A 111737-nucleotide genomic window follows, 5' to 3' on the forward strand; every position below is an offset into this window, starting at 1 on the left:
GGAGGACTGGGCAGAGATCCGTCGGTTGCACCGGGCGGAGGGGATGGCGATCAAGGCCATTGTTGGCGTGCCATAGGGGATGGCGAGCAGTCCGCACATGGTCCGCAGGATGCCGGCGGACAGCGGGGGCGTGGTGAGAGATGCCGAGAGGCATCTACGCTGCTAGAAGGCCATCTGGGCAGCTCGCCGGGCCGCCCACCTTGATCTCATAATCCCTCGGTCGCAGCTCGCCCGGTCGCCCATCTTGATCTCGTAATGCGCCGGTCATACAACCTGTAGATCGAGCCCGCTCTCGGGCCGTAGGAACGTCGCCGTGAACGTCATCGAACGTTCCGCTGTGGCCGCTTCCAAAGCAATCGTCTCCGTGTCGGCGAGGTGCACCTCGACCGGCGCGCTGCTCTGCCAATCCAGATGAGCCCGTACCACATGCTGGCCTGGCGCTACGTCGACGCTCTGGACGGCTCCACGCTTCAGGCGTGCCACGACGTGCCCATCAATCTCGATCTTGATGCGGCGTAGAAGGCCACTAGCGTCCAGGGCGCGACGAACGGTGATCCTCGGCATGAGGATTCCACCCCTTCCCTGCGGCGCGGTGATACATCGAGATACCTCAGCACCGTGCATGCGAAACCAAAGAAGGCGAGGCTCCACCAGCACATCCGAGATTGATCTCGATCCCGAGTGCAGCGAGTGGTTGCTCCTTCCTCTCCTGGCCCTGCACGCTCGATCCCAGAGGCAGTCCGACGACGGTGACCCGCTCGATCGGCTAGGTCGCGGCGACGATCTCTTCTCCCTCGCCACGTGGCTCCTCCGAGACGGCTGCGATCCAATCCAGCGTTTCAGGCGTGATGATGCCGGACGCGGCATCGTCATTTCGGATGGCGAGGCGCCGCCTCAGTTCGGCCTGATCGACGCGGAAGTGCAGCAGACGCCAGCCAGCACCGAGCGATTCGACAAGCTGCTTGTAGTCGTCGCGCTCGCGGCGTTGCCCGAGGCCGTGATCGAGAACGACCGAGCGGCCGCTCCGGATCAGTTCGATGAGCTGCCGCCGCACATCTTCGACGACAGGACCCAGCAGGGAGACGTGGCGTTCGGCTGGGTAGTCCTTCCCAAGTCGACCGTGTCGTGCCTGCAGAACGTCATCGACCGACAGCCGAACCACCCCGGTGAGTTCCAGCGCCCGGGCGTAGGTCGATTTCCCTGAGCCTGGTAGCCCCACGAGGAGAAACACCACCGGTCTTGACTGGTCCACGTGGGCACCCTATCGATGCGTTGACAGGCCACAAGCCGAGGTCACCAGAGGTTGCTCAGGTGGTTGGGTCGGTGTGATGGTCGAGCTTGTCGCGTAGCGTGCCGGCGAATTCCTCGGCCATGGCGAGTTGGTCATGAAGTGCGGTCACCCGCGTGGTGGCGGCGTTGTGGAACATGCCGAGCCGGTCCAGCAGCTCGGCCCGTTCGGCCCCGGTGGCGGTGTCGAGTGCGTCGAGGACGGCGAGGAGGTCCCGCATCTCGTCGAGGGTGAACCCGAGGGGCTTCATCCGTTTGACCACGGCGAGGCGGTCGAGGTCGGGCTCGGTGTAGAGGCGGAAGCCGCCCTCGCTGCGGGCGGAGGGGACGATCAGGCCGGCTTCCTCGTAGTGGCGGATGGTGCGGATACTCAGCCCGACCCGCTCGGCGGCCTCTCCGATCTGCATCAAGCGCTCTGGGGTCGGACCGGAATCGTGTCCCGACCCAGCACCGCGGCTGGCGGCGGCGGTCATCAGTGGCCGACGCCGAGCTGGCCGGCGAGGGTGTCGTGGATGCGGGCGCTGGGCTTGTTCAGCTCGATGATCTCGACGTGCTTTCCCCGGGTGGCGTACTTGGTGGTGATGGCGTCCAGGGCGGCGACTGACGAGGCGTCCCACACGTGCGCGTGGGTCATGTCGATCACCACGTTCTCGGGGTCGTTCGCGTAGTCGAACTGACCGACGAGATCGTTGCTGGAGGCGAAGAACAGCTCACCATGCACGGAGTAGATCCGGGTGGTGCCGTCCGGGTCAAGCACGCTGGTGACCTCGACCAGGCGGGCGACCCGGCGAGCGAAGATCACCATGGCGGTGAGCACGCCGACGACGACGCCGATGGCCAGGTTGCGGGTGGCCAGGGTGGTGGCGACGGTGGCGACCATGACGATCGTTTCCCCGTACGGCATCCGCTTGAGCGTCTTCGGCGCCACGGAGTGCCAGTCGAATGTCGACACGGCCACGATGATCATCACGGCGACCAGGGCGGCCATCGGGATGACTGCGACCACGTCACCGAGCGCGACGACCAGGATGAGCAGGAACACGCCGGACAGGAAGGTCGACAGTCGGGTGCGAGCACCCGACGCCTTTACGTTGATCATCGTCTGACCGATCATCGCGCAGCCGCCCATGCCACCGAAGAAGCCGGTGACGATGTTGGCGACGCCTTGCCCCCAGGACTCGCGGGTCTTGTTGGAGTGGGTGTCGGTGATGTCGTCGACGAGCTTGGCGGTCATCAGCGACTCCATCAGCCCGACCAACGCCACGCCGAGGGCGTAGGGGGCGAGCACGGCGAGAGTGTCGAGAGTCCAGGGGATCTGCGGCAGACCGAGGGTGGGCAGGCTGTCCGGCAGCGCGCCCTCGTCGCCGACGGTTGGCACAGCCACGCTGGCGACCACCGTGACGACGGTCAGCACGACGATCGCGACCAGCGGCGCGGGGATTGCCCGGGTGAGCCGGGGCATCCCGACCATGATCGCCAGGGCGGCGGCCACCAACGGGTAGACCAGCCACGGCACGCCGATCAGATGAGGGATCTGCGCTGCGAAGATCAGGATGGCGAGGGCGTTGACGAAGCCGACCATGACGCTACGGGGAATGAACCGCATCAGCTTCGCCACGCCGAGCACCGCGAGCAGGACCTGGATCGCGCCGCCGAGGATCACTGCCGCGACGAGGTAGTCCAGGCCGTGTGCCTTCACCAGGGGTGCGACGACCAGGGCGACCGCTCCGGTCGCGGCGGAGATCATCGCCGGTCGACCGCCGCAGAATGCGATCACCACGGCCATGGTGAACGAGGCGAACAGGCCGACGCGGGGATCGACGCCGGCCAGGATGGAGAAGGAAATCGCCTCGGGAATCAACGCGAGCGCGACCACCAGGCCGGCGAGAACCTCGGTGCGGAACACCTTCGGCGACAGCCAGGACGGGCGGGACAGATGCGGTCGGAGCGCCGCGGACAGCACAGAGGACATACGGCCTTTTCCAGTCAGGCGCACCCGGGGAAGGCGCACAGCAGCAGCCGTCCCTCGTGGGGGCGGACGGTTCAAGAACGGTCGGGCGTGGCTCCAGAGCTCAGGGCGCTCTGCCCACGGGGTGAGAGGGCTGCCGCCACACCTCGATGACCCTCACAGAACCTACCCTTCCGTGAGGGGAGAGTTGGGGAAGCGTGGTGACCATCACCAAGGGTGCGACCAGAGACGTCCCAGCTCACGCGAAAGCCGGACGAGCGGCGAGAGCGGAGCGGACAGATCCCGCGAAATTCTTCTGGCACAGTGTCGAATCCGAGGCGAGTCGTTCGTAGAGCAGACGAGAGGTGGCCGGAGGAGGCCGCCGGGACAAGGGGGTCATGAGGATGACGCAGTACCTGATCTCGTTCAATGACGGCGCGATGGACCACATCCCCGCTGAGGAGATGCCCGACGTGGGCAAGGCCTCGCACACGGTGGTCCAGGAGGCCGTGAACGCCGGCGTGTGGGTGTACGGCGGCGGACTCGAAAGGCAGCGGGCGAGCGTCGTGGCCACCGACGGGACGGTCACCGATGGCCCCTACCCGGAGACCAGGGAGGTCATCGGAGGGTTCTCGGTCGTCGACGTGGCCACGCGCGAGGAGGCGCTGGGGTGGGCTGCGAAGATGGCCGCCGCCTGCCGCTGCGCCCAGGACGTCCGGGAGCTCATGCCCGACCCCGAGACGGACGCCATGATCCGTGAGGCCGCGATTCGGGGGTGACTCCCGACGAGGTCTGGTCGAAGGGACCTGCCACGTGTGAGCCGCCCTTGTCATGATCCGTGGGTACGGCCGACATCGACTGGTCCACAGAGGAGGACGACCTGGAGGCGGCGGTCGAGGAGCTTCGATCGGACCTCGCCGCCTCCGTGTCGGACCTGGTGGACATCAGCCACCTTGTCGAAGGAATCCCGGGGGTGGAGTTTCGCGGTGGCCTCTGCTGGACCGAGCATGGCCCGGCCCGGGACCCGTTCCGTTCAGACGAGCAGTGAGGGCTGGGACGCGCGGTGACGGCGCGGGCACGTGGTGACAAAGGTGGGCGGCATGGCCGTGCCGGACCGGGGTAGGAGGAACGGCAACAACCCCCCGGAAGCGAGGTGTCTTACCAATGCCTACGGCACGCGAGATCATGACGAACGACGTGACCTGTGTCCGCGAGCAGGACGACCTGAAGTCGGCCGCGAAGCAGATGGCGGAGCTGGGGGTCGGTTCACTGCCGATCTGCGGCGACGACAACCGGCTCAAGGGCATGCTGACCGACCGCGACATCGTGGTGAAGGTGCTGGCCGAGGGCCGCGACCCGGCCAACGTGACGGCCGGTGAGCTGGCCCAGGGCGAGGCGGTGACCATCGGCGCGGACGACGACGCGGCCGAGATCCTGCGGACCATGGGCCAGCACAAGGTACGCCGGCTGCCGGTGATCGACGGGCATGAGCTGGTCGGCATCGTGGCTGTCGCCGACGTGGCCCGTTCCCTGCCGGAACGCCCGGTGGGCGACCTCATCGAGGCCATCTCCGAGCGCAGCTGACCGTCGCACCCTTCCTCGATCGCCGCCCCGGGTGGGCGGCGATCGCCGTGTCGGGGCTCTGCCCGAACGGCGGTCAGGAGGACGAGCCCGATCGGCGGTCAGGAGGACAGCGCAACGGAGGTGGTCAGGAGGGCGGGGTGAGCGGGACGGTCTCCCCGCGGGCGATGGTGCGTACCTGCTTCACCCAGCCGCGGCGGCGGGCCTCGTCGACGAAGTGCGCCAGCGGCGAGCGGAACACCGGGTAGTCGTCGTAGTGGATCGGCACGGTCAGCTTCGGGCGGACCAGTTCCACCAGGTCGGCGCCCTGCCGGGCGTCCATGGTGAGCAGGATCCCGGCGACCTTCGTGCCGCCGAGGTGGATGAGCATCGCGTCGATGTCCGGGTAGCGCTCGGGGATCGCGGTGAGCAGCGGCCGGTTGAGCGTGTCACCGGTGACGTAGAGCCGGAACTCGCGCAGCCCGGAGCGCTCCACGTCGATCATCGTGCCCATGACGTCGGGCATCAGCCGGTCCAGAGCACCCGGTCCGTGCTGTCCGGGCATCGAGGTCAGCCGCAGCGTCGTACCGTCGCGGTGCAGTTCCCGGGACGACCAGGTCGGCAGGCCCTGGGCGGCCTGGAAGCCCCAGCGACGCAGCCTGCGTTCCGCCGCCGGGGTCGTGACGATGGGCAGGTCGCGGTCCAGTTCCCGGCGGGCCACCCGGTCGAAGTGGTCTCCGTGCAGGTGGGAGAGGACCACCGCGTCCAGCTCCGGGAGCTGGGCGATGCGCAGCGCCGGGTCCGTGCGTCGGCGCGACCACAAACCCTTGCCCAGGTACGCCCGTTGGCCCCGGTGCAGAAAGTTCGGGTCGGTCAACAGGGTGAACCCGCCGATCCGCAGCACCGTCGTCGCGGTACCGATGAACGTCACCTGTGGTTGCTCCGCCATCCTGCCCACCTCCTCCGGCTGCGGTACCCCGGCGAGCCCCGAGCATGCGGGTTGGTTCGGTGCTCAGCCTTCGGAACCGCTGGCGCCGTTCCTGTCCGGCCGGGCCTGCGGCACGTGTTCCATCAGCTTGGTGAGCGCGCCGTTGGCGAAGGTGGCGCCGAGCGCCGACCCGGCCCCGATGGTCCAGCCGACCGGGCCGAGCGGGGTGCAGCCGAAGAACTGGCTCACCCCCGGCGTCTGCACCACGACGACAAGAACGCCCAGCGACGCCGCCGTGGACGCCAGCACGGCCGGGCTGGTGCCGCCGGCCAGGATGGTCTGGCCGAGCTGGGTGCCGACCAGGGAGACCAGGGCGACCGTTCCGGCTCGCTGACGGCGCCCGGTGTAGCGGGCCAACGTCCAGCCGGCGGTCGCGCCCAGGGTGGTGGCTGCCGCCCGCAGGCCGATCTCCCGGGTCAGGCTCTCGCCGAGCGCCGTGTCCGGGCCCTCCCGCAGCAGCGCGTCGGTGCGGTCCGACGCTGGTGGTCGGACGGCGATGGCCAGAGCCGGCGCCAGGTCGGTGAGCAGGTTGACCAGCAGCAGTTGTCGTCCGGTGAGCGCGGAGCGGCCGGTCGCCGCGGCGGTGAGCACACTGAACGCGATCTCGCCGAGGTTGCCGCCGACCAGGATGCTGAGGGCGTGCCGCACCGACGACCACATCGCACGTCCCTCGATCAGGGTCGCGATGATGGTCTCCAACCGGTCGTCGGTGACCACCAGGTCGGCTGCGGCGCGAGCGGCCGGGGTGCCCCGTTGGCCAAGGGCGATGCCGACGTCGGCCAGCCGGATCGCCGGGGCGTCGTTGGCGCCGTCGCCGGTCATCGCCACGGTTCGCCCGCACTTCTGCAACGCCTGGATGATCCGCACCTTGTGTGCCGGGGTGCAGCGGGCCACCACGTCGGTGTTGGCCAACCGCTCGGCGAGCGCGTCGTCGTCCAGTTGGTCGAGTTCGCCGGCGGTGACGACCCGCTGTTCGTCGTGCTCGCTGATGGTGGCGGCGATCGCCTCGGCGGTGGCGGGGTGATCGCCGGTGATCATGATGGTGTGCACGCCGGCCTGCCGGATCCGGCGTACCGCCGGGGCGGCACTCTCCCGAACCCCGTCCGCGAGGGCCAGGAAACCCACGAAGGTCAGCCCGCGAACACTGGCGTCGGTCACCTTCGGGTCGTTCACTGTGCACTCGGCGACGGCCAGGATCCGGTTGCCCGCCCCGGCCCGGTCGGCGAGCATCCGCTCCAACTCCGCGCGGCCGGCATCGTCCAGCGGCTCCTGAGTGCCGTCCGTACGCCGGGCCGAACAGCGCGGCAGCACTGTCTCCGGCGCGCCCTTGACGCTCAACAACAGGCTGCCGTCGGTCTCCCCGACGCTCGCGTGGTAGCCGCGGGACGGCTCGAACGGCAGCCCACCGGCGGCCCGCCAACCGGGGGCACCGGTCTGCTCCACCACCCCAGCCTCGCCGGCACCCCGCCAGACGGCCCGGTCGGTCTGCAACGCCAACTCCTCCGGCTTCGTCGCGGCGGGAGTGGCCCGCAGCGCCGCAGCCAGCGTCAACTGGAGTCGGTCGTCCAGTCGGTCCACCGGCGCGTACCGGTCACCGGTGCTGTCGCCGACCCCGGCGAGCAGCAACTGGCCCTCGGTGAGGGTGCCGGTCTTGTCGAAGCAGAGCACGTCCACCCGGCCCAGCGCCTCGATGGTGCGCGGGTTGCGAACCAGGGCGCCGTGCTCGGCCAGCCGCCGGGCGGCGGCCAGCTGCGCCGCGCTGACCAGGAACGGCAACCCCTCCGGCACGGACGCCACGGCGAGGTTCGCGGCGGTCGCCGCCGTCTCGGCCAGGGGTACGCCCCGAAGCAGGCCCGCGCCGGCCACCGCCACCGCCGAACCGGCGGCCAACGGGATGGCCGCCCTGGTCAACGAGCCGAGCCGGGCTTCCACCCCACTGGCGGGTGGGGCCTGCTTGACCAGGGCGAGGCTGCGCCCGGATTCGGTGTCCGGCCCGGTCGCCACCACCACGGCAGTGCCATGCCCGGCGGCGACGGTGGTGCCCTCGTACAACATGGAGTGCCGGTCGGCGATCGCGGCGGCCACCACCGGCCGGTTGGACTTGGCGACCGGCAACGACTCACCGGTCAGTGACGATTCATCCGCCTCCAGACCCACGGCCTCCAGGACGCGACAGTCGGCGGGCACCGAGTCACCCGGCTCAAGGGCGATGACGTCTCCGAGCACCAGGTCCTCGGCGGCGAGAACCTGCTCGGCGCCGTCGCGGCGGACCCGCGCGGTCACTGCCGAACGGGACAGGAGTTCGGCCAGTGACCGCTCGGTGTTGCGTTCGTGCACCGCGCCGATCAGGGCGGACCCACCGACGACGCTGCCCACCAGTGCGGCGTCAACCAGCGACCCGAACGACGCGGAGAGCACCGCCCCGGCCACCAGCACCGGGGTGAGCGGGTTGGACAACTCGTCCACGAAGGCGCGCAGCAGACCTCCGCTGCCCGGTCCGGTATCGCCGTTTCCGCCGGCGCCGTGGTGGCGGCGCTGCGCCTCCGCGCCGGCCAGACCGTCCGGCGTGGTGTGCAGGTGATTGAGCACGGTGCCGACGGGCATCAGGTGCCAGGGAGTCGTGACCGGCGCCGGCGTGTCCGACTGGTCGTGCAACCGGCGGGCCTGCCAGATCCCGTTCGCGAAGGCCAGCCCGGCCGCGCCGTTCACCGCGACGAGTGACCGGCCGGGCAGCTCGGTCGGCGGTGCCGTGAAGGCGCCCAGCGCCCCGAGGCCGGTGCCGGCCATGGCCAGCCGGATGTTCTGCTGGGCCGTACGCCGGGCCACCCCGGTCGCCTCGATCACCAGGGCCACCACCCGCAGGTCGGCGCCGACCAGCAGGTGCGCGCCCCACGGCGGCAGGTCCTCCGGCGGGGCGAACCCGAGACCGCAGTCGGACGCGCCGAGCGCCCTGCGGTCCGCGGAAACCAGCATCACCATTGCGCCGTCGCGCTGCAACGCGCGGACCGACTCGGCCAGCTGGTCCCCGCCGGGCAGCATCGCATCGGCGAAGCCGTACCGCTGCTCGTCGCCGCCCGCCACTACCAGCCGCAGGCCGGCGTGCCGGGCGGCGGCCGGCAGCCCGTCGACGCCGGGTGCGGGTTCCGGCTCGACCCGCAACAGGGCGGCGAGTCGGTCACCGTGGGCGAGACCGAGCAGTTGGCCGCCGGCCGCACGCAGCCGATCGCCGTCCGGGACGTTGCCGGGGTCGTGAGCGGGCATCTGGTCCAGCGGCCCGAGACGCCAGCCGTCCGCCGTCCGGGAGGCGGCCGGATCGTCGGGGTCGAACAGTGCGAAGGCCCGCTCCGCCACCTGGTCGACGTCCGCACCGGGCACGGGTGCCAGGTCGGCCAGTACGCCCCGGTCCGAGCCGAGCACCGCGGCGTCCAGCACGAGCGTGTCGATCCGGTCCAGCTCCCGCAGCACACTGCGGTCCATCGCGATCACCCCGCGCCGGGCCAGCATCCGGCCGAGCTGGGCGCCGTATCCCTCGCGTCCGCTGCCGGGCGCCTTCGGCAGAGCGGACAGGCCCAGCGCGGCGGCCCGCTTGCGCCCGGCGAAGGGCACCGCCGCCGCGCCGGCCGCCGTACCGGCGGCGAGGGCCCGATTGATGTACCGCTCGACCGGGCCGTGCGGCTTGGGTCGGGGACGGTCGGCTATCGGCCACCGCGCGACGGCACGCTCGGGGTCGCCGGTCAACCGCGGTTCGGCGCTCTCCCAGGCGGAGAACTGGGCCCGATCCTCGCCCCACTCCACGAGCCGTTGGGCGCTGTCGACGACGATGCCGGTCCAGCGGCCGGTCAGGCCCTGCACGACGGCCTCGGCCAGGGGAAAGAGGATCTCCCCGCGCGGGTCGGAGCGCAACGCCTTGCCGAGGAACGCGTGCAGCTTCGGTTGCAGGTCGACAGCCGACAGCACGCCGGCCACCTCACCGGGCAGTGGCGCGAACGGCAGGATCCGGGTGGCCGCCCAGAGGGTCAGACCCAGCGCGTCCGAGGCGAGCGCGCCGAGGGTGCGGGGGTTGTGCGGGCCCTCCTCCGGCGGGTGCGGGGGTGGGATCTCCGGGTCGGGCTCGTGGTCGCAGGTCCGCTCGACCCGACTGATCGCGGCGATGAGGTCATCCAGATCCGGTTCGGGGGCCTGCACGGCCACCACCACCCGCCCGGATGGCGCGTTCACCCTGGCCCACGCCACTCCGGGCATCCGCTCCAGCGCGCCCTCCACCTGCCGGGCGAGCTGGTCGCCGCCCTCCTGGCACACGCCGTGCACCTCGATGTGGTGCCGACCGGGACGGGACCAGACCCGACGCCGGGCGAGCCCGACCGACCGGGCCAGCCGGGTCGCGGCCGACCCGACGGTCCGGGACGCCTCGCCGACCAGGTGCGGCACGCCGAAGGACGGCAGAATGCGGCCGGCAGCGCGGCCTGCCGCCGTCATCGAGGCGTACGGCTGGACGGGCGCCGGCCCGGCTCCCTGTTGCTGCTGGTCCTGACCTTGGCCATCTCGTCCTCCCACCGCCTCACGTCCGGCGGCCTGGCTTCCCGACCTGCCGTCCGTTATGCCCTTCGAGTGGTGGAACTTTCCGCCCTTGCCGAAGCATGGACGGGTTGGGCGGTGGAATCCGACGACCATCACCGGACACGGGGAGGCCGGAATGAGCATGCTGACGCGACACCTCAACGGTTCGCAGGAGAACGTGCAGATGTACAGCCGGCGGATGGACCTACCGATGCTGGGCGAGGTGGCCCTGCCGCCACCCGACAAGGTCATCTACTACGCCGGGATCGGCGTGCTCGCCGCGCTGCAGGTCATCGAGTGGCCGATCGCTCTCGTGGTCACCGCCGGTCACCTGCTGGCAGACCAGCATTTTTCCGGACTGGCGCGCGGGGTCGGGAGGGCACTGCAGGACGCCTGACGAGAGCCGGGTCACCGGCGATTGACATGAATCCGGGTTGAGGTCCCATGCTCGGTCCATGCCGAGCACAGTCGCCCCCGCCATACCCGCCGCAGCGGGACTGTTCGCACCCCGGCTGCGAGCGATGACGGTGGGCAGCGTCGCGTTGATCTCGTTGCTCGCCTTCGAGGCGCTGGCGGTCGGTACCGCGATGCCGACCGTCGCCCGCAGCCTGGACGGGCTCGCGCTGTACGGGATCGCGTTCGGTGGTCCGTTCGCCACGGGTGTGCTGGCCATGGTGGTTTCGGGCATCTGGTGCGACGCCCGAGGGCCTCGGGGGCCGATGTGGCACGGCGTCGCGTGGTTCGTCGTCGGGCTGCTGATCGCCGGGACCGCGCCCGTGATGAGTGCGCTGGTCGTCGGGCGGGCGGTGCAGGGTTTCGGCTCAGGGTTGCTCTCGGTGGCGCTCTACGTGATCGTCGGGCAGGCGTACCCGCAGGATCTGCACCGGCGGATCTTCGCGGCGTTCGCAGCGGCGTGGGTCGTACCGTCGCTGGTCGGGCCGGCGATCGCCGGTCTGATCGTGCAGTACCTGGGCTGGCGTTGGGTCTTCCTGGCGGTCCCGGCGGTGGCCGTGCCGGCGGTGTTGCTGATCCATCCGGGCCTGCGGTCGCTGGGCCGGAGTGTGGCGAGCAGCCCGGCGGCCGGTGCGGCGGCACGGATCGGTTGGGCGTGCGGGGCGGCGGTGAGCGCCGCACTGCTGCACATCGGGGGACAGCAGCGGGGCGTCACCGCCCTGGTGCTGATCGCGGTCGCCGTGGTCGGCCTACTCGTCTGCGCTCCCCGCCTGCTGCCGGCCGGGTTCCTCCGGGCGGCCCGAGGGCTGCCCACCGTCGTCGGGCTGCGCGGGCTGGCGTCGGCGGCGTTCGTCGGCGCCGAGGTCGTCATCCCGTTGATGCTCTCCCGGGAGCGGGGCCTCTCGCCGACCGCGGCCGGGCTGGTCCTGACGGTCGGCGCACTGGCGTGGTCGGTGGGCTCCTGGTTGCAGGGCCGGATCCCGGTGCCGGCCTCCCGGGCCAGCCTGCCGCGTGCCGGGCTGACCTGCATCACGGTCGGCACCGCCACGGTGGCGCTGGCCGTCCTACCCGAGTTGCCGATCATGGTCGCCGTGCTCGGCTGGGCGGTCGCCGGCCTCGGCATGGGGCTGCTCTACCCGTCGTTGTCGGTGCTCACCCTGGAGCTGTCCGCCCCCGGTGAGCAGGGCCGCAACAGCTCGTCGCTGCAACTGGGCGACAACCTCTTCGCGGCGACAGTGCTGGCGCTCACCGGGGCGGTGCTGGCGGCGGGAAGCACACCTGGCCCGGCCAGTTACACGCTGACCCTGGTGGTGGCCGCCGGCTTGGCGCTGCTCGGGGCGCTGCTGGCCGGCCGTGTCGTGACGGGCGGGAGCGTACGGACGGTCGGGTGATCGGGATTCCGCAGCATCCGAGCCGGTTGGCCGGGGAGGATGGCGGCGATGAACTTCCTGACCGTCCTGCCGCTCGCCGTGGTGATGGTCGCCGGGACCCAACTGGTCGTTGCAGTCTTCCTCGCCTCGTCGGACCGGCCCCGGGCGGCGTCGCTGGGCTTCCTCTCCGGTGCCGGGCTGGTGGTCGCGGCCGGAGTGACAGTGGGCTGGCTGTTGACCCGTTGGGTGGGCGGACTGGTCGCCGACGCCAGTGCCGTGGCCGGCAGGGTCGATCGCGGTCCCGTCATCGATCTGGTGGTCCTCGCCCTGCTGGTCAGCCTGGCCGTGCTGGTGTGGGTACGGCGGAACCGGGCCGGGCCACCGAGATGGCTGGGGAGCATCGAGCGTGCCGATCCGCGTCGGGCCCTGCGGCTGGGCGCGTTGCTCTTCGTGGTGACGCCCACCGACGACCTCACCATGGCCGCCGTCGGGGCGAGCGTGGCCCGGCACGACCTGCCGTGGTGGCATCTGGTGCCGTTCGTACTGCTCACCGTGCTTCTGCTCGCCCTGCCCCTGCTGGCGTTGCTGCTGCTCGGGGACAAGGCGGCGCGGGCGCTGACCCGGATGCGGGAATGGGCCGAGCGGCACGCCTGGATCGTCAACGAGATCGTGATCGCGTTCTTCGCGTTGCTGACCGTGCTGGACCTGATCCGTTCGGGATGAGTCACAACCCGTCGTCGATCGCCGTCCAGCACCGGCCGACCACCTCGCTGACACGTACGGGGGAACCGGGCGGAGATGAGAGCAACAACGGTTCACGTTCGTCTTACGGTGACGCCATGTTCGCTGTCGTCACCACGGTGATCCTCTACGTCTTCGGCTTCGTCTTCCTCTACGGCGTGATCCGGCTGGGTGTCCGCCACGCGTTGGAGGACCTGGAGTTGCAACGGGCCAAGGCCCGCCGCGAGGAGGAGTTGGCGGCCGCCCGCGACCGCTCCTTCATGCGCGACAACGCCTTCCTCTCCGGCAGTTGAGCACCGGTTCGGTCCGGCCCAGGCCGGCGGTGTCCCGGGACGGCCCGGGAGCCGCCGGGCGGTTCGGCATGCCGGATGCGAGGATCGCACCCGTGATGGGAACGCTGAAGACCGAACCGGCCCGCGCCCGCCTCGACCTGCTCGCCCCGCCGGTGGCGGAGGCCATCGCGCAGTGGCCCGCCGACGCGCCCGTGGACGTCAACGATGTGCTGGTCGCGCCGATCGACGCCGAACTCGCCGACACCGCAGCGTTCTGCGCGGCGTACGAGGTGGGGTTGGACGTGTCGGCCAACTGCGTCGTGGTGGCTGGCAAGCGTGAGGGTGTGGTGCGCTACGCGGCCTGCATCGTCCTGGCGACCACCCGGGCCGACGTCAACGGGGTGGCCCGCCGCACGTTGGACGTGCGCAAGGCGAGCTTCGCGCCGATGGAGGACGCGGTCGAGCTGACCGGCATGGAGTACGGCGGCATCACTCCGATCGGGCTGCCGGCGCAGTGGCCCATCCTGGTTGACGCGCGGGTGATCGCCACGCCGCACGTGATCATCGGGTCCGGCGTACGGCACAGCAAGATCGCACTGCCGGGGCCGGCGTTGGGTGCGCTGCCCGGTGCGCAGGTGGTGGAAGGGCTGGCCAGGCCGGCCTGAGCAGGCACCGCCATCGATGTTGTTGCACGTGAAACATCGTGATCATCAATGCCGGGCGCCCGGTGGCTCAGTGTGCCGCAGCCTCGCGCTGCTCGACCTCGCTGAGCGCGGCGAGCAGTGTCTGCACCTCCTGCGCGCCGGAGACCGCGTACTTTCCGGCCAGGACGAAGGTTGGCACGCTGGTGATGCCGAGGTCCCGAGCTGCGGCCAGCTCGGCGGCGATGTCGGTGACGCGCTCGTCGGAGTCGAGGAAGCGGCGGACGTCGGCCGCGTCCAGGCCGATCCCACCGGCCGCCGCGGCCAGTGCCTCCCGGGAGCCGACGTCGACACCCTCGTTGAAGTGCGCCTGGTAGAGCGCCTCCACCATCTCGGCCGCGCGACCGTGGTCGGTGGCGTAGGCGACCAGCCGGTGCGCGTCGAAGGTGTTGGCGATCACCGCACGGTCGTAGTCCAGCCGGAGCCCGTCAGCCGCCGCGACCTGGGTCACGTGCGCGACCATCTGCTGGGCGCGCTCCGGGCCGCCGAACTTGCCGGCCAGCGCCTGCACCAGCGGGAGCGGCTCGGGCACCGGTGACGGGTCGAGCTGGAACGGTCGGTAGCGGACCGTCACCTCACCCTCGTAACGGGCGAGGGCCTCATCCAGGCGGCGCTTGCCGATGTAGCACCACGGGCAGATGACGTCCGCGTAGATCTCGATCTCCATGATCGGTGGCAACCTTGCGGTCAGCCGAGTTGTTCCCGCACCTGACGCTTGAGCCGGCCCAGGATCGCCGTGCCGCCGCGGATCCGCAGCGGGCTGATCGCCTGCGCCAGGCCCATCCGCTGGTAGAGGTCGTCCGGCACGTCCAGCACCTGCTCGGCGCTCGCGCCCGCCAGCCCTTCGGCGAGGATCCCCGCGAACGCCCGGGTGGTCGGCGCCTCCGGCGGGCAGTCGAAGACCGTCTCCACGGTGCCCTCCGGGGTCACCCTGGCGCGCAGGAAGAACGATGTCTGACACTCCGGCACCTGCTCCATGCCCTCGCGTGCGGCGGTGCCCTCCGGCAGCACCGGAATGACGTCGGCGTACTCCAGGAGCATCTCCAGAACCAGGTCGCGCGGCGCGGCAGCGAACTCGTCGACGATCTCGGCCAGTCGGGCCGGCATGTCAGCCATGCGTCGAGGCTACCGCCGGTCAGTTGCGAACAGGCCGGCGGCGCATTGCTGCGCCTGGCCGGCCTGTTCGTCACACCGTTGGCGACTGCTCGCTGATCTCGCTGAGAGCGCTGGTGGGGTCGAGCTGCATGGCCAGGTCGCCGAGCGAGACGATCCCGACCAGCTTGCGATCACTGTCACAGACCAGCACACGCCGAATGCCCCGGTCACGCATGAGCGCAGCCGCCTCACCCGCCGTGCAGTGCTGCTCGATCATGACCACCTCGCGGGTGACGATCGAGCCGATGGTGGTGGCCGCAGGGGAGCTGTTCTCCGCAACTGCCCGCACCACGATGTCCCGGTCGGTGAGCATGCCGGCGAGGCTGGCGCCGTCGGTGACCACAACGTCGCCGATGTCCGCCTCCTTCATCACCCTGGCCGCTTCGTCCAGTGTGGTTTCGGCCGGCAGGTACACGACCTGTCTGGTCATCACGTCACTGACCCGGTAACCGGTCATGAGAGCCCTCCGAAGACGTATCCACCCGATCCAACTGCACTACCCCGTGACGCGACAGCTACACCAGGCTCGCACGTTCCTGGCGTACCTCGTGGACGAGCTGGTCCACCAGACCGTCCAGCGGCACCTCGGTGCGTCCGTCGCCGGCCCGCTCGCGCAGCTCGACGTACCCGTCGGCGAGTCGGCGACCGACCACGACGGCCCGGGGGATGCCGATCAGCTCGGCGTCGGTGAACTTCACCCCGGCCGAGACGTGCGTGCGGTCGTCGACCAGCACCCGCAGGCCGGCGGCGGCGAGGCGCTCGCCGAGCGCCAGCGCCGCGTCGAGCTGAGGGCCCTTGCCCGCAACCACCAGGTGTACGTCGCACGGCGCGATCGCCGCCGGCCAGACCAGCCCTCGGTCGTCGTGGTGCTGCTCGGCGATCGCCGCGACCGCCCGGGAGACCCCGATGCCGTAGCAGCCCATGGTCGGTCGGACCGGTTTGCCGGCTGGACCGAGCACGTCGACCGCGAAGGCGTCGGTGAACCGGCGGCCGAGCTGGAAGATATGCCCGATCTCGATGCCCCGCCGGATGGTCAGCTCGCCCGCCTCGCACTCCGGGCAGGGGTCGCCGGCGCGCACGTCGGCCGCCTCGATCGTGCCGTCGGGCGTGAAGTCCCGACCGCAGACCACGTCGGTCGCGTGACGGCCCGGCTCGTTCGCCCCGGTCAACCAGGCCGAACCGGGCACCACCCGCGGATCGACCAGGAGACGGATGCCCAGCTTGTCGAGCAGTTGCGGCCCGATGTATCCGCGTACCAGCTCGGGATGGTCGGCCCACTCCTCGAAGACGGCCACCTGGGCCGGGTGCAGGGCGGCACCGACCCGCTTGAGGTCGACCTCCCGGTCACCCGGCAACCCGATCACCAGAGGTTCGGAGCGCTCGGCGCCCGGCTGGCGGACGGAGAGCACGACGTTCTTCAGTGTGTCGGCGGCGGTCCAGTCGTCCCGACCGCCCAACGTACGGGTGTTGGCCAGCTCCACGAGGCTGGCGATCGTCGGGGTCTCCGGCGTGTCGTGCACCTCGACGGCCGGCTGCGCGCCCGGGTCGCCGGTGGCCGGTGCCCGGGTCACCACCGCCTCGGTGTTGGCCGCGTAGTCGCAGGCGGTGCAACCGACGTAGGTGTCCTCGCCGACCGGTGTCGCCGCCAGGAACTCCTCCGACGCGGAGCCGCCCATCGCCCCGGACATCGCGTGCACCACCGTGTAGTCCAGGCCCAACCGGTCGAAGATCCGCCGGTACGCCGCGCGATGCCGTGCGTACGCGTCCCGCAGCCCCGCATCGTCCAGGTCGAAGGAGTACGCGTCCTTCATCAGGAACTCCCGGCCGCGCAGCAGACCGGCCCGGGGCCGCGCCTCGTCGCGGAACTTCGTCTGCACCTGGAAAAGCGTCACCGGGAAGTCCCGGTACGAGGTGAACAGGTCCTTGACCAGCAGCGCCGCCATCTCCTCGTGGGTGGGCGCCAACAGGTGCTCGGCACCGCGCCGGTCGGCGAGGGTGAAGATGTCGTCGCCGTACTCCGTCCAGCGGCCGCTCGTCCGGTAGGGATCGGCCGGCAGCAACGCCGGGAAGTGCACCTCCTGGTCGCCGATCGCGAACAACTCGCCCCGCACCACGTCGGTGATCCGATCCAGCACCAGCTTGCCCAACGGCAGCCAGGTGTAGCCGCCCGGTGCGGCGCGACGGATGTAACCGGCTCGCAGGAGAAGCCGGTGGCTCGGCACCTCCGCGTCGGCCGGATCCTCGCGCAGGGTCCGCAGCAACAGGGTCGACATGCGTAGCAGCATGCGCGCAGCGTAGAACCGTGCCGAGCGCCCAAGCGACCCAATTCGTCCGGTGCGTCGCGGGCCGTTGCCCGGAATCCCGGAAATGGCCTGTCCGTCCCGGCAACCGTCTGGAGAGGCATCACGTCTCTCACGCACCGCCACCCAAAGGAGCGGCCCGTGGACCCTCTGCTGAGTCTCGGGTCAGACCGCAGGGATTGGCCGACGGAGGTGTCGCGTTGCTGTCCATGACCTCCGCCACGTCGCCCGTTCGGGGCACTTACCGCCGCGCTTCCGGTGACAGACTGGTCGCCGCAGGCAACGAACGGCGTAAGGGGAACGCGGGTGGGCTGGCGCAGTTTTGTCGCGGTCGGGGACAGTTTCACCGAGGGCATGGATGACGCGTACCCGGACGGCACCTACCGGGGTTGGGCGGACCTGGTGGCGACCCGGCTCGCCGCCGACGCGGGGCCCGACTTCCGGTACGCGAATCTCGCCATCCGCGGCCGGCTCTTCCCCAGCGTGGTCGCCGAGCAGGTCCCCTCAGCGGTGGCGATGAAGCCGGATCTGATCAGCTTCGCGGCCGGCGGCAACGACGTGCTGCGCCGCAGCTTCGACCCGCACACGCTGGTGGCCCGCTTCGACGAGGTGGTCCGGCAACTGCGTTCCGGCGGCGCGGACGTGCTGCTCTTCCGGTTCGCCGACGTGATGGCCCGACTGCCCGGCCAGCGCCTCGTCGCCCCCCGGGTGCAGTTGCTCAACCAGGCGGTCGGCGAGACCGCCGAGCGACACGGCGCGATCATGGTCGACCTGTACGCCGACGACACCTTCCTCAACCCGATGCTCTGGAGCACCGACCGGTTGCACCTCTCCCCAGCCGGCCACCGGCGGGTCGCCGGGCAGGTGTTGAACGCGCTCGGGGTCGGTTGCGACGAGGAGTGGCTGATGGTCCCGCCGCACCCGGCCCCGTCGCCGTGGCTGGCCGCCCGCGCCGCCGACCTGCGGTGGGCCGGCCAGCACCTCGCACCGTGGGTGCGGCGGCGGCTGACCGGTCGGTCGTCCGGTGACACGGTGACGGCGAAGCGCCCGCTGCTCGGGCCGATCGTCGACTGAGCGTGCTCACCCTTCACACCGCGCCGCTGCTGTGGCGCGACCGGGTCGGCGAGGCGCTGCCGGAGCACGCGGTCCTGGTGGGCGGCGACCGGATCGAGGCCGTCGGACCGTTGGCCGAGCTGAGTGGGGCGTACCCGGGTGTTCGGGTCCGCCGATGGCCCGGCACCCTGGGGCCGGGTCTCCTGCACGACGGCCCGCTGCCGGCGGCACCCACCCCACGCGAGCGGGTGCACGCGCTGCTGCGCAACGGAGTGACGGCGGTGTTGGCCGAGCACCTGACCGACCCGCTGCTGCGGGCTGCCGTCGACAGGAGTGACCTGCTGGTGCTGCCCGCCGCGGTGTCGGCGGTGCTGCTTCCGGGCGGACGCGCCGACCTTGCGGTCCACGGTGTCGACGGTGTCTGCCTGGTGACCGTGGTCGCCGGGCGAATCGTCCACCGCCGCGCCTGAACGGCACTGTCAACGTTCCCCGCACCACATCTGTGCCCCCCGATCCTCGATGGCGGGCCGTCCGGTCGTGTCGCGGCGTAGTTTGGGGATCATGTCTGTGCCGAGCGATCCTGATCCCCGCCTCCAGTCGTACGCGGACCCGCAACGGCTGGTCACCACCGAGTGGCTGGCCGAGCACCTGGGCGACGAGGGCCTCGTCGTTGTCGAGTCCGACGAGGACGTGCTGCTCTACGAATCCGGCCACATCCCCGGTGCCGTGAAGGTCGACTGGCACCTGGAGCTGAACGACCAGGTGACCCGGGACTACCTGGACGCGAAGAGCTTCGCCGAGCTGTGCGCCGCGAAGGGCATCGGCCGGGGCGACACCGTCGTCTTCTACGGCGACAACTTCAACTGGTGGGCCGCGTACGCCCTCTGGGTCTTCTCGCTCTTCGGCCACGCCGACGTGCGACTGCTCGACGGCGGCCGGCAGAAGTGGATCGCCGAGGGCCGCGAGGTGACCCGCGACAAGCCGGCTCGCCCCCGCGCCGACTACCCGGTGCCGCAGCGGGACGACGCGCCGCTTCGCGCCTACCGTGAGCAGGTCATGGCGCACATCGCCGCCGGTCGGCCGCTGGTCGACGTCCGGTCGCCGAGTGAATACACCGGCGAGACGCTGCACATGCCGGACTACCCGCAGGAGGGCGCACTGCGTGGCGGGCACATCCCGGGTGCGGTCAGCAAGCCGTGGAAGTCCGCCGCCAACGAGGACGGCACCTTCAAGTCCGCCGACGAGCTGAAGGCGATCTACGCCGACCAGCTCGGGCTGAGCCCGGACGACGACGTGATCGCGTACTGCCGGATCGGTGAGCGGTCCAGCCACACCTGGTTCGTCCTGCGGCACCTGCTGGGCTATCCGCAGGTGCGCAACTACGACGGCTCGTGGACCGAGTGGGGCAACCTGGTCCGGGCACCCGTCGTCAAGGGCGATCAGCCCGGCGGCCTCGCCGCCTGACCAAGCTGGCCAGCCCTGTCCCCGCGCGACCACCCGGCGGCGCGGGGACGAGGGCTCAGCCGGCCAGTGCCACCGTGCCGGTCAGGTCGCGGACCACGCCGGTGACCTCGCCGGTCTCCGGGTGCCAGCGCACCAGGCCGCCCGGTTGCAGGCGGAGCAGGACGGCACCCCGGTTGTCCCAGCCCAGCACCTCGCAGCAACCCTTCCACCGGTCGCGGCCGAGGTCGAGCATGTGGGCCACCGCACCGGTCCGGGCATCCAGCACGGCCACCCCCTCGGCACCGTCCATCTCGCTGTTGGTGATCCACGCCGAGCGGGCCAGGCGTTCGCCGTGCAGCCAGCCCCGGCCGTAGAACTCGTTGACCTGGTACGGCACCGGTAGCGGGCCGCCGGTGACCTTCTGTTCGGAACGAACCGTGCCCTCGCGGGCGGTACGGCTGCGCAGGGTCAGGTTGTCCCGCATGCCGCTCACCTCGACGAGCGCCGCCTCGCGACCGGCCGCCGGGTCGGGCGCGACCAGGTCCCAGAGCGAGACGTCGAGCTGGCTGGCCGCGCCGGAGGCCCGGTCCACCGCGTACGTCCGGCCGTCGCCGCCGACCAGCACCCGGTCGCCCGCCCAGACCACCATTTCCAGGTAGCCCTCGAGGGGGATGCGGCGCACGGTCGCCGTGGTGAGGTCGACCATGATCAGCTCATTGGTCTGCGCGAACGCGGCCGACCGGCCGTCCGGCGAGAGCACTCCCGCCTTCACCGCGGGTGCCTGGTTGCCGCCCGAGTCCCGGGTGGGGGCCGGGGTCACCACGTCGAGACTGCGCACCACACCGTCGTCCCCGAGCACCCGGACGGGACCGTCCGCACGGTATTCCTCGCTGTCCAACGGCTGGAACAGCGCCAGCGCCCGCTGGACCGGTCGGGCGGAGAGGGGCACTGTAGCCGGGTCACCGAGTCGGGCCAGCGGATCAGGCGGGAAGGTCAGCTCGGCGGGGGCGCGCACCACCGGCCCGGCGTGGTTGGCCGCGACGGTCGGCGCCACCGAGTGGTCCGGCGGTGGGTTGGCGGGCGGTCGCAGGGCAGCGACAGTGCCGCCACCGACCAGCACCACGGCCACTGCCACCGCGCCGACGGCCCGGCGGGTACGCCGAGTGCGCCGGGCCCGTTCCCAGCCGGTGACCGCGGGGTGACTGGGCCGGACGTCCTCGACGCAGACGGTCAGCAGTTGACGCAGGTCCTGCTCGTTCACGGGTTCACCTCCAGGCCGTTGGCCAGGTCGGCGGGGCGCTGGCTCGGTCGGGCATCCCGGGCCAGGTCCGGAGCGACCTCGCGGAGTCGGCGCAGCGCCGCGTGACACTGGCTCTTCACCGTGCCGACGGTCACCCCGAGCGCCTCGGCGGTGGCGACCTCGGTCAGATCCTCGTAGTAGCGCAGCACCAGCACGGCCCGCTGCCGTGGTGGCAGCAGGCCCAACGCGTCGTGCAGTGTCAGCCGCAACGCGCCGTCCCGGTCGTGGGCCACCTGCTCGGGAGGTGTGGCGCTGAGCCATTCCCGCCGTCGGCGACGCCACCACGACACCGCATCGCGGTAGAGGATGGCCCGCACGTACGCGGAGGGGTCGCCGTCACGGACCGAGGACCAGCGCAGCGCGAGCTTCAGCAGGGCGTCCTGGAGCAGGTCTTCGGCCTGGTGCCGGTTGCCGCAGATCAGGTAGGCCGCGCGCAGCAGCCGGTGTTGGTGGCACTCCACGAAGGCGAGGTAGCCGTCGCGTCCGTCGCTTCTCGTGGCTGCCATCCGCCCCCCTTCCGGCCGTCGCGATGCGCGTCACCTGGCAGACGCACGGGAAGGGGGAAAAGGTTGGGTCAGCTCTCCGGCGTTCCGGTCAGGTAGCGCTGGAGGGTCGGCGCGACCCAGGAGACCAGGTCCTGCGGTGTGGTGTCCACCATGGGCGGCAGGCGGACGACGTACCGGGTGTAGGCGAGGCCGAGGATCTGACTGGCCACCAGGCCGGCGCGTCGGGCGGTAATGGTCGGGTCGGTGCCGAACGTGGCCACGGCCGCGGTGAGCTGGTCGGCGAAGATGCCGCGCATCCGTTCGGCGGCACCGGGGTTGGTGCTGGCGGCCCGCAGCAGCGCCACGAGCGTCTCGTCGCCTTCCCAGCGGGTGAGGAAGTGCCGGACCAGCGTCTCACCGAGCTGCTCGGGTGGCACCGCGGACAGGTCGGGCAGTCGGAGGTCGAACTCGGCCGCCGCAGCGAAGAGCCCCTCCTTGCTGCCGTAGTAGCGCATGACCATCGACGGGTCGATCTGGGCGTCGGCGGCGATGGCCCTGATCGTGGCCCGCTCGTAGCCGTCCGCCGCGAACCGTTCCCGGGCCGCGCGCAGGATCGCCGCCCGGGTGGCGTCCGAGCGACGGGGAGAGGCCGGTTGGGCAGACGCTGTCATGTCAACGACCGTAGGCCAACACCTGTTGACATGCAATCGACTGGCCTCTAGCGTCGCCAACAAGTGTTTGCCAACAGATGTTGGCAACGGTCTTCTGGAGGTGGCCATGCTGCCCACGAGCACCGACGTCCTGGTGGTGGGCGCAGGCCCCACCGGCCTCGCCACCGCGCTGACGCTGGCCCGGCGCGGGATCGAGGTGACAGTGCTGGACCAACTCGCCGAACCGCCGATCACCTCCCGCGCGGCCGTCGTGCACGCGTACACCCTCGAGGTGCTGGACCGGATCGGCGCTGCGGCGCCGCTGGACGCCCAGGGGGTGCGGACGCCGCGCTTCACAGTGCGCGACCGGGACCGCGTGCTGCTGTCGGTGCCGTTCCACGAGCTGCCGTCCCGGTTCCCCTACGCGCTGCTGGTTTCCCAGTCGGTCACCGAGGCGGTGCTCGCCGGGCAGTTGGCCGAACTCGGCGTCCAGGTGCGACGGCCCTGCCGGCTGACCGGGTTGACCACCACCGGTGACGGGGTGCTCGCGCAGGTCGACGGAAAGACGCTGCGCGCCCGGTTCGTCGTCGGCGCGGACGGCTTGCACAGCACCGTCCGCCAGTTGGTCGGCATCGGCTTCACCGGCCCCAGCGACGAGGAGTCCTTCGTGCTCGCCGACGTACGGGTGCGAAGCGTTCTGCCCCGAGACGAGGCGGCGCTCTTCCTCGCCCGCTCCGGGCCGCTGATCTGGGCCCCGCTCCCGAACGGGGTGGTCCGACTGGTCGCCGCCGTGGCGACGGCCCCGGCCGAGCCGGACGAGGCGTACCTCCAGGCGCTGCTCGACGAGCGTGGTCCGTCGCGACGCCCCGACCGGGTGACCGAGGTGCTCTGGGGCTCCCGGTTCCGGGTGCATCACCGGATCGCCGACACGTTCCGAGCCGGGCCGGTGCTGTTGGCCGGAGACGCCGGGCACGTGCACAGCCCGGCCGGCGGGCAGGGCATGAACCTCGGTATCTGCGACGCGGTCGCACTCGGCACCGCGCTGGCGGACGTGTTCGACGGTGGTCCGGACGCGCTGCTCGACGACTACACCGCCCGGCAGCGGCCGATGGCCGAGGACGTGCTGAGCTTCGCCGCCGGGCTGACCCGGCTGGCCACCGTCTCCCCGGCCCGCCGGCCGGCCCGTGACGTGCTGCTGCGGCTGCTCGGTGCCGTGCCACCGTGGCGCCGACGGATCGCGCTGCGCCTGTCCGGGCTGTCCCACCGGGAACACACGCCAGGCTAGGAGATCAGGTCTCGTGCGACCGGCACCGGCTGGGCACCCGCGGGCGGGTCGACCGGCCGCAGTGTCCGCCACGCGGCCAGTGTGACCAGCGCGAAGATGCCGGCCGCCGCACCCGCCACCGGAACCGTCCCGTACGCGGCGGCGGCCAGCCCGGCGAGCGCCGCACCGATCGGGGCGGTGAGCAGGCCGACCATCCGCTGGGCCGATCCGACCCGGCCGAGCAGCCCGGCCGGCACGTTCCGCTGCCCGTACGACGCCCACAGGCTGTTCCACACCACAGTGCCGGCGGCGAAGACGGCCAACGCGAAGCCGCCCGGCACCGGATGCCGGGCCAGCGCGAACCCGGTCAACGCCACGGTCTCCGCGGCGAGCACCACGCACAGCGCCGGCACCGTGCCGAGTCGGGCGGCGAGCCGACCGGACCCGAGCGCCCCCACCAGGCCCCCGACGATCGCGGCGGCGGCGAACAGCCCGTAGCCGGCTGGCGGCACCCGCAGCACGTCCAGCGCATAGAGCACCAGCACCGCCATGATCCCGCTGATCGCCAGGTTGCTCGCGGCGGTGAGCAGAGTGACCCGCCACAGGGTCCGGTGGGCACGCAGCCAGCGCAATCCTTCGACGATCTCGCCCCACACCGACCCGCGTCGAGTGCCGGGCCGCGCCTGCACGCTCGCGACGGGAGTGGGGGTGAGGGCCAGCACGAGCAGCGCCGCCGCGGCGAAGGTGACGGCGTCGAGGGCGAACGGGAGGGCCGGGGCGACGGCGAAGAGGACACCGGCGGCCGGCGCCCCGAGGAAACCGCCGGCAACCGCCGACCCCGCCTGGAGTCGACCGTTCGCCCGAGGCAGCGCGTCCGGTGGCACCAGCGCGGGGAGCAGCGCGAACGAGGCCGAGTCGAAGAGCGTCCCCAGTGTGGCGAGCAGGAATGCCGCGACCAGCAGCACCAGGACACCAACGCGGTCGAGTGCGACGGTCACGGCCAGTGCCGCCACCACGACGGCACGGATGCCGTCGACCAGGGCCATCGTCCGACGACGGTCCCAGCGGTCCGCGTACACACCGCCGAGCAGACCGAAGATCAACGGCGGCAACTGACCGGCCACGGTGACTGCCGCGATGACCCGCGGGTCGCGGGTCACTGTCGCCGCCAGCAGGGCCAGTGCCGGCGTACGCAGTGCGTCTCCGAACCGCGACGAGACGGCGGCGGACCAGAGCAGCCGGAAGTCCCGGCCCAGAGCTGAGGAGGTCATCCGGTGACCGTGCGGGTTCGACCGGGTCGAGGGTCAAGCCGCCGGGCGAAAGGGGGACGCGCGTGTCGGTGATCATCGGTACGGTGGGCGCCGGCATTTCGGGACCGGGGGAGAAGACACGCGTGGACCACACCTTCCAGGTCGACCTTCGTGGCGTGGTCGACCTGCTCAGCCATCACCTCTACGGCAGCCCGCGGGTCTACGTTCGAGAGCTGCTGCAGAACGCTGTGGACGCGATCACCGCGCGGCGCTCGACCGAGCCGGACGCGCCAGCCCTGGTCCGCATCGAAACTCCCGAGATCACCGGCGACGGCACGCTGCGGGTACACGACACCGGTATCGGCCTGACCGAGGCGCAGGTGCATGAGCTGCTGGCCACCATCGGTCGCAGCTCCAAGAGGGACGATCTCGGCTTCTCCCGGCACGAGTTCCTCGGCCAGTTCGGCATCGGCCTGCTCTCCTGCTTCCTGGTCGCCGACGAGATCCAGGTGCTCACCCGCAACGGCGAACACCCCACGGTCCGCTGGACCGGTTACGCCGACGGCCGGTACGCGGTGAGCCTGGCACCACCGGAGGCCGCCCGCGCCGAACCAGGCACCACCGTCACGCTGGTGCCCCGCCGCGACGCCGACCAGTGGTTCACCACACCGACCGTCACCGACCTGGCCCGCCTCTTCGGTTCGCTGCTGCCGGTCACCGTCCGGGTCGGCGACGTGGTCACCACCACCGGTGAGCCGCCGTGGCCGACCGCGCCGGGCGCGCCGGTCGACCGGGCGGCGCTGATCGCGTACGCCCGGGAGACGCTCGGCGTCGACCCGTTCGACGTGCTGCCGTTGACCGTGCCGGAAGCCGGGTTGACCGGTGTCGCCGTCATCCTGCCCACCCCGGTGAACCCGGCGGCCCGTGCGGGGCACCGGGTCTACCTCAAGCGGATGCTGCTCACCGAGCACGCCGACGGGTTGCTGCCGGACTGGGCGTTCTTCGCGCACTGCGTCGTGGACGCCACCGAGCTGCGCCCGACCGCCAGCCGGGAAGCCCTCTACGAGGACACCCTGCTGACCGCGACCCGGGAGGCGCTCGGTGACCAGATACGCGGCTGGCTGGTCCGGCTGGCGCGACACGACCCGCACCGGCTGGCCGAGTTCCTCCAGGTGCACCACCTGGGTGTGAAGGCGCTGGCGCTGCACGACGACGAGATGCTCCAGCTGGTCGACCGGTGGTGGCCGATGGACACCAACGTCGGCACGCTCACCCTCGCCGAGTTCCGGGAGCGCTACGGCGTGCTCCGCTACGCGGCGAGTCTGGACGAGTTCCGCCAGCTCGCCGCGGTGGCTGCCGCACAGGATCTGGCGGTGGTCAACGGCGGCTACACGTACGACACCGAGCTGATCGAGCGGCTGCCGGCGGTGGACCGCTCGGTGCTGATCGAGCGTCTGGAACCGAGCGATCTCACGACCCGCTTCGACAGCCTCGACCCGCACGTGGAGCTGGCGCTGCGGCCGTTCCTCAGCGCCGCGCAGCGGGCCGTCGAACGTTCCGGCTGCGAGGTGGTGATCCGGGCGTACGACCCGGTGTCGCTGCCCGCGCTCTACCTGGTCAGCAGGTCGGCGGCGTTCAACGACCAGCTCGCGGCCAGCCGGGACCGGGCCGACGAACTGTGGGGCGGGGTCCTCGACGCGCTCGCCTCCACCGCACCACCGGACCGCCCGCAGTTGGTGCTCAACCACCGCAACCCGCTGGTCCGCCGCGTCACCGCGCTGGCCGACCCGGAGCTGGTGGGGCTCGCCATCGAGGCGCTCTACGGGCAGGCGCTGCTGCTCGGGCACCATCCGATCCGCGCGGCCGACGTGGCCCTGCTGAACGATTCCTTCCTCGGCCTGCTCGGCCGGGCCGTGCCGGGACAGGAGTGAACGTGAGCGACGAGGATCTGTGGCGGGTGCTGCGCGGCATCGCCGACATGCCGTACGGGGCGGGGCAGATCGCCGCGCTGGAGCAGCTGCTGCGTCGGGTCGACGCAACCGACGACCGACACCTTGCCTTCGTCACCCGGATGCAGGCCACCACCGGCTACATCTACGGCGGCGAGCCGGCGAAGTCCTTCGTGACCTTCTCCTGGTGCCTGTCCGAGTTCGACCAGGATCCGCAGCCCTACCACCAGCGGCACCTGCACAACCTGCTCTGGCACTTCAAGTACATGGTCAACGGCCTGCTGAACTTCCCAGAGGTGCCACTCGACCGCACGTACGCCGTGCTGGACGACATGGAACGCCGCTACCGGGCCGGTGGGCACAGCCTGCAGACCGTCCACAAGCATCGGTTCCGGGTCGCCAACCACGTGGGCGACACCGAGGCGGCCGCGCACTGGTACCGGCTCTGGCAGACCACCCCGCGCGACGCCCTCTCCGACTGCGCCGGCTGTGACCCGACGAGCCAGGTGAACTACCTCGCCGACACCGGGCGGGACGCGGAGGCGGTGGCGTTGTCCGAGCCGGTGCTCGCCGGCCGGCTCACGTGCAACGAGCAGCCGCAGGCGATCCTCACCGCGCTGCTCCTGCCGTACCTGCGGACCGGGCGGGCCGAGTCGGCGCGGGACGCGCACCGGGAGGCGTACCGCCGGTTGCGCGGCAACCTCGCCGACCTGTGGGACATCGGCGACCACGTCGAGTTCTGCACGTTGACCGGGAACGAGGCGCGGGCGGTGGAGTTGGTCGAACGGCACCTGGACTGGCTGGACCGGGCACCGTCGCCGGCCGCCGCGATGCACTTCGCTGCGACGGCCGCCGCAGCGCTGCGCCAGGCCGGTCAGAGCGGTGAGGCGACCCTGTACCGCCGGGCTGCCGAGGGCCGACCGGCCGGCGAGGTGTCGGCGTTGGTGCTCGCCGACGAGCTGACACGGACCGCGACCGGGCTGGCGGAGCGCTTCGACGCCCGCAACGGCACCACCCACCAGTCGGAGTGGATCGCCCGCCGGCTCGCTGTGCGGCCGCGCGGCGAGCACCTGCCGCTGTCCGCGAGCGTCCGCCGTCGCCCGCCACGCCCGACCGAGGGCGAGCCGACCACTCCCACGAGCAGGGCCTCTGCGGCGACCGGCAACGTGGTGCGATCCGGCATGGCCGTGCCGACCGCCGTGCCGGTGCCCGCCGACGCCGGGCCGGACGAGCTGCTGAACCTCGCCGAGCAGAGCTGGGGTCGGCACGACCCGGCCACGTTCCGAGCGGTGCTGGCCGCCTACGACGAGCGGTTCGGTTCGGCCGACCTGCCCCCGCGTACGCTCGCCCACCGGTTGGCGTTGCGGGCGGCCGGGCGCGGCGACGAGGACGACATCCCGGGCGCGATCGAGATGAGCCGAGCGGCACTGGAGGCGTACCGGACGGCGGGCGAGGAGTTGTCCGCCCAGGTGATCGCCGGGCGGCTCGGCGTGCTGCTGACCCGGTCCGACGACGACGCCGACGAGGGGTTGGCATTGGTCCAGAACGCAGCCGAGGTGCTGGACCGGGACGGCGACGCCCGGCAGCGGGCCGCCGCCCACGACCGGGTGGCGTTGGCGCTGCTGCACCGGGAACGCTGGGCCGACGCGCTCGCGGCGCTGGACCGGGTGCCGCCCGACGCGGGTGGCGATCCATACCTGGCTGCCCGGGTCGCACTGCACCGGGCGCACCTGCTGGAGCAGACGGACCGTGTCGAGGAGGCACGCGCCGCCGCCGACGAGTCCCGTCGGATCGGCCGGGAACTGGGCGTCGGTGAGCTGGTCACCGCGGCCTGCCTGGCGTACGCCCGAACGGTGGACGACCCGGCCGAGGCGGTGGCCGCCTGCGACGAGGCACTGCCGTTTGCACCCGCGGACGCGGAGTTGCCGGTTCGCGTCGCCCGAGCCCGCGCGTTGCTCGCCGCAGGCCGGGCCGCCGACGCGGTGGACGACCTCGTCGAGGCCGTGACGCTCTGCGTGGAGCGGGGTGCCGAGGGAGACGCGTTCCTGCGGTGGGAGCTGGCGAACGCGTACCGGATGGTGGGTCGGCTCGGCGAGGCGGCCGAGGTCGCCGAGGAGGCCGTCCTCGGTCTCGACCGGCTTGGCGCCCAGGCCGAGGCGGACCGTTGCCGGCACCTGCTGGCCGGCGTGTACGCCGGTCTCGGCGAGATCGATCCGGCGCTCACCCTGCTGGGGCAGTTGGCCGACAACCTGAATGGTCCGGACAACCTCCCGTATCGGGCGCAGGTGCTGGAGGAGGCCGGCGACATCCTCTACGACGCGGACCGGGACGCGGCCGGCGCAGAGCGCTTCGCCTCAGCCGCCACGGCGTACCGGCTCGGCGGCATGCCACTGGACGAGCTGCGGGCGCGTCGGCGCGAGGCGTACGCCTGGTTCTGGGCCGACGACCGGCCGGCGGCGATCCGGGCCGTCGAGCAGGTGGACGAGTTGGCGGCGACGCTGGCCGGACAGGCCGAGCCACCGGTGACGTACGAGCTGGCGATGGCGGCCGAGGCCGGGGCGCGGGTGCTGACGGCCGACGGCCGGCTGGACGAGGCGCTGGCGCGACTCACCGGGGTGCCCGACCAGCTGCGGTCGATCGAGGCATTCGGTGAGGCCGCCCAGGTGGAGGGTCTCACCGGCGAGCTGCTGCTTCGACTGGACCGGCCGGCCGAGGCGGAGCCGCTGCTGCGGCGTGTCCTCGGTGGGCTGCCGGCCGACTCGCGGCCGGTCCGCCAGACAGCCTGGCTGCTGGCCCGTGCCCTGGATCTGCTGGACCGGCCAGCCGAGGCCGCCGCGCTGCGGACGGAGCACGACCTCGATCCGGACGACGACTGAGCGCGCCGAGGTGTGCCCAATCGCTGGGTAACCAGCGGCCCCCCGTGGTCAGGTCGCGGTCTACGCTTGCCCGGTGACGGTGGAGCAGCAGGCACGGGGTGCGGCGGGCGCGGGCCGGCGCAGGTCCCGCAAGGACGAGATCCTGGAGATCGCGGTCGGTCTGTTCGCCGCCCGTGGCTACCACGGTGTGTCGATGGACGACATCGGTGCGGCGGCGGGGGTCACGGGTCCGGCGCTCTACCACCACTTCGCCGGCAAGGAGGCCATGCTGGCCGCCGCGCTGATCCCGGTCAGCGACGGGTTGCTGGCCGGTGGGCGGGAACGTGCCGCCGGCCGCCCGGACGACCCGCGCGGTGTGCTGGAGTCGCTGATCGACTTCCACGTCGAGTTCGCGCTGGCCAACCCGGCGGTGATCGCGTTGCACCTGCACGAGTTGGATCGCCTGCCGGAGGAGCCGCGACGGCAGATCCGTCGCCTGCAACGGCTCTACGTCGAGGAGTGGGTGACAGTGCTCACCGCGCTGCACCCGGGCATGCCCGACGGTGAGGCTCGGGTGCTCGCGCACGCCGCGTTCGGTCTGATGAACTCGACCCCGTTCCTCGGTGGCGAGGTGGACCGCCGACGCCGTGCCGAGCTGCTGCGCGGCGCGACCCTGGCCGCACTGCTCGCCTGAGGCCGACTCGCTCGCCTGAACCCGACTCGTCAGAAGCCCGTCGGTCATGATTCCCTGACTACCGTCCCACCATCCGGACGCCGGGAGGAAACATGATCGAGTCACTGCTGGTCGCCAATCGGGGCGAGATCGCCCGCCGGATCATCCGGACCGCCAAGCGGCTCGGCATCCGCGCGATCGCTGTGTACTCGGAGGCCGACGCCGACCTCCCGTTCGTGGCCGAGGCGGACGAGGCCGTTCTCATCGGCCCGCCGAACCCGGCGCAGAGCTACCGCAACGCCGAGGCGATCCTCGCCGCCGCGAAGGCGACAGGTGCGCAGGCCATCCACCCCGGTTACGGCTTCCTGTCGGAGAACGCCGAGTTCGCACGTACCGTCGAGTCGAGCGGCCTGATCTGGGTCGGGCCCGACGCGGACGCGATCACCGCGATGGGCGACAAGATCAATGCCCGGAACCTGATGGCGGCCGCCGGCGTTCCCGTCGCGCCCGGCACCACCGACCCGGCCGCCGACCTGGACGCGGCGGTGACCGCCGCCGCCGGGATCGGCTACCCGGTGATGGTCAAGGCCGCGGCCGGTGGCGGCGGCATGGGCATGGGCGTCGCCGTCGACGAGGCCGCGCTGCGCACCGAGTACGACAAGGTGCGCGCGTTCGCCGAGCGGATGTTCGGCGACGGCTCGGTGCTGATCGAGCGGTACTTCCCCCGGGTGCGGCACGTCGAGGTGCAGATTCTCGGCTTGGCCGACGGCCGGGTGGTGGCGCTCGGCGAGCGGGAGTGCTCGGTGCAGCGACGCAACCAGAAGCTGGTCGAGGAGTCGCCGTCCCCGGCGGTGTCGCCGGAGCTGCGATCTCGCCTCCTGGCGGCGGCGGTGCGCGCGGGTGAGGCGGTCAGCTACCGCAACGCGGGCACCGTGGAGTGTTTGCTCGATCCGGAGACGAACGAGTTCTTCTTCCTGGAGATGAACACGCGCCTTCAGGTGGAGCACCCGGTGACCGAGTACGTCTACGGCGTCGACCTGGTCGAGGAGCAGTTGCGGGTGGCGTCCGGGCTGGCGCCGACCTTCGACCCGGACGCGTTGGCGCCGAGCGGTCACGCCATCGAGCTGCGGATCAACGCCGAGGACCCGAAGCGCTTCCTGCCCGGCCCCGGCGTGATCAGGACCTGGGTGGAGCCCACCGGCGAGGGTGTGCGGGTCGACTCCGGTTACACCGAGGGCAACACGGTCACGCCGTTCTACGACAGCCTGCTGGCCAAGCTCATCATCAGCGGCGCCACCCGTGACGAGGTGCTGGAGCGGGCGAAGGCCGCGGTCGCCGCCTTCCAGATCGAGGGCCCGAAGAACAACGTCCCCTTCTTCGCCGAGCTCCTGACCAACGAAGAGTTCCTCTCCGGCGCCTACGACACGGGCATCGTCTCCCGAATGCGCTGACCGGCCAGGCCGTCGCCCCTGCGGGGAGGCAGGACTGGTTCGTTCGCCCTTTGCTCTGCTTACCTATAGGCGACAGCGGTTGTCCGGATGACGGACAGTAGCCGTCGCACATAGGGCAGCAGAGCAAAGGGGCCGACATGCTGTCCCGATCCGACGTCACAGCGAGGTGACCGATGAGTCAACTGCCAGATTCCGTCTCCATCCGTGAGGTCGGGCCGCGGGACGGGTTGCAGAACGAGGACCCGATCTCGACCGACGCCAAGGTGCGGCTGCTCGACGCCCTCTCCGGCACCGGCGTACGCCGGATCGAGGCGGTGTCGTTCGTGCACCCCAGGGCGATCCCGCAGATGGCCGACGCCGACGAGGTGTGGCAGCGGGCGGTCAAGGCCGACGGGGTGCGGTACTCGGCACTGGTGCCGAACACCCGGGGCGCCCAGCGGGCCCTCGCCGCCGGCTTCACCGAGATCGAAGTGGTGGTCTCCGCCAGCGACACGCACAACCGGCGCAACGTCAACCGGTCGACCGACGAGTCGCTGGACGACATCGCCGAGCTGATCGACCTGCTGCACGGCGCGTCCGCGCAGGTCGAGGTGATCGTGGCGACCAGCTTCGGCTGCCCGTACGAGGGTGACATCGACCCGGCGCGGGTGGCCGGCATCGTCGACCGGGTGGTCCGCGACGGCGCGGACCGGGTCGCGTTCGGCGACACCACCGGCATGGGCACCCCACGCCGGGTCCGCGAGCTGCTGACCGCGGTACGCGACCGCAACGCGCACGTGCCGGTGCTGCTGCACTTCCACAACACCCGGGGTACGGCGCTGGCCAACCTGTTGACCGCGCTGGAGCTGGGGGTGACCGAGTTCGACGCCAGCGTCGGTGGCCTGGGCGGCTGCCCGTACGCGCCGGGAGCGAGCGGCAACCTGGCCACCGAGGAGGCCGTGCACATGCTGCACGACATGGGCATCGACACGGGCATCGACCTGGCGGCCCTGATCGAGGCGGCGGAGCTGGCCGAGGAGTTGCTCGGCAAGAAGCTCCCGTCCGGCGTGCTGCGGGCGGGCCCGCGTACCCGCCTGACGCCGATGCCGAGCTGAGCGGTTCGGACGCGACGAAGGGGCCGGCGCGCGTGCGCCGGCCCCTTCCACGTGCCAGGTCGATCAGCTCACGGAGGTGAGCGCGCTCGGCCAGCTGTCGCGGAAGATGTCCGCGCTGCGGTCGGTGGCGCTGAACGTGCCGGCGAAGAGGTTGCTCACCCGGCTCGCCTCGGCGGAGCTGGGGTAGGCGTTGGTGCAGCTGGTGCCGGCGCTGCCGCCGGACATCAGCAGCGCGCAGTTCCCGTTGTAGTTGTCCGGCAGGCCAAGGATGTGCCCGATCTCGTGGGTCATGATCCGCAGCACGCTGTACTGGGCGGCCTGCTGGGTGTCGATGTAGACCCGGCCGTTGCCGAGGCTGGTCCGCTGGGCGTACGAGCCGCCGCCGGTGATCCGGTAGATCCGGAGGTTGGAGCCGCAGTTCGCCGAGAGTGTCAGGTTCACTGTGGCGTTGTTCCAGATCGATGCGGCCTGGTTGGCGACGCTGGCGTAGCTGCCCGCCTGGCTGGTGTTGTAGCAGATGGTCATGGCGGCGGACGCGGGCGACGGGTTGGCGACCGTGACGCCGAGGGTGGCGAGTGCCGTCGCGAGGAACGCGACCGCGAGCCGATTGAGTCGTGAGGTCATCGCTGACTCCGATCTGGGAGGGGTGTCAGGAGCCTAGCGATAAGCATTCATCTTTTTCAATGTCTTGCGCCAAGCTTCGCCGTCTGATTCGCCCGTGGGTCGCCGACGGTCGTGCCGATGCGCTAGCCTAACGATCGTTCAGGTCGTTATGGCGAGGGAGTCGGCGTGACGCTCGACGGTGAGGCACTGGAGCAGCTGCGCAAGCGGGCCCGGTCCGGCGGCGCGGACAAGTACCACGCGGCCAACGCGGCCAAGGGCAAGCTGTTCGCGCGAGAGCGGGTCGCGCTCCTGGTCGACGAGGGCTCCTTCGTCGAGGACGGCCTCTATGCCAACACGATGGCCGAGGGGCTGCCCGCCGACGGGGTGGTCACCGGCACCGCCACGATCGACGGCCGACAGGTCTGCCTGATGGCCAACGACTCCACCGTCAAGGCCGGCAGCTGGGGCGCCCGCACCGTCGAGAAGATCATTCGGATCATCGAGCGGGCGTACGGCGCCGGTGTGCCGATGGTCTACCTGGTCGACTCGGCCGGCGCCCGGATCACCGACCAGGTCGACCTGTTCCCCGGCCGCCGTGGCGCCGGCAAGATCTTCTGGAACCAGGTGCGCGCCTCCGGCTCGATCCCGCAGGTGTGCGCGCTGTTCGGCCCGAGCGCCGCCGGAGGGGCGTACATTCCGGCGTTCTGCGACGTGGTCGCCCTGGTCGACGGCAACGCGAGCATGTATCTGGGCTCGGACCGGATGGTCGAGATGGTCACCGGCGAGAAGACCACCCTGGAGGCGATGGGCGGGGCCAAGGTGCACACCGCCGAATCCGGGGTCGGGCACTTCCTCTGCAAGACCGAGGCCGACGCCCTCGACGTGGTGAAGACCTACCTGTCGTACCTCCCGGCGAACTGGACGCAGGCGCCGCCGACCGCCCCGGCCGTCGCCGCGCCGGCCAAGGCCGACCTTGCCGCGCTCGTGCCGCCCAGCGAGCGGCAGGCGTTCGACATGCGGCGCTACGTCAAGGGTCTGCTCGACGAGGGTTCCTTCTTCGAGATCCAGGCCCTCTGGGCCAAGGAGCTGACCATCGGCTTCGGCCGACTCGACGGCCAGGTCGTCGGTGTCATCGGCAACAACTCGATGTTCAAGGGCGGCGTGCTCTTCGTCGACTCGGCCGACAAGGCGACCCGGTTCGTGCAGCTCTGCGACGCGTTCAACGTGCCGCTGCTGTTCCTCAGCGACGTACCCGGCTTCATGGTCGGCAGCGTGGTGGAGAAGCAGGGCATCATCCGGCACGGCGCGAAGATGATCACCGCGATTTCCGAGGCGACGGTGCCGAAGATCTGCGTGGTGGTCCGCAAGGCGTACGGCGCCGGCCTCTACGCCATGGCCGGTCCCGGGTTCGAGCCGGACGCCACGATCGCGCTGCCGACCGCGAAGATCGCGGTGATGGGGGCCGAGGCCGCCGTGAACGCGGTCTACGCCAACAAGATCGCCGCCATCGCGGACGAGAACGAGCGGGCCGCCTTCGTCGCCGCGAAGCGGGCCGAGTACGAGCAGGACATCGACGTCGTCCGCCTCGCCAGTGAGCTGGTGGTGGACGCCATCGTCGAGCCGCAGGACCTGCGCACCGAGCTGGTCCGTCGGTTCGCGGCGGCGCGTACGAAGGACCGGCACTTCTCCCGCCGTCGGCACGGCGTCACCCCGGTCTGATCCTCGATCCGGGCCCCCACAGCGACCCGCCCCGGCGTCACGAGCGCCGGGCGGGACCGTCCTTACAGGAGGATGAGATGGACTTCCGGCTCACCGACGAACAAACGGCGCTGCGGGACAGCGTGCGGGACTTCGCGCGCGAGGTGGTCGCCCCGGTCATCGCCGAGCACTACGAGCAGCACACCTTCCCGTACGAGGTGATCCGGCAGATGGGCAAGATGGGCCTGTTCGGCCTGCCCTTCGGCGAGGAGCACGGCGGCATGGGTGGCGACTACTTCGCCCTCTGCCTGGCCCTGGAGGAGATCGCCCGGGTCGACTCCAGCGTGGCCATCACGCTGGAGGCGGCGGTGTCGTTGGGCGCGATGCCGATCTACCGCTTCGGCACCGAGGAGCAGAAGGCGACCTGGCTGCCCAAGCTGCTCAGCGGCGAGGCGCTGGCCGGTTTCGGTCTCACCGAGCCGGGCACCGGCTCCGACGCCGCCGGCACCCAGACGCGGGCGGTGCTGGACGGCGACGAGTGGGTGATCAACGGCTCGAAGGCGTTCATCACCAACTCGGGCACCGACATCACGGCCATGGTGACAGTCACCGCGGTGACCGGCACGAACCCGGACGGTTCCAAGGAACTGTCGACCATCATCGTGCCGACCGGCACGCCCGGGTTCACAGTGGCGCCGGGCTACTCCAAGGTGGGATGGACCGCCTCGGACACCCACGAACTGACCTTCGACGACTGTCGCGTGCCGGCTGCCAACCTGCTCGGTGCGCGTGGCCGGGGTTTCGCCCAGTTCCTGCGCATCCTCGACGAGGGCCGGATCGCCATCGCCGCGCTGGCCGTCGGCCTCGCCCAGGGCTGCGTCGATGAGTCGATCAAGTACGCGAAGGAGCGGCACGCCTTCGGCCGGCCGATCGGCGCCAACCAGGCGATCCAGTTCAAGATCGCCGACATGGAGCTCAAGGCGCACACCGCCCGGCTGGCCTACTACGACGCCGCCGCCCGGATGCTGGCCGGTGAGCCGTTCAAGCGGCAGGCCGCCATCGCCAAGCTGCACGCCAGCACGATCGCCGTGGACAACGCCCGGGAGGCCACCCAGATCCATGGCGGGTACGGCTTCATGAACGAGTACCCGGTGGCCCGGTTCTGGCGGGACTCCAAGATCCTGGAGATCGGTGAGGGCACCAGTGAGGTGCAGCGCATGATCATCGCTCGCGATCTGGGCCTCTGAGAGATCCAGTCGGACACCCGCACCGGGTGGACCGCCAGTACGGCTGTCGGGTTTCGGCGGGTGGGCGTCAATAGCCCGACGTTCGACTGCCGAGCGTCGGAGTCGATCCGTACTCTTCGTGCCCATGACTCCGGATCATGATCGGTCGCGGAGCCCGGCTGGTCGTACCGCCCTGTCGGAGCTGCTCCGCGAGCATCGACGCGCCGCGGGCCTGACCCAGGCCGAGCTGGCGTCCCGGGCCGGGGTGGGTGTGCGGACGGTGCGTGACCTGGAGCGCGGTCGGGCGGTCCGGCCGCAGCGCACCACAGTGGACCTGCTCGCCACGGCGCTGGCGTTGACCGACACCGGCCGGGCGGCGTTCCTGGCCGCGGCCCGCGGCTCCGCCGGTGAGCTGGTCCGCCCGGACACCACCTCGCCGGCGCTCGCGGTCAGCGGCAGAGCCACGTCCGCCGACCGGCCGGTCAACCTCCCACCACCGGTGACGCTGATCGGCCGGGACCGCGACATCACCGAGCTGACCGGAATGCTGACGGCGGAGCGCGGGCCCCGGCTGGTGAGCCTGGTCGGGTTGGCCGGGGTCGGCAAGACCGCCCTGGCGACGTCGATGGCACACGTGGTGGCCTCGGCCCACCCGGCCGGCGTGACCGGGGTGCTGATCGGTGAGGGCTCGGACGGGCCGGACGTGCTCGCCGCCTCGATGTCGGCGCTCGGCGCGGCACGGCTACCGGACCTGGTGGCCCGGCTCGCCGGGCAGCCGGCGCTGCTGGTGATGGACGCGGTGGAACGCGCCCCGGGGCCGGTGGCCGCGACGCTGCACCGGCTGCTCGCGGCCCTGCCCTCGCTGCGGGTGCTGGTCACCGGACGGCACCCGGTTGGCCTTCCCGGCGAGCGGGTCTGGCCGGTCTCCCCGCTCGACGTGCCGCCACCGGACGCCGAACGCTCCGGGCTGGCCACGCTCGAATCGTGGCCGGCGGTCGCGTTGTTCACCGCCCGGCTCGCTCAGGTCCGCCGGGAGACACCCACACCCGACGAGCTGCCAGCCCTTTCCGCGCTGGTTCGTCGCCTGGGCGGGCTGCCGCTGGCCATCGAGCTGATGGCCGCCCGGGGCCGGCTCCTCGACCTCACCGAGCTCCTCGACCGGTACGGCGACCGGGTGCTCGACCTCGCCACTCCCGCCGATCCCCCCGTCCACTCCGGTTGGGACGCGTTGGACGCGTTCACCGCGGGGTCGAGCGGCCCGGAGACCACCTCGGCGGTGGCCACGGTCACCCTGCGCGACGCGGTGGCGACGAGCTACCGACTGCTGGCGCCGGACGAGCGGGCGGCGCTGCGGCAGCTCGCCGTGTTCGGCAACCGCTGGTCGGTGGAGTTGGCCGAGGAGATGCTCGCCGACGAGGCCGACCGGGACGGCACGGTGGCGATCGATCCTGTTCCGCTGTTGGACCGGCTCGTCGAGCTGGGGCTGCTGGGCGTACGCGGCACCGGGTCGTTCCGGTTCCGGCTGCTCGACGCTGTCCGTGACTATGCCGTGGAGCAGGCGGCCGGCGAGGGTGAGCTGACCTGCATCCGGCGGCGGCACGCGGAGGTGATCGCGCGGTTGGTGGCACGGACCGCGATCGACCTGATCGGCCCACGAATGTCCGACGCGGTGCACCGGCTGGACGAGATGAGCAGTGACATCAGCTCGTCGCTGTCCCACGCGGCCACCGACGACCCGTTGACCGCGCTGCGACTGGCGGCCTGTCTGACCCGCTGGTGGCGGTTCCGTGGGCGCGACGTCGTCGGACGACAGTGGCTGCGCCGGCTGCTGGCCGACCCGCGTACCGCCGACGCCGATCCGGTCCTGCGTGGCTGGGCCGCGCTCGGGGTTGCCCGGCTCGCGGCCGAGCACGGCGCGAGCGCCGAGGAACTGCCGACGGCGCGCGCGGCGTTGGACACCTTCCTGGAGGCCGGCGACGTCACCGGGGAGTTGGAGGCGCGCACCGTGCTCGGCAACCTGTTGATCTCCGTCGGCCGGCACGATGAGTCTCGCGAGCAGGCCGAGGTGGTGCTGCGGCTGGCCGCCCGCAATGGGCGGACCCGCGACCTGGCGGTGGCCCAGAACAGCCTGGCCTGGCACGAGATCCGGGTCGGTGACCTGGCTGCGGCCCGACGCCGGCTCGCCGCGGTGGACCGGCTCGCCGCCGAGAGTGGGGAGCAGCGGCTGCGGGTGCTGGCCTGGGCCAATCGCGCCGAGGTCGCCCGCCTGGAGGGCTGGTACGCGGACGCCGTCGACCATGGTCGGCGGGCGATGGCGGGGTTCTCCGAGCTGGGCGATCCCGGGCACCGCCGCCGGGTGCTGGGAACGGTCGGGTTGGCGCTCGCCCAGGACGGGCGTGCTGCCGAGGCGACCGAGGTGCTCGCCGAGCTGCGTACCGGGGTGACCGAGGCTGCGGCGGCCGGGTCGGGGCGGGTCCTGCCGCGACCGCGCTCCGGTGACGCGGCACTGCCCTGGAGTGGACCGGACGCCGGGCTCTGCGCGCTGATCGAGGGGAATCTCGCGCTGCACCGGGGTGACCGGGAGTTGGCTGCCGAGTGGTTCGCCGCCGCCGCCGACGAGGCGGGCCAGGATCGCAGGGACGTGGTGGAAGCGCTGGTGGGGCTGGCCGCGAGCACTGCCGATCCGGGAGTGCTCGACCGGCTCGCCCGGGCCTGCCAGGAGAGCGGCATCCAGCTGCTGCCGCAGGAGACCGGACTGCTCTACGCGTTGACCACCGCTCGGGAAGGGCCGGCGGCCCAGTAAACCGGACCGTGTCGGCCGCCTCGGGCGCGCCCGAGGACGACCGGGGGCGAGAGAGTGGCGCGGGCGAAGAGCCCCCTTGGTGCTACCCCTCGCTGATCGCCCGCGCCGTCACCCCCCGGTGATCCCCGGTGCACGAAGCCTGCCACCGCTGCGACGGCAGAAAGCCGGCTTCGCCCGGATCATCCAGCTTGGCTCAGCCAGTTCTGCCGGTCTTTCTGCCGGTGCTGTCACCCCGCCACCCTCGGGTGTGCTCAGGACCGGGCGGCGTCGGTCTGCTGCTCGAAGCTGGTGTCGTCGCTGCCGGCGGTGGCGCACGGATGCGCGGCGTCGCGGACCCGGCGCAGCCCGTCGAGAAGGGCCGCCAGTGCCTCGGGGTCGAGTTGGCCGGTGAACCACTGCTCGATCATCTGCAGGTGCCCGGGCAGCGTCTCGTTCAGTCGCTGCATGCCGGCGGCGGTGACCACGGCGTACGAGCTGCGCCGGTCGCTCGGACAGGCGCGCCGGGTGAGCAACCCGTCACGTTCCATCCGGTCCACCACACGGGTCACTCCGCTGGTCGACAGGGAGGTCTGTGCGGCGAGGTCGGTCATGCGTAGTTGGTTGCTCGGTGAGCGGGCCAGGCGGGTGATGACCTCGAACTCGACCGCGGAGAGGCCGTGCTCTTCGAGTTGGGCGTTGAACCGGGCTGAGAGCCCGGCGTGTGCCTCGAAGAGCAGGCCGACGGCGGTGATCCGGGGATCGTCGAAGACGTTGGTCACTGGTTCATCGTAGCAGTACTTGACACGGGGAATATTGCAGTGGTTATAGTTGCTCAGGCAGTCGTTGGGCTACTAAACAATCTCCTGGAGGACAGCAGCATGACCAGCAGCATCGATGCGGTTACCCGCGACTGGGACGGCCTCACCATCCCGGCGGCCGGCACCTACGCGCTGGACGTGGCGCACAAGCGGGTTGGCTTCGTCGCCCGGCACATGATGGTGAGCAAGGTTCGCGGTGAGTTCAACGAGGCGACCGCCACCATCACCATCGCCGAGGACCCGCTGCAGTCGTCGGTCGTCGCCACCATTCAGGCGGCCAGCATCGACACCACGCAGGCCGACCGGGACGCACACCTGCGCAGCCCCGAGTTCCTGGACTCGGAGAAGTTCCCGACGCTCGAGTTCCGCAGCACCGGGGTCAAGTCCCGTCGCGGCAACGAGTTCGTGCTCACCGGTGAGCTGAGCATCAAGGACGTCACCCGCCCGGTCGAGCTGGAGGTGGAGTTCGAGGGTGTCGGCCGCAGCCCCTTCGGCCAGGACATCTTCGGTTTCTCGGCGAGCACCGAGATCGACCGCGAGGAGTTCGGCCTGACCTGGAACGTCGCCCTGGAGACCGGGGGCGTGCTGGTCAGCCGCAAGATCAAGATTGAGATCGAGGGCGAGGCCGTCCGTCAGGCCTGATCCCTCCCGGATCAACCACGCAGGGCCCGCGCCGCACGTCGGCGCGGGCCCTGCGTCGTCTCTGACATCCGATGCCGAGGTCGTGGTAATTGTCACGAGTTGTTCTCACCGCCATCGGGTCCTGGCGGCTGGCGGCGGGGTACAGATGGCGCCACGAGCAGCGTCCGCTCGGGTCGATGTCGGATCACCGCCATTGGCCTCTGGCCCCGGTCAGGTGGGCGCTCTTACCGTGATGGTTCACAATGCGCTTCCGGGACGGCAGGATCCCGACCGCGCCGGTTGTCGGGAGGACACCACATGGGCAGGGACGTCTCGCAGGGCGCCTTCACCCGGGATGATCGCGTCCGGTACCGGCAGAAGGTGCGGCGGTGCCTGGACGTCTTCGCCCTGATGCTGGACGACTTCGGGTTCGACGCCGACCGACCGATGACCGGCCTGGAGATCGAACTCAACCTGGTCGACTCGGCGGCCGAGCCGGCGATGCGCAACGAGGAGATCCTCGCCGACATCGCCGACCCGCTCTTCCAGACCGAGCTGGGGCAGTTCAACCTCGAACTCAACGCCGAGCCCCGGCTGATCGAGGGTGCCGGTTTCGCCGAATACGAGCACGACCTGCGCGGCAGCCTCTCCCGGGCCGACGAGCGAGCGGCCAGGTCCGACGCCAAGATCGTCCTGGTCGGCATTTTGCCCACCCTCACCGAGGGGCACCTGGTCGAGGACAATCTCTCCACCAACGAGCGCTACCGGGTGCTCAACGACCAGATCGTCGGCGCTCGGGGCGAGGACATCGAGCTGGACATCCGTGGCGTCGAACAGCTCCGTACGCACACCGACTCGATCGCCCCCGAGGCCGCCTGCACCAGCCTCCAGTTCCACCTCCAGGTGGCACCGGACAGCTTCGCCGACTACTGGAACGCGTCCCAGGCCATCGCCGGTGTGCAGGTGGCGGTCGGCGCGAACAGCCCCTTCCTGTACGGCCGCCAACTCTGGGCCGAAACCCGGATCGCCCTTTTCCAGCAGGCCACCGACACTCGTCCGGATGAACTGAAGGCCCAGGGCGTACGGCCCCGGGTGTGGTTCGGCGAGCGGTGGATCACCTCGATCTTTGACCTGTTCGAGGAGAACGTCCGGTATTTCCCGCCGCTGCTGCCGATCTGCGAGGACGAGGACCCGGTGGAGGTGCTGCACGCCGGCGGTGTGCCGCAGCTCGGGGAGCTGAGGTTGCACAACGGCACGGTCTACCGGTGGAACCGCCCGGTCTACGACATCATGAACGGCCGTCCGCACCTGCGGGTGGAGAACCGGGTGCTCCCGGCCGGTCCGACGGTGGTGGACATGCTCGCCAACGCGGCCTTCTACTTCGGGCTGGCCCGCGGTCTGGCCGAGTCGGACCGCCCGATCTGGAGTCAGCTCACCTTCAGCTCCGCCGAGGAGAACTTCCACGCCGCCGCCCGGCGTGGCCTCGACGCCGTGCTGCACTGGCCCGGGCTCGGTGAGGTGCCGGTCACCAAGCTGGTGCTGGAGCAGTTGCTGCCCACCGCCGCCGTCGGCCTGGACGGGTTCGGTGTCGCCCCGGCCCAGCGGGACCGGCTGCTCGGCATCATCGAGCAGCGCTGCCGGACCGGTCGCAACGGCGCCGTCTGGCAGACCGAGGCGGTCTGGGCGGCGGAGCGGCGGCACGGCATGGACCGGAAGGACGCGCTGCACCACATGGTCCAGCGCTACGCGGAACTCCAACGCACCAACAACCCGGTCCACACCTGGCCAGTCCCCTAACCCCCCATCCACCCGCGCCCCCACCCCCACCCGCGTCGATCATGAAGTTGTTGCCACGACACGCCGCGTGGGATGGCAACAACTTCATGGTCAACAGAGCAGGGCAGTCCTCAGTCCGTCGTGGGGCGGGTGGCGCGGCGGGTTGAGCGGGTACGCCGGGCGCTTGACGTCGGATCCTCGGTGGTGGATGGGGCGACAACCGGGACGTCCGGGTTCACGCGTGGTGCGGGCACCCTGGGTGTCGGACCCTCGTTCGGCGGGGAGGCCGCCTCAGTTGCCTGCGGTGCGGTGTCGGCCCTGCTGCGCCGACCTGCGGTGCGGGTCGACGAGTCGGGGGCCGGTGGCGCGGGATCGGCTTCGGCGACCGCAGTGGGCGTGACCCGGGCGGTCGGAGTCGGCCCGCCGTCGGTAGCCGGGGTCAGTTCGGGCTCAACGGTCGAGGTCGTACCCGGCGAGGCCGCGCCGCGGTGCGCCGCCCGGTGCCGGTCGGCCCGCTCGGCGAGGACGGCGGCCAGCACCGAGCCACCGACCCCGGCGATCACCGCGTACGGGGCGATCAGTTGGGTGGACAACTGTGCGGGGCCCAGCGTCGACCAGTGCGGCAGTGTGGTCAGGTAGGCGAGCGCGACGAGCACCGGACCGGCAGCGCCGGAGGCTGCCGCGCCGACGCGGTGCCCGGCCGGGCGGGCGGCCCGCCGGGCGGCCAGCAGACCGATCAGCAGCGCGGGTACGAGTGCCAGCAGCGCGCCGGGCCAGTAGAGCTGGTCACCGATCCAATACCGCGAGTGGTCCGGGTCGAGCTGCCAGGTGCCCAGTTGAGCACCGGTCAGCCCTCGCCCGACGCGTACCCCGTCGATGACCGAGACCACCGCGAGCAGCCAGAGCCAGGCGGCCGTCGCGGTCACGTTGACCGCGGCTGCCCGGGAGCGGAGCGCCCAGACCGCGACGAGTACGCCCAGCAGGATGCCGAGCGTCGCCTGGACGGCGGCGGTCCGTTGCGGTGCGCCGGTGTCCGCGCCGGTCGCGACCCGCGCGGGCACGGCGATCAGCAGCACCGTCACCAGGCCGCCGATCCCGGCGCCGAGCGCGAGGGCGACCCGGCGCAGCAGACCGCCACGGTCGTCGGGCGCGGCCACCTTGCTCGCCTGGGGGTCGGCGGCACCGGTGGCAGGTGGAACTCCGCCACTCTGGGACGCCTGATCCAGCACGGTGGCGGGCTCGGTCACCTGCGGCTCGGCCGTTGTCGGTGTGGTGCGTTGGTGCAGTCGCTGCGCGCAGACCGCGCCGAGGACCGTTGAGCTGGCAGCGAGCCAGGTCGCCCAGGCGAGGCCATCCGCCCAGGCGGTGTCGGTGGCTCCGGCGTCGGTGGGCGTCCAGGTGATGACGCCCAACCCGTAGCCGAAGCCCAGTTGGGCGGCGCCCGCGCCGGCAGCGACCCCGATCGCCGTGGCGATCGACACTCCCCAGCCCTGTCTGGCCATGCCGGGCAGCGTAACGTCCCGTCGTCGGCGCGGCGAGTCGCACGACCCGCCGGTATGAACGGCCCGGCGCAACAGGTTGGGCGACGGGCGGTACGGTCGCCGGTGATGAGGCGGTGGGCGGTATGACGGACACGAACACGGGCCGACAGGATGCCGTCGGTGGTCAGGACGGCGGCGGCGCCGGCCGGGCCAGCGTGCTGCTGGGCGGTGGGCTGGCCGCTGTGCTGCTCGCCGCGGTCGGCGCGACGGGCGGTTGGCTGCTGGCCGGCGAGGACGGCGCATCCTCGGGGGATCCGTTGGCGGTCGCGACGACCGGTTCGCCGACGAGCCGGGCCACCGCTTCACGGCCGAGCACCGGCCGGGCCACACCGTCGACCGTCCGGACCTCCGCCACCGCGACCAAAGGTGCGGGTCTGACCGTGCCACCGGTGATCGGCACCGACTTCGTGCAGGCTCGGGACGCGTTGCGCAAGCAGCGGCTGGGCTGGCGGTTGGTTTTCGGAGGCGGCACCGGCCGTACGGTCGAGAGCACCTCACCCGCCGTGGGCACCGCGGTCACCCGTGGCACGACTGTGCAACTTCAGGTGTCCGGGCCGGCGCCAGCGGCCGAGGTGCCGGACGTGATCGGGGACAACTGCGACAAGGCCGTCAACGAGTTGATCGACGAGGGCCTCTACCCGCGTTACGTCAGTGGACGCAGCGGAAAGGTCACCCGGCAGGAGCCGGCCGAGGATGGCCCTGCCCGCTGGAACGACGAGGTCAGCATCTGGTGTGGGGTGGACGCCCCCGAACAGCCGACCACGAAACCCACCCCCTGACCTCGGCGCGAGCTGATTCTCGGCGGCGGCTTGCGTGGCCCCGCCGCGGATTGGTATGCCGCGACCGGCGCGACTCGACACGCTGATCCCCACCGAGGGCGCTACGGCCGGCTAGGTTGACGGTCCGAGGGCCATGACGCCCGTCCGGTCCGGGAAGGGACGAGCGATGAGCGACGACCGCCAGGAGCCTCCCGCCGGCGAGCACGACGACGACCGGACCCGCCCTCTGCCACCGGCCGACCGGCCGGAACCACCCCAACCGGCTCGACCTGCCCCCGCGCCGGATGAGACCGCACCGGTCACTCGGCCCGCCGCTCCGGATGAGACCGCGCCGATCGACCGCACCGAGCCGGCTGGTCCCGCCCTGTCGCCGGACCAGACCATGCCGATCGACCGTTCCGCCGGTACGCCGTCAAGCCCGCCGAGCGATCAGACCATGCCGATCGACCGTTCCGCCGGTACGCCGTCGGGCGCGCCGAGCGACCAGACGAGGCGGATCCCCGCCGAGCCGCCGAACCCGCCGCCGACCCCGCCGTCGTGGTCTGGACGGGCCGAGGTGCGGCCGCCCCGGTCGGCGGAACCCGCCGGGGAGTGGTACGTGGAGGAACAGGGCGGTCGGCGATGGTGGCTGCCGATCCTCTGGGGTGTGCTCGCGTTGCTGCTCGTCGCCCTGCTCGGGGGCGCCCTCTGGCTGGTGCTCTCCAGCCAGGAGAACGATCGGGACGACCCCGGATCCACCCCGTCGCTCCCGTCCGCCAGCGCGACCAGCGCCGCGCCGACCAGCGCGTCCCCGACCTCGGCGGCGCCGACCAGCGAGACGCCGAGCAGTTCGGCGACCACCACGGCACCGGAGGAGGTGCCGGTGCCGCCCCTCACCGGCCTGCCGCAGGCCACCGCCGAGGGGTTGCTGGACCGGCTCGGCCTGGCCCACCGGGTGGTGTACCGGCCGTCGGAACTGCCGCCGGGGATCGTGGTGGGCACCGAGCCGGAGGCGGGCACGTCGGTGTCGACCGACGACGAGGTGTTGTTGGTGATCTCCCAGGCCCGACCCTCGACCGGGGCGAGCCCGACCACGGCGCGCCCCACGGTGACGAACACGCCGTGACCGGTGGTCACCACATCCGACGGCGGGTGCCGACCAGGCCGAGGCCGGCCAGCGAGATGGTGAGGCCGAAGATTCCGGACCAGAACAGGGAGCGGCGGACGTCCGTCACGGTGTGTCCGGCCGGGGCTGCTTCGGTGAGTTCCTGACGCCCGTCGGACTGGCCGCCGGCACCGTGGCCGGCCGCCGGGGTGGTCGGGTCGGCAACTCCGGCGTGACTGCTCCGAGCGTCGGCGCCGATCCAGCCGGGGTCGTCGCGCACCGATGGATCTGCGTCGTACGGAGGGTCGACGTCGACCACGGTGATCTCCGGTGCGGGCACCGGCGCGGTCAGCCGGGTGGACGACATCGCTGGGTCGCGGACGAGGACCAGCAGTGTGGCCATCGCCCCGAGGAGGGCGAGTAGTCCGAATGCGTAGGCGATACGGGAGCGGTGGTGCCGCCGCAGGGCGGGCTGATTGACCATGACCATCCCAGGGTCAGGGTCCTGGACGTACGGGTGGAACGGCGCCGGGGTGGGCGTACCGATTCTATGGCGACGGCACGCCCACCGGCGGCGGATCGGGTCGGTCAGCCCACCCGGAGTGGGGTACGGGCGACCGGCCGCCGGGCCCGCACGGTGTGCGGACGGGGCTCGGGGGCGGCCTGCAGCTGCTCCAGCCCGGCCCGCTGGACGAAGATCGAGCGTCGGTTGACCGCGTCGCCCGCGGCGTTCAACTCGTAGCCGTCGAGCCAGAGCCAGCCGTCATAGGTGGGCCAGTCGAGCACCCGGATCACCCGGAACTTGATAGGCCTGAGGAACTGGACACTCGCCGCGCGAGTCACGTGCAGTACGTCACCGGTGCGGGGAAGCACATGGGCTCCTGGGGAGGATCGGCCGGCCGTGGTGCCGGCGGTGCCTGAACGGGGGACGTCTCGGCCGGCGACGGGGTCGTGCCTCGTGAACCGGTGGTGCGGATGGTGGTGGTCGGGCCGTACTCCGCTGGTGACGTGCCGCCACCCGACCACCACCCGACTGCTTCCGGGAACCGCGCCCGCCGCCGCAGCTTGCCGGCTTGCAGCGGCGGGGTCATCACCCCGGAGCAGGTCTGGGTATCGTCGGCCGGGTCCGCGTCGTGTCCGGCTTCCCCGGCTCGGTGGGGTAACCACTCCGAGGGACCGGACGGAGACGCTGAGTGATCCGTGCCATACGGACAGACTGCATCAGGGACGTGCTTCATGCAAGTTGCACGTCGACTTTTGCCGATACGTGAGCGTGTCGCGCGAAAGGCCTATTGAAGCCATCCGCGTCCGGACGGCACACTGAGGGCCGGTATCGCCCGTCGCGGCCGGCCGAGGACCGGCACCACCCCCTTCGTCGCGAACGCTCGCCGGTCGACGGTCGCGCCCCCGGCGGGTGTCACCAAGTGGCGCGTGACCGGAGGTAGCCCGAGTGGGGTCGAGCAGCCAGCGGCGGAGACCAGTGGCGCACGGGTTGCGCCATGAGTGAGAGGCGCAGTCCCACCATCAGACGGCGACGGCTCGGTGCCGAGCTACGCCGCCAGCGGGAGTCCGCCGGAATCACCATCGAGGTGGTCGCCGAGCAGTTGGAGTGCTCCGCCTCGAAGGTCTCCCGGATCGAGACCGGCCACACGACGGCCACCCCTCGCGACGTGCGGGACATGCTGCGGATCTACGGGGTGGTCGGCGCCGAGAGCGACGAGCTCGTGCAGATCGCCCGGGAGGCGCGCCAGAAGGGTTGGTGGCACCCGTACAGCACGGTGCTCGTCGGCGCGTACGTCGGGCTGGAGGCGGCGGCGAGTTCGATCCGGGCATACGAGCAGCAGGTCGTGCCGGGTCTGCTGGAGACCGAGGAGTACGCCAGCGCCATGATTCGTGCCGCTCGGCCGGACTTCACCCCCGACCAGGTGCACCAGAGAGTGCGTGTCCGTCTGGGCCGTCAGTCGTTATTGACCCAGGACGATCCGGTCGATCTGTGGGTGGTGCTCGATGAGGCGGTGGTAAGTCGGCCGGTGGGCGGGGACGAGGTGATGCGCGGCCAGCTCAAGCGGTTGGTCGAGGTGGCCGAGTTGCCGAACGTGACGCTGCAGATCCTGCCGTTCGAGGTTGGTGCGCATGCCGGCATGGACGGCACTTTCACGATCCTCAGCTTCCCTGAGCCCGGTGATCCGGATGTTGTGTACGCGGAGAACGCCACGGGTGGGCTTTTCCTCGAGAAGAGCGACGAACTACAGAAGTACAGCTTCATCTTCGATCACATCCGCGCTGCGGCCATACGTCCGGAGGAGTCCGTCGCACACATCGCAAAACTGGCAGAGGAGCCGTTGTGGAAATGGCGACCAAGGGGTTCCCCGTGAACCTGGCGCAGGCAGCATGGTTCAAGAGCTCGAAGAGCGGGCCGAACTGTGACAACTGCGTGGAGGTGGCATACGTGACGGGGGCGGTCGGAGTGCGGGACTCGAAGGACAAGGCGGGCCCAGCCCTGGTCTTCGCGCCGGGTGACTGGCACGCCTTCGTCGCCGGCACGCGAGGCGGTGCGTTCGGCGTGGCCTGACCGAGTGGTCAACAAAGTCCCCGTCCGGTCCTCCGGACGGGGACTTTGCCGCGGCCGGGGAAAAGCCCTGGTGGGAGGCCGGTTCGTGACGGTGGTGGGTGAGGTTCCGTGGGCGATCCCGTCGCCACAACGCGCCCGTCTCGTTGAACCGGTCGGTACGGCGATGGCCAACGGTCTGCCGCACCGACCCGCAACCGAGCGAGTAGGCGAGACGGATGACGACGATCGGTTCAGAAAATCTCACCAACGGTCCGGCCAAGCCGGAACGATTCGGTGGCAAGTACCGCGGCGCCCGTCGGGACACCGTTCTGACCGAGGTGGTTTCGACGGACCAGGAGTTGAGCGGGCGGGAGGGGTCCTCCGAGTCGACGGACCCGCCGCTCTCGCTGCCCTCGCTGGACCCGAATCCGCTGATCGAGCCGTCGTTTCCGCCGACTGGCTGGCCGATGGAGTCCACCGAGTCGCTTGCCGACCATCCGTTGCTGCGTGGCCTCCTGATGGAGTTGCCGCCGAAGGGCAGTGCGCCGCCGCAGGAGTGGCTGGACCGTTGGTTCGAAGCGACCAGGGCAATCCTGGAGCTGCTATACGTGCAGGGGGTTGGTCGCCCGCGTTGACCGTGGCACGTCGGGCTGGGCCCGTTCGGCGAGACGGCTGTGGCGTAGCGCGTGCCGGACCGCGATTGCGGCCACCGCGAGCGCGCCCACGGTGATCGCCGGCCCGGTGACACTCGGATCGGCGCCGAGGTCGGTGCCGTTCGCCGCGATCACCGCAGGCACCGTGGCCAGGGCGGTCACCTGCAGTGGCAGCCCGAGCAGCGGGTGGGCCGCAGCGGCGCGCAGCCCGTGCGGCGCAGGTGTCGCGGGCGCGCTGGCGAAGGCGCCCGCGCCGGCCCACAGCCGGCGGACCCGGCGTACCGAGCAGACCGCGGCCACGAGCGCCGGCCCGGCCGCCAGGCCGAGCCCGGCGGCGGCCCGGTCGACCGGCGTGGTGCCGGCGCTGAGCAGACCGCCGCCGAGCACGGCCGCGGTGAGCGCCACCCCGGTGAGGGTCAACACCAGCAACCATCCGGTACGCCGGCGCAGCACGCGGGTGTTGTGCAGCCGAGGGAGGCCGTCGGCAACGACGCCGGCGGCCAACCAGAGGGCGGCGACCGGAAGCAGGATGGTGAGCTGACTCTCCATGTTCGAGAGTCTTTCCCGGATCGACGCGAGGCGAATCCGGGCCGGTCCCCCGTTCGTCCCGGACGTCGTGCCCGTAGGGGGCATCCTCCCGAAGTTATGGACGTTTCGACATGTCCAACTGCCTGGGCCCTGATCTACCCTCAGCTGGATCGGCAATGGTCGATTGATTCAGGGGACCGGCGGTCGCGTTCCGCCGCCGGTCGGAGGGAGGTAGGAAATGGGTCTTCCACGAAGGTCCGTGCTGGTCGGGGTGGCCGCAGCGACCATGCTGGCCGTCGGCACCCCAGCGCTGGCAGCCGAACCCACCGGAGCGGTCCGGGCCGCGGGCGGCGCAACCGCCGTGCCGGACAGCTACATCGTCGTACTCAAGGACAGCGCGGTGGCCCGGGACCGGGTCGGTGACACCGCGAAGCGGCTCTCCGGCCGCCACGGTGGCACGGTGGCCCGCACCTACGGCGCGGCGCTGCGCGGCTTCGAGGTCAAGGTCAGCGCGAGCGCGGCGGCGCGGATCGCGGCCGACCCGGCGGTGGCGTACGTCGAGCAGAACCACACCGTGTCGATCTCCGGAACGCAGGCCAACCCGCCCTCCTGGGGCCTGGACCGGATCGATCAGCGCAACCTGCCGCTGGACAGCTCCTACACCTACCCGAACACGGCGAGCAACGTGCACGCCTACATCATCGACACCGGCATCAAGTTCTCCCACAACGACTTCGGTGGCCGGGCGACCTCCGGCTACGACGCGGTGGACGGCGGCTCGGCCGACGACTGCAACGGGCACGGCACGCACGTCGCCGGCACCGTCGGCGGTTCCTCGTACGGGGTTGCCAAGGGCGTCCAGCTCGTCGGCGTACGGGTGCTGAACTGCTCCGGCAGCGGCACCAACGCCGGCGTGATCGGCGGTGTCGACTGGGTCACCGCGAACGCGATCAAGCCGGCTGTGGCCAACATGAGCCTCGGCGGCGGCGCGAACACCTCACTGGACAACGCCGTCCGCAACTCCATCGCCTCGGGTGTGACGTACGGCCTGGCGGCCGGCAACGACAGCGGCGCGAACGCCTGCAACACCTCGCCGGCGCGCACCACGGAAGCCATCACGGTCGGCTCGACGACCAACACGGACGCCCGGTCGTCGTTCTCCAACATCGGCACCTGCCTGGACATCTTCGCGCCCGGCTCGTCGATCACCTCGGCCTGGTACACGAGCAACACCGCCACCAACACGATCAGCGGCACCTCGATGGCCACGCCCCACGTGGTCGGAGCGGCGGCCCTGGTGGCCAGCGCCAACCCGGGCTGGACCCCGGCGCAGGTCCGCAACCAGCTGGTGGCCAACGCGACCCCCAACGTGGTCTCCAACCCCGGCTCGGGTTCGCCGAACCTGTTGCTCAACGTGGGCACCGGCACCACCCCGCCGCCGCCCACCGGCTGCACCGGCACCAACGGCTCCGACGTGTCGATCCCGGACGCCGGCGCCGCGGTCACCAGCTCGATCACCATCTCCGGCTGTGGACGCAACGCCTCGTCGACCTCCACCGTCGCGGTGAACATCGTGCACACCTACCGCGGTGACCTGGTCATCGACCTGCTCGCGCCGGACGGCAGCGCGTACCGGTTGAAGAACAGCAGCACCTCGGACAGCGCCGACAACGTGAACGCCACGTACACGGTCAACGTGTCCGGTGAGGCCGCCGACGGCATCTGGCGGCTCCAGGTGCGGGACACCTACTCGGCCGACACCGGCTACATCAACACCTGGACCCTGACCGTCTGACCGGTCTCCCACGGCACGAGGCCCCACCGGAAGACCGGTGGGGCCTCGTGCCGTACGGGATCGGGTCAGACCGAGAAGGTGGCCGGCATTTCGGTGGCCGGCGCCGGCGGGTGGGCCTTCCACAGGCCGGTCTTCTGGGCGGCGAGCCGGCTCAGGTAGGCCGGGTTGAGGATGACGTAGCGGCGCCAGAGCCTCTTCGGCTCCAGACCCAGACGCCAGAACCACTCCAGGCCGGCGCGTTGCATCCATGACGGGGGCTGGCGGAGCAACCCGGCGTGGTAGTCGAAGGCCGCGCCGACCGCCATCAGCGGCATGTCGAGCAGCGGTCGCATGGCGTACGCGAAGACCTCCTGGCGCGGGCAGCCGAGCCCCACCAGGACCAGCCGGGCACCGCTGGAACGGATCCGGTCGGCAATCTCGGAATCCTCACCGGGCTGGGCGGCACGGAACTTCGACGGCTCCACCCCGGCGATCTTCAGCGCCGGGAACATCCGCTCCAGGGCCGGGATCAACCTGGCGAGGGTCTCCTCGGTCGAGCCGTACAGGTAGACCGGAAGGCCCTCGTCGGCGAAGCGCGACAGCACGTGCAGCGTCAGCGTCGGCCCGTAGACCCGGTCGGTGAGCCCGGCGTGGTGCAGCAGGTTGAGCGCCCAGCGCACCGGCTGCCCGTCCGGAGTGACCACGTCGAAGGAGTTGAGCCGCGCGTTGTGCGCCGGGTCCAGCACTCCGGTCATCACGCCGTGCACGGCCAGCGCGGTCAGCGCGAGCGGGCGCCGCTCGTGCGCCGCGGTCACCACCGCATCGGTCGCCGTGGCGTAGTCGGTGGCGTCGACCAGGACACCGAGGACGTTGCGCTTGGTCCGTGGCGTGGTCATGACTGGGGCACCCATTTGCCGACGTTGGCCTCGTAGATCTCGCGCAGGATCATCGGCACGTCGTATGTGATCTTCCAGTCCGGGTACTGCTCCTCGAACCGGGCCATGCTGCTGACGTACCACTGGTGGTCGCCGGTGCGGTTCTGCTCGACGTAGTTGATCCGTGCCTCGCGGCCGGTGATCTCCTCGGCGATCCGGAACGCCTCGATGTGGGAGGTGTTGGAGTGCCGGCCGCCGCCGAGGTTGTAGACCTCGGCGGAGCGCGGGGCCCGGAAGAACGCCTCGAACGCGGTCAGCACGTCCCGCGAGTGGATCGCGTCGCGGACCATCTTGCCCTTGTAGCCGTACAGGTTGTATGTGCGGCCCTCCATGACGCAGCGCATCAGGTAGGCCAGGAACCCGTGCAGCTCGGCCGCGGAGTGGGCCGGGCCGGTCAGCGTGCCGCCCCGGAAGCAGGCGGTCTTCATGTCGAAGTAGCGCCCGTACTCCTGGACCATCACGTCCGCGGCGACCTTGGAGGCGCCGAAGACCGAGTGCAGCGAGTGGTCGATCGACATCTCTTCGGTGATGCCCTGGTGCCAGCGGTGGTCCTCGGGCAGCTCGTACCGTGTCTCCAGCTCGACCAGCGGCAGGCTGTTGGGCCGGTCGCCGTAGACCTTGTTGGTCGAGCAGTGGATGAACGGCGCGTCGATCGCGTGCTGGCGGGTGTTCTCCAGGATGTTGAGCGTGCCGCCGGCGTTCACGTCGAAGTCCGTGTACGGCTCCTTGGCGGCCCAGTCGTGGCTCGGCTGCGCGGCGCTGTGGATCACCACGGCGATGTCCGAGCCGTACTTCTTGAAGACCTGCTCCAGGCCGTCCCGGTCCCGGATGTCCACCGCGTAATGGGTGTACGAGTTGCCCAGGTCCCGGCCGAGCCGCTCCAGGCTCCACGAGGTGGAGCCGTCCTCGCCGAAGAAATACCGGCGCATGTCGTTGTCGATGCCGACGACGTCCAGGCCGAGGCCGGCGAAGTGCCGGACCGCCTCGGAGCCGATCAGGCCACCCGACCCTGTCACCAACGCGACACTCACACGCCACTCCTGGTCCATCGGAGGCAGAATTCAACGCAGCATAGCGTGACGCCCGGCACGCCCCGATATGACGGAAGGGCCCCGCATCAAGCGGAGCCCTCGTCGGTGGTGGGGATGGGGGGAGTTGAACCCCCACGCCCTTTCGGGCACACGGACCTGAACCGTGCGCGTCTGCCATTCCGCCACATCCCCGTGGCACGACCCGGAACACTGTAGCCGCCCCGATCCCCCTGTCTCCAGTGGGCCTCGGGAATACTACGCTGTCCCTGGCGCTCGCCACGAGCGGTTACCGTTCGTGGCGGACGAAAGATTAGCACGACAGTCCCGGCCCTTCCGAACGGGTCGAGAGCAGCCGGCCGAGCGGCGTGTGAGCTGCGCGCGCGCCGGCCGGATACCATCATGTCCTCGGGACCCGAGGAGGAGCCGGTGAGCGTGCTGCAACGCTTCGAGAAGCGTCTGGAAGGCCTGGTCGAAGGGGCCTTTGCCAAGGTCTTCAAAGGGGTGGTCCACCCCGTGGAGATCCTCAACGCCATGCAGCGGGAGGCCGAGGCGCACAAGGCGATCCTGGCCGGTGGGCGCACGTTGGTGCCCAACCGCTACGTGATCGATCTCTCGCCGTTCGACCACAGTCGGCTGGCGCCGTACGCCGCTGCGCTGGCCCAGGAACTGGCCCAGTCGCAGGCGGAGTTCATCGGCGAGCAGGCCTGGACTGTCTACGGCGACGTGATCGTCGAGATCGAGCGAGGCGAGGGCCTGGACACGGGCATGTTCCGTGTCACGGCCGAGGTCTACACCGGCGGCGAGGTCGCCCCGGTGTCGGCACCCGGCTACGACGCCGGCCCGCCCGCCTACCCCGCGTACGACCAGGGCGGTGGCTACGGCCCCCCGCCTGGGCACGGTGGCGGTCGCAACGTGCGGCTGGTCTCCGGCGACGGTCGCACCTACCCCCTCCAGATGGGGTCGACGGTGATCGGTCGCGGCGACCAGGCCAACCTGCGCCTGCCCGACGTCGGCATCTCCCGGCGACACGCCCGGCTGGATTTCGACGGGGGTCAGGTCGTGCTGACCGATCTGGGGTCGACCAACGGCACCATGGTCAACGGACAGCGGGTCTCCGCCGTCGCACTGAACCCCGGTGACATGGTCCAGCTCGGCACCACGACGCTGACCTTCCGCGTGGACGGCTGACCCGCCTTGCCGGAACTGGTCATCACGGTTGCCCGGTTCGGGTTCCTGATCCTGTTGTGGATCTTCGTGTTCACGGTGGTCGGCGTGATCCGCCGGGATCTCTTCGCGGGCGCCCGGTCCGGTCGTCTGGTCGCCGCACCACGCGCGGTGGGAGCCTCGACCGGGCAGGGGGCGAAGCCGGCGAAGGTGAAACGGGGCAGGGCGGCGCACCAGATGGTGGTGACGGCCGGGCAACTGGCCGGCACCAGGATCACTCTGGGTGAAGCGCAGATCACCATTGGTCGGGCCGAGGACTCCACCCTGGTCATCACCGACGACTACGCCTCCGCGCGACACGCCCGGCTCGTGCCACGTGACGGGCAGTGGTACGTCGAGGATCTTGGCTCGACTAACGGCACGTACCTCGATCGCGCTAAGGTCACCGGACCAACCCCCGTCCCCCTCGGCGTGCCGATCCGGATCGGCCGCACTTCCCTCGAATTACGGCCATGACTCTGACCCTGCGCTATGCGGCCCACAGCGACCGCGGTCTGATCCGAGACGGCAATCAAGACTCCGTCTACGCCGGACCGCGGCTACTCGCCGTTGCCGACGGCATGGGCGGTATGGCCGCCGGTGACGTCGCCAGCAACATCGTCATCGGTGCCATGGCGCCGCTCGACGAGGACGTCCCGGGGGACGCCCTCGTCGATGCGTTGCGTTCGGCCGTCGGCACCGCCAACCAACAACTCCGCGACACGGTGGACGCCAACCCGCAGTTGGAGGGGATGGGCACCACACTGACGGCGACCCTCTTCACCGGCAGCAAGCTGGGAATGGTCCACATCGGTGACTCGCGGGCCTACCTGCTGCGCAACGGCGAGTTCGCGCAGATCACCAAGGACGACACCTACGTCCAGATGCTCGTCGACGAAGGCCGGATCAGCGCCGAGGAGGCGAGCAGTCACCCGCAGCGGTCGCTGCTCACCCGCGCGCTGGACGGCCGGGACATCGACCCGGAGTACTCGGTGCGCCAGGTTCTGCCCGGCGACCGGTACCTGATCTGCTCCGACGGCCTCTCGGGTGTGGTCAGCGCCGAAACCATCGGCGAGACCCTGCGGGAATACGTCGACCCGCAGAAGTGCGTCGAGCGGCTGGTGCAGCTCGCGCTGCGCGGCGGCGGTCCGGACAACATCACGGTGATCATCGCCGACGCGACGGATCATGACATCGTCGAGGCGACCCCGATCGTCGGCGGCGCCGCCGCCCGCGACCGGGGCATGGCGACCTCCGCGGACGACTCGACCCCGGCCGCACGGGCATCGGCGCTCTCCGCGCCGCGCCCGCCCGCGCCGGAGGAGCCGGCAGCATCGGACGACGAATCGGACCGGCCGAAGCGCCGCCCGGTGCGAACCGCCGCCATGGCCCTGGCCCTGCTGATCATCGTGGGTGGCGCAGCCTTCGGCGGCTGGACGTACACCCAGCGGCAGTACTACGTCGGAGCCACCGAGGAGGGCCAGGTCGCCGTCTTCCGTGGCGTCCAGGGTCAGATCGCCGGGATGGACCTCTCCACCGTGCACCGGCGCAGCGGCACCCGACTGGACGACCTCACGGTCGCCGCGCAGGACACCGTCAAGGTCGGCATCCGGGCCAAGAACGAGCCGGACGCCGAGCGTCAGCTCGCCGAGCTGACCAGCGACACCCCGAGCAACCCCAACCTGAAGCCGCTCTGCCCCCTCGACCCGACCGCCACGGTGGGCGGCACTCCGACGCCCCCGCCGACCGGCGCGACGCCGACCCCGAACGGCAGCCCGAGCGCCGATGCCCCGGTGACCCCCAACGGGGTTGTCAGCGCAAGCCCGACCGTCGGTGCCACCGACGCCGTCGGTGCGACCGGCCCGACCACCACACCCGACGTCACGCCCTCCGATTCGGCCACACCGGCGCTCGACCCGGCCGGTTGCCGGTCGCCTGAGTGAGCGTCGGCTGAGATCCAGAGGACTCCACCCGTGACCGTAGCGGCCACACCGGCACCCTCGCCCGCCACCGCGGGCGAGCAGTCCGGCGTACGCCTGGCGCGGTCGCGCCGCAACGCCGAGCTGTCCCTGCTGCTGCTCGCGATGGTGCTGGTGGCCGCGTACGGGGCGACCGTCGAAGCGAACCTGCTGGACACGGTCACCCCGGATTTCTGGATGCCCGCAGCCGCGCTCGGTGCGGTCTTCCTCGGGTTGCACCTGGTCATCCGGTTCCTCGCCCCGTTCGCCGACCCGGCCCTGCTGCCGGCGGTGGCCCTGCTCAACGGGCTCGGGGTGGGCTTCCTGCGTCGGATCGACCTCGGCGACGCCCCGGTGCCCGAGCGCGAGAGCCTGGCCATCTTCGCCGGGATCGGGGGCCGGCAGCTCGCGTGGACGCTCGCCTCGGTGATCCTCGCCGCCGGGCTGCTCGCCCTGATGCGTGACCACCGGTCGATCTCCCGGTACGCGTACACCCTGGGGTTGGCCGGCATCGTGCTGGTGATGCTCCCGGCGGTGCTGCCGTCGAGCATCTCCGAGATCAACGGTGCGAAGCTGTGGGTCCGGGTGGGCGGTTTCTCCATCCAGCCGGGTGAGTTCGCCAAGCTGGCGCTGCTGGTCTTCTTCGCCTATTACCTGGTCCGTAAGCGCGAGGTGCTCTCGCTGGCCAGTCGACGCTTCCTCGGCATCGACTTTCCCCGTGGACGGGACCTCGGCCCGGTGGTCGGCGTCTGGTTGGTCAGCCTCCTCGTCCTGATCTTCGAGAAGGACCTGGGCACCTCGCTGCTCTACTTCGGCATGTTCGTGGTGACGCTCTACATCGCCACTGAACGGGTCAGCTGGCTGCTGATCGGCCTGGTGCTCTTCTTCGGCGGCGCCTATCTCGCCTACGTCCTCGGTTCGACGGTCGGCGGGCCGTTCGCCAACTTCTATGTGCGTGCGGAAATCTGGCTGGACCCGTTCGCCGACCCGACCGACAAGGGCTACCAACTCGTCCAGGGGCTGCTCGCCCTTGGCACGGGCGGGCTCTTCGGTGCGGGGCCGGGCGGCGGCCAGCCGGAGATCCTGCCCGAGGTGCAGAACGACTTCATCTTCGCCGGCCTCGGTGAGGAGCTCGGCCTCTTCGGCCTCTCCGCGCTGCTGGTCGTCTACCTGCTGATCGTGGAGCGAGGGCTGCGTGCCGCGCTCGCGGTCCGGGACTCGTTCGGCAAGCTGCTCGCTGGCGGTCTGGCGTTCACCCTCGGCCTCCAGGTCTTCGTGATCGTCGGCGGGATCAGCAAGCTCATCCCGCTGACCGGTCAGACCACCCCGTTCCTGTCCGCCGGTGGCTCGTCGTTGATGGCCAACTGGTTGCTCATCGCGGTGCTGCTGCGGGTCTCCGACGGAGCCCGCCGGCCGGTGGGCGGGAGCGCCAGCAAGGCTGCCCGACCCGCCGGTGGCCCGCCCGAGCAGCTGCACGGTGCTCCCACGGAGGTGATCAAGCCGTGAACGCACCACTGCGCCGCGTCGGCGTTGTCGTCATGGTCCTGTTCGGCCTGCTCTTCGCGAACCTCAACTGGGTTCAGTTCCAGAAGGCCGACGAATACCGCACCAGCGACTACAACGATCGGGTCCAGGTCGCCGACTACAAGAGCAAGCGCGGCAACATCGAAGCTGGTGGCACCGCGCTGGCCACCAGCAAGGAGACCACCGGCAAGCTGAAGTTCCAGCGCACCTACCCGGGCGGCGCGAAGTACGCCCACGTGCTCGGCTACAAGCCGGTCAACCTCGCCGAAACCGGCATCGAGCGCGTGGAGAACGACTTCCTGGCCGGCACCAGCGACAATTTGATCGGCGACCGGTTCAAGGACATGTTCACCGGCGACGACACCGGTGGCGGCAACGTGCTGCTCACGCTCTCGAAGCGGGCTCAGGACGTGGCGTACGACCAGCTGGGCAACAACCAGGTGGGGGCGAAGAAGGGCGCGGTGATCGCCATCGACCCGCGTACCGGCGCCGTTCAGGCGCTGGTTTCCATGCCCAGCTTCGACCCGAACCCCCTAGCCAGCCACGACGGCACCGAGGCAACTGCGGCGTTCAACAAGCTGGAACAGGACCCGGACGGCCCGCTGAAGAACCGCGCGCTCTCCGAGACGCTGCCGCCGGGCTCCACCTTCAAGATCGTGGTCGCCGCGGCGGCGCTGGAGAACGGGATCAGCAAGACGACCCAGATCCCGGCCGGCTCCAGCTGGACCCCGCCCACCTCGGGCAGCCCGATCCGCAACGCCGCTGCGTCGATCTGCCCGGAGCCGAAGGTGACCCTGATGGAGGCGGTCACCGAGTCGTGCAACACCGGCTTCGCCCAGCTCGGTGTGCGGCTCGGTGCCGAGACCCTCAAGGAGAAGGCCCGGCAGTTCGGCTTCGAGCAGGAGGACCTCACCGTCGGTCAGCTCGGTGAGGGAGGCCTGCGCACGGAGGCCAGCCGGACCGGGGACATGCAGAATCCCGACGGCAGCACCGACCCGGCCGCGCTGGCCCAGTCCTCGATCGGCCAGAACAACGTCACGATGACCCCGCTCGAAGGCGCCATGATCGCCGGTGCGATCGCCAACAACGGCAGTCAGATGCGGCCGTACCTGGTGCGGCAGTTGCTCGCTCCGGACCGGACCACCAGCTACTACACAGCCAAGGCCCGTGAGCTGCGCCAGCCGGTCGACGCGCAGGTCGCTACCGACCTGCGCGAGATGATGGCCAGCGTGGTCGAGAACGGCACCGGGCGGAAGGCCGCGATCAACGGCTACACGGTCGGTGGCAAGACCGGCACCGCGCAGTCCGCTCCGGACCGGCCCGACCACGGTTGGTTCATCGGCTTCGCGTTGGACAAGAACGGCACGCCGGTCTCCGCGGTCTGCGTCATGTTGGAGCAGGCCGGCTCCGGCGGCAGCGCCGAGGCGGCCCGGATCGCCGGCCAGGTCATGAAGGCCGCCATCGCCGACCCCGGGGGTCGCTGATGCTGAGCCCCGGCGTTCAGCTCGGCAACCGCTACCGTCTCGACGAGCGGATCGCCAGCGGCGGCATGGGCGACGTCTGGCGCGGCACCGACCAGGTGCTCGGCCGGACGGTCGCGGTCAAGAGCCTGCTGCCCGCGCTGCTCGACGACCCGGACTTCGCCGAGCGGTTCCGCGGTGAGGCTCGCACCATGGCCACCATCAACCACCCGGGCGTGGTCGACGTCTACGACTTCGGCAACGACCAGCAGATCGCGTTCCTGGTCATGGAGTACGTCGAGGGCGACGCCCTGTCGTCCACGCTGAGCCGGGTCGGCCGGCTCACCCCGGCCCGGACGATGGCCCTCGTCGCCCAGGCCGCGGACGCGTTGCACGCGGCGCACGAGAAGGGCATCGTGCACCGCGACGTGAAGCCGGGCAACCTGCTGGTCCGGCCGAACGGCACGCTGGTGCTGACCGACTTCGGCATCGCCCGCTCCGACATGGTCGGCCAGCTCACCGCCGCCGGTTCGGTGCTCGGCACCGCCTCGTACATCTCGCCTGAGCAGGCCACCGGCGGCGTGGCGACCCCGGCATCCGATGTGTACGCGCTCGGGGTTGTCGCCTACCAGTGCCTGGCCGGTCGGCGCCCGTTCGAGGGTGACAACCCGCTCGACATCGCGATGCAGCACGTGCGGGAGAAGCCCCGGCCGTTGCCCGCCGACATCCCGCCGCAGGTGCGCCAGGTGGTGGAACGGGCGCTGGCCAAGGACCCGGCGGCCCGGTGGCCGAGCGCCGCCGCACTCGCCGGGGTCGCCCGCCAGCTCAAGGTCACGCTCTCCCAGCAGGCTCGGGCCGGTGGCAACTCCGGGCCGGTCTCCGTGGCGCCGGCATCGCCCGCCGCGCCCGGCCGGGCCCAGGTGCCGCAGGCACACCAGATGCGCCCGCCAGGCGCCCGCCCACCGGCCGCCGGGCCGAGGCCGACAGCGGTCGTGCCAGCCCAGCAGCAGCCGCGCCCCACCGCCGTCGCGCCGGCAGTCCAGCCCGCCCGGCCGCCGATGGCACCGAACGGGTATCCGCGCGGCGCGGCCTCGGTGCCGTCGGCACCGCCCCGCCAGGAACACTCACCGGCGTACGTCCGGCAGGCCGGCCCGTCGGTGCCGTCGCCCGGTCCCCGCCGGTCCCGGCCCGGGATGGTCCTTCTGGCCATCCTGTTGGCCGTGCTGGTCCTACTCTGCTCCGGCGTGATTTCCTACAACCTGCGGAAGCAGTCGCAGGCCGGTGAACACGCCGGAATGACTCCACGTGCCGTGACGTCCGGCGCGCTACGACTCGACGGGCGCGACGATCCGACCCGAACGTCGTACCGTCGAGAGGTACGACTCCAGCCGGGCAACGGCGGGACGACGACGAGCGAAGGACGACAGACGCGATGACAGCGCAGGCCCGCCTGCTCGGTGGCAGGTACCAGGTCGGCGAGCTGCTCGGCTACGGCGGCATGGCCGAGGTGCACCGCGGTCGCGACCTCCGGCTCGGTCGGGACGTCGCGATCAAGATGCTCCGTACCGACCTGGCCCGGGACGCGACGTTCCAGATGCGATTCCGCCGGGAGGCGCAGAACGCCGCCTCGCTCAACCACCCGGCGATCGTGGCGGTCTACGACACCGGCGAGGAGACCGCGCCGACCGGCGAGACACTGCCGTTCATCGTGATGGAGTTCGTCAACGGGCGGACCTTGAAGGAGGTCCTCGGCGCCGAAGGGCGGTTGCAGCCGCGCCGGGCGTTGGAGATCTGCGCCGACATGTGCGCGGCCCTGGAGTTCAGCCACCGGCACGGCATCATCCACCGCGACATCAAGCCGGGCAACGTGATGCTCACCCAGACCGGCCAGGTCAAGGTGATGGACTTCGGCATCGCCCGCGCGCTCGCCAGCGGTGCGACCACCATGACGCAGACCAGCGCGGTGATCGGCACGGCCCAGTACCTGTCCCCGGAGCAGGCGCGCGGTGAGGCCGTCGACGCCCGCTCCGACGTGTACGCGGCCGGCTGTGTGCTCTTCGAGCTGGTCTGCGGGCACCCGCCGTTCGTCGGGGACAGCCCGGTCAGCGTCGCCTACCAGCACGTACGGGAGACGCCGCCGACGCCGAGCGACATCAACCCGGATGTCACCCCGGCGATCGACGCGATCGTCCTGAAGGCGCTGTCGAAGAACCCGCTCAACCGCTACCAGAGTGCTGGCGAGATGCGGGCCGACCTGCTCCGTGCCGCCGCCGGCCGGCCCGTGCTGGCCACCCCGGTCATGACCGAGGCGGAGACGGTGGCGATGGCGCCGGCCGCGGGCCGGGGCGGCTACCCGGCTCCCGCCGGTGGGCCGCAGACCGGGCAGTTGGCCCGGGTGGGCGATCCGCGCCAACGCAAGGCGTCCTCCTGGCTGATCGCGACGTTCAGCGCGGTCGGCGTGCTGGCGGTGATCGCCCTGGTCGCGGCCCTGCTCTGGAGTCAGCAGCAGGACAAGGCCAACAAGTCGGTGCCCGCCCTCACCGGCAAGAGCCAGGCCGTCGCGATCGCCGAGATCCGCAACGCCGGGCTCTCCCCGAAGGTGGGTGACCCGGTGCTGGCAAGCGACTGCACCAAGGGTAACGTCGTCAACCAGGATCCGGCACCAACCAGCCGACTGAAGCAGAGCGAAACTGTCACCATTCAGGTCTGTGGCGGCGTTCCCGAGGTGCGCGTTCCGGCCGGGCTCAAGGGCAGCAAGCGGGAGAGCGCCATCGCCCGGCTCACCGAGGCGAAGCTCAAGTACGACATCAAGACGGTGGACGACGAGGCCAGCCAGGACGAGGTTCTCAAAGTCGACCCGCCCGAGGGCGAGAGCGTCCCGGAAAACACGAAGATCACGCTCACCGTCTCGAACGGCAAGGTCCGTGAGGTGCCGGACGTCGTGGGGCTGGGCCAGGAGGAGGCCACCCGGGTCCTCCGGAACGACGGCTTCACGGTCGTCGTGCAGAACGGGCCGGAGGTGCCCGCCACCGAGGCGGGAAAGGTCACCGACCAGAGCCCGAACGGCAGGGAGAAGAAGCCGACCGGCACGAGGGTGACCATCAAGGTGAGTCAGCCGGAGCCGGAGACCGACCCGACGCCCACCGTGACGCCGACGGTCACGCCGTCTGCCACGCCGACCACTCCCGGCAACGGGGGCGGCATCGGCCTGCCGTTCCCGCCCCCGCCGACCCGGCTTCCCGAGGACTAGCCCGACGCCCTCGGGCTCGGCCATCGGGATGACAGACGTCGAAGCCTCCGGGCCGGTGAGCGGCCGGTTTCGTCGCCTCCGCCGGGTGGTCGTCCTGGGCATCGCCGTGCTGATCCTCGTCAGCCTTCCGTGGCTGTGGACGACCTTTGCCGCGCGCGGCCACGTGCACGACGAGGCGGATGCGCCGTCCGCCGACGTGGTGATCGTCCTCGGCACCGCGGTGTCGGCCGATCGGCAGCGGCCAGGTGATCGGCTCGCCGGTCGCCTGGAGACCGCCGCCGCACTGGTGACCAGCGGACGGGCAACTGTCGTCCTCGTCTCGGGCGACGGCGGCGGCACATCGGGTGACGAGCCGGCCGTGATGACGTCGTACCTCACCGAGCGAGGTGTCGACCCGCGACGCGTCGTGGCCGACCCGTTCGGTCTGGACACCTACGACAGTTGCGCCCGCGCGCGTGAGGTGTACGGCGTCGAGCGGGCCCTGATCGTGACCCAGTCCTACCACCTGTCCCGGGCGGTGACGCTGTGTCGACATCTCGGCCTCGACGTCGACGGGGTGGTCGCCCGGTGCGACGGTTGCGGCCCCGCCCTGCTGGCCGAGAAGTCGGTCCGTGACTACTTTGCCAGTGGCAAGGCGGCGTGGGACGCGCTCCGCGGCCGCGCGCCGGCGGTCCGCTCGCCCGCTGACCCGGCGGTCCAGAACGCGCTACGGAGCTGACCCGGGCCCGGGTGGCGGAGCCTCAGCTGGTGGCGAATGCGGCCAGTCGGCGGGCGTCGACCTCGGCGGCGAGCGCGGGTGCCCGCTCCAGCGCCTCCTGGTGACCGCAACCGGCCAGCCAGTTGGCCAGCATCAGGTGGCCGCCCTCGGTAAGCACCGACTCCGGGTGGAACTGGACGCCCTCGATGGGCAGCGTGCGGTGCCGCATCGCCATCACCACGCCGGAGCCGGTCCAGCCGGTCACCTCCAGCTCGTCGGGGAGCGTCTCGGGGAGCACGGCGAGTGAGTGGTACCGGGTGGCGGTGAACGGGTCGGGCAGGCCCGCGAGGACGCCCACCGAGTTGTGCCGGACCTCGGAGGTCTTGCCGTGCAGCAGCTCGGGAGCGCGGGTCACGGTCGCCCCGAACGCCTCACCGATCGCCTGGTGGCCGAGGCAGACACCGAAGATCGGCAGCTCGCCCGCGTACTCCCGGATGACGTCCAGGCAGATGCCGGCGCGGTCAGGACTGCCCGGCCCCGGTGAGAGCAGAACGCCGTCCGCGCCGACCCTGCCCACCTCCGCGACGTCGATCTCGTCGTTGCGGCGGACCTCACAGTCCACGCCGAGCTGGCCCAGGTATTGCACGAGATTGAAGACGAACGAGTCGTAGTTGTCGATCACCAGAACCCGCATGGTCACCTGCTCGGGGAGGACGGAACGGGATTGTTCTGGTCGGTGTCGTACGGCAGCTCGTGCTCGTCGCCGGCCGGCGTGTCACCGGTCACCGGGGCGTTGTCACCGGACTCCGCGGGAACACCGGACTCGACCTGCACGTCGTCGAAGGGCAGCAGGGGCTCGGCCCACGGGAAGGCGACATACCAGAGCAGGGCCACTGTGGCGGCCACCAGGAGCACCGAGCCGGTCAGCTTTCCGACCAGGCCGAAGGGCAGCTTGCGCCAGATGAACGCGTACATCGGATCAGCCTCCCAGCTCCGCCGGGCGGCCCGCTGACTTGGGTTGGGTGCGGTCCAGTTCGGCGTGGATGATCAGGCGCTGGTAGTTGTCGAACTTCGGGTTGCACGTGGTCAGGGTGAGCATCCGCTTGGTCGGCTTCTTGTCCGGATCGCCGGGCACCGGTGCCACCACTTCCACCTGTGTCGGTCGGACGATCCGCGACTGCGACACCCGGTAGACGTACCAGTCGGTCTTGCTCTCGACGACGATCGCGTCGCCGTCGTCGAGCTCGTCCAGTCGCCAGAAGGTGGCCCGGTTGCGGTGGCCGGCGACGGAGAAGTTGCCCACCTGGCCGGGCAGCGCACTGGCCGGGTAGTGGCCCGGGGCGTAGCGGATGTCCTGTTGGGTGACGCCCTCGACGACGACCCAGTTCTTGTCGAGCTTGGGGATGTAGAGGCCTGCGAGCGGCTTGCCGCGTACCGGTGGCGACGGTTTGACGCTCGGGCCGACCGATGGAGCCATTGTCGGATCGTCGGTCGGGCCCCACTCCTGCGCGAGTTGGCTGTTGAGGTCGTTCTGGTGGGCGTCGACGATGGCTGATTTGCCCCAGACCTCGTAGCCGGCGAAGAGCAGCACGACGAGGCCGAAGGTGATCAGGACCTCGCCGGTGACGCGGATGCCGGTGCGGATCCGGGAGCCGAGCGACGGCCGGGTCAGCTCGGAGTAGACGCTCTTGTAGCCCTCGCCGGTCTGATGTGGCCGGAGTTGGATGACCCGTTCGCCGCGCCGGGGTCGAGGAGGCTCGGCGGGGTTGTCGCCGCCACCGGTCTGATCGTCGGGGACCGAGGCGCGGGGCACGGCACCCATCAGCGCCGTCGAGTCCATGGCTGGCGGCCGGGTTGCGGGGGTGGCGGGCACGGCCGGGATCAACGCCGTGGCGCCCGGGTCGACGACCCGACCCGGCGCGGCCGGAGGGACCCGACCCGGCGCGGCCGGCGGGACTCGACCCGGGCCGGCCGGGAAGAAGTTGTCCTGCCCGGCTGCCGACACGCGGTCGGGGGCGGCCGGTGAGATCGGCGCGGCCGGGGAGCCGGTGGGGCGTGCGGGTCGGGCGGGGACCTGGGGTATGAACGCGGTCGGCGAGTCGGCAACCGGCGGGGTCGAGGGGCCGGACGGGGCAGGCCGGCCCGGCATGCCCGAGGTCGGGTGGGTCGGCATTCCGCCGGCAGCGCCCGGGCTGGTCGGGGCAGCGCCCGGCCGGTCGCCGGTCGCCGGTGGCGGGGTCGAGGCGGCTCCGGCCGGTCGCGTGGACGAGGCACCGGGCCAGGAAGGTCGGGTCGGGACGTTGCCGGGGGCAGCGGGTCGAACCGGGCCCTGGTTGGTCGGGGTCGGCGGTGGGCCGGTGGGCGCCGAAGGGGGCAGGCCGGCTCCACCGTGCGGGCTCGGCCTGTGCGCCGTGTTGCCCGGCCAGGGCGGAGGCGCTTCGACACCTGGGCGACCCGGGGCCGGGTCGGGTCGGCTGGCGCCCTGTCGTCCCGGATGGTCGACACGTCCGGGATTGTCGGTGCGGCCAGGCGGGGGCACAGCAGGCCGGTCGTCCCGAGGAGGCTCGGCGGCGCGCAGCGGCTCCGGGGTGCGGGGAGGCTCTGGAGTGCGGGGAGGTTCGGTGGCGCGGGGAGGCTCGGTGGCGCGGGGAGGCTCGGGGTTCGTCAGCGGGCGCGGCGCAGCGGGTCTGCTCGGCAGCACCGGCTCGGGCCAGTTGCCGGCCGGGGTCGGCCGGGGTGCCGGCTCGGGACGGTCGACCTTGGGAAGGAAATCGGTCGGCTCGTCGGTCTGATTCCGGTGTCGCCCGTCGCGACGCTCGTCCGGCCCACTCATTTGGGCACCGTAGCCGAGCGCAGGGCGGTTGAGTCCTCAAATGCCGGGACCCGCACCGTGGAGGTCGTTTCCTTGTAACCGAGCTGGTAGTCGTCGACCGCGTCCTTGAACAACCGGACTCCCTCAGAGCTGGCGAGGGCCTGCTGGAGGGCAGCGGGATCGCCGATCGCCACGATCTTGAACGGTGGGGAGTACACCCGGCCATGGAGCAGCAGGGTGTTACCGACGCAGCGTACCGCGCTGGTCGTGAGCACGCGGACATTCATGATTGACATGGCCTCCGCTCCGCCGGCCCAGAGCGCGTTGACCACCGCCTGTACGTCAGACTGGTGCACCACCAGGTCGTCGTTGCTGGCGTCCGACTGGGTCTGGTCGAGCTGCGGCGCGTCGTTGAGCTCCACTGTCACCCCGGGGCCGGCGAGGGCGCTGAACCCGGCGGCCTGGAGGCTGCCCCGGGCACGATTCTGCTGACTCTTGATCGGGGTGTCCGAGCCGGCGAGCGTGTTGGTGCGTTGCTCGACCTCGCCGCGCAGCGTGGCGGCCCGTCGCTCGCTTGCCGCCACCTGCTCGCGCCGCTCCTCGATGAGCTGGTTGAGCTGGGGTCGCCGGTCCTCGCGCAGGGCGGTGCCGTCGGCTGTGGTCGCGGAAGTGGTGAAGAGCAGCCCCGCCGCGGCGGCGATCAGGGGCACCCCGATCGACCAGCCCGGACGCCGTTGACGCGGTCGCCGGGGCAGCAGCCCGGCGGCGGCCCGGCGCAGGACCTTCTGCCAGGAGGTTGCGCCGGATGTGTACTCCACCGAGCGTTCCTTCCGCGTATCAGGGATCGGTCCGCTCCGGCCGGGCCGGTGATGCGAACAGTCCCGCCTCTTTCGGTCACTCCGTGCACCGGCCTGACCCCATTCGTGGTCCGAGCGGGCAATCGGGACTACGCTAGCTCTCGAACATTATTGGCCATGGACCGTCGCCCCGGCGCCCGGTTGTCAGGCCGGACGAGGTCGTCACCCCTCTGGAGAGCGCCGTGCCCAAGTCTCAGGTCCGTAAGAAGAAGGTGTACACCCCGCCGACGGACGTCCGTCCGACGACGACGGCGTCGTCGCGCAAGCCTAGCCCGGTGTGGTTGCCGGTCACCGCGGTCGCCTTGATCGTCGCCGGGATCGGCTGGCTGGTCGTCTACTACCTGTCTGAGCAGGAGTACCCGGTCATGGCGTGGGGTTACTGGAACCTCGCGGTCGGCTTCGGCGCGATGGTCGCCTCGCTGGCGCTGCTCTCCCGCTGGCGCTGAGCCGGCTCGGCGTCGCCGCACCGGCGGTTTCGCATCACCTCATCGAGCCCCTGCCCGGCAGGATCGGGTGGGGCACCCTATGGTGTCCGCAGGCAGCGTGGCCTACTGCGAGATGACTCACGTTACTGCTGGGTAACCTTCGCGTAGGCTGCACTGCATGACCGAGCGCAGCGAGGTCATCAGGTAGCAGACCGGGGAGGCCAACTCGATGGGCAGCGTCCAGATCGTCACCACGATCCTCGCGGCCGCCATCACCGCTGTGGCGGTGTGGCTTGCGGTGCGTGCGGTCCTGAAGATGACGGCAGTCATCCGGCTCGGGCAGCCCGCGCCGGAGCGGTTCACGGACAAGGGCGCCCGCACGAAGACGATGCTGGTGGAGACCGCCGGCCACACGCGGATGCTCAAGTGGGGCGTGGTGGGTGCCGCCCACTGGTTCGTGATGGTCGGCTTCATCGTGCTGTCGCTGCTGGTGCTCGAGGCTTACTTCGAGGTGGTCACCCCGACCGGCGGGCTGCCGATCATCGGGCACTGGACGATCTTCGGCCTGGCCACCGAGGTCATCACCGTGCTGGGCCTGGTCGGCATCCTGGTGCTGATGGCGATCCGGCTGCGCAACCGGCCGAACCGGCCGGGCGGTCGCTCCCGGTTCACCGGCTCGACGATGTGGCAGGGCTACTTCGTCGAGTGGATCGTGCTGCTGGTCCTGATCTTCGGCTTGCTGATCCGCGGTTTCAAGGTCGCCACCGACCACTTCGAGTACCCGTTCTGGGCCACTCCGGTCAGCCACGCCGTCGGCGCGGTGCTGCCCGACTGGCAGGACGGTACGAGCGTCGCCGCTGTCATCAAGATCATTATCTCGATGACCTGGCTGATCGTCATCTCGCTGAACGTCACCATGGGTGTCGCCTGGCACCGTTTCCTGGCGTTCCCCAACATCTTCTTCAAGCGCGAGCCGACCCGGCCGGCCGGCTCCGGCCTCGGGGCGCTGCGCCCGATGACGAGCCAGGGCAAGCCGCTCGACTTCGAGGAGGCCGACCCCGAGAAGGACCAGTTCGGCGTCGCCCACGTCGAGCAGTTCAGCTGGAAGGGACTGCTGGACTTCAGCACCTGCACCGAGTGCGGTCGCTGCCAGTCGCAGTGCCCGGCCTGGAACACCGGCAAGCCCCTGTCGCCCAAGCTGCTCGTGCTGAGCCTGCGTGACCACGCCTACGCCAAGGCGCCCTACCTGCTGGCCGGTGGCGGCAAGGACCTGACCGGCGAGGAGAAGGCCACCCAGGCGCAGCTCGCGCACCTGGACGTGCTGGCCCTGGCCGAGGCCGACAAGCCGTTGATCGGCACCGCCGAGGAGGGCGGTGTCATCGATCCGGACGTCCTCTGGTCCTGCACCACCTGCGGCGCCTGCGTCGAGCAGTGCCCGGTGGACATCGAGCACGTCGACCACATCGTCGACATGCGCCGTTACCAGGTGCTGATCGAGTCGAGCTTCCCCTCCGAGGCCGGCGTGATGCTGCGCAACCTGGAGAACAAGGGCAACCCGTGGGGCGCCCCGCAGAACACCCGCGAGGACTGGACCAAGGGCCTGGACTTCGAGGTGCCCCGGGTCGGCGAGGTGGACGACTTCGAGTACCTGTTCTGGGTCGGCTGCGCCGGCGCGTTCGAGGACCGGGCCAAGAAGACCACCCGGGCCGTGGCCACCCTGCTCAACGAGGCGGGGGTGAAGTTCGCGATCCTGGGCGAGGGCGAGACCTGCTCCGGTGACCCGGCGCGGCGGATCGGCAACGAGTTCGTCTTCCAGATGCTCGCCCAGCAGAACGTCGAGACGCTGAACGAGGCGTTCGAGGGTCGGGAGAAGGCCAAGCGCAAGATCGTGGCGACCTGCCCGCACTGCTTCAACACCCTGGGCAACGAGTACGGCCAGCTCGGCGGCGAGTTCGAGGTGGTCCACCACACCCAGTTGCTGGCCCACCTGGTGTCCACCGGCAAGCTCACCCCGGTGCAGCCGGTCGACGGTGGGGTCACCTACCACGACCCCTGCTACCTGGGCCGGCACAACCGGATCTTCGCGGCCCCCCGCGAGGTGCTCGGGGACGCCATCGAGGGCGACCTCACCGAGATGCCGCGCAACAGCGAGCGTTCCTTCTGCTGCGGCGCCGGCGGTGCCCGGATGTGGATGGAAGAGAAGATCGGCAAGCGGATCAACGTGGACCGGGTCGAGGAGGCCATGGCCACCGGCGCGAAGACGGTCGCCGTCGGCTGCCCGTTCTGCTCGACGATGCTCAACGACGGCGTCAACGGCAAGGGCGCCGGCGAGCAGGTCGAGGTGATCGACGTGGCGAGCGTGCTGCTCCGCTCGGTCAAGCCGGAGCAGCCGCAGGGCGGCAAGGAGACGGCGCCGGTCGGCTGAGGCGCGTACATCTGGGATCTGAACATCGACGGCGGCGGCCCCGAAGGGCCGCCGTTGTCGTGCAAGAATCTCGCCGAGGTGAGGCGACATCGACGGCCTACTCTTAACGACGCTGCTGCCCCTGGTCGGGTTCGTTGCCCTGACCGCGGGCAACGCGTTCTTCGTCGCGGCCGAGTTCGCCCTGGTCACTGTCGACCGCGCGGAGATCGACCGGCGGGCCGCCGCAGGCGACCAGGCCGCCCTGACGGTACGCGCTGCGCTGCGTGAACTCTCCTTCCAGCTCTCCGGCGCCCAGCTCGGCATCACCATCACCGCGCTGCTCACCGGCTACCTGGCCGAACCGGCCCTGGCCCGACTCTTCAGCCCGCTGCTGCGCCCGCTGGTCGGGGAGAACACCGGGCGCTACACCCCGTTCCTCGCGTTGGCCCTGGCCACGCTGATCTCCATGCTCTTCGGCGAGTTGGTGCCGAAGAACGCGGCGCTGGCCCGGCCCATGCCGGCGGCGTTGGCCACGGCCGGGCCGATGCACACCTTCTCCCGGACGTTCGGCTGGCTGATCCGGGGGCTGAACGGCTCGGCGAACCGGCTGGTGCGGGCGCTCGGTGTCGAGCCGCAGGAGGAGCTGGCCAGCGCCCGCTCACCGGAGGAGCTGGGCCTGCTGGCGGCCATCTCGGCCCGGGCCGGTGCGTTGCCGACGGACACTGCCATGCTGCTGCGCCGCACGATCCGGTTCGGCGACAAGCGGGCCGCCGAGGCGATGACCCCCAGGGTGGACGTGGTCGCGCTGCGCGTCACGGCCACCGTGGCCGAGCTGCTTGAGGAGTCCCGGCGGACCGGACGGACCCGCTTCCCGGTGTACGAGGAGACGCTGGACCTGGTGACCGGCGTGGCCGGGGTGCCCGACGCGCTGGGCGTGCCGCTGGCCGAGCGTGCGTCGACCATGGTCGGGTCGGTGGCCCGCGAGCCGGTGTACGTGCCGGAGAGCCTCGACCTGGACGGCGTCCTGGCCGCGTTGAAGGCGGCAGGCGCCGATCTGGCCATCGTGGTCGACGAGTACGGCGGGACGGACGGCGTGGTGACGATCGAGGACCTCGTCGAGGAGTTGGTCGGGGAGATCGCCGACGAGTTCGACCCGGCCAGCGTGGATGACGCTGACGCGGGCGAGCTGACCGTGCCCGGCGGTGAGCGCACCGTGCTGGTTGACGGGGTGCTCCGCTCCGACGAGGTGGCCGAGCAGACCGGCTTCCGGCTGCCCGAGGGCCCGTACGAGACGTTGGCCGGGTTCCTGATGGCTCGGCTCGGGCACATTCCGCTGGCCGGCGAGACGGTCGAGGCGGACGGCTGGGAGTTCACAGTGGTGGAGGTGGAGCGGCACCGGATCGAGCAGGTCCGGGTGTTGCGCCCGGCGGAGCCGGACGACGATGACTGAGCTGTTGGTGACAGTGCTGCTGCTGCTCGGCAACGGGTTCTTCGTGGGCAGTGAGTTCGCGCTCATCGCGTCCCGCCGGACGGTGATCGAGCCGCTGGCCGCCGGATCGAAGCGGGCCCGTTGGGCGTTGTCGGCGATGAACCAGATCCCGCTGATGATCGCTGGCGCGCAGCTCGGCATCACGGTCTGCTCGCTGGGTCTGGGCGCGATCGCCGAGCCTGCGCTGGCCCACCTGCTGGAACCTCCGTTCCACGCGGCCGGCCTGCCCGAGCGGGCGGTGCATCCGGTGGCGTTCGTGCTGGCACTGGGCGTGGTGGTCTTCCTGCACACCGTCGTCGGCGAGATGGTGCCGAAGAACATCACGCTGGCCGGTCCGGAGGTCTCGGCACTGTGGCTCGGCCCGGCGATGCTGGCGTTCTGTGTGGCCACCAAGCCGCTACTGCTCGCGATGAAGTGGGCGGCCCGCCGCGTCCTCGCGTTCTGGCGCATCGAGGCGTCCGAGGCGGTGAAGACGGTGTTCACCGCCGAGGAACTGGCCGGGCTCGTCTCCCAGGCGCGTACGGAGGGTCTGCTCGACGAGGAGCAGCACGCCCGGATCACCGGTGCCCTGGCCCTGCACAGCCGCACGGCGGCGGACGCGCTGCAGCCGTGGTCGACGGTGGTGACGGTGGCCGAGGACGTCTCACCGGCGTCGCTGGAGGTGTTGGCGACCCGGACCGGCCGGTCCCGGTTCCCGGTGGTGCAGCGGTCGACCCGTCGGGTGCTCGGCTTCGTGCACGTCAAGGACGTGCTCGGGTACGCCGGGCAGGGTCGCCGGTCGCCGGTGCCCGCCCGGGTCTACCGACCGCTGGCGGTGGTGCCGCCAGAGCGTACGCTGGCCGATCTGCTGCTGGCCATGCGCCGCGAGCGGCGGCACATGGTGCTGGTCAGCGACGGCCGGCGCCCTCTCGGCGTGGTCACACTCGACGATGTATTGACCGCAATCGTTGGGTAATCGGCGAATACCCTTGGTGTGCAAGCGGTTGCACGACAGTGATGGTTACTGCGCTCACCTTGATAACCGCTCCGAGCTTCCCTAATGTGAGGCACCGACCGCTGTGGGTCGTCTGCCTCGGCCCTTCCCTCACGCGAGGCGCCCGGCGGTCGGTTGCAAAGGAGTCGATGCCGGTGGCAACCATGCCCCCTCATCGTCACGGCCTGAACACGTCTGCTCGGCCAGGTGGCCTGCGCCGCGGCGTCCACCGTCTGCTCGTCCTGGTCGCCGCCGCCGCAGTCGGCGCCGGTCTGCTCGCCGCACCGGCGCACGCCGATCCGACGGTCGACGAGATCGAGGCGCAGATCGACAAGAAGTGGGAGCAGCTGGAGCCCACCATCGAGCAGTACAACAAGGTCCGGGCGCAGCTGAAGGTCAATCGACAGAAGTCGGCGGGCCTGCAGAAGAAGATCGAGCCGCTGGCGCTCCAGAGCGAGCTGGCGCTCAACCGGGTCGGCGACCTCGCCTCCCGCTACTACATCTCCGGACCGTCGCACGACATCGGCTCGCTGCTGGTCAGCGTCAAGCCGGACACGCTCGCCGAGCAGCTCACCGTGCTCGATCGGCTGGCCGCGCAGGAACGCAAGGAGGTCGAGGGCGTGCTGGCCGTGCGGGCCAAGTACGACGGCGAGAAGCAGAAGCTGGACGAGCTGATCGTCACCCAGACCAAGCAGCAGAACGACCTGGCGGCCAAGAAGAAGCAGATCGACGCCGAGATCAAGCAGCTCGAGGCGTCGATGCCCAAGACCACGGTAAAGACCGCGGCCTGCCCGACCATCAACGGAGTGGTCAGCGAGGCCGCCCGCACCGCGATCAGGACCGCCTGCGGCAAGGTCGGCAAGCCGTACGTCTGGGGTGCCACCGGCCCGAACTCGTTCGACTGCTCGGGGCTGACCCAGTACGCCTACAAGGCGGCCGGGATCTCCCTGACCCACCACACCGGTGACCAGTGGAACGAGGGCAAGGCCGTTGCGCGAGCTGATGCTCGCCCCGGCGACCTGGTCTTCTTCTTCTCCGGGCTGAGTCACGTCGGGCTCTATCTGGGTAACAACCAGATGGTGCACGCGCCACGTGCCGGCAAACCGGTGCAGGTGTCCAGCATCAACACCATGCCGGTCGCCGGGTTCCGCAGACCTGGCTGATCCAGTTCACGCACTGACGGCCCCCGGTCACCGACCGGGGGCCGTCGTTGTTCGTCAGCGGGGCGCGCCCACCGGGGAGGGCAGCAACTGCACGTCAGCGAGATCGACGTACATGATGCGGTGGCCGAACTGGATCTGCGCGTAGCGGTTCTTGCCGCGGATCACCGTCCAGTCGCCCGGCGACGAGCCGTCGAACGTGCTGGCCCGGTAGTACTCGCCGGCCAGCACCGCGCCGACTGCGTACCGCTGTCCGGCGGCCAGGGTGTACTGCAGCGGCGAGATCGTCTGGTAGGGCACCCCGTCCGGGTACGCCGCCTCCTCCGGGTACGCCCTTCCGTACACGGGGATGGTCGTCCGACCGGGCTTCGGCGTGGCCACGACGCCGACGGTCCAACTGGCGGTCGGCGCGGACGCCGGGTTGTGGAACCAGGCCCGCTGCCCGAGGTACCAGATGGCGGTCCAGTCGCCCTGCCGTCCGGCGAGCGCGTACGTCTGCCCGGCGGACGCCCGGGCCCCGTGGTCCGAAACGGCCATCGTGTTCGGGGTGCCGTCCGGTCGGAGCGCGATGTCGTTGACCAGCGGCGCGTCCGCGGACGGCGCGCTCCGCAGCACCACCAACGAGGAGCCGCGCGGTGCGCACGGGACGCCCACGGTGACGCAACCGGTGAACGCCGGCTGGTTGGTGGCGTAGTCCGGGTCGATCCGGACCAGCCCGGTGGCCGGGGTGCCGGTGTCCAGCCGAGGCGCGTGCAGCAGGTCGAAGTAGTGCGTCCAGTCCCAGTACGGGCCCGGGTCCCAGTGCATCCCCCGCACGGTCGAGGCGACGGTGCCGGGCACGTTGTCGTGGCCGATGATGTGCTGGCGGTCCAGCGGGATGCCCAACCGCAGCGCCAGGTGCCGCACCAGTTTCGCCGAGGTCCGGTACATCGCCTCCGTGTACCAGGTGCCCTGCGCGGCGAAGCCCTCGTGTTCGAGACCGATCGACTTGGCGTTGACGTACCAGTTGCCCGCGTGCCAGCCGACGTCCTTGGTCTTGACGTGCTGGGCGATGTGCCCATCGACCGAGCGCAGCGAGTAGTGCCAGCTCACGTACGTCGGGTCCTGGACGAGTTTCAGGGTCGTCGCCCAGCTCGCCTCGGTGTCGTGGATGACGATGTACTCGATCTTCTGCCGGGCGGGCCGGTCGGAGAGGTCGTGGTTGCCGTAGTCCCCGTCGCCGAACGCCTCGTAGGGTGCCGGGATCCACTCGCAGGAGATGGTGCGCGGGCACTCCAGCCCGTCCGGGCGGGCCAACCGGCGCAGGCCCAGCCGGTCCAACCAGGAGCGCTCGGGCTGTACCGCGCGCGCCGGCAGGGTGATCCGCTGGCCGTCGTCGGTCATCCGGGACTCGCCCGCGGCGATGGTGGTGAAGACCTCGTCGGCGAAGGCCGCGGCGGCGTCGGCGCTGTCCGCACCGGCGTAGCGGGCCACCGCGCCGTACCAGGCCGCCGGGTCGGTGTCCGCTCCGACCGGCGCACCCAACTCTCGCTGGTACGCACTGAGCAACGCGGCCCCACCCCGGATGTTGACCGCCGCGTCGGTGCGCAGCGCCTCGGGGGTGGCGCCGGTCAGTGCGGCCGCCGCGTCCACGGTCTGCAACGCGGCGGCGGTCGGTGCGGGGGCCTCGACGGGTCGGGCTGCGGGCACCCGGGAGGGCCGGGAGTCGTCACCGCGTGGGTCCTCGGCGCCGGCGTCGTGGTGGCCGCGCCCTGGTAGAGCGGCAACGTGGCGGGCGTCGGTCAGGTGCATCGGGCCGTAGCCGCCGCTCGTGCTCGGTGTGCCGGCGTTGCTGTCCCAGCGGGACTCCAGATAGGAGACGCCGAGCAGCACGCCCGTCGGCACGCCGTACTCGGTCGCTGCGGCGGCGTACTGCTGCTGGCGATCGGCGGTGGGTGCGGCGGTGGCGGCCGTGGGGAGTGGCACCGCGCTCGCGGCGGCGACGACGGTCGTGGCGAGCAGCGCGCGCCAGCCGGCCGACACTGTTGGATGGTGCATCGAACCCCCTAGATTCTCGCGGGTAGAGGTCAGGTCACCATCGCGCCGCTGGAGAGTCCGCGTCAATACCTTTCCATCTATCGACATGTTGAGAAAGAATTCTTCACACACGGTCGGTGACCCCCACCCGATCGGTACGGAGTGTCACGGCCGTACGGGTTGCGGATCGGTAACGGGCGTCTCTACTCTGGTCATTTGTCGGCCCGACAGCAGCTCCGCCCATCCCGGGCGGTAACGGACCGACACCGCCGAGTCGTTTCCGAGCGAACCGGGGACCCACGTCCCTCGGGGTGAATCCGCAGCCACTGCGGTAGGGCGCCGACTTCCCGCCCGAACCCGTCAGCTAACCCGGTAGGCGGTCAGGAAGAAGGAGTACGGAACCCCGGTGGCACTCCATGCCCCGCGGCCGTCGTCCGAGCGGTCGGCATTCGCCGTCCCGACGCCGATCGTGCCGCGCCCACGCTGGTCCCGCTTCACCACCGCTCTCGCCGCACTGGTCGGCGTCGCCGTCGTCCTGACGGGCAGCGCCACGGCCGCCCACGCCGACCCGTCCGTCGCCGAGATCGAGCGCCAGATCGACGCCGACTGGAACACACTCGAACCGATCATCGAACGGCACAACGCCACCCGCTCCGACCTCGCCGTCAAGCGCAAGCAGGCGGACGCGCTGGCCGCCCGCATCGCCCCGCTCGAGCGGCAGGTCGACGCCGCGATGGACAAGGTCAGCGCGCTGGCCGTACGCGCGTACAAGGGTGAGACCGTCTCGACCGTCAACGCGATGCTCGGCAGCCGGTCACCCAGCGAGGTGGTCAGCCAGCTCGAAATGCTCGACCGGTTCGCGCACAACCAGCAGCAGGACGTACGCGAGGTCGCCGACCTGCGCGACGAGCTGGCCGCGCAGAAGGCGCCGCTGGACGAGATGGTGGCCCAGCTGGCCCGCACCGAGGCCCAGTTGGCGGCCAAGAAGAAGCAGATCAACGAGGAGATCGACCGGCTGCAGAAGCTGCGCCTCAAGGTGTACGGCAACGGGGGCGGCGGTCCGCTGCGTCCGGCGCCCTGCCCCGGCAGCTATCCCGGCGGCGCTGCGGGCACGGCGGTCAAGTTCGCCTGCGCGCAGATCGGCAAGCCCTACGTGTGGGGTGCCGAGGGCCCGAACTCGTACGACTGCTCCGGGCTGATGCTGGCCGCATGGGCGAAGGCCGGGGTGTCGTTGCCGCACAACGCCGCTCAGCAGAGCCGCGTCACCAAGGACGTCAGCAAGGCCGACCTGCGCCCCGGCGACCTGGTCTTCTACTACAGCGACATCCACCACGTCGGCATGTACGTCGGCAACGGCTGGGTGGTGCACGCCTCGCAGGCCGGTCAACCGGTCAAGATGAAGAAGGTCGACGACGGCCCGATCCACAGCTACGGCCGCCCAGGCTGATCCTGGGTGACCAGGAGGGCCCGTCGCGATCGGTCGCGGCGGGCCCTCGTCGTCCGACCGTGGTGCCTCAGCCCGTCAGCGGGTGGGCCAGGTGCGCCAGTGCTGCCAGGCGCGGCTGGGCGTCGGACCCCGCTGGCCCTGGTAGCGCGAGCCGTAGACCGCCGAGCCGTACGGGTGCTCGGCCGGCGAGGAGAGCCGGAAGATGCAGAGCTGCCCGATCTTCATGCCCGGCCAGAGGGTGATCGGCAGGTTCGCCACGTTGGAGAGCTCCAGCGTCACGTGACCGGAGAACCCCGGGTCGATGAAGCCGGCGGTGGAGTGCGTGAGCAGCCCGAGCCGGCCCAGGGAGCTCTTGCCCTCCAGTCGGCCGGCGAGCTGGTCGCCCAGCGAAATGACCTCCAGCGTCGAGGCCAGCACGAACTCGCCCGGGTGCAGCACGAACGGCTCCCCGTCGGGCACCTCGACCGAAGAGGTCAGGTCGTCCTGCTGCATCGCCGGATCGATGTGCGTGTAGAGGTGGTTGTTGAAGACCCGGAACAGCCGGTCGAGTCGGACGTCGATGCTGGAGGGTTGCACCAGGGTGGGCTCGAACGGCTCCAGGCCCAGCGTGCCGGCCTTGATCTCGGAGACCAGGTCGCGGTCGGAGAGCAGCATCGGACCACCATAGCTGCGTTGCCGAAAGTGCCAGGATTCGGTGCCGATGACCAGCGAGTCGAGGTCGCTACTCGTACATTTGTTCGATAGAATGCCCACATGGCTTCCTGGTCCGAATTCGCCGCCGACGAGCCCCGACTCGCCGACGGGATCCGCGTTCTCCTCCAGCAGTACGGGCCAGGCTTCGGCTACCTGGCCACGGTTCGCGCCGACGGCGGGCCCCGGGTCCATCCGGTCTCCCCGGTCATCACCGACGAGGGCTTGTTCTGCTTCATCGTCGACTCTCCGAAGCGCCGCGATCTCGAACGCGACGGCCGTTACGCGCTGCACTCGTTCCCGCCGGAGGAGAGCGACGACGAGGCGTACGTGGCGGGTCGCGCCCGTCCGGTGACCGATCCGCTCCAGCTGGCACGGTTGGCGCAGGGCGCCCGGGCGGAGCCGCAGGTCGACTGGCGGTTGTTCGAGTTCACCGTCGACGTGGCGATGTTGGCCCGCCGGGAGCAGCACGGCCTCGGCGTCGCCGTCGGCGGTCCGGCGGTGCAGGTGTGGCTCGATCCGCTGGCCCCGGCCGCACCTTCAGCCGTACCGCAGGCTCGCCCGGCCCACCGCAGCCGCAACGTCCAGTATTCGGCGGCCTGACCTGGTCCTGGGGAGAAAGACAACCGGTGCCGGCCCCGTCGTGACGGGGCCGGCACCGGTCGTACGCAGGGAAGTTATGCCGCCCGGTACGCGTTCCACGCGGTCAGCATCCGGCTGGCCTGCCCGGGGGTGAACTGGTACATGCACGAGTCGTAGGTGTAGTCCATGAAGTTGGTGATCGGGTCCAGCCCGGTCGCCGAGCAGGTGTCGCGCCCGGTCGGGCACTGGTAGGCCGGCGACGCCTCGGCCGGGGTGTCGCTGACGCTGTCACCCGAGCCGCCGCACCCGCCCTGGAAGGTGTGGTAGAGGTTCAGCCAGTGGCCCACCTCGTGGGTGCCCGTGTCGCCCTGGTTGTAGTTGGTGGCGGTGCCGCCCGGCAGCGACTCGCTCAGCGCGACCACGCCGTCCATGCTGCTCAATTTGCGCTGCGGGAAGGTCGCCCAGCCCAGCAGGTCGTTGCTGAGCTCACCGAGGTAGATGTTGAGGGTGTTCTTGCCGCCCACCCGCAACGAGGACTTCATCGACCGCTCCGCCGACGAGCCCTGCACGATCGGGTACCACGACGGGTTCGTCACCCGGTTGATCTTGTCGAGTCGGAAGGCGAACGCGGTGACCGCTCCGCCGGTCGCACCGGCGTATGCCTGGTTGAGCACGGTGATCTGCGAGGTGATCAACGAGTCGGGGATGTTGCCGCCGGCCCGGGTGCTGTTCTCCTGGATCACGTGCACCACCACCGGGATGGTGACCGTGGCCAGCGCCGTCGCGCCTGCGCCGGTGCGGAAGTTGGCGCGCTCGCGCAACGCAGCGGCGAGGTCCGCGTCCCGCTCGCGGACCTGCTGCGCGGTCAACTCGTTCGGGTCGTGCTTGGCCGCCGCACCGGGCTTGAGCCGGGCGTTGGAGTGACTGTCGGCTGGCTCCACGCAGGCGCCACCGGGCGCCGCGGAGAAGGCCGAAGCGGCCGGAACGACGCCCACCGCAGCGGTGCTGAGCAGCAGCGCGAGGGTCGTCGACGCGACACCGGCAGCACGCCGGGTCAGCAGGTTGGGACGGGGTCCCATGGGCCCACCTCTTTCTGGCGGCGCGGCAGGGGGTGTGTCACGCCGTGGCTGGCAACGTGTGGCAGACGTTACAACCCATCGACGCATTTGAGAACGGGCATATGTTGCCGTCCGGAAACTTCTTCCTGGGCGCCTGGGGTGGTGGGCTCGCGGGGGTGCCTGGGTGCACCGGATCGACCACTCGGGTACAGTGGTGCCGCCTGCGGGTGTAGTTCAATGGCAGAACATCAGCTTCCCAAGCTGACAGTGCGGGTTCGATTCCCGTCACCCGCTCCACGTACGAAGGCCCTGGTGAGGACGCGAGTCCCTCGCCGGGGCCTTCGACGTTGCTGCGGCCGCTACTGGTGTGCGGACCTGCCCATCCTGTGCATCGCGAGCCATCCCGCCGCAAGAGACAGCACCACCGCTCCCTGTTGGGGCGCGATCAGCCAGAACCACTCTTCGTCGCGGTAGAACAGGGCCAGGTGCGCCGTCGACAGCAGAGCAAGACCGGCAGCGCCGAAGTAGCCAGCGAAGACAGCTCGGGGCAGCTTGGCCGCCCGCCCCCACGCCCGTTCGCTGGCGCGTTGGCCTTTCACGCCGACCAGGATCACGGCATAGGCGAAGACAACCGCCCCCGCGCACCCGACGGCGGTGATGACGGCCCCGAGGATTGCTCTGATCAGCACTCGGCGAGACTCCCACGGCCGTCAAGTGACCCCAGGCGGTGACCCATTCGATCCGGTCGATTCCTGCCTTCGCGCGCCGATCACCCCGGAAGACGACTGCAACAGGTTCGGCCCGACCGGCGATAGTCAGGTGTGACGAGCCAGATACAACCGTCCGACCAAGATCTGTGGTCGGCCATCGCAGCCAGTGACGAGGTCGCGTTCGGCCGGCTCTTCGACCGGTACGCCCGGGCGGTCTACAACCACGCGTTCCGGCTCACCGGCTCGTGGACGCTCGCCGAGGACGTGACGCAGTCCACCTTCCTGGTCGCGTGGCGTAGGCGTGGCGAAGCAGCGGTCCTGGTCGACGGGTTGGCGCTGCCGTGGCTGCTGGTGGTCGCCACCAACACGACCCGCACCGAGTGGCGCTCGGCCCGGCGGTGGTTGGCAGCCCTGCGGAGGTTGCCGCCGGGGCGTGGGGTGGAGGCGGACCCGGCGGACGACATAGTCGCTCGGCTCGATGACGAACGGCAGATGGCCGACGTCCTGGCGGTCGTACGCCGATTACCTCGCGCCGAGCGCGAAGCCGTTGCCCTGTGTCTCTGGTCGGGCGTGCCGTACGGCGAGGCGGCCGCGGTCCTCGGCATCAACGAAGGCGCGCTCCGATCACGTGTCAGCCGCGCACGGGCCCGACTGGCACGGATGGTCGTCGACGGAACCAAGCAGGAGGATGAGCGATGAAGGGCATTTTCGAAACGCCTGTCGAGCGGGATCTGCCGCCCGACGCGGCGGCGCGGATGCGTTCGGATCTGATGGCCTCTGTCCATCGTCCGCGATCCCGCCGGGCGCTACGGCTCGGAGTGGCCACCGTGGCGACGGCTGCGGCCATGGTCGCCGGTGTGGCGATGGTGCCGAGTGGCGACGATGTGCGGCATCTGGCGATGGGTCCGAGCGAACTGTCACCGTCGCTGCGCCGATCAATGGAGCAGTGCCTGTCGTGGAACGAGGAGATGGAGCGGCTTCCGGTGTCGATGGACCAGTTGGCCGTGGCCGCCGAGCAGGACCACCGGGCCGTGGCACTTTTCATATCGGAGACCGGGTACTTCACCTGTGAAGTCTCCGCGGCGCCACATCAGGAGATCAGCGGGGCCGCCAGCAGTGAACGGGACTGGCCACAACGGAACTGGTTGCCCGGCCCGGTCCAGCGACTCCTGCTCGTGTCCAGCAGAGTCAACGGCGGCGACGTCGCGGCGACTGGCCGGGTCAGCGCTCGGGTGCACCGGCTGGTGCTCGAACACGGGGATGGGCAGACGACCACCGCGCGGTTGGCCAACGGTGTGTTTGGCCTGATCACCGAGGATGCCAACGCCAACGAGGGCGCCGAGTTGGTCAGTTACGACGACACCGGTGCCGAAATCGACCGCCGTCCGCTCTTTCGTCCGTCGGACGAGTTCGACCACTGCTACGGGGACCCGTCGGGCACTGTCGTCTACGGCTCGCCCGGCACCAACTGCCTACCCGCGGAGCGTTGGAGCCGGTAGGCAGCGCGGTGGCGCCAGCGACGGAAGGGCTTCCGCGTCGGACGCGCCGCTTGGTGCTGTCAGTTCTCAGGCCTGATGCCTGCTCGCTGAATTGCGCACCGGCGTTCCTCGATGCAGTCCCATAAGCTGCGGATGTGAACCGCCCTCGCCGCTACGGTCCTGCTGCCGGTGTCGTACTTGTGGGCGCAGGCCTGATTCTGGCGACCATCGCCTGGAGGTGGGGCCACCTCACCTACGGAATCGGCGTCACCGCCGTGGTGGTCGGTGTCGTCTGGGTCGTCGCACTGCTGACGCGTGGCACCGCGTGGAGGATCGTGCTGAGTGCGGCGGCGGTCTTCGTCATCGTCGCAGGCGCTGTCGCAGCCGTCACCGGCTTCCCACAGTCGCCGCCACGGTGGAACATCCCCAGCGATGCACAGCTGCCGAACGAATGGTCAGCCCGGGCGGGCAATCTGATCATCGTGGGCGGAACCGCCCGGGACATTGAAACTGGGAAGGTTGCCTGGGCGCACGCAGGACCTGATGCGACGCCGATGCTCGTTGATGACGGTCTGGTCGTCATCGACACGGGCGACAGCTCGATTGGCGTCGATCCGTCGACGGGTCGTGAGATCTGGCGATCAACGGTGACCGGCCGTGGCATCGCGCATGACGGGAAGATCCTGGTCGTCGCGGACACCCGGGATGGAACCGAGGCCGTGGCCCTCAACCTCGCCACGGGAGCGACACTCTGGCGGCGGAACGGCCGGCCTGTGATGGAGTGCGACTACGGCCCCACCGACCGCTTCTCGCCGGCACGCGAGCAGTCGTACGTGCTTCTCGTTCAAAATGAAGAGCGCAAAGGGAGCGCTGAGCTGCTCGATCTGACCGAGGGGCGCAGCACCATCGGCGACGTGGACTGCTCCGTGATGGCTCGGATCGTCGGTGACGTGCTGCTGCAGGCGGACGGCAGGACGCTCGCCGGACGCTCACCGGCCGACGGTCGGCGGATGTGGTCGACGCCGGCAGAGCAGCCCTGGGACGTCTACGGCAGCGGCTCAATGGTGTTCACTCCTACTAACGATCGCCGCGACCTCATCGGCATCGATGTCACGACAGGGCGGAGCAGCCGGCTCGTACCTCCGCCAGGCACGCGGAAGGTGCGGCTGGCCAGCGCGGAGCAACGAACACCCGAAGTGTGGGCACTGCTCGAGGGCGGCTCTGGAGCCTTGCTGTGGAATCCCGTAACCGGTCAGATCGCCGAGATCCCCGACGCCGTCACGATCCGTATCGAAGGCGTCGACATGTCCTCCGGCTGGATACGACTCGAGGGCACAACGCGCGACCTCACCGGCGCGAAGACCGACCAGTGTTGGGCATTCTCCCCGGAGGGACGGCTGTCCGACCCGTTCCCAGGCCGGAATTGCTTCGTCGACGACGGGCTACTCAAGATCCAGGAAGACGTGCACCCCATCCTCTAGAGCTTCCAGAGGGAGCTCGCGGCGGCCATCGTCCCAGCAACGGCCTTCCAATTTCCGGGGAGGATCAGGAGCGGGGCCTTGCGTTGCGCAGCCTGATGCCACTGAATCCGACCGAGCTGTTGGTCACTACGTGCCAGAAGGACCAGAGGTTGTTCAGCACGCGAAGCTGGATTCCCGCCTCGGCGTGGCACCGCAGCAGATCACCGACCGGCTCGGGAGGCCCGAGGGGTGTGACGGGCTCGACTGCCACGAGCGCGTGTGGTTCGGGAGTGCCGAAGGGTTGGAAGCGATCAGCTGGTAGCCGGTACGCGAACAGTCGCGCCCTTTGCATCGCCTCCAGCCAGCCGTACTCGATCGCATGGACTCGCTCGCCGCAGCCCGCTCCAACGACCCGATCACGATCCGCCCGAGAGGTGGTCGGCAGCACCCAGGCCATCGCCCGGGGGCACTGGCGCGGGAACCAGTAATCGGGAGCCCGATCCTGGTCGACGGCCCACACGTATGCGTCCGGTTGCTGAGCGGTCGCGGCGACATGCGGAACGAACCGCGTGATCGTCGGATCTTCCGAGAAATGCAGCACCTGCCCAGGCTCTGGTCGCATTTGGTCGTTCCTACCTGGAAGAGGTGCTCAGCTCAACTACATTCGGGCGGCCTCCGGTCGCGCTCCGAACTCAGCGCCACCGCAATGCCGGCACTCGAACAACCGCTCGTCGATGACGGGCTACTCAAGATCCAGGATGACGTGCACCCCATCCTCTAGAGCTTCCAGAGGCGTTACCCAATCTGAGGATCTGCGGCGTCGGCGTTGATGTCCGCCGCACGCGCTGCCGGAGAGCCGGTCTTCACCGGTATCAGCAGGTCGATGGAATCGCGACGACGGTAGAACTCGATGCTGGGCCGGGTCGAATCATGGTCGGCTGCCCGCATCAGCTCCGCATAGCGCTCGGGGATGTGGGTGTAGATCTCGGGCGGCTCGCCGCGAAGTGTTGTCGACAGGTATTGACCGCCGGGGATTGACCCGGACTGGAGGCCGGCCAGCGTGGCGTCGGCGCCGTCCTGGACCTGCACGCAGACCCGGTACGCCCCGTCCGGTGGGCCGAAGACCCCGAAGAACTTCCGCCCCTGGAGTGACCCCACCATTGTTTCCAGGCGATCCCATGCCTCGGTGATCGCGTCCTGCTCGTCGGCCGTGGCGATGAACAGCACCGCTGTCTCGTCGCGCTCGACGCACCGTGTGCTCAGGTCCTCTGCGGGCGTCGACGCATCCATGAACGGCAACCTATGTCACCGGTACGACAGTGCTCCTAGCCGGTTGGCCGCGAAGCGCCGCCCAACTCCTGGTGGCGGCGGAGCAGCTCCCGCATGGCCTCGATCTCGGCAGCCAGTGCGGCCTGCCCCTGCTCGGTGATCCTGAGTTCACTGAGCTGATGACGGCCGGCGGGATCGACCGTGGTGGTTCCACCCGAGCCCCGGCGGGGCTACTGTCCGGCCTGGAGGTGGTCCGTGTTCACCGAAGCTTTTCCGATCGTGACGACACCTGACCTGCCACGACTGATCGGGTTCTACCGGGATGTGGTCGGCTTCGAGCTGACCTACCGGTTCCCGGACGAGGGTGTCCCGGAGTTCGTCGCACTCCGACTGGGCAACAGCGAGCTGGGCCTGGCCGCCAATCCGGAGGCCGGCGGGCCGGCCGAGTCGCACCGCTGGGAACTGTGCGTCTACGCCGACGACTGCGACGCCGCCGTGCACGCCCTGCGCTCGGGCGGCGCCACGGTCACCGAGGAACCCGTTGACCAGCCGTGGGGGGAGCGGTCCGCCCGGGTCACGGATCCCGACGGCAACCGCATGCTGGTGCTGTCCCGCCTCGCTTAGAGCCTGCACGGATCTTGGACAGTCTCCGTTCAGGCGTAACGGAGACTGTCCAGGATCGCGGGTCAGCGTCGCCAGAACAGGAGATGGGTGACTCCGCTGGCGCTGGGCACCGACTCCAGGTGGAAGCGGTCGAGAAGTTCTTCGGGGCTGTCCCACAGGCGCTCGCCCCGGTCGAGGTCGACGGGCGCGACGGCGATGTGCATCGTGTCGACCAGGTCGGCATCGAGGAACTCGCGGATGGTGGCGACCCCACCACCGAGGCGTACGTCCCGACCGTCGGCTGCCTGCTTCGCCCGGGCCAGCGCCTCGGCCGGGCTGGCGTCGAGGAAGTGGAACGTGGTGTCGGACAGCGTGAACGACGGGCGTTCGTGGTGGGTGAGCACGAAGACCGGCGTGTGGAACGGCGGGTTGTCCCCCCACCAGCCCTGCCAGTCGTGGTTCTCCCAGGGCCCGCGCTGAGGGCCGAACTTGTTGCGACCCATGATCTCCGCGCCGATGTTGCACTCGGCGTCGCGGGTCAGATAGTCGTCGAGGCCGCGACTGCCGCCGGGCTCGGTGCGATACACGAAGCTGGCGGTGGCGGCCCGCCAGGAGAACAGCGGGGTGGGGTCCGCGTGGCCGAAGGGCCGTTCCAGGCTCTGCCCCTCGCCGGTGCCGAACCCGTCGCGCGACACGTTGAAGCACTGCACCCGCAGAAGTTGCGGCATGGCATCTCCTCTTGAGGTGGCGGGTCGGGTGACTCAGTTCGTGGTCGTCGTCGGGCCGCCGCCCCTGCCCCGATCGTCGAGCACGAGTGGGGCGCGACCGTTCACGTCGTACCGGATGTGGGTGACCTGCGGGGTGTGCAGGACGCGGGTCGGCGTCAGTTCGATCGCCTCCTTGTCGCCGAGGTCGAGATCCGCGTCGAACAGTCGCAGGCCGGTGCCGAGCACGACCGGTACGACGTGCAGCTCCAACTCGTCGAGCAGCCCCGCCTTGATGACCTGCCGCACCAGGCTGCCGCCTCCGGCCACGGCGACGTTCTTGCCGCCGGCCACGGCGCGTGCCTGCTGGACGGCGCTGGCCACGCCATCGGTGACGTAGGTGAAGCTGGTGCCTCCGCCCCGCAGGAGGGTCTGGCGGGGCCGGTGCGTGACGACGAAGACCGGCGCGCGGAACGGCGGCTCCTCGCCCCAGGGCGCCTCACCGCCGTCGGCCATCCGGCGCCCCATCACGTACGCGCCGGCGGCCCCGAACGACTCGGCGATGACCTCGGAGTTGGTGTCCTCCTCACCACCGGCGAAGCCCTGTCGTTCACGCCACGCCGACGCCTCCGTCGCCCAGCGGGTGACCCGGAAGAACCCGGCGCTCTCCGCCGAGTCCATCCAGTTGCCGTCGCCCTCGAACCGTGGGCCGGCGTAGAAGCCGTCCACCGACACCGACAGCTGTGCGGTCACCTTGGTCATCGCGTTGTTCCTCTCCCCGGTCACACCCGACGGGGTGCGGCTCGCCAAGGGGTCGGAGCCGAACGGGAGACCCCTACCCGAGAGCAGTGTGACGTGCGTCACCCGAAGGCTCGGTCAGGTACCAGGTTCCGGCGTGTTCCGGGTCCCGGGACCAGCGCATCCCGGGCAACTCCTCGGGTCGGGGCTGCCAGTCCCGGTAGGGCGCGAGGGCCACCCGCCAGGCGATCACCGCGAAGACGTAGATGCCCGGGCCGACCAACCAGAGCAGGGCGTCTCGTCGCCGATAGGAGGCGTACGGCGCGAGCCACGCGGTCGCCGCCATCGGAAGTGCGATCACACTGAGGTCGGCCATCGGCCCGCGACCTAACCGGGTCTCGATCAGCTCGCGGAGGATGAAGGACGGGACAACCACCGCGAGCGTCATGGCCACCGTGCGGATCGTGCGCCCGCGGCGATCCCGGGGTACGCGGGCAGCAGACGCTTCGGCGGGCATGCCCGGAGGGTACGGGCCGATCGCAACGCGGATCGACGACCGGCGGCGGTGCCGTCCCCGGCTAGGCTGACGATCATGCGGATTGGCATCGTCATCCTGCCCGACCAGCGGTGGGCGGAGGCACAGCGTCGGTGGCGGCAGGTGGACGAGTGGGGCTTCGACCACGCCTGGACCTACGACCACCTGGGTTGGCGGGACCTGGTCGACGGCCCGTGGTTCGACTCGATGGCGACGTTGACCGCCGCCGCGACGGTGACCTCCCGGATCCGGCTGGGCACCCTGGTGGCGTCGCCGAACTTCCGGCACCCGGCGGCGTTCGCCCGGCAGATCACCACCGTGGACGACGTCTCCGACGGTCGGCTGCTGCTCGGCCTGGGCGCGGGTGGTATCGGTTTCGACTCGGCCGTGCTGGGCGGTGAGACCCTGCCGCCGCGTCAGCGGGTGGACCGGTTCGCCGAGTTCACCGAGCTGCTCGATCTCGTCCTGCGCGAGGACGGCACCACCTGGCGCGGTGAGTGGTTCGCCGCGGTGGACGCCCGCAACAACCCCGGCTGCGTGCAGCAGCCCCGGGTTCCCTTCGTGGTGGCCGCCAACGGGCCGCGATCGATGCGGCTGGTGGCCCGGTTCGGTCAGGGCTGGGTGACCACCGGCACCGATGCCGACGACGTGTCGGGCTGGTGGGACACCGTGTCGGCGCTGTCCGCGCGGATGGATCGCACGCTGGAGGAGGCCGGCCGCGATCCTGCCACTCTGGACCGTTACCTCTCGCTGGACGCGGCGCCGGTGTTCTCGCTCAGCAGCGCGCAGTTCTTCGCCGACCAGGTCGGCCGGGCCGCGGACCTGGGCTTCACCGACGTGGTGACGCACTGGCCGCGCGCCAGCAGCTGGTACGCCGGCGACGAGGCCATCCTCGCGGACGTGGCGACGCGGTTGCTGCCCGAGCTGCGCGGCTGACGTGGCCGCGTCAGGTGCCAAGGTCGCCGCTGGCCACTCCGCCCTCGCCGCCGGAGACCAGTCGCAGGCGTAGGCAGACGATCGGGGTGTCGCCGTCGACCGGGGTGCCGAGGCCCGCCCAGTAGGCCGCGTGCCCGGCCCGCCACTCCTCGATCGAGCGGTCCCCCTCACCCTCGGCGCGGGCGAAGTCCCATGGCACGTCCGCGAAGCGGACCACCTCGACTCCGGTGATCTCCACGACGCCGGCCAGCGCGTCGTCGTCGTCGACCAGGGCCAGCCGTTCCCCGACCTGTTCCAGCTCCTCGCCCTCTTCCGCGTACTCGGCGAGCCGGCCGGCCGTCGCGGTCTTCACGCCGGCCAGCACGAGGGTGTTGAGGGTCGCCCGCAGCTCGCCGGGGGTGCCGAGGGCAAGGGTGCGCAGTTCACCGATCCGAGGCCACATCCTGCCGAGGCTAGGCCAGCGAGACCTGCACCGCCGCCGCATTGCGCCGGGGCCTGCTCAGATCAGTTGACCGGCGTAGCCGGCGGCGGTGAGCAGCCGGTCGTTGCCAGTGGCCGCGTGCGCGTCGAGCACCGCGTCGGCCAGCTTGACCACGTGCTCGTCGCCGTGCCGAGCCGCCCGGGCGAAGACCTCCGGCGGGGTCACGGCGGTCACGGTCGGTGGCGCGATGCCGTCGGCTGGGGCGTACACCGAGGTCAGGGCCGCCGTCGCGGCCCAGGCCGCGGCGAGGCTCGGCGCCCACAGCGCCCGGTCCAGGGCCGGCAGGGTACGCAGCACCGCGGTCGGCGCGGTGACCGCGTGCACCAGCATGACCGGCGCGGCGTGGCCGAAGCGCAGGTAGTCCAGGCCGGCGCGGTGCACCAACGTGGTGAGCCCGCGCTTCGCCTCGTCCGGGCTCCGCGCGGGGCTCAGCGCCGCGAGCGCCGGCTCCCACCGGGGTACGCCCGGCAGCTGGCCCAACCGATCCCGGACGCCGCCGGTCTGGTCGTCGATCCGGGGCAGCCCGGCCAGCGCGGCGTCCACGTCCATCTGCTCGCGGTCGGCCGGGAGGCCGTCGAGAACACGGTCGGTGCCGGGGACCGGCTGCCAGCGGGCCGCCCAGTAGCCGAGGGCCTGGGCCAGTTCGGTGAGCCGAGGTGGGTTCACGTCGTCCGTCTCGAGGACGCGTACGGCGTGCCCGACCCGGATCACGCCGTGGGTGGCGCCGGCGGCAATGCCCGGCAGCAGGCGGGGCCACCAGGTTCCGAGCACGTCACGCCACGGGTGGTCGCGCAGTTGTCTGTCGAAGTACGCCAGCCAGTCACCGGCCCGCTTCGGATCGCCCAGCGCCGCTCGCCAGTCGTCGATCGGGTGCAACCCCCGGGGCATTTCGTCGAGTCGGCCGAGGTAGTCGTCGAGCCAACGGTGCACCTGTCCCTGGTGCCCGTGTCGGGCCAGCGCCTCGACGGCCATCGGTCCGTGGTTGGAGAGCCACCCCTCGTATTCGGGGCCGGTGCGATGCAGTCGTTCGTACGCCTCGTCGAGAATGCCGTCACTCATGCATCGATAGTCGGACGTGAACCGAGGTTCAGGTCAAGCGTGCAGATCGGCGGCGTCGATCAGGCCGGTGATCCGCAGGTCGGCCGCGACTTCGGGCGGGCAGTCGACGGCCACCACGGCGGTGCCCAGCACCTCGGCACCACGCGCCGCGCAGATGTCGTAGAGGGCGTGGAGCTGCGCGCCCGTACGCACCCAGTCGTCCACCACCAGCACCCGGTCGTCGGGGCCGAGGTGCCGGTCCCGTACCGCCAGGTCGACCCGTCGTCCCCGGTAGTCCGGTGGGCTCTGCGCCCAGGTGAGCGGCCCGGCCGGCAGCCGGCCGTCGGCGGGTTTGTGTGCGGCCACGAAGCCGACCCCGAGGGCGGTGGCGGCAAGCGGCCCGAGCAGCAGCCCGGTGACCGCCGGGGCGAGCACCACCGTCGGCCGGGCGGCCCGGTACGGCGCCACCAGGGCCGGTCCCAGTTCGGCCAGCACCGTCGGGTCGCGCCACCAACCGGAGATGTCGCTGACCAGGTGACTGGTGCCCGGACCGGGGTCGATCCACTGGAACAGGGCGGCCAGGCGTTCGGTCAGCTCAGCGGGCATCCGCTCATCCTGCGCCACGGCCGGTCGACGTGCCGACACCCGGGCCGGCCGGCCCACCCCGCCTCGGATGATCGGCTACACGTACCAGCGCAAATACGGGCATACCACTATGATCACGTTGACTTCGGAAGTGCTTCTCTCGTTACGGTCCGACCCGGTTTGTTCAGTCGACGAAAGGACCGGGCCGGTGGCAGGTAAGCACTCCCGTACCCGCATCTTCTCCTCCCCGGCGGGCATCGTGGCCACCGCGGCGGTCGGCGTCGCCCTCGCGGTCGGGGGCACGTTCGGTGCCGTGCAGCTGACCTCCGGCTCCGCCCAGTCGGGCCAGACGACTCTCGACCTCACCCCGACCACCGCCGCCAGCAGCCTCGCCCCCAGCTCCCCGGCCGCCTCCGCGTCCCCGAGTGCCAGCGTCTCCCCGAGCGCGTCCGCCAGCCCTTCGGCCAGCCGGTCGCAGCAGGCCGCCTCCCGAGGCAAGGAGCGCACCGCGTCGCCGACGCCGAAGCCGACCGCCAAGAAGACCACCGCCGCCCCGAAGGTGCTGGACAGCGGCTCGTGCGGTGCCTCGTTCTACTCCGACGGGCAGCTCACCGCCAACGGTGAGTCGTTCAACCCGAGTGCGCTGACCGCCGCACACAAGACGCTGCCGTTCAACACCAAGGTCCGGGTGACCAACCCGGCCAACGGCAAGTCGGTAGTGGTGCGGATCAACGATCGCGGCCCGTTCATCGACGGCCGCTGCCTGGACCTCTCCCGCGCCGCGTTCGCCACCATCGCCTCGGTCGACGTGGGCGCGCTCACCGTCCGCTACGAGGTACTCGGCTGAGTGGGGCAAGCGACGTCGATTCGGCCGGTCGATCGGACCGGCCGGTCAGAACCTCCTCGGACGACGGGTCAGGTTCATTCACCGTTTCACGCGGATCAGGCAAACTGTCTCTCGTACCCACGCGACTCCTTCAGCCGGTCCGTCGCCCGCTGAGCCCCGGATCCCGCGCCGGCCTCGGCGCGGCCCTCGTTCTGCTCGCGATCGTGTCGGCGGTGGAGGCGGCGGACGGGCGTTCGGCGAACTACATCGCACTGTTGGCGGCCGCACCGATCCTGGCCGCCGCACTGGCGGCCTGGCCGGTGGTGTTGGGGGTGGGTGTCGCCGCGACAGTGATCGGGGTCGCCTTCGCGCTGCTCGATCCGGAGATGTTGCTGGTCACCTCGGTCAACGTGGTCTGGGTCGCGCTCGCCACCGGGCTGGCGGTGGCGGTGACGTCGGTCCGCCAGAAGCAGGCGGACCGGATCGTCGAGTTGACCAAGCTCGCCTCGGTGGCCCAGCAGGCTGTGCTGCGTCCACTCGGCCCGCAGGTCGGGACGCTCTCGGTCGCCGGTCGCTACATCTCCTCCACCGCCACGGCCGAGATCGGCGGTGACCTGTACGAGGCGATCGACACGCCCTACGGCGTACGCATGATCATCGGTGATGTGCGCGGCAAGGGCCTGGACGCGGTCCGGCTGGCGAGCATCGTCCTCGGTTCCTATCGCCACGTGGCGTACGAGCGGGCCGACCTGCGCGCCGTCGTCGCCGACCTGGACCGCGCGGTCGCCCGCAACGTGGGCGACGAGGACTTCGTCACCGCGGCACTGGTTGAGGAGCGCGGTGGCACGCTCACGATCGTCAACTGCGGACATCCGCCGCCGCTGCTGCTGCGTCGGGGTGCGGTGATCCCGCTGGAGCCGCCGGCGCCGGCCCCTCCGCTCGGGTTCATGCCGGTGGTCCGCCCCCGGGTCGAACGCCTGGAGCCCGGCGACCGGCTGCTGCTGTTCACCGACGGGCTCGGCGAGGCGCGGCGTGACGGGGAGTTCTTCCCGACCGCCGACCGGGCCTGGCGACTGCTCGGCCACGGCACTGTCGCCAACGGGCTGGCCTCACTGGAGACGGCGCTGATCGAGTGGGTCCATGGTCGTCTCGACGACGACATCGCTCTGGTCCTCATGGAGTACGTCGGTGCCCGCACCGCCGTGACCGCAGCGGTCCCGAGCTGGGAGGTCGGCGCCGCCGAGAGCTGACTCGGTCAGCGCGGCCCGGAGGTGTGTAATCGCCGTCACTTGGGTGATCCGCTTGTCGCTGGCTACCCGCGAGTAATACAGTGTGGGTTACTGATCGGTAACACCTGTCCGGAAGCGGGGCCAGCGAGCATGACCCACTACAAGAGCAACCTGCGGGACCTTGAGTTCAACCTGTTCGAGGTCTTCGGGGCGGACCAGGCGTTCGGCCAGGAGCCCTATTCGGAACTCGACGTCGACACCGCCCGCACGTTTCTCGCCGAGCTCGACCGCCTCGCCCGCGGCGATCTGGCCGCCAGCTACACGGACAGCGACCGCAACCCGCCGGTGTTCGACCCGGCCACGCACACCGCGCCGCTGCCGGCGTTGTTCAAGAAGTCGTACCAGGCGTTCATGGACTCCGAGTTCTGGCGCCTGGACCTGCCGCCGCACCTGGGCGGCACCAACGCGCCGCGCGCCCTCTGGTGGGCCCTCGCCGAACTGGTCCTCGGCTCGAACGCCCCCATCTGGATGTACGCCTCCGGCCCCTCCTTCGCGCATGTCCTGGAGGTCGAGGGCAACGAGCAGCAGAAGCGGTGGGCCAAGCTCTTCATCGACAAGCAGTGGGGCTCCACGATGGTGCTCACCGAGCCGGACGCCGGCTCGGACGTCGGTGCCGGCCGTGCCCGCGCGATCCAGCAGCCCGACGGTTCCTGGCACATCGAGGGCGTGAAGCGCTTCATCACCTCGGGTGAGCACGACCTGAGCGACAACATCGTGCACTACGTGCTGGCCCGCCCGGTCGGCGTCGAGGGCGTCGGTGGCCCCGGCACCAAGGGCCTGTCGCTCTTCGTGGTGCCGAAGTTCCACTTCGACGAGACCACCGGCGAGTTGGGTGAGCGCAACGGCGTCTACACCACGAACGTCGAGCACAAGATGGGCCTGAAGGTCTCCAACACCTGCGAGCTGACCTTCGGCGAGCACGGCGTACCGGCCAAGGGCTGGCTGCTCGGCGACAAGCACGACGGCATCCGGCAGATGTTCATGATCATCGAGTACGCCCGGATGCTGGTCGGCACCAAGGCCATCGCCACCCTCTCCACCGGCTACCTCAACGCTTTGGAATACGCAAAGAGCCGGGTGCAGGGCGCCGACCTGATCCAGCAGGCCGACAAGACCGCCCCGCGGGTCACCATCACCCACCACCCGGATGTGCGTCGCTCGCTGCTGCTGCAGAAGTCGTACGCCGAGGGCCTTCGTGCCCTGGTTCTCTACACCGCCTCCTGGCAGGACAAGGTCGCCATCGCCGAGGCCGCCGGCGACGAGAAGGCCACCAAGCTGGCCAAGCGGGTCAACGACCTGCTGCTGCCGCTGGTCAAGGGCGTCGGGTCGGAGCGGGCCTACGAGATGCTCGGACACGAGTCCCTGCAGACCTTCGGTGGCTCCGGGTTCCTCCAGGACTACCCGCTGGAGCAGTACGTCCGCGACGCGAAGATCGACACCCTGTACGAGGGCACCACCGCCATCCAGAGCCTGGACCTGATCTTCCGCAAGATCGTCCGGGACAACGGCAAGGCGCTGATGGCAGTCGCCAGCGAGATCCAGGAGTTCATCTCCTCCGAGGCGGGCAACGGCCAGCTCAAGGAGGAGCGACAGGCGCTCGGCAAGGCGCTGGCCGAGGTGCAGAACATCCTCGGCGTGATGACCGGCTGGCTGGGCGAGGCGCAGGGTGGCGAAACCCGCGCGCTCTACAAGGTCGGGCTGAGCAGCCGGCGGTTCCTGCTGGCGATCGGCGACCTGGTTGTCGCCTGGCTGCTCCAGCGGCAGGCCGAGGTGGCGCTGAAGGCACTGACCGGCGAGGTCTCCGCCAGCGACAAGGCGTTCTACACCGGCAAGGTGGCCGCTGCCCGCTTCTTCGCCCGCGAGGTGCTGCCCCGCATCGGCGCCGACCGGCGGATCATCGAGAACACCGACCTCGACATCATGGACCTCCCGGAGGAGGCCTTCTGACCGTGCCACGGCACGGTTGACCGGTCCCGGGTCGCACCACCTGGGACCGACACCGACGGCCGGTGGGGCAGCTGCCCCACCGGCCGTTGCCGCGTCCGAGGGTCAGTGACTCCTCTGCTCCCGGCCCCGACGTCCCATTCCGCGGCAAGGAACACCGGTCGGTCCCTCCTCGGGCCGCGCATTGGGTGAGCCTGGTCGGGTATGCCAGCGGCGTGGCGGGTAACCGTCGCGTGACCTCGAAAGGGAACGCCCAGAGCCACCGCACGGGGGAGTGCAGCGCATATGGGTGTCGGAAGCGGCATTTTTCTCATCGCGATCGGCGCGATCCTGACCTTCGCGCTGAGAGCCAACGTCTGGTGGATCGACGTACGGGCGGTCGGCTGGGTCTTCATCCTGGCCGGGCTGGCCGTACTGCTGACCACGCTCTGGTTCTGGCAGGACCGGCGCAAGCGGGCCCGGACCCTCATCGTGGAGGAGAACCGGCTCTCTCATCCGACCGCGATGATGCCGCCGCCGCCGGACCCGCCGCCACCAACCGCGCCGCCGTCCTGAGCCGGACCTGGGCGCGTACCTCTGAGCCACCCGTCGAGAAGCGGCGGGTGGCTCAGTCGCGTGCGGTGTGCCGCTCGATGATCGGAGCGCTCGACCGACCCAGTTCCGCCCAGGCGAGTGGGCCACGGTGCACCGCCAGTTCCGCGGTGCGTAAACCTTCGTCGGCAGCGCCCTCCGGGTCGAGGAGCGCGGAGAGCAGTGAGATGCCCGGATTGTGGGCGATCAGCAGCGCCGTGCGAGCCGTGGGGTCGATCGTGCGGACCAGCGCCAGCAACTCCTCGGGGTGCGCGTCGTACGCGCCAGGCTCGTAACGGACGGTCGGCCGTGGCCCGGTCGGGCCACCCTCCGGCGGCGAACCGGTCATCCCCATCGCCACCCCGTGCCAGGTCTGGCGGGTGCGTCTGGCCGTCGAGCTGATCACCACGTCGGGTAGCAACCCGTGGCGCGCCAGCCAGGCGCCGGCCGCTGCGGCGTCTGCGGTCCCGCGTGCGCTGAGCGGCCGTTCGGCGTCGTCCGCCGCGTCGCTGCCCTGCTCGGCCTTCGCGTGCCGCAACAACACCAGCGTCCGGGTCTCGGGGTCGGCGTCCGTCATGCTCCCAGCTTGCCCGATTGGCGATCTCCGTGCCTGGGTAAGTCGATGGATGCCGCACCCCTACCGACGGCCGCGGCGCGTCGTACGCCAGGTTTTGAGCCGAGGAGCGAGACATGGGCATTGGTGGCAGCATCTTCTTGATCGCGCTTGGCGCGATCCTCGCATTCGCCGTGGAGGCCGACCTGGGCTGGCTGGACCTGTCCGTGGTCGGCTGGGTGCTGATGCTGGCCGGCGTCGCCGGCCTGATCACGACCCTCTACTTCTGGAACAGTCGCCGCCGCACTGTGGTCGCCGCGCCGGTGCGCGAGCAGCGTGTCGTGGCGGACCGGGTGGTGCCGGTCCAGGACGACCAGGTCGTCCAGGAATACCGCGAGGTGCGTCGGCCGGGCCGACCGGTCTGAACTCGCTCGCGAACTCCGGGGTCCCGCAGCGTCGCGGGGCCCCGGCTCGCGTTTCTACCCGGAGGGACCACCACCCCGGCCCGCACCGCAAGATCCGCGCACTTTCGGGGAAACTGCTGCCTGAAAGCCCTTCGAGGCAGCAGTTTCCCCGGAGTTGCGCGGATCTTGCGGTGCGGGCCGGGCCTGCGTCCTCGCCTCGGTGCTCAGGCGAACAGTGCGAAGTAGATCGCGATGTGGTGGCAGAGCGCCGCCAGCAGCGTGCAGGCGTGGAAGAACTCGTGGTGACCGAAGACGGTCGGCCACGGATTGGGCCGCCGCAACGCGTAGAAGACAGCGCCGACGCTGTAGATCGCACCGCCGACGACCAGCAGCACCAGTGCGGTGACGCCGCCGCCGTTCAGGATCTCCGGCAACATGGCCACCGCCACCCAGCCCAGCGCCAGGTAGAGCGGCGCGGACACCCAGCGCGGCGCGTGCGGCCAGACCACCTTGAGCGCCACGCCGGCCAGTGCGCCACCCCAGACCAGGGACAGCATCACGGTGGCCGGGCGGGGTGCGAGCAGCATCACGCAGAGCGGCGTGTACGTACCGGCGATGAACACGAAGATCATCGAGTGGTCCATCCGGCGCATCAGCTGGTAGCCGCGCTCCGACCACACCCGACGGTGGTAGAGCGCGCTCGTGCCGAAGAGCCCACAGACCGTCAGGCTGTAGATGAGGCAGCTGACCAGGGGCGCCCAGCCGGGTCGGGTGGCGGCGATCGAGCAGAGCACGATGCCGCACACCACCGCGACGAAGAAGGCGTACGTGTGCAGCCAGCCGCGCATCCGGGGCTTACCGATGTCGACCGGCTTCAGGCGAATCGGGGCGGAGGTGGTCACCTCCTTAGGTTACGGCACCGTAGGTTACTTGCAAGTAGTCACGGCGGTGACACCCGGCACCGTCGCCGTGGACACCGCGACCGCCGACCATCGGCGAAGATGAGCCGATGCGGATCCGACCCGTCGGGGCGCGCGCCCTGCTCCTCGACTGCACCGACCCCGACGGCGTGCCCGAGGCCGACCTGGTCGACGCATGGCGAGCCGAGCTGTGGCGGCGTCGGGAGCAGGGTGACCTGGCCGCGGTCGAGATAGTGCCGGCGGCCAGCACCGTCCTGCTCGACGGCCTGCCCGACCCGGCCGCCACGGCCGCGCAGCTGACCCGGTGGGCGCCGGCCATTGTGACCGCCGCCACCGCCCGTCGCGGCACGGACGAGCACGACGACGGCACGGAGACCGTCGTTCCGGTCGACTTCGACGGACCCGACCTGCCGGCCGTGGCCGAGCACTGGGGCGTCGACGTGCGCGCCGTGCTGTCCCGGCTGACCGGCACCCGGTTCCGGGTCGCGTTCTGCGGCTTCGCCCCCGGCTTCCCGTACCTGACCGGGCTGCCTGCCGAGCTGGCGCTGCCCAGGCTGGCCACGCCCCGCGCCCGGGTGCCAACCGGTTCGGTCGCCCTGGCCGGCCCGTACGCCGGCATCTACCCGGGCGTGTCACCCGGCGGCTGGCAGCTGGTCGGCCGCACCGACCTGGTCCTCTTCGACGTCCACGCCGACCCGCCGGCCCGACTCGGCCCGGGCACCCCGGTCCGGATGGCCGCGGCATGACCCGCCCGCCCGCCATCGAGGTGCTCCGCGCCGGTGCGCTCACCACCGTGCAGGACCTGGGTCGGCCCGGCTGGGCGCACCTGGGGGTCCCCCGGTCCGGTGCCCTCGACCCGGCGGCACTGCGGCTGGCCAACCGCCTGGTCGGCAACCCGGAGCACGCCGCCGGCCTGGAGATCACCCTGACCGGCTGCACGGTGCGGCTGACCCGGGCCACCACGGTGGCGGTCACCGGCGCCGAGGTGACCGTCCACGCGGGCGATCGGCCCGGCGACACAGGGCGCCCGCTCACCGTGCCGGCCGGGACGGTGCTGCGGATCGGCCCAGCCCGTCGGGGCGTACGGAGTTGGCTGGCGGTGGCGGGCGGCATCGACGTGTCGCCGGTGCTCGGCAGCCGGGCCACCGACACCCTCTCCGGGCTCGGTCCGCCTCGGCTGGGCGACGGCGACCGGCTGCCGCTCGGCGAGCCGCTCGACGCACCCGCGCCGGTGGACCTGACCGTCTGCTCCGCGCCCCCACCGGAGCTGCACCTCATGCTCAGCCTCGGCCCTCGCGACGACCGGTTCACACCAGCCGCACTCGACCTGCTGTTCGGCACCGCGTACACCGTCAGCCCGGTGAGCAACCGGGTCGGCGCGCGACTCGCCGGCGCGCCGCTGCCCCGCGCGGTCGCCGGCGAGCTGTTCAGCGAGGGCATCGTGCTCGGCGCGGTGCAGGTGCCGGCCGACGGACAACCCCTGATCTTCCTGGCCGATCACCCGACCACCGGCGGATACCCCGTCATCGGGGTGGTCACCGACGTGAGCCCGCTCGCGCAGGCCCGCCCAGGGACTACCGTCAGATTCCATGGACCTCAACGCTGACCTGGGCGAGGGCTTCGGCATCTGGCGACTCGGTGACGACGAGGCGCTGCTGGGCCTCGTCACCTCCGCCAACGTCGCCTGCGGCTTCCACGGCGGCGACCCGTCCACCATGCGGCGGGTCTGCGAGGGCGCCGCACGGCGCGGGGTCGCGGTGGGCGCGCAGGTCGGCTACCGGGACCTGGCCGGCTTCGGTCGACGGCACATCGCGTACGACTTCGCCGAGCTACGCGACGAGGTGACCTACCAGCTCGGGGCGTTGAACGCGTTCTGCCGGCTGTTCGGCACCCGGGTCCGCTACCTCAAGCCGCACGGCGCGCTCTATCACGCGGCGAGCACCGACGAGTCCCAGGCGGCGGCGGTGGTCGCGGCGGTCACCGGGTACGACCCCGAGCTGCCCGTGCTCTGCCTACCCGGCTCGACGCTCGCTCAGCTCGCCGTCGGCGCGGGTCTGCCGGTCGTCGCCGAGGCCTTCGCCGACCGTTCCTACCTGCCCAACGGGGCGTTGGTGCCGCGCGGCACCCCCGGCGCGGTGATCACCGACCCGGAGCAGGTGGCCGAACGGGCGGTGCGCATGGCCGTCGAGCGGAGCGTGGTGGCGGTGGACGGCACCGTCATCCCCTGCTCGGTCGACTCGATCTGCCTGCACGGCGACACCCCCGGCGCGGTCTCCGCCGCCGAGCTGGTCCGCGCCACCCTGATCGACGCCGACATCCCGCTGGCCCCGTTCGCGTGACCTTCAGGGGCCCACCGGGCCCCTGAAGGTCACGTCAGGCGTCCAGGCCGCGGAGCACCAGAGGCAGCCGGGTCACGGCACCGTCGACCACCCGGACCGGTACGCCCCAGTCCTGCCGGGTCAGGTGGCACGCCGCGTGTTCGACGTCCGCGTCGCAGGTCGCCGCCTGGGCGGTCACCTGCAACACCCCGGCGGTGACCTCGCCGTTGAGCACCAGCCGACGGGACAGCTCGGTGCCCGTGCCGGCACCGTCCACCAGCAGCTCCGGCGGAGACGCGGAGACCACCAACCGGGTCGACGGCCCGTACGTCTCGTCCAGCTTCTGCCCCGGAGCCGGGGTGAAGACGATGTCCAGGGTGACCTCACCGGCCGCGACGTCGGTCGGCTTACGCTCGGTGCGGTGCCGGGGCCCGTCCACCGTGCTGGCACCCGCCGCCGACAGGGCACCCGGGGCGAGCCGGGTCAACCGGTGCGCGGCGGACTCCACCACCAGCACCTCACCGGCCGGGGTGAGCACCAGGTCGCTCGGCTCCGCCAACCCGTCGGCGACAGTGGAGACCTGGTTGCTGGCCGGGTCGAAGCGGCGCACCGCGCCGTTGTACGTGTCAGCGATCAGCACCGAGCCGTCCGGCAGCGCGCACACGCCCAGCGGGTGCTGAAGCAGCGCCGTCTCCGCCGGCCCGTCCACGTGCCCGAAGTCGAACAGACCCTGCCCGACGGCGGTGCCCAGCACGCCGTTCTCCACGTACCGGATGGCGCTGGTCTCGCTGTCGGCGACCCAGAGCCGGGTGCCGTCGGCCGAGACCGAGAGCCCCGACGGCTGCGCCATCCACGCCTCAGTCAGCGGGCCGTCGCGCAGCGCCTCGACGGTCGTGCCGGCGTACATGCCAGTGGTCCGCTTGATCGGGTCGAACCACCAGAGCTGGTGGATGCCGGCCATCGCGACGATCAGCTTGTCGTCGTACCAGGCCAGGTCCCACGGGGAGGAAAGGTCCACGGCGAACGCGTCGTGGGCGTGGTCGTCGACCGAGGCGCGCCACTGCCGCCCACTGCCGGCCACTGTGACCACCTCGCCGGACTCCAGCCGTACGCCGCGCAGCAGGTGGTTGACCGTGTCGGCCACCACCAGGTCGTAGCCGGCGACCTCGGCGACATGCGTGGGCAGCAGGCACACACCCTGCGGCTCGGAGAACGTCGCCGCGGCAGCCGGCCCGTCGGCCCGGCCCCGCTCGCCCGAGCCGATCCGGCGCACCGGCGTCTCGCCGTCCGGGGCAACCTCGACCAGGGAGTGCCGGGCCGAGTCCGAGACCAGCAGGTTGCCGTTCGGCAGCTGCACCGCCTTACCGGGGAAGCGCAGCGCGGTCTCCGGCGCCGGCGGCGGGACGTACGGGCCATCGCCCCGGTGCAGGGTGCCCTTGGCCTCGTGGGTGGCGATCAGCTCGTCGATCAGCCGGGCCAGCCCTTCGGCGTGCCCCTCGCCGGCCATGGTGGCCACCACGTACCCCTCGGGGTCGATCACCGACAGGGTCGGCCAGGCCCGCGCGGCGTACTGCTGCCACATCTCCATCTCAGGATCGTCGAGTACGGGGTGGTGCACCCCGTACCGCTCGACGGCGGCGGCGAGCGCGTCGGCGTCCTTCTCGTGCTCGAACTTCGGCGAGTGCACACCGATCACGACGAGCACGTCGCCGTACTTCTCCTCCAACGGGCGCAGCTCGTCGAGAACGTGCAGGCAGTTGATACAGCAGAACGTCCAGAAATCCGCCAAAACGATCTTGCCGCGAAGGTCGGCGAGCTTGAGATCGCGTCCACCGGTGTTCAGCCAACCCCGGCCGTGCAGCTCTGGAGCCCGTACTCGTGCAGTCGTTCCCATGCTGTCAGCCTGCCACGGCGAGGCTTCTCCGTATCGGTCGTCGTGACCCGGACGACAGTCAACATTTCGATCGGTGGCAGTTCAGCAGTGGTGGCAGCTCAGCAGTGGTGGCAGCTCAGTAGTGGTGGCAGCTCAGCAGTGCGGTGCTCGGCGTGTCGAGTTGCTCAGCTGCCAACGATCAACGGGACGAGGCAGGAAAGGCCCAGGTGGTACGACGACGGCGGGGTCACGGTCGCCCGTGAACCCCGCCGCCGGTCGATCTACTTCGTGGCCGGTTTGAGGCAGAGCACCCGGTTGGTGCCGTCACCGGGCAGCACCACGTGCGGCTGCGTCGTGTCGGTGCACTTCTCCTTGGCGTCCACCTTCGAGACGATCGTGAAAGCGTCCGCCTCGCCGCAGTTCGCCGCCGTGGCGCCACCCTGACCGGACTGCTTCACGCAGGTGCCGACCGCCGGGTCGAACGACGGACCGTCGTCGCCGCCGAACTTGCCGAGCAGCATCAGCAGGCCGAGCGGCACCGCCAGGATCAGCACCGCAGCGATCAGCACCGCGGCCAGCACCCGGCCGTTGCGGACCTTCGGCGTGGGCGGCTCCGCCTTCGGCTCGTCGGCGTCCGGCTTGAACGCGTCGAACCGGCCGTGGTCCGACTGGCCGGCCTCCTGGCCCCAGGACGACGTGGGCTGCTGCGCGGGCGGGAACGACGGCGGAAAGTTTCCGCCCGGCACCGGCTCGGTTGCCGGCCCGGCACCGAAGCCCGACCCGCCGGACCCTGGCCCACCGAAGTTCGACCCGCCGAAGGCCGACGCCCCGTTCACCGCGGCGGTGCCGGAGGCAGGTGACCCGGGGCCGCCGAACTGGTCGGCCGGTCGTTCGGCACCGGCGTGCGGCCGGGTGCCGTTCATCGGCCGGTTGTTGCCGGGCGTGTCGACGAAGGACGGCACACCGGGCGGGAACGCCGGCGGCGCCGACGGGGCCTCACCGAACGCGTTCGGTGCGGGCTGCCGGTCGTCGAAGCGGGGATCGGCAGCTGACTCGCGGCCCCAACCGGGACCGGCCTGGCGCTGCGAGTCGTTCTGCCACTCTGGTGCGGCCTGGCGCTGGGCGTCGTTCTGCCATTCCGGTGCGGCCTGGCGGTCGGCTCCCGGGTCGCCCTGGAACGCCTCCGGCTCCGGCTCGTTCTCCGGCTCGGGTCGAGCCGGGCGGCCGTACACCCGGGGTTGTGGTGTCGCCGTGCCGGTCGGCCGGATGGCCTGGTCGGTCGGTGGCATCACCCGGCTGGCCAGCGGCACCGAAGCGCTCGCAGTGGCGCGGGCGGCTGCGCCGTCCGCCGAGTCGGCCTCCGATGCCGGCACGACCGCGCGGCCCGCTCCGGACTCCGGAGAGGTACGCGGGGCAGGCACCATGGCGCCGCCGCTCGCGGGAGCGTCGCCAGCGCGGCCCCAGCCGGCCGGCTCCGCCTCGTACTGCGCGGCGGCGTCCGGGGCCTCCCGCTCGGCGTACGCGGGCTGCTCGGGGATCGGGGCGAACTGGGCCTGGGGCGGCGCGTAGTCGGCCGGCGGGGCGGCGGCCAGGCTGGCGCCCGGCACACGCTGCTCCTGTGGGGGCAGCGGCACGGCGTTCGCGGGCGAGATGCCCGGCGCGGGCCCGGGCTGGTAGGCAGGTGCCTCGTCGCCCCGGTCCGCCTCCCAGCCACCGCGCGACTGGGCGGAAGCCTCCGCTTCGGCGCGTCCCCACACCTCACCGGGTGCCCACGGCTCGACCGCCGGCACGCCGGGGTTGGCCTGTGCGGCGTTGTCCTGGTTGGCGGCCCAGCCGGGCACGCCGTCGTTGCTGGGCACACTGACGCTGGCACGCGCGGGCAGGCCACTCTGCTCCGGCGGATTCCACACTGCCGGCTCCGGCCGTTCGGCCGGCTGGTCCTGGGGTGCGAGCACCCAGTCGGGCTGCTGCGGACGGCTCTCGGCCCCGCCCCAGGCGGCCGGCTGCTCGGCCTGGTCCTGCCGCGCGTCGCCGCCGTCATTCCAGGCTGCGGGTTGTGCCTGCTGCTGTGCGGCCCATCCACCGGAGTGGGCCGGGTCGTCCTGGCTGGGCCAGTTCGCCGCCGGTGCCGGCACCTGGGCCGCGCCACGGGCGGCGCCGGGCTGGGCGGCCTGTCCCCACCCGGGGGCGGGCTGCTCGGTCGGTTCGGCAGGTTGGCCCCAGGCCGGCGGCGACTGCTCAGCCGGCGTCCACACCGGCTGGTCGTCGCGCGCGGCGGCGTTGCTGGCGGGCCAACCGCCGTTGCCGGACGCGTCGTCCTGCTGAGCGCCGCCGGACCAACCACCGGCCTGCGGCATCTCGGGCTGCTGCGACTCGGCGCCGTGCCAGTCACCGGCGGGCGGGTTGGCCTGCGGTGCCCCACCCCAGCCTCCGGCTCGGGCCGGGTCTTCCTGGGCAGGCCAGGCAGCGGTGGCCGGAGGCACCTGCGCGGCACCTCGCGCGGCCGGCTGGGCCTGCACCCACTCGGGCTGCTCAGCGGAGTTCGGAGTCCAGTTTGGTGCGGGTGCGCTCTGCTCGGCCGGCGTCCAGCCCTGCTGCTGCGCCGCCCAGGGGGCAGGCTGCGCGGGGGCCGGTGCGCCGTCGTTGCCGGGCCAGGTGCCGGGCTGCTGCTGCGGCGGCTCGCTCGTGCCGCCGGCCGCCCAGGCGGGCTGCGCCGGGTCGCCGGGCTGCGGGGCAGCGGCGGCACCCCAGGCGGGGGCCGGTGGCTGCTCGGACTGGGTCGCCCATGCTGGCGTCGACGGGTTGGGTCGCGTCGGCGGCGGGGGCGCCCAGCCCAGGTCGGGGCCGGCGGCGTTGTGGCTGTTGTCCGGCTGCGCCGGGCGGTCGCCGTACGGCGCCGGTCCGCCGGCGCCCGGTGACACCTCGTCCGGCTCTTGGCCGGGGCGGTGCGGGCCCTCGGACGTCATGGGTGCGCCTCCTCCATCACATGTCGGCTCGCCGGTGCCGATCGGTCTCCTCGGCATGGCTGCCGGCGTCACCGGCGTACCGCTGTGCCGGCTCCCCGCACGGTATCGGGTGGTGGCACGGCCCGTCCAAGGAGCACCGGTCGTCACTTTGCGTGGCCGGTCGGTGTCGAGCAGCTTCTGTCAGCTCGGCCCCTGCCGGGTCGGCGGGCGGCGACCGAAGCCCACCGTACCGGGCGCTGCGGCAGGGCGGAATCCCGGTGGCCGATGGCCGGAACGCCGATGGCCCACCCGGCGGACCGGGTGGGCCATCGATCTGGAGGAGGTAGGAATGTCGAGGAGCGTCAGCTCATGTGACGCTGGGCGATGACGAGGATTTCCTCGCGAACCGCCGGCGAGTTCGCCGAGCGCAGCGCGTGCTCGATGGCACGGGCGCGGCGGGTCGCGTCGCGGTGGTTGCGGATTCGCTCGATCATGCTCATTGGTGGGTCCCCCTAGCTATTCGGTTGTCAGCCCCTGATGCGTCTATTTAACCGCAGAACCCGGCCAACTTCCATCGATTATTAGGTGAGCTGAGACACCTGCCTAACAATCAAAGGTCAACAGCCGATCTGGCTGACGTTTCCGTCGTCCAAACGACACGGCCGGTGTGCCGGGCGTTAACCCGTGGCACACCGGCCGTGGCTGGCGTCGCGAACGATCAGGTCCAGGCGAGCAGCGCCGCCTCCGGATCGGTGAGGAAGTCGCCGATGTCGCGCAGGAACTTCGAACCCAGCTCACCGTCGATGATCCGGTGGTCGAAGCTCAGCCCCAGCGTGGTGACCTGACGCGCCTTGACCTTGCCCTTGTGCACCCAGGGCATCTCCCGCACGGCACCGAAGGCCAGGATCGCGGACTCGCCCGGCGGCAGGATCGGCGTGCCGGTGTCCACTCCGAACACCCCGACGTTGGTGATGGTCAAGGTGCCACCGGACATGTCCGCCGGCGAGGTACGGCCGGACTTGGCCGTCTGCACCAGGCCGTTCAGTGCGTCCGCCAACTCCCGCAGGGAGAGCCGGCCGGCGTCCTTGACGTTCGGCACGATCAGGCCACGCTCGGTGGCCGCCGCGATACCGAGGTTGACGTAGTCCTTGACCACGATCTCGTCGCCGGCCCAGGTCGAGTTGACCATCGGGTGACGCTTCACCGCCAGCAGCACGGCCTTCGCCACCAGCAGCAGCGGCGAGACCCGTACGTCGCGCCACTCCCGTCGACCGCGCAGTCGGTCCAGAGCCTTCATCGCCCGGGTCACGTCGACGGTCAGGAACTCCGTCACGTGCGGGGCGGTGAACGCCGAGCGGGACATGTTCTCGGCGGTGAGCTTGCGAACCCCCTTGACCGGGATGCGCTGCTCGCGGTCCGTGCCGAAGCTCGCGGCGCTCGTCGTCACCGACGGGGTCGCGATCGGCTCGGCCACGGCACCGCTCGCCGCCTGCTGCACGTCCTCCCGGGTGATCGAACCCAACGGGCCCGACCCGGTCACCGTGCCGAGGTCGACCCCGAGGTCCTTGGCGAGCTTGCGCACCGGAGGCTTGGCAAGAACCAGCCCTCCCGCCTGCGCCCCAACCCCGCTTGGGAGGCCCGTCCCGCCCTCGCCATTGCGTCGATCATGGACTTGTGGTGCCGGAATCGTGGGGGTTGCGGCTGTTTTGTCAAACACCACAACTCCATGATCGACCCCGGCGGGGGTGGCACCCTTGCGCGGGCGACGCTTCGCCGCGGTCGTACGCGGGCCGTAACCGACCAGCACCGCCGTCCGCCCACCCGGGGCCGCCCCGCCGATCAGGCCGGGCTCGATCATGCCCTCGGCCGGTGCCACCTCCACCGCCGCCAGCGAGGCCGCCGATGGGGTGGGCAGGTCGCTGCTGGGCGTGGCCGTTGTCGACGGCGCCTCCAATGGGCCGGCACCCGGGTCGGTGTCGATCGCGATGATCGGCGTACCGACCTCGACGGTGGTGCCCTCCGGGTGGTGGATCGCCTGCACCTGGCCGGCCCACTTCGCCGGGATCTCCACCGCAGCCTTGGCGGTCTCGACCTCGACGATCGGCTGGTTCAGCTCGATGGTGTCGCCGACCTTGACCAGCCAGGCCAGGATCTCGCCCTCGGTCAGCCCTTCGCCCAGGTCGGGCAGATTGAACGTCTTGATCCGGGACATGTCGATCACCAGCCGAAGGTGCGGTCGACGGCGTCGAGCACCCGGTCGAGGTCGGGCAGGTATTCCTCTTCCACCCGGGAGGCCGGGTAGGGGGTGTCGAAGCCGGTCACCCGCAGCACTGGCGACTCCAGGGAGTAGAAGCACTCCTCGGTGATCCGGGCCGCCAACTCGGCGCCGAGACCGATGTTGGACGGTGCCTCGTGCACCACGACCGCGCGGCCGGTGCGCTTCACCGACTCGTACGCGGCGCCCAGGTCCAGCGGAGAGAGCGAGCGCAGGTCGATGACCTCCAGCTCCCGGCCGTCCTCCGCGGCGGCGGTCGCCGCCTCCAGGCAGGTCCGCACCATCGGCCCGTAGGCCAGCACCGTGACGTCGGTGCCGGGCCGCACGACCCGGGCCGAGTGCAGGGGGTACGCCTCGGACAGCGGCGCGGTCAGGTCGACCTGACCCTTCTCCCAGTAGCGGCGCTTGGGCTCCAGGAAGACGATCGGGTCATCCGAGGCGATGGCCTGCTGGATCATCACGTACGCGTCCTGCGGGTTGGAGCAGGTCACGACCTTCAGACCGGCGGTGTGCGCGAAGTACGCCTCCGGCGACTCGGAGTGGTGCTCGACGGCGCCGATGCCACCACCGAACGGAATCCGGATCACCATGGGGATGCTGAGCTTGCCGCCCGAGCGGTAGTGCATCTTCGCCACCTGCGACACGATCTGGTCGTACGCGGGGTAGACGAAACCGTCGAACTGGATCTCGCAGACCGGCCGGTAGCCGCGGATGGCCAGACCGACCGCCGTGCCGATGATGCCGGACTCGGCCAGCGGGGTGTCGATGACCCGTTGGTCGCCGAAGTCCTTCTGGAGCCCGTCGGTGATCCGGAAGACGCCGCCGAGCTTGCCGACGTCCTCGCCCATGATGATGACCTTGGGATCGGTCTCCAGGGCGCGGCGCAGGCCGGTGTTGAGGGCCTTGCCGAGGGTGAGCGTCTCCGTGGCCATCAGTGGGCGCTCCCTTCGAAGGACTCCATGTAGCGGTTGAACTTCGCGCGCTGCTCGTCGAGCAGCGGAGAGCCGTTGGGGTAGACGTGGTCGAACATCGTCACCGGCTCCGGGTTGGGCATGTTGAGCACCCGCTCGCGCAGGTGCACCGACTCGCGGCGGGCCTGCTCGTCGACCTCGGCGAAGAAGGTCGCGTCGGCGATCTGCTGCTTCTCCAGGAAGGCCTTGACCCGGGTGATCGGGTCCTTGGCCTGCCACGACTCGACCTCGCTGGCGATCCGGTAGCGGGTCGGGTCGTCGGAGGTGGTGTGCGCGCCCATCCGGTAGGTGTACGCCTCGATCAGGCTCGGGCCCTGCCCGTGCCGGGCGTTGTCCAGCGCCGTGCGGGTCACCGCGAACGAGGCCAGCACGTCGTTGCCGTCCACCCGTACGCCGGGGAAGCCGAAGCCGGCGGCCCGCTGGTAGAGCGGGACCCGGGTCTGGCGCTCCAGCGGCTCGGAGATCGCGTACTGGTTGTTCTGGCAGAAGAAGACGAGCGGCGCGTTGAAGACACTGGCCCAGACGAACGCCTCGTTCACGTCGCCCTGGCTGGTGGCCCCGTCGCCGAAGTAGGCGATCGCGGCCTCGCCGTCGTCGTTGCCGATCTTGCCGTCCATGGTGATGCCCATGGCGTAGCCGGTGGCGTGCAGGGTCTGCGCACCGATGACGATCGTGTACATGTTGAACTTGAACTCGTTCGGGTCCCAGCCGCCCTGGTCGACACCGCGGAAGAGGCCCAGCGGCATGATCGGGTCGATGCCTCGGCAGTAGAGGACGCCGTGCTCCCGGTAGGTCGGGAAAGCCATGTCCTGCGATCGCAGCGCCCGCCCGGAGCCGACCTGAGCGGCCTCCTGGCCGAGCAGACTGGCCCAGAGGCCCAGCTCGCCCTGGCGCTGGAGGGCGGTCGCCTCGGCGTCCAGCTTGCGGACCATCACCAGATCGCGGTAGAGCCCGCGGTATTCCTCGTCGGTGAAGTCCACGCGGTACACGGTGCCGTCCGGCCCGGTGGCGCTGTCGATGCGCTCGCCGTCGGGGGTGAGCAGCTGCACCAGCTCCGGATTACCGGCCGCGCCCTTCTTGGAGCGGGGTGCAGGCCGCCTGCTGCGGGTGGTGCCCCCGGGGTCGCCCTTTGCCATCGGTCTCTCCCTGTCGTGTCTGCGTCGGCACCGGGGGGTCACCCGGCCGCGCAACTCGTGCGCCTGCCCGGCTGCTGCCGGGCCGGTTCCTGGCGGCCGCGCCTAGCCCCGGTGGGGGTTGCCGCACGGCGTGATCCGGGTTCTGGCCGAACCCGGATCGGGAGTGCCGGCGCTCAACCGCGCCTGCCGCGAGGGTGCGCGGAGGTCACGGCTGCGTTGCCGTCGTGCTCCATATTCGCAGAGCAGGTGAGCGCGCCCACAGTACGCCTGCCCCGTATTCCGCCCGCCCACGCTTTGCCATCGTTTGTCGCCATCATGCTGGCCTGCGTTTCGAGGGCGATCCGGCGATGATTCGTCACCGTTCGGTCAGCACCGCGTGTCGACACGCGGTGGAGGTTGGACGACAGAGCGTGACTACGTAAGGCTGATTACCGCAGGATCGCGCCTATCGAGTTATTTGCCGGCTTCAGCGCCGGCGGCGTCCATCCATGTCCTCCGACGGCCGACGACAAGGGGTGTGCGGTGCACGAGCCAGGTGATGGTCCCGGCACACCAGCCCTCGGCCGGCACCGGTCCGCGGGCGACTACCGCAGGGTGGTCGGCGTGCACCGTGCACCCGGCGCGGGCAGCCCCACCCGGGGTTACCTGCTCACCGTCGCGCTGCTGGCCGGCACCGCGTCGATGCCGATCCTCGCCGCGATCAGCGCCGGCTCGGCCACCCCGGGCAGCACCGCGCTGCCGGACAGCAGCATCCCGTTCATCCCGACCCCGTCGGTCGGGCCGGTGCTGATTCCGCTGCCGATGACCAGCCAGCCGTCAGTCCCACCGCCCGGCTCATCCAGCGTCGGCCCCACCAGCGGCTGGCTGCCCGCCGCTCCCCGGCGTACCCGGGAAGGGCCTGGGCCTGGGCCCACAGTGACCGACCTGGGGCCCGCCCCGCGGGCGCCGCGCCCGCCGGTGGCGCCGAAGCCGCCTCGGGGCACCTCACCGGCCGTCCCCCCGTCGTCGCCGACCGGTTCGCCGACCGACCCCGGTCCGACCAACCCGGACCCGACCGACACGCCGGGCCCCGATCCGACGCCGACTCCCAGCCCGACTCCGACCCCGACCCCGACGTTGACGCTGGATCCGTCGCCGACGTTGGACCCGACGCCCACGCTGGAGCCAACCTCCACGCTGGAGCCAACCTCCACGCCGACGGACGCCTCGACCGCCACCGCCGTCCCAACCTGCACCCGGTCGGTGCCGGCCACCAGGCCCGCGCCGACCAGCACCCGGTCCGTGCCGGCCACCAGGCCCGCGCCGCCCGTCACCCCCGCCGTGCCGACCAGCCGGCCCAGCCCGTCGGTCCCGTCGTCTCCGACCGATCTCCCGACGTTCGCGGCCGGCCTGGCATCGCTGGCCGGACCGACGCACTTGACGGTGTCCCCGGCGGTACGGTGACGAACAGGCGCGGCCCATCCGGTGCCGGCGGTGTTCGGCGGTAGGCGCATACCGGAGGGGGTGACGTGGGCGGCGGTACCGAACTCCGCCCGGTCACCAGCCGACCCGGCCCGGGGCGGCGGATCGCCCGGCTGGTCACCGAGGTGACCGCACCGGCCGTGCTCGTGTCGTTGCTGATCATCACGGTGAGCTGGCACAGCGCGCGCCGTCCGGGTCAGGGCCTCGTCTGGGGTCTGCTCGCCACGATCTTCGTCACCGGCATCCCGTTCGCCTACATCGTCGGCGGCGTACGCCGTGGCCGGCTCACCGACCACCACATCGGCCGTCGGGAGCAGCGCCGGGTGCCGCTGCTGGTCGGCCTCGGTTCGGTCGCGGGAGGGCTCGCCCTGCTCGCCGTGCTCGGCGCGCCCCGCCCGTTGCTGGCGCTGGCGGTGGCCGGGCTCGTCGGCCTCGTGGTCGCCGTGTCCGTCAGCCACTGGTGGAAGATGTCGATCCACTCGGCGGTGTCCGCCGGCACCCTGGTCATCCTGGCCCTGACGTTCGGAACGCGCGTGCTCGTCGCCGCCCCGCTGCTGGCGTTGGTGGGCTGGTCCAGGGTGCGACTGAGGGACCACACGGTGCCGCAGGTGCTCGCCGGTGGTGTGCTCGGCGCGCTGATCGCCGCGGCGGTCTTCGGCCCACTGCGCTGAGACCCGCCGCAGAGGCCGGCCGGGCCGAGGCGGGCGGCGCTATGCCGCCCGGCCTCGGGTGTCGTCAGGCCCCGTCGTCGGCCAGGCGGTGCCGGTTCGCCTCGATCCAGGCGTCCAGGGCGGCCGGGTCGTCCGGGTCCACGCCGTCGGCCATCAGCTGTGCCACCGCAGCGGTGGCGGCGCTGCGTCGTTCACCAGTGGAGTACAGGCGCGCGAACTCCGGCACCATCTCCTCGATCGCCTCGTCGGTGCGCGTGGTCGCCGCCTCGGGCAGACCGCGCTGCCGGGACGCGTACCGCGCCCAGGCACGCAGCACCCGGGGCAGCATCGCGGCGTCGTCCATGTCCAGCACGGCACGGCGGTGCACCCAGTCGAGCAGGAAGAGCCCGGACACCGCCGGGCTCCAGCGCATCGGGTCGGCGTCCGGGAAGGTCGCCGAGTGGTCCAGCAGCAGGCTCAGGCAGAAGTGCAGCGAGGCCAGCTCCGGGCCGTCGACGGAATCCAGCCCGAAGCGGGTGGCCTCCGGTGCGGCGAGGAACCGCCGGACCAGGTCGGTGCGCTCGGCGGCGGAGAGTGGCTCGACCTCCGCCGGGCCGGTCGGGTCGGCCGCGGTGGGCAGCAGCGCCAGCCGGGCGCCGACCAGCGCCCGGTCGGTGGCGAGGGAACCCTCGCCGGGCAACTCGCTCAGCTCGTCGGTCACCGCGAGATGGCGGGCCACCTCGCCACGGAGCTGGGCCGGATTCTCGGTGCGGAACCAGGTCAGCTCGTCGTCCGCGCACATCTGGCGGACCTGGTCCAGGATCCGTTCCGCCGGCCCGCCGACGAAGATGTCCTTGGTGATCCCGATGTTGTGGTCCACCAGGGCCACCAGCGCGTGCTCCGAGCCGCCGGACGCGTCGTCGTAGGCGAAGGTGGCGAGGTAGGACGTCTGGTCGCCGTAGACGTCGCCGTACGCCCACGTGCCGGTGAGGTGCACCCGACCGAGCTGACCGGCCCAGGTGGGTGCCTGGCTGCCCGGACGCACCCGATCGGTGCCCTCGGCGTCCGGGACGAGCGTGGCGAAGACCTGCCGGATGGTGGTCGCGGCCGCGACCCGGCGACGGGCGGTGGCGGCGAGAAACCCGGTGACGAACTCCCGTACGGCGGTGTCGCGGTCGGTCTCCGCGATCGCGTAGACACTGCCCAGCAGCGCGCTGCCGAGCATCTCGGCGTCGAGGGCGGACTCCAGCTTGGTCACGTCGCGTGCGGCGTGCAGCACCGCGTCGTAGGGGGTCTGAGGCGTGGCCATGCTCCGACCCTACGCCGCCGGGGGCGTACACAGAGCGGTAGCGAGCCGTGCGGAGCGTCAGCGGCGGGCGGCGTCCCTCAGCGCGTCGCGTGCCTGCGCGTACGAGCCGAGCACGACCCGCACGGGTGTGAGCACGTACTCCTCGCCCACCCGGGCCACCTTCTCGGTCAGGCGTTGCTCGGCGCGGGCCCGGGCACGCCGCGCGGCCCAGCGCACCACGGGTCGGGTCAGCGCCGCCAGCAGCAGCCCCGCCAGCAGACCGCCGAGCAGCAGCAGGGTCGGCAGTGGCACCTGCCCGACCATCGGGTCGTCCAGCGCGGGCAGGCCGAGTGCCCGCAGCGCGTAGCCGAGCACCAGCCAGCCCAGACCGACCACGGCGGCCAGGGTGACCAGCCACTGCAAACCGCCGACGACCCGCCACCACAGCGGTCGACGGCCGAGGCCGAGGTCGGTGCCGGCGATCGTGCGGTCCAGCGCGTCCGGCAGGTCGCCGAGGCGGGACCGGGCGGCGGCGGTGACCGCGCCGGGCCAGGCGGCGGGCAGGTCGGCGGC

At 71.1% G+C, this 111737-nt stretch carries 106 protein-coding genes, 2 tRNA genes and 1 riboswitch (1 of these 109 running past the window's edge); of the genes, 58 read left to right on the top strand and 50 right to left on the bottom strand.

The window, feature by feature from the left end; all coding sequences use genetic code 11:
- Positions 1-264 precede the first annotated feature (264 nt).
- From FBZ33_RS31145 to FBZ33_RS31160, 4 genes are all read right to left on the bottom strand, one after another.
- Complete coding sequence (locus FBZ33_RS31145) at positions 265-564, bottom strand: hypothetical protein (RefSeq protein ID WP_141911972.1); 300 nt, start codon at positions 562-564, stop codon at positions 265-267.
- Positions 565-766: 202 nt separating this feature from the next.
- Positions 767-1252, bottom strand: a complete 486-nt coding sequence (locus FBZ33_RS31150) for an ATP-binding protein (RefSeq protein WP_199176999.1) — start codon at positions 1250-1252, stop codon at positions 767-769.
- 55 nt (positions 1253-1307) lie between these two features.
- Positions 1308-1760, bottom strand: coding sequence for a MerR family transcriptional regulator (locus tag FBZ33_RS31155; protein WP_141911973.1), 453 nt, complete (start codon positions 1758-1760; stop codon positions 1308-1310).
- Positions 1760-3259 (bottom strand): SulP family inorganic anion transporter, encoded by a 1500-nt coding sequence (locus FBZ33_RS31160; protein WP_141911974.1) that lies wholly within the window; start codon positions 3257-3259, stop codon positions 1760-1762. The genes FBZ33_RS31155 and FBZ33_RS31160 overlap by 1 nt, the downstream gene beginning before the upstream one ends.
- 380 nt (positions 3260-3639) lie before the next feature.
- On the opposite strand from FBZ33_RS31160, the gene FBZ33_RS31165 reads away from it, so the two are divergent.
- The 3 genes from FBZ33_RS31165 (at position 3640) to FBZ33_RS31175 (ending at position 4819) form a co-directional block, all read left to right on the top strand.
- Complete coding sequence (locus tag FBZ33_RS31165) at positions 3640-4014, top strand: YciI family protein (protein WP_141911975.1); 375 nt, start codon at positions 3640-3642, stop codon at positions 4012-4014.
- A gap of 59 nt (positions 4015-4073) precedes the next feature.
- Positions 4074-4283: a hypothetical protein gene (locus FBZ33_RS31170; protein ID WP_185755447.1), complete on the top strand. Its 210-nt coding sequence runs from the start codon at positions 4074-4076 to the stop codon at positions 4281-4283.
- A gap of 116 nt (positions 4284-4399) precedes the next feature.
- Positions 4400-4819 (top strand): CBS domain-containing protein, encoded by a 420-nt coding sequence (locus tag FBZ33_RS31175; protein ID WP_141911976.1) that lies wholly within the window; start codon positions 4400-4402, stop codon positions 4817-4819.
- Between the two features lie 124 nt (positions 4820-4943).
- On the opposite strand, the gene FBZ33_RS31180 is transcribed toward FBZ33_RS31175, so the two are convergent.
- Positions 4944-5744 carry an MBL fold metallo-hydrolase gene (locus FBZ33_RS31180; RefSeq protein WP_141911977.1) on the bottom strand — a complete coding sequence of 267 codons (801 nt, stop codon included), beginning with the start codon at positions 5742-5744 and terminating at the stop codon, positions 4944-4946.
- A 63-nt stretch (positions 5745-5807) separates the two neighbouring features.
- Positions 5808-10259, bottom strand: coding sequence for an HAD-IC family P-type ATPase (locus tag FBZ33_RS31185; protein ID WP_141913050.1), 4452 nt, complete (start codon positions 10257-10259; stop codon positions 5808-5810).
- Positions 10260-10476: 217 nt separating this feature from the next.
- Between FBZ33_RS31185 and FBZ33_RS31190 the strand changes: the two genes are divergently transcribed.
- The 5 genes from FBZ33_RS31190 (at position 10477) to FBZ33_RS31210 (ending at position 13841) form a co-directional block, all read left to right on the top strand.
- On the top strand, positions 10477-10737 hold the full coding sequence (locus FBZ33_RS31190) for a hypothetical protein (protein WP_088950815.1): 261 nt from the start codon (positions 10477-10479) through the stop codon (positions 10735-10737).
- Positions 10738-10795: 58 nt separating this feature from the next.
- Positions 10796-12184, top strand: a complete 1389-nt coding sequence (locus FBZ33_RS31195) for an MFS transporter (protein WP_141911979.1) — start codon at positions 10796-10798, stop codon at positions 12182-12184.
- 48 nt (positions 12185-12232) lie between these two features.
- Positions 12233-12886, top strand: coding sequence for a GAP family protein (locus tag FBZ33_RS31200; protein WP_099849518.1), 654 nt, complete (start codon positions 12233-12235; stop codon positions 12884-12886).
- A 116-nt stretch (positions 12887-13002) separates the two neighbouring features.
- Entirely contained in the window at positions 13003-13197 is a 195-nt protein-coding gene (locus FBZ33_RS31205; RefSeq protein WP_141911980.1) for a hypothetical protein, read from the top strand.
- A 95-nt stretch (positions 13198-13292) separates the two neighbouring features.
- A complete protein-coding gene (locus tag FBZ33_RS31210) occupies positions 13293-13841 on the top strand; it encodes a YbaK/EbsC family protein (RefSeq protein WP_141911982.1) in 549 nt (182 codons plus the stop codon).
- A gap of 67 nt (positions 13842-13908) precedes the next feature.
- Here the strand turns inward: FBZ33_RS31210 and FBZ33_RS31215 are convergent, their stop codons facing one another.
- The 4 genes from FBZ33_RS31215 to FBZ33_RS31230 form a co-directional block, all read right to left on the bottom strand.
- Positions 13909-14544, bottom strand: coding sequence for a DsbA family oxidoreductase (locus FBZ33_RS31215; RefSeq protein ID WP_141911984.1), 636 nt, complete (start codon positions 14542-14544; stop codon positions 13909-13911).
- Between the two features lie 20 nt (positions 14545-14564).
- Complete coding sequence (locus FBZ33_RS31220; RefSeq protein WP_141911985.1) at positions 14565-14993, bottom strand: SufE family protein; 429 nt, start codon at positions 14991-14993, stop codon at positions 14565-14567.
- A gap of 70 nt (positions 14994-15063) precedes the next feature.
- A complete protein-coding gene (locus FBZ33_RS31225) occupies positions 15064-15489 on the bottom strand; it encodes a CBS domain-containing protein (protein ID WP_099849526.1) in 426 nt (141 codons plus the stop codon).
- Between the two features lie 58 nt (positions 15490-15547).
- Positions 15548-17317, bottom strand: a complete 1770-nt coding sequence (locus FBZ33_RS31230) for a proline--tRNA ligase (protein WP_141911987.1) — start codon at positions 17315-17317, stop codon at positions 15548-15550.
- Between the two features lie 321 nt (positions 17318-17638).
- Here FBZ33_RS31230 and FBZ33_RS31235 point away from each other — a divergent pair, with 321 nt between their 5' ends.
- The 3 genes from FBZ33_RS31235 to FBZ33_RS31245 all read left to right on the top strand — a co-directional run bounded on the left by FBZ33_RS31235 (position 17639) and on the right by FBZ33_RS31245 (position 19849).
- On the top strand, positions 17639-18406 hold the full coding sequence (locus tag FBZ33_RS31235; RefSeq protein WP_088950823.1) for an SGNH/GDSL hydrolase family protein: 768 nt from the start codon (positions 17639-17641) through the stop codon (positions 18404-18406).
- A 2-nt stretch (positions 18407-18408) separates the two neighbouring features.
- Positions 18409-18855, top strand: coding sequence for a hypothetical protein (locus tag FBZ33_RS31240; protein WP_141911988.1), 447 nt, complete (start codon positions 18409-18411; stop codon positions 18853-18855).
- 91 nt (positions 18856-18946) lie between these two features.
- Entirely contained in the window at positions 18947-19849 is a 903-nt protein-coding gene (locus tag FBZ33_RS31245) for a sulfurtransferase (RefSeq protein WP_141911990.1), read from the top strand.
- 55 nt (positions 19850-19904) lie between these two features.
- On the opposite strand, the gene FBZ33_RS31250 is transcribed toward FBZ33_RS31245, so the two are convergent.
- From FBZ33_RS31250 to FBZ33_RS31260, 3 genes are all read right to left on the bottom strand, one after another.
- On the bottom strand, positions 19905-21089 hold the full coding sequence (locus tag FBZ33_RS31250) for a hypothetical protein (RefSeq protein ID WP_141911991.1): 1185 nt from the start codon (positions 21087-21089) through the stop codon (positions 19905-19907).
- Positions 21086-21634 carry a SigE family RNA polymerase sigma factor gene (locus FBZ33_RS31255; protein ID WP_141911993.1) on the bottom strand — a complete coding sequence of 183 codons (549 nt, stop codon included), beginning with the start codon at positions 21632-21634 and terminating at the stop codon, positions 21086-21088. Before FBZ33_RS31255 ends, FBZ33_RS31250 begins: the two co-directional genes overlap by 4 nt.
- Before the next feature lie 68 nt (positions 21635-21702).
- On the bottom strand, positions 21703-22284 hold the full coding sequence (locus tag FBZ33_RS31260; protein ID WP_141911995.1) for a TetR family transcriptional regulator: 582 nt from the start codon (positions 22282-22284) through the stop codon (positions 21703-21705).
- A gap of 106 nt (positions 22285-22390) precedes the next feature.
- Here FBZ33_RS31260 and FBZ33_RS31265 point away from each other — a divergent pair, with 106 nt between their 5' ends.
- A complete protein-coding gene (locus tag FBZ33_RS31265; protein ID WP_141911996.1) occupies positions 22391-23548 on the top strand; it encodes an FAD-dependent oxidoreductase in 1158 nt (385 codons plus the stop codon).
- Here the strand turns inward: FBZ33_RS31265 and FBZ33_RS31270 are convergent.
- Positions 23545-24798, bottom strand: coding sequence for an MFS transporter (locus tag FBZ33_RS31270; RefSeq protein WP_141911998.1), 1254 nt, complete (start codon positions 24796-24798; stop codon positions 23545-23547). The two genes, FBZ33_RS31265 and FBZ33_RS31270, sit on opposite strands and share 4 nt — an antisense overlap.
- A gap of 122 nt (positions 24799-24920) precedes the next feature.
- Here FBZ33_RS31270 and FBZ33_RS31275 point away from each other — a divergent pair, with 122 nt between their 5' ends.
- The 5 genes from FBZ33_RS31275 (at position 24921) to FBZ33_RS31295 (ending at position 32799) form a co-directional block, all read left to right on the top strand.
- Positions 24921-26708 (top strand): HSP90 family protein, encoded by a 1788-nt coding sequence (locus FBZ33_RS31275; protein WP_141911999.1) that lies wholly within the window; start codon positions 24921-24923, stop codon positions 26706-26708.
- Positions 26709-26710: 2 nt separating this feature from the next.
- The gene (locus tag FBZ33_RS31280; RefSeq protein WP_141912001.1) at positions 26711-29602 is read left to right on the top strand and encodes a tetratricopeptide repeat protein; all 2892 of its coding nucleotides are present in this window, start codon (positions 26711-26713) and stop codon (positions 29600-29602) included.
- A gap of 73 nt (positions 29603-29675) precedes the next feature.
- Positions 29676-30275 (top strand): TetR/AcrR family transcriptional regulator, encoded by a 600-nt coding sequence (locus tag FBZ33_RS31285; RefSeq protein ID WP_088950830.1) that lies wholly within the window; start codon positions 29676-29678, stop codon positions 30273-30275.
- Positions 30276-30367: 92 nt separating this feature from the next.
- Positions 30368-31705 carry an acetyl/propionyl/methylcrotonyl-CoA carboxylase subunit alpha gene (locus FBZ33_RS31290; protein ID WP_088950831.1) on the top strand — a complete coding sequence of 446 codons (1338 nt, stop codon included), beginning with the start codon at positions 30368-30370 and terminating at the stop codon, positions 31703-31705.
- A gap of 182 nt (positions 31706-31887) precedes the next feature.
- Entirely contained in the window at positions 31888-32799 is a 912-nt protein-coding gene (locus FBZ33_RS31295) for a hydroxymethylglutaryl-CoA lyase (protein ID WP_185755542.1), read from the top strand.
- Between the two features lie 63 nt (positions 32800-32862).
- Here FBZ33_RS31295 and FBZ33_RS31300 read toward each other — a convergent pair whose 3' ends face one another.
- A complete protein-coding gene (locus FBZ33_RS31300) occupies positions 32863-33423 on the bottom strand; it encodes a snapalysin family zinc-dependent metalloprotease (RefSeq protein ID WP_088950833.1) in 561 nt (186 codons plus the stop codon).
- Between the two features lie 165 nt (positions 33424-33588).
- On the opposite strand from FBZ33_RS31300, the gene FBZ33_RS31305 reads away from it, so the two are divergent.
- The 3 genes from FBZ33_RS31305 to FBZ33_RS31315 all read left to right on the top strand — a co-directional run bounded on the left by FBZ33_RS31305 (position 33589) and on the right by FBZ33_RS31315 (position 39129).
- Positions 33589-35121, top strand: a complete 1533-nt coding sequence (locus FBZ33_RS31305; protein WP_141912004.1) for an acyl-CoA carboxylase subunit beta — start codon at positions 33589-33591, stop codon at positions 35119-35121.
- A gap of 77 nt (positions 35122-35198) precedes the next feature.
- Positions 35199-36347, top strand: a complete 1149-nt coding sequence (locus FBZ33_RS31310) for an acyl-CoA dehydrogenase family protein (RefSeq protein ID WP_088950835.1) — start codon at positions 35199-35201, stop codon at positions 36345-36347.
- Between the two features lie 124 nt (positions 36348-36471).
- Entirely contained in the window at positions 36472-39129 is a 2658-nt protein-coding gene (locus FBZ33_RS31315) for a helix-turn-helix domain-containing protein (RefSeq protein WP_141912005.1), read from the top strand.
- Between the two features lie 251 nt (positions 39130-39380).
- Here the strand turns inward: FBZ33_RS31315 and FBZ33_RS31320 are convergent, their stop codons facing one another.
- Entirely contained in the window at positions 39381-39887 is a 507-nt protein-coding gene (locus FBZ33_RS31320; protein ID WP_141912007.1) for a MarR family winged helix-turn-helix transcriptional regulator, read from the bottom strand.
- Between the two features lie 99 nt (positions 39888-39986).
- Here FBZ33_RS31320 and FBZ33_RS31325 point away from each other — a divergent pair, with 99 nt between their 5' ends.
- On the top strand, positions 39987-40568 hold the full coding sequence (locus FBZ33_RS31325; RefSeq protein WP_088950838.1) for a YceI family protein: 582 nt from the start codon (positions 39987-39989) through the stop codon (positions 40566-40568).
- Positions 40569-40865: 297 nt separating this feature from the next.
- Positions 40866-42344: a glutamate--cysteine ligase gene (locus tag FBZ33_RS31330; RefSeq protein WP_141912009.1), complete on the top strand. Its 1479-nt coding sequence runs from the start codon at positions 40866-40868 to the stop codon at positions 42342-42344.
- Between the two features lie 110 nt (positions 42345-42454).
- On the opposite strand, the gene FBZ33_RS31335 is transcribed toward FBZ33_RS31330, so the two are convergent.
- Positions 42455-43825, bottom strand: a complete 1371-nt coding sequence (locus tag FBZ33_RS31335; protein WP_141912010.1) for a hypothetical protein — start codon at positions 43823-43825, stop codon at positions 42455-42457.
- Positions 43826-43947: 122 nt separating this feature from the next.
- Here FBZ33_RS31335 and FBZ33_RS31340 point away from each other — a divergent pair, with 122 nt between their 5' ends.
- Both FBZ33_RS31340 and FBZ33_RS31345 read left to right on the top strand, forming a co-directional pair.
- A complete protein-coding gene (locus tag FBZ33_RS31340) occupies positions 43948-44643 on the top strand; it encodes a PASTA domain-containing protein (protein ID WP_141912012.1) in 696 nt (231 codons plus the stop codon).
- Positions 44644-44809: 166 nt separating this feature from the next.
- Complete coding sequence (locus tag FBZ33_RS31345) at positions 44810-45748, top strand: PASTA domain-containing protein (protein WP_141912014.1); 939 nt, start codon at positions 44810-44812, stop codon at positions 45746-45748.
- 7 nt (positions 45749-45755) lie between these two features.
- On the opposite strand, the gene FBZ33_RS31350 is transcribed toward FBZ33_RS31345, so the two are convergent.
- Both FBZ33_RS31350 and FBZ33_RS31355 read right to left on the bottom strand, forming a co-directional pair.
- Positions 45756-46217, bottom strand: coding sequence for a hypothetical protein (locus tag FBZ33_RS31350; protein WP_141912015.1), 462 nt, complete (start codon positions 46215-46217; stop codon positions 45756-45758).
- 98 nt (positions 46218-46315) lie between these two features.
- The gene (locus tag FBZ33_RS31355; RefSeq protein WP_088950844.1) at positions 46316-46600 is read right to left on the bottom strand and encodes a hypothetical protein; all 285 of its coding nucleotides are present in this window, start codon (positions 46598-46600) and stop codon (positions 46316-46318) included.
- 626 nt (positions 46601-47226) lie between these two features.
- Between FBZ33_RS31355 and FBZ33_RS31360 the strand changes: the two genes are divergently transcribed.
- The 3 genes from FBZ33_RS31360 (at position 47227) to FBZ33_RS31370 (ending at position 48913) form a co-directional block, all read left to right on the top strand.
- On the top strand, positions 47227-48102 hold the full coding sequence (locus FBZ33_RS31360) for a helix-turn-helix transcriptional regulator (RefSeq protein ID WP_088950845.1): 876 nt from the start codon (positions 47227-47229) through the stop codon (positions 48100-48102).
- Positions 48078-48299, top strand: coding sequence for a DUF397 domain-containing protein (locus FBZ33_RS31365; protein WP_088950846.1), 222 nt, complete (start codon positions 48078-48080; stop codon positions 48297-48299). Before FBZ33_RS31360 ends, FBZ33_RS31365 begins: the two co-directional genes overlap by 25 nt.
- A 215-nt stretch (positions 48300-48514) precedes the next feature.
- Positions 48515-48913, top strand: a complete 399-nt coding sequence (locus tag FBZ33_RS31370) for a hypothetical protein (protein ID WP_141912017.1) — start codon at positions 48515-48517, stop codon at positions 48911-48913.
- Here FBZ33_RS31370 and FBZ33_RS31375 read toward each other — a convergent pair.
- On the bottom strand, positions 48881-49480 hold the full coding sequence (locus FBZ33_RS31375) for a hypothetical protein (RefSeq protein WP_141912018.1): 600 nt from the start codon (positions 49478-49480) through the stop codon (positions 48881-48883). The genes FBZ33_RS31370 and FBZ33_RS31375 overlap by 33 nt on opposite strands.
- Before the next feature lie 217 nt (positions 49481-49697).
- Between FBZ33_RS31375 and FBZ33_RS31380 the strand changes: the two genes are divergently transcribed.
- Complete coding sequence (locus tag FBZ33_RS31380) at positions 49698-51254, top strand: S8 family serine peptidase (RefSeq protein WP_141912020.1); 1557 nt, start codon at positions 49698-49700, stop codon at positions 51252-51254.
- A gap of 65 nt (positions 51255-51319) precedes the next feature.
- Here FBZ33_RS31380 and FBZ33_RS31385 read toward each other — a convergent pair whose 3' ends face one another.
- The 3 genes from FBZ33_RS31385 to FBZ33_RS31395 all read right to left on the bottom strand — a co-directional run bounded on the left by FBZ33_RS31385 (position 51320) and on the right by FBZ33_RS31395 (position 53391).
- Positions 51320-52129, bottom strand: coding sequence for a WecB/TagA/CpsF family glycosyltransferase (locus FBZ33_RS31385; RefSeq protein ID WP_370453061.1), 810 nt, complete (start codon positions 52127-52129; stop codon positions 51320-51322).
- Positions 52126-53199, bottom strand: a complete 1074-nt coding sequence (locus tag FBZ33_RS31390) for an NAD-dependent epimerase/dehydratase family protein (protein WP_088952111.1) — start codon at positions 53197-53199, stop codon at positions 52126-52128. Before FBZ33_RS31390 ends, FBZ33_RS31385 begins: the two co-directional genes overlap by 4 nt.
- A gap of 106 nt (positions 53200-53305) precedes the next feature.
- Positions 53306-53391, bottom strand: a tRNA-Leu gene (locus tag FBZ33_RS31395).
- Positions 53392-53598: 207 nt separating this feature from the next.
- On the opposite strand from FBZ33_RS31395, the gene FBZ33_RS31400 reads away from it, so the two are divergent.
- From FBZ33_RS31400 to FBZ33_RS31435, 8 genes are read left to right on the top strand one after another with little or no spacing between them, the layout of a single operon-like run.
- Complete coding sequence (locus FBZ33_RS31400; protein WP_007454122.1) at positions 53599-54387, top strand: DUF3662 and FHA domain-containing protein; 789 nt, start codon at positions 53599-53601, stop codon at positions 54385-54387.
- A gap of 6 nt (positions 54388-54393) precedes the next feature.
- Positions 54394-54879, top strand: coding sequence for an FHA domain-containing protein (locus FBZ33_RS31405; protein ID WP_088950851.1), 486 nt, complete (start codon positions 54394-54396; stop codon positions 54877-54879).
- Positions 54876-56345: a PP2C family serine/threonine-protein phosphatase gene (locus tag FBZ33_RS31410; RefSeq protein WP_141912023.1), complete on the top strand. Its 1470-nt coding sequence runs from the start codon at positions 54876-54878 to the stop codon at positions 56343-56345. Before FBZ33_RS31405 ends, FBZ33_RS31410 begins: the two co-directional genes overlap by 4 nt.
- 30 nt (positions 56346-56375) lie before the next feature.
- The gene (locus FBZ33_RS31415; RefSeq protein WP_141912025.1) at positions 56376-57866 is read left to right on the top strand and encodes an FtsW/RodA/SpoVE family cell cycle protein; all 1491 of its coding nucleotides are present in this window, start codon (positions 56376-56378) and stop codon (positions 57864-57866) included.
- Positions 57863-59368, top strand: coding sequence for a penicillin-binding protein 2 (locus FBZ33_RS31420; RefSeq protein WP_141912026.1), 1506 nt, complete (start codon positions 57863-57865; stop codon positions 59366-59368). Before FBZ33_RS31415 ends, FBZ33_RS31420 begins: the two co-directional genes overlap by 4 nt.
- Entirely contained in the window at positions 59368-60780 is a 1413-nt protein-coding gene (locus FBZ33_RS31425) for a serine/threonine-protein kinase (protein ID WP_141912028.1), read from the top strand. The genes FBZ33_RS31420 and FBZ33_RS31425 overlap by 1 nt, the downstream gene beginning before the upstream one ends.
- Positions 60777-62594 carry a Stk1 family PASTA domain-containing Ser/Thr kinase gene (gene pknB / locus FBZ33_RS31430; protein WP_141912029.1) on the top strand — a complete coding sequence of 606 codons (1818 nt, stop codon included), beginning with the start codon at positions 60777-60779 and terminating at the stop codon, positions 62592-62594. The genes FBZ33_RS31425 and pknB overlap by 4 nt, the downstream gene beginning before the upstream one ends.
- 28 nt (positions 62595-62622) lie before the next feature.
- Entirely contained in the window at positions 62623-63312 is a 690-nt protein-coding gene (locus tag FBZ33_RS31435; RefSeq protein ID WP_141912031.1) for a vancomycin high temperature exclusion protein, read from the top strand.
- A 22-nt stretch (positions 63313-63334) separates the two neighbouring features.
- Here the strand turns inward: FBZ33_RS31435 and FBZ33_RS31440 are convergent, their stop codons facing one another.
- Genes FBZ33_RS31440 through FBZ33_RS31455 form a run of 4 tightly spaced genes read right to left on the bottom strand, consistent with a single transcriptional unit; the run spans position 63335 to position 66921 of the window.
- Complete coding sequence (locus FBZ33_RS31440; RefSeq protein WP_141912032.1) at positions 63335-63985, bottom strand: aminodeoxychorismate/anthranilate synthase component II; 651 nt, start codon at positions 63983-63985, stop codon at positions 63335-63337.
- 2 nt (positions 63986-63987) lie between these two features.
- Positions 63988-64266 carry a hypothetical protein gene (locus tag FBZ33_RS31445; RefSeq protein ID WP_088950858.1) on the bottom strand — a complete coding sequence of 93 codons (279 nt, stop codon included), beginning with the start codon at positions 64264-64266 and terminating at the stop codon, positions 63988-63990.
- Positions 64267-64270: 4 nt separating this feature from the next.
- Complete coding sequence (locus tag FBZ33_RS31450) at positions 64271-66124, bottom strand: class E sortase (protein WP_141912034.1); 1854 nt, start codon at positions 66122-66124, stop codon at positions 64271-64273.
- Positions 66121-66921 carry a DUF881 domain-containing protein gene (locus FBZ33_RS31455; RefSeq protein ID WP_141912035.1) on the bottom strand — a complete coding sequence of 267 codons (801 nt, stop codon included), beginning with the start codon at positions 66919-66921 and terminating at the stop codon, positions 66121-66123. Before FBZ33_RS31455 ends, FBZ33_RS31450 begins: the two co-directional genes overlap by 4 nt.
- Positions 66922-67142: 221 nt before the next feature.
- Between FBZ33_RS31455 and FBZ33_RS31460 the strand changes: the two genes are divergently transcribed.
- The 5 genes from FBZ33_RS31460 (at position 67143) to FBZ33_RS31480 (ending at position 73414) form a co-directional block, all read left to right on the top strand.
- A complete protein-coding gene (locus FBZ33_RS31460) occupies positions 67143-67406 on the top strand; it encodes a cell division protein CrgA (RefSeq protein WP_088950861.1) in 264 nt (87 codons plus the stop codon).
- A 208-nt stretch (positions 67407-67614) separates the two neighbouring features.
- On the top strand, positions 67615-69810 hold the full coding sequence (locus tag FBZ33_RS31465; protein WP_141912037.1) for a (Fe-S)-binding protein: 2196 nt from the start codon (positions 67615-67617) through the stop codon (positions 69808-69810).
- A 115-nt stretch (positions 69811-69925) separates the two neighbouring features.
- Positions 69926-71239, top strand: a complete 1314-nt coding sequence (locus tag FBZ33_RS31470; RefSeq protein WP_141912038.1) for a hemolysin family protein — start codon at positions 69926-69928, stop codon at positions 71237-71239.
- Positions 71232-72233, top strand: a complete 1002-nt coding sequence (locus FBZ33_RS31475; RefSeq protein WP_088950863.1) for a hemolysin family protein — start codon at positions 71232-71234, stop codon at positions 72231-72233. Before FBZ33_RS31470 ends, FBZ33_RS31475 begins: the two co-directional genes overlap by 8 nt.
- A gap of 167 nt (positions 72234-72400) precedes the next feature.
- Positions 72401-73414, top strand: a complete 1014-nt coding sequence (locus tag FBZ33_RS31480) for a C40 family peptidase (RefSeq protein ID WP_141912040.1) — start codon at positions 72401-72403, stop codon at positions 73412-73414.
- A 54-nt stretch (positions 73415-73468) separates the two neighbouring features.
- On the opposite strand, the gene FBZ33_RS31485 is transcribed toward FBZ33_RS31480, so the two are convergent.
- A complete protein-coding gene (locus FBZ33_RS31485) occupies positions 73469-75433 on the bottom strand; it encodes an N-acetylmuramoyl-L-alanine amidase (protein WP_255509082.1) in 1965 nt (654 codons plus the stop codon).
- Between the two features lie 251 nt (positions 75434-75684).
- A riboswitch (cyclic di-AMP (ydaO/yuaA leader) is annotated at positions 75685-75820 on the top strand.
- Positions 75821-75833: 13 nt separating this feature from the next.
- On the opposite strand from FBZ33_RS31485, the gene FBZ33_RS31490 reads away from it, so the two are divergent.
- Positions 75834-76874, top strand: a complete 1041-nt coding sequence (locus FBZ33_RS31490) for an NlpC/P60 family protein (RefSeq protein WP_141912043.1) — start codon at positions 75834-75836, stop codon at positions 76872-76874.
- A 75-nt stretch (positions 76875-76949) separates the two neighbouring features.
- Here the strand turns inward: FBZ33_RS31490 and dcd are convergent, their stop codons facing one another.
- Complete coding sequence (gene dcd, locus FBZ33_RS31495) at positions 76950-77528, bottom strand: dCTP deaminase (RefSeq protein WP_099856866.1); 579 nt, start codon at positions 77526-77528, stop codon at positions 76950-76952.
- Positions 77529-77627: 99 nt separating this feature from the next.
- Between dcd and FBZ33_RS31500 the strand changes: the two genes are divergently transcribed.
- Positions 77628-78167, top strand: coding sequence for a pyridoxamine 5'-phosphate oxidase family protein (locus FBZ33_RS31500; RefSeq protein WP_141912044.1), 540 nt, complete (start codon positions 77628-77630; stop codon positions 78165-78167).
- A 74-nt stretch (positions 78168-78241) separates the two neighbouring features.
- Here the strand turns inward: FBZ33_RS31500 and FBZ33_RS31505 are convergent, their stop codons facing one another.
- Positions 78242-79225: a zinc metalloprotease gene (locus FBZ33_RS31505; protein ID WP_141912046.1), complete on the bottom strand. Its 984-nt coding sequence runs from the start codon at positions 79223-79225 to the stop codon at positions 78242-78244.
- Positions 79226-79427: 202 nt separating this feature from the next.
- Between FBZ33_RS31505 and FBZ33_RS31510 the strand changes: the two genes are divergently transcribed.
- Positions 79428-79501: transfer RNA gene (locus tag FBZ33_RS31510), tRNA-Gly, on the top strand.
- 62 nt (positions 79502-79563) lie between these two features.
- Here FBZ33_RS31510 and FBZ33_RS31515 read toward each other — a convergent pair.
- The gene (locus FBZ33_RS31515; protein ID WP_141912048.1) at positions 79564-79893 is read right to left on the bottom strand and encodes a hypothetical protein; all 330 of its coding nucleotides are present in this window, start codon (positions 79891-79893) and stop codon (positions 79564-79566) included.
- Between the two features lie 132 nt (positions 79894-80025).
- Between FBZ33_RS31515 and FBZ33_RS31520 the strand changes: the two genes are divergently transcribed.
- From FBZ33_RS31520 to FBZ33_RS31530, 3 genes are all read left to right on the top strand, one after another.
- A complete protein-coding gene (locus tag FBZ33_RS31520; protein ID WP_141912049.1) occupies positions 80026-80613 on the top strand; it encodes an RNA polymerase sigma factor in 588 nt (195 codons plus the stop codon).
- The gene (locus tag FBZ33_RS31525; protein WP_141912051.1) at positions 80610-81413 is read left to right on the top strand and encodes a hypothetical protein; all 804 of its coding nucleotides are present in this window, start codon (positions 80610-80612) and stop codon (positions 81411-81413) included. Before FBZ33_RS31520 ends, FBZ33_RS31525 begins: the two co-directional genes overlap by 4 nt.
- A gap of 134 nt (positions 81414-81547) precedes the next feature.
- A complete protein-coding gene (locus FBZ33_RS31530) occupies positions 81548-82873 on the top strand; it encodes a PQQ-binding-like beta-propeller repeat protein (protein WP_141912052.1) in 1326 nt (441 codons plus the stop codon).
- Between the two features lie 64 nt (positions 82874-82937).
- Here FBZ33_RS31530 and FBZ33_RS31535 read toward each other — a convergent pair whose 3' ends face one another.
- Both FBZ33_RS31535 and FBZ33_RS31540 read right to left on the bottom strand, forming a co-directional pair.
- Positions 82938-83453, bottom strand: coding sequence for a DUF6886 family protein (locus FBZ33_RS31535; protein WP_255509083.1), 516 nt, complete (start codon positions 83451-83453; stop codon positions 82938-82940).
- Between the two features lie 194 nt (positions 83454-83647).
- On the bottom strand, positions 83648-84142 hold the full coding sequence (locus tag FBZ33_RS31540) for a GyrI-like domain-containing protein (protein ID WP_141912055.1): 495 nt from the start codon (positions 84140-84142) through the stop codon (positions 83648-83650).
- Between the two features lie 258 nt (positions 84143-84400).
- Between FBZ33_RS31540 and FBZ33_RS31545 the strand changes: the two genes are divergently transcribed.
- Entirely contained in the window at positions 84401-84745 is a 345-nt protein-coding gene (locus FBZ33_RS31545) for a glyoxalase/bleomycin resistance/extradiol dioxygenase family protein (protein WP_231927181.1), read from the top strand.
- 62 nt (positions 84746-84807) lie between these two features.
- On the opposite strand, the gene FBZ33_RS31550 is transcribed toward FBZ33_RS31545, so the two are convergent.
- From FBZ33_RS31550 to FBZ33_RS31560, 3 genes are all read right to left on the bottom strand, one after another.
- Positions 84808-85452, bottom strand: coding sequence for a dihydrofolate reductase family protein (locus tag FBZ33_RS31550; protein WP_141912057.1), 645 nt, complete (start codon positions 85450-85452; stop codon positions 84808-84810).
- Between the two features lie 33 nt (positions 85453-85485).
- A complete protein-coding gene (locus FBZ33_RS31555; protein ID WP_141912058.1) occupies positions 85486-86190 on the bottom strand; it encodes a dihydrofolate reductase family protein in 705 nt (234 codons plus the stop codon).
- Positions 86191-86263: 73 nt separating this feature from the next.
- On the bottom strand, positions 86264-86683 hold the full coding sequence (locus FBZ33_RS31560) for a hypothetical protein (RefSeq protein WP_141912060.1): 420 nt from the start codon (positions 86681-86683) through the stop codon (positions 86264-86266).
- Between the two features lie 75 nt (positions 86684-86758).
- Between FBZ33_RS31560 and FBZ33_RS31565 the strand changes: the two genes are divergently transcribed.
- The gene (locus tag FBZ33_RS31565; RefSeq protein WP_099849604.1) at positions 86759-87637 is read left to right on the top strand and encodes an LLM class flavin-dependent oxidoreductase; all 879 of its coding nucleotides are present in this window, start codon (positions 86759-86761) and stop codon (positions 87635-87637) included.
- A gap of 10 nt (positions 87638-87647) precedes the next feature.
- Here FBZ33_RS31565 and FBZ33_RS31570 read toward each other — a convergent pair whose 3' ends face one another.
- Genes FBZ33_RS31570 through FBZ33_RS31580 form a run of 3 tightly spaced genes read right to left on the bottom strand, consistent with a single transcriptional unit; the run spans position 87648 to position 89762 of the window.
- Positions 87648-88079, bottom strand: a complete 432-nt coding sequence (locus tag FBZ33_RS31570; protein WP_088950881.1) for an ASCH domain-containing protein — start codon at positions 88077-88079, stop codon at positions 87648-87650.
- A gap of 57 nt (positions 88080-88136) precedes the next feature.
- A complete protein-coding gene (locus FBZ33_RS31575) occupies positions 88137-89177 on the bottom strand; it encodes a questin oxidase family protein (protein WP_141912061.1) in 1041 nt (346 codons plus the stop codon).
- Positions 89178-89210: 33 nt separating this feature from the next.
- Positions 89211-89762, bottom strand: a complete 552-nt coding sequence (locus FBZ33_RS31580; RefSeq protein WP_141912063.1) for a phosphoribosyltransferase family protein — start codon at positions 89760-89762, stop codon at positions 89211-89213.
- 187 nt (positions 89763-89949) lie between these two features.
- Between FBZ33_RS31580 and FBZ33_RS31585 the strand changes: the two genes are divergently transcribed.
- The 4 genes from FBZ33_RS31585 to FBZ33_RS31600 all read left to right on the top strand — a co-directional run bounded on the left by FBZ33_RS31585 (position 89950) and on the right by FBZ33_RS31600 (position 94355).
- Positions 89950-90588 (top strand): septal ring lytic transglycosylase RlpA family protein, encoded by a 639-nt coding sequence (locus FBZ33_RS31585; protein WP_185755449.1) that lies wholly within the window; start codon positions 89950-89952, stop codon positions 90586-90588.
- A gap of 104 nt (positions 90589-90692) precedes the next feature.
- The gene (locus tag FBZ33_RS31590; protein WP_088950884.1) at positions 90693-91817 is read left to right on the top strand and encodes a PP2C family protein-serine/threonine phosphatase; all 1125 of its coding nucleotides are present in this window, start codon (positions 90693-90695) and stop codon (positions 91815-91817) included.
- Between the two features lie 129 nt (positions 91818-91946).
- The gene (locus FBZ33_RS31595) at positions 91947-93803 is read left to right on the top strand and encodes an acyl-CoA dehydrogenase (protein ID WP_141912064.1); all 1857 of its coding nucleotides are present in this window, start codon (positions 91947-91949) and stop codon (positions 93801-93803) included.
- Positions 93804-94085: 282 nt separating this feature from the next.
- The gene (locus tag FBZ33_RS31600; protein ID WP_030332052.1) at positions 94086-94355 is read left to right on the top strand and encodes a DUF6458 family protein; all 270 of its coding nucleotides are present in this window, start codon (positions 94086-94088) and stop codon (positions 94353-94355) included.
- 52 nt (positions 94356-94407) lie between these two features.
- Here the strand turns inward: FBZ33_RS31600 and FBZ33_RS31605 are convergent, their stop codons facing one another.
- Positions 94408-94947: a histidine phosphatase family protein gene (locus tag FBZ33_RS31605; RefSeq protein WP_141912066.1), complete on the bottom strand. Its 540-nt coding sequence runs from the start codon at positions 94945-94947 to the stop codon at positions 94408-94410.
- Positions 94948-95060: 113 nt separating this feature from the next.
- On the opposite strand from FBZ33_RS31605, the gene FBZ33_RS31610 reads away from it, so the two are divergent.
- A complete protein-coding gene (locus FBZ33_RS31610) occupies positions 95061-95348 on the top strand; it encodes a DUF6458 family protein (protein ID WP_088950887.1) in 288 nt (95 codons plus the stop codon).
- A gap of 203 nt (positions 95349-95551) precedes the next feature.
- Here the strand turns inward: FBZ33_RS31610 and FBZ33_RS31615 are convergent, their stop codons facing one another.
- Entirely contained in the window at positions 95552-96229 is a 678-nt protein-coding gene (locus FBZ33_RS31615; protein WP_141912067.1) for a hemolysin III family protein, read from the bottom strand.
- Between the two features lie 107 nt (positions 96230-96336).
- Between FBZ33_RS31615 and FBZ33_RS31620 the strand changes: the two genes are divergently transcribed.
- From FBZ33_RS31620 to FBZ33_RS31630, 3 genes are read left to right on the top strand one after another with little or no spacing between them, the layout of a single operon-like run.
- A complete protein-coding gene (locus tag FBZ33_RS31620) occupies positions 96337-96993 on the top strand; it encodes an allophanate hydrolase subunit 1 (protein ID WP_141912069.1) in 657 nt (218 codons plus the stop codon).
- Positions 96990-97853, top strand: coding sequence for a biotin-dependent carboxyltransferase family protein (locus tag FBZ33_RS31625; RefSeq protein WP_141912071.1), 864 nt, complete (start codon positions 96990-96992; stop codon positions 97851-97853). Before FBZ33_RS31620 ends, FBZ33_RS31625 begins: the two co-directional genes overlap by 4 nt.
- Positions 97837-98586 (top strand): LamB/YcsF family protein, encoded by a 750-nt coding sequence (locus FBZ33_RS31630; protein ID WP_141912072.1) that lies wholly within the window; start codon positions 97837-97839, stop codon positions 98584-98586. The genes FBZ33_RS31625 and FBZ33_RS31630 overlap by 17 nt, the downstream gene beginning before the upstream one ends.
- 34 nt (positions 98587-98620) lie before the next feature.
- On the opposite strand, the gene FBZ33_RS31635 is transcribed toward FBZ33_RS31630, so the two are convergent.
- From FBZ33_RS31635 to FBZ33_RS31660, 7 genes are all read right to left on the bottom strand, one after another.
- Positions 98621-100459, bottom strand: a complete 1839-nt coding sequence (locus tag FBZ33_RS31635; RefSeq protein ID WP_141912074.1) for an NHL domain-containing thioredoxin family protein — start codon at positions 100457-100459, stop codon at positions 98621-98623.
- Between the two features lie 260 nt (positions 100460-100719).
- The gene (locus FBZ33_RS31640) at positions 100720-103404 is read right to left on the bottom strand and encodes a hypothetical protein (protein ID WP_141912076.1); all 2685 of its coding nucleotides are present in this window, start codon (positions 103402-103404) and stop codon (positions 100720-100722) included.
- A gap of 341 nt (positions 103405-103745) precedes the next feature.
- Positions 103746-103883 carry a hypothetical protein gene (locus tag FBZ33_RS33005; RefSeq protein WP_165435866.1) on the bottom strand — a complete coding sequence of 46 codons (138 nt, stop codon included), beginning with the start codon at positions 103881-103883 and terminating at the stop codon, positions 103746-103748.
- Positions 103884-104101: 218 nt separating this feature from the next.
- Positions 104102-105604, bottom strand: a complete 1503-nt coding sequence (locus tag FBZ33_RS31645) for a dihydrolipoamide acetyltransferase family protein (protein WP_185755450.1) — start codon at positions 105602-105604, stop codon at positions 104102-104104.
- Positions 105601-106590, bottom strand: a complete 990-nt coding sequence (locus FBZ33_RS31650) for an alpha-ketoacid dehydrogenase subunit beta (protein ID WP_141912078.1) — start codon at positions 106588-106590, stop codon at positions 105601-105603. The genes FBZ33_RS31645 and FBZ33_RS31650 overlap by 4 nt, the downstream gene beginning before the upstream one ends.
- Complete coding sequence (pdhA, locus tag FBZ33_RS31655; RefSeq protein ID WP_141912080.1) at positions 106590-107765, bottom strand: pyruvate dehydrogenase (acetyl-transferring) E1 component subunit alpha; 1176 nt, start codon at positions 107763-107765, stop codon at positions 106590-106592. Before pdhA ends, FBZ33_RS31650 begins: the two co-directional genes overlap by 1 nt.
- A gap of 641 nt (positions 107766-108406) precedes the next feature.
- The gene (locus FBZ33_RS31660; RefSeq protein WP_255509084.1) at positions 108407-109258 is read right to left on the bottom strand and encodes a hypothetical protein; all 852 of its coding nucleotides are present in this window, start codon (positions 109256-109258) and stop codon (positions 108407-108409) included.
- Positions 109259-109273: 15 nt separating this feature from the next.
- Between FBZ33_RS31660 and FBZ33_RS31665 the strand changes: the two genes are divergently transcribed.
- Positions 109274-109897: a phosphatase PAP2 family protein gene (locus FBZ33_RS31665; RefSeq protein WP_141912082.1), complete on the top strand. Its 624-nt coding sequence runs from the start codon at positions 109274-109276 to the stop codon at positions 109895-109897.
- Positions 109898-109961: 64 nt separating this feature from the next.
- Here the strand turns inward: FBZ33_RS31665 and FBZ33_RS31670 are convergent, their stop codons facing one another.
- Together FBZ33_RS31670 and FBZ33_RS31675 are read right to left on the bottom strand one after the other, a co-directional pair.
- Positions 109962-111185 (bottom strand): hypothetical protein, encoded by a 1224-nt coding sequence (locus FBZ33_RS31670; RefSeq protein ID WP_088950897.1) that lies wholly within the window; start codon positions 111183-111185, stop codon positions 109962-109964.
- Positions 111186-111242: 57 nt separating this feature from the next.
- A protein-coding gene (locus tag FBZ33_RS31675; protein WP_141912083.1) for a GTPase crosses the window boundary here: on the bottom strand, positions 111243-111737 show its 3' portion. 1191 nt of this gene lie beyond the right edge of the window; 495 of the gene's 1686 nt are visible here — the last part of the coding sequence; the start codon falls outside the window, past its right edge; it ends in the stop codon at positions 111243-111245.

Origin of the sequence: Micromonospora sp. A202, from assembly GCF_006715105.1 — a bacterium.
In the GTDB taxonomy this organism is placed as follows: Bacteria; Actinomycetota; Actinomycetes; order Mycobacteriales; family Micromonosporaceae; genus Micromonospora; species Micromonospora zamorensis.

Excerpts from the sequence above, each read along its gene's own strand:
- FBZ33_RS31145 (WP_141911972.1), bottom strand. The coding sequence starts at position 564 with ATGCCGAGGATCACCGTTCGTCGCGCCCTGGACGCTAGTGGCCTTCTA.
- FBZ33_RS31155 (WP_141911973.1), bottom strand. The coding sequence starts at position 1,760 with ATGACCGCCGCCGCCAGCCGCGGTGCTGGGTCGGGACACGATTCCGGT.
- FBZ33_RS31160 (WP_141911974.1), bottom strand. The coding sequence starts at position 3,259 with ATGTCCTCTGTGCTGTCCGCGGCGCTCCGACCGCATCTGTCCCGCCCG.
- FBZ33_RS31165 (WP_141911975.1), top strand. The coding sequence starts at position 3,640 with ATGACGCAGTACCTGATCTCGTTCAATGACGGCGCGATGGACCACATC.
- FBZ33_RS31175 (WP_141911976.1), top strand. The coding sequence starts at position 4,400 with ATGCCTACGGCACGCGAGATCATGACGAACGACGTGACCTGTGTCCGC.
- FBZ33_RS31180 (WP_141911977.1), bottom strand. The coding sequence starts at position 5,744 with ATGGCGGAGCAACCACAGGTGACGTTCATCGGTACCGCGACGACGGTG.
- FBZ33_RS31185 (WP_141913050.1), bottom strand. The coding sequence starts at position 10,259 with ATGACGGCGGCAGGCCGCGCTGCCGGCCGCATTCTGCCGTCCTTCGGC.
- FBZ33_RS31190 (WP_088950815.1), top strand. The coding sequence starts at position 10,477 with ATGAGCATGCTGACGCGACACCTCAACGGTTCGCAGGAGAACGTGCAG.
- FBZ33_RS31195 (WP_141911979.1), top strand. The coding sequence starts at position 10,796 with ATGCCGAGCACAGTCGCCCCCGCCATACCCGCCGCAGCGGGACTGTTC.
- FBZ33_RS31200 (WP_099849518.1), top strand. The coding sequence starts at position 12,233 with ATGAACTTCCTGACCGTCCTGCCGCTCGCCGTGGTGATGGTCGCCGGG.
- FBZ33_RS31205 (WP_141911980.1), top strand. The coding sequence starts at position 13,003 with ATGTTCGCTGTCGTCACCACGGTGATCCTCTACGTCTTCGGCTTCGTC.
- FBZ33_RS31210 (WP_141911982.1), top strand. The coding sequence starts at position 13,293 with ATGGGAACGCTGAAGACCGAACCGGCCCGCGCCCGCCTCGACCTGCTC.
- FBZ33_RS31215 (WP_141911984.1), bottom strand. The coding sequence starts at position 14,544 with ATGGAGATCGAGATCTACGCGGACGTCATCTGCCCGTGGTGCTACATC.
- FBZ33_RS31220 (WP_141911985.1), bottom strand. The coding sequence starts at position 14,993 with ATGGCTGACATGCCGGCCCGACTGGCCGAGATCGTCGACGAGTTCGCT.
- FBZ33_RS31225 (WP_099849526.1), bottom strand. The coding sequence starts at position 15,489 with ATGACCGGTTACCGGGTCAGTGACGTGATGACCAGACAGGTCGTGTAC.
- FBZ33_RS31230 (WP_141911987.1), bottom strand. The coding sequence starts at position 17,317 with ATGCTGCTACGCATGTCGACCCTGTTGCTGCGGACCCTGCGCGAGGAT.
- FBZ33_RS31245 (WP_141911990.1), top strand. The coding sequence starts at position 18,947 with ATGTCTGTGCCGAGCGATCCTGATCCCCGCCTCCAGTCGTACGCGGAC.
- FBZ33_RS31255 (WP_141911993.1), bottom strand. The coding sequence starts at position 21,634 with ATGGCAGCCACGAGAAGCGACGGACGCGACGGCTACCTCGCCTTCGTG.
- FBZ33_RS31260 (WP_141911995.1), bottom strand. The coding sequence starts at position 22,284 with ATGACAGCGTCTGCCCAACCGGCCTCTCCCCGTCGCTCGGACGCCACC.
- FBZ33_RS31265 (WP_141911996.1), top strand. The coding sequence starts at position 22,391 with ATGCTGCCCACGAGCACCGACGTCCTGGTGGTGGGCGCAGGCCCCACC.
- FBZ33_RS31270 (WP_141911998.1), bottom strand. The coding sequence starts at position 24,798 with ATGACCTCCTCAGCTCTGGGCCGGGACTTCCGGCTGCTCTGGTCCGCC.
- FBZ33_RS31290 (WP_088950831.1), top strand. The coding sequence starts at position 30,368 with ATGATCGAGTCACTGCTGGTCGCCAATCGGGGCGAGATCGCCCGCCGG.
- FBZ33_RS31300 (WP_088950833.1), bottom strand. The coding sequence starts at position 33,423 with ATGACCTCACGACTCAATCGGCTCGCGGTCGCGTTCCTCGCGACGGCA.
- FBZ33_RS31310 (WP_088950835.1), top strand. The coding sequence starts at position 35,199 with ATGGACTTCCGGCTCACCGACGAACAAACGGCGCTGCGGGACAGCGTG.
- FBZ33_RS31315 (WP_141912005.1), top strand. The coding sequence starts at position 36,472 with ATGACTCCGGATCATGATCGGTCGCGGAGCCCGGCTGGTCGTACCGCC.
- FBZ33_RS31325 (WP_088950838.1), top strand. The coding sequence starts at position 39,987 with ATGACCAGCAGCATCGATGCGGTTACCCGCGACTGGGACGGCCTCACC.
- FBZ33_RS31330 (WP_141912009.1), top strand. The coding sequence starts at position 40,866 with ATGGGCAGGGACGTCTCGCAGGGCGCCTTCACCCGGGATGATCGCGTC.
- FBZ33_RS31335 (WP_141912010.1), bottom strand. The coding sequence starts at position 43,825 with ATGGCCAGACAGGGCTGGGGAGTGTCGATCGCCACGGCGATCGGGGTC.
- FBZ33_RS31340 (WP_141912012.1), top strand. The coding sequence starts at position 43,948 with ATGACGGACACGAACACGGGCCGACAGGATGCCGTCGGTGGTCAGGAC.
- FBZ33_RS31345 (WP_141912014.1), top strand. The coding sequence starts at position 44,810 with ATGAGCGACGACCGCCAGGAGCCTCCCGCCGGCGAGCACGACGACGAC.
- FBZ33_RS31350 (WP_141912015.1), bottom strand. The coding sequence starts at position 46,217 with ATGGTCATGGTCAATCAGCCCGCCCTGCGGCGGCACCACCGCTCCCGT.
- FBZ33_RS31360 (WP_088950845.1), top strand. The coding sequence starts at position 47,227 with ATGAGTGAGAGGCGCAGTCCCACCATCAGACGGCGACGGCTCGGTGCC.
- FBZ33_RS31365 (WP_088950846.1), top strand. The coding sequence starts at position 48,078 with ATGGCGACCAAGGGGTTCCCCGTGAACCTGGCGCAGGCAGCATGGTTC.
- FBZ33_RS31370 (WP_141912017.1), top strand. The coding sequence starts at position 48,515 with ATGACGACGATCGGTTCAGAAAATCTCACCAACGGTCCGGCCAAGCCG.
- FBZ33_RS31375 (WP_141912018.1), bottom strand. The coding sequence starts at position 49,480 with ATGGAGAGTCAGCTCACCATCCTGCTTCCGGTCGCCGCCCTCTGGTTG.
- FBZ33_RS31380 (WP_141912020.1), top strand. The coding sequence starts at position 49,698 with ATGGGTCTTCCACGAAGGTCCGTGCTGGTCGGGGTGGCCGCAGCGACC.
- FBZ33_RS31385 (WP_370453061.1), bottom strand. The coding sequence starts at position 52,129 with ATGACCACGCCACGGACCAAGCGCAACGTCCTCGGTGTCCTGGTCGAC.
- FBZ33_RS31400 (WP_007454122.1), top strand. The coding sequence starts at position 53,599 with ATGTCCTCGGGACCCGAGGAGGAGCCGGTGAGCGTGCTGCAACGCTTC.
- FBZ33_RS31410 (WP_141912023.1), top strand. The coding sequence starts at position 54,876 with ATGACTCTGACCCTGCGCTATGCGGCCCACAGCGACCGCGGTCTGATC.
- FBZ33_RS31425 (WP_141912028.1), top strand. The coding sequence starts at position 59,368 with ATGCTGAGCCCCGGCGTTCAGCTCGGCAACCGCTACCGTCTCGACGAG.
- pknB (WP_141912029.1), top strand. The coding sequence starts at position 60,777 with ATGACAGCGCAGGCCCGCCTGCTCGGTGGCAGGTACCAGGTCGGCGAG.
- FBZ33_RS31435 (WP_141912031.1), top strand. The coding sequence starts at position 62,623 with ATGACAGACGTCGAAGCCTCCGGGCCGGTGAGCGGCCGGTTTCGTCGC.
- FBZ33_RS31440 (WP_141912032.1), bottom strand. The coding sequence starts at position 63,985 with ATGCGGGTTCTGGTGATCGACAACTACGACTCGTTCGTCTTCAATCTC.
- FBZ33_RS31445 (WP_088950858.1), bottom strand. The coding sequence starts at position 64,266 with ATGTACGCGTTCATCTGGCGCAAGCTGCCCTTCGGCCTGGTCGGAAAG.
- FBZ33_RS31450 (WP_141912034.1), bottom strand. The coding sequence starts at position 66,124 with ATGAGTGGGCCGGACGAGCGTCGCGACGGGCGACACCGGAATCAGACC.
- FBZ33_RS31465 (WP_141912037.1), top strand. The coding sequence starts at position 67,615 with ATGGGCAGCGTCCAGATCGTCACCACGATCCTCGCGGCCGCCATCACC.
- FBZ33_RS31475 (WP_088950863.1), top strand. The coding sequence starts at position 71,232 with ATGACTGAGCTGTTGGTGACAGTGCTGCTGCTGCTCGGCAACGGGTTC.
- FBZ33_RS31480 (WP_141912040.1), top strand. The coding sequence starts at position 72,401 with ATGCCGGTGGCAACCATGCCCCCTCATCGTCACGGCCTGAACACGTCT.
- dcd (WP_099856866.1), bottom strand. The coding sequence starts at position 77,528 with ATGCTGCTCTCCGACCGCGACCTGGTCTCCGAGATCAAGGCCGGCACG.
- FBZ33_RS31500 (WP_141912044.1), top strand. The coding sequence starts at position 77,628 with ATGGCTTCCTGGTCCGAATTCGCCGCCGACGAGCCCCGACTCGCCGAC.
- FBZ33_RS31505 (WP_141912046.1), bottom strand. The coding sequence starts at position 79,225 with ATGGGACCCCGTCCCAACCTGCTGACCCGGCGTGCTGCCGGTGTCGCG.
- FBZ33_RS31525 (WP_141912051.1), top strand. The coding sequence starts at position 80,610 with ATGAAGGGCATTTTCGAAACGCCTGTCGAGCGGGATCTGCCGCCCGAC.
- FBZ33_RS31540 (WP_141912055.1), bottom strand. The coding sequence starts at position 84,142 with ATGGATGCGTCGACGCCCGCAGAGGACCTGAGCACACGGTGCGTCGAG.
- FBZ33_RS31550 (WP_141912057.1), bottom strand. The coding sequence starts at position 85,452 with ATGCCGCAACTTCTGCGGGTGCAGTGCTTCAACGTGTCGCGCGACGGG.
- FBZ33_RS31555 (WP_141912058.1), bottom strand. The coding sequence starts at position 86,190 with ATGACCAAGGTGACCGCACAGCTGTCGGTGTCGGTGGACGGCTTCTAC.
- FBZ33_RS31560 (WP_141912060.1), bottom strand. The coding sequence starts at position 86,683 with ATGCCCGCCGAAGCGTCTGCTGCCCGCGTACCCCGGGATCGCCGCGGG.
- FBZ33_RS31565 (WP_099849604.1), top strand. The coding sequence starts at position 86,759 with ATGCGGATTGGCATCGTCATCCTGCCCGACCAGCGGTGGGCGGAGGCA.
- FBZ33_RS31570 (WP_088950881.1), bottom strand. The coding sequence starts at position 88,079 with ATGTGGCCTCGGATCGGTGAACTGCGCACCCTTGCCCTCGGCACCCCC.
- FBZ33_RS31575 (WP_141912061.1), bottom strand. The coding sequence starts at position 89,177 with ATGAGTGACGGCATTCTCGACGAGGCGTACGAACGACTGCATCGCACC.
- FBZ33_RS31580 (WP_141912063.1), bottom strand. The coding sequence starts at position 89,762 with ATGCCCGCTGAGCTGACCGAACGCCTGGCCGCCCTGTTCCAGTGGATC.
- FBZ33_RS31595 (WP_141912064.1), top strand. The coding sequence starts at position 91,947 with ATGACCCACTACAAGAGCAACCTGCGGGACCTTGAGTTCAACCTGTTC.
- FBZ33_RS31600 (WP_030332052.1), top strand. The coding sequence starts at position 94,086 with ATGGGTGTCGGAAGCGGCATTTTTCTCATCGCGATCGGCGCGATCCTG.
- FBZ33_RS31605 (WP_141912066.1), bottom strand. The coding sequence starts at position 94,947 with ATGACGGACGCCGACCCCGAGACCCGGACGCTGGTGTTGTTGCGGCAC.
- FBZ33_RS31610 (WP_088950887.1), top strand. The coding sequence starts at position 95,061 with ATGGGCATTGGTGGCAGCATCTTCTTGATCGCGCTTGGCGCGATCCTC.
- FBZ33_RS31620 (WP_141912069.1), top strand. The coding sequence starts at position 96,337 with ATGCGGATCCGACCCGTCGGGGCGCGCGCCCTGCTCCTCGACTGCACC.
- FBZ33_RS31625 (WP_141912071.1), top strand. The coding sequence starts at position 96,990 with ATGACCCGCCCGCCCGCCATCGAGGTGCTCCGCGCCGGTGCGCTCACC.
- FBZ33_RS31630 (WP_141912072.1), top strand. The coding sequence starts at position 97,837 with ATGGACCTCAACGCTGACCTGGGCGAGGGCTTCGGCATCTGGCGACTC.
- FBZ33_RS31635 (WP_141912074.1), bottom strand. The coding sequence starts at position 100,459 with ATGGGAACGACTGCACGAGTACGGGCTCCAGAGCTGCACGGCCGGGGT.
- FBZ33_RS31640 (WP_141912076.1), bottom strand. The coding sequence starts at position 103,404 with ATGACGTCCGAGGGCCCGCACCGCCCCGGCCAAGAGCCGGACGAGGTG.
- FBZ33_RS33005 (WP_165435866.1), bottom strand. The coding sequence starts at position 103,883 with ATGAGCATGATCGAGCGAATCCGCAACCACCGCGACGCGACCCGCCGC.
- FBZ33_RS31650 (WP_141912078.1), bottom strand. The coding sequence starts at position 106,590 with ATGGCCACGGAGACGCTCACCCTCGGCAAGGCCCTCAACACCGGCCTG.
- pdhA (WP_141912080.1), bottom strand. The coding sequence starts at position 107,765 with ATGGCAAAGGGCGACCCCGGGGGCACCACCCGCAGCAGGCGGCCTGCA.
- FBZ33_RS31660 (WP_255509084.1), bottom strand. The coding sequence starts at position 109,258 with ATGCGCCTACCGCCGAACACCGCCGGCACCGGATGGGCCGCGCCTGTT.
- FBZ33_RS31670 (WP_088950897.1), bottom strand. The coding sequence starts at position 111,185 with ATGGCCACGCCTCAGACCCCCTACGACGCGGTGCTGCACGCCGCACGC.